The organism is Paenibacillus sp. J53TS2 (genome assembly GCF_018403305.1).
GTDB classification, from domain to species: Bacteria; Bacillota; Bacilli; order Paenibacillales; family Paenibacillaceae; genus Fontibacillus; species Fontibacillus rhizolycopersici.
In genome coordinates this window covers 57,672-173,014 of sequence record NZ_BOSK01000009.1, presented here as the reverse complement: position 1 = coordinate 173,014, position 115,343 = coordinate 57,672, and the positions used below count along the sequence as shown (strand labels likewise).

99 protein-coding genes and 1 riboswitch (2 of these 100 cut by a window edge) are annotated in these 115,343 nt (G+C 53.4%); of the genes, 20 read left to right on the top strand and 79 right to left on the bottom strand.

Annotated elements, in window-relative coordinates:
- Both KJS42_RS18720 and KJS42_RS18715 read left to right on the top strand, forming a co-directional pair.
- A protein-coding gene (locus KJS42_RS18720; protein ID WP_213623765.1) for a virulence factor crosses the window boundary here: on the top strand, positions 1–148 show its end. The gene continues 998 nt to the left of window position 1, outside the view; the window shows 148 of its 1,146 coding nt (coding positions 999–1,146); its start codon lies beyond the left edge, outside the window; it ends in the stop codon at positions 146–148.
- A gap of 120 nt (positions 149–268) precedes the next feature.
- A riboswitch (Lysine riboswitch) is annotated at positions 269–469 on the top strand.
- 138 nt (positions 470–607) lie between these two features.
- The gene (locus KJS42_RS18715) at positions 608–2,080 is read left to right on the top strand and encodes an amino acid permease (RefSeq protein ID WP_155607847.1); all 1,473 of its coding nucleotides are present in this window, start codon (positions 608–610) and stop codon (positions 2,078–2,080) included.
- A 60-nt stretch (positions 2,081–2,140) separates the two neighbouring features.
- Here KJS42_RS18715 and KJS42_RS18710 read toward each other — a convergent pair whose 3' ends face one another.
- Positions 2,141–3,274, bottom strand: a complete 1,134-nt coding sequence (locus KJS42_RS18710; protein WP_213623764.1) for a transglutaminase domain-containing protein — start codon at positions 3,272–3,274, stop codon at positions 2,141–2,143.
- A 295-nt stretch (positions 3,275–3,569) separates the two neighbouring features.
- Between KJS42_RS18710 and KJS42_RS18705 the strand changes: the two genes are divergently transcribed.
- Positions 3,570–3,767, top strand: coding sequence for a hypothetical protein (locus tag KJS42_RS18705; protein ID WP_155607845.1), 198 nt, complete (start codon positions 3,570–3,572; stop codon positions 3,765–3,767).
- A 70-nt stretch (positions 3,768–3,837) separates the two neighbouring features.
- Here the strand turns inward: KJS42_RS18705 and trxB are convergent, their stop codons facing one another.
- The 16 genes from trxB to KJS42_RS18625 all read right to left on the bottom strand — a co-directional run bounded on the left by trxB (position 3,838) and on the right by KJS42_RS18625 (position 18,662).
- A complete protein-coding gene (gene trxB / locus KJS42_RS18700; RefSeq protein ID WP_213623763.1) occupies positions 3,838–4,785 on the bottom strand; it encodes a thioredoxin-disulfide reductase in 948 nt (315 codons plus the stop codon).
- 170 nt (positions 4,786–4,955) lie between these two features.
- A complete protein-coding gene (locus tag KJS42_RS18695) occupies positions 4,956–6,902 on the bottom strand; it encodes a heavy metal translocating P-type ATPase (protein WP_213623762.1) in 1,947 nt (648 codons plus the stop codon).
- A gap of 289 nt (positions 6,903–7,191) precedes the next feature.
- A complete protein-coding gene (locus KJS42_RS18690; protein WP_213623761.1) occupies positions 7,192–8,484 on the bottom strand; it encodes a homocysteine synthase in 1,293 nt (430 codons plus the stop codon).
- A 150-nt stretch (positions 8,485–8,634) separates the two neighbouring features.
- On the bottom strand, positions 8,635–9,495 hold the full coding sequence (locus KJS42_RS18685; protein ID WP_213623760.1) for an ATP-binding cassette domain-containing protein: 861 nt from the start codon (positions 9,493–9,495) through the stop codon (positions 8,635–8,637).
- Positions 9,492–10,364 carry a hypothetical protein gene (locus KJS42_RS18680; RefSeq protein WP_213623759.1) on the bottom strand — a complete coding sequence of 291 codons (873 nt, stop codon included), beginning with the start codon at positions 10,362–10,364 and terminating at the stop codon, positions 9,492–9,494. Before KJS42_RS18680 ends, KJS42_RS18685 begins: the two co-directional genes overlap by 4 nt.
- A complete protein-coding gene (locus KJS42_RS18675; protein WP_213623758.1) occupies positions 10,348–10,968 on the bottom strand; it encodes an RNA polymerase sigma factor in 621 nt (206 codons plus the stop codon). Before KJS42_RS18675 ends, KJS42_RS18680 begins: the two co-directional genes overlap by 17 nt.
- Positions 10,969–10,995: 27 nt before the next feature.
- Positions 10,996–11,730: a hypothetical protein gene (locus KJS42_RS18670; protein WP_193417816.1), complete on the bottom strand. Its 735-nt coding sequence runs from the start codon at positions 11,728–11,730 to the stop codon at positions 10,996–10,998.
- Positions 11,711–13,885, bottom strand: coding sequence for an ABC transporter permease (locus tag KJS42_RS18665; RefSeq protein WP_213623757.1), 2,175 nt, complete (start codon positions 13,883–13,885; stop codon positions 11,711–11,713). Before KJS42_RS18665 ends, KJS42_RS18670 begins: the two co-directional genes overlap by 20 nt.
- Positions 13,885–14,772: an ABC transporter ATP-binding protein gene (locus KJS42_RS18660; RefSeq protein WP_155607836.1), complete on the bottom strand. Its 888-nt coding sequence runs from the start codon at positions 14,770–14,772 to the stop codon at positions 13,885–13,887. Before KJS42_RS18660 ends, KJS42_RS18665 begins: the two co-directional genes overlap by 1 nt.
- Before the next feature lie 189 nt (positions 14,773–14,961).
- A complete protein-coding gene (gene deoC / locus KJS42_RS18655) occupies positions 14,962–15,612 on the bottom strand; it encodes a deoxyribose-phosphate aldolase (protein ID WP_244868547.1) in 651 nt (216 codons plus the stop codon).
- An 82-nt stretch (positions 15,613–15,694) separates the two neighbouring features.
- Positions 15,695–16,276, bottom strand: a complete 582-nt coding sequence (gene def / locus KJS42_RS18650; RefSeq protein ID WP_155607834.1) for a peptide deformylase — start codon at positions 16,274–16,276, stop codon at positions 15,695–15,697.
- Positions 16,269–16,460, bottom strand: coding sequence for a helix-turn-helix transcriptional regulator (locus KJS42_RS18645; protein ID WP_155607876.1), 192 nt, complete (start codon positions 16,458–16,460; stop codon positions 16,269–16,271). Before KJS42_RS18645 ends, def begins: the two co-directional genes overlap by 8 nt.
- Positions 16,461–16,528: 68 nt before the next feature.
- The gene (locus KJS42_RS18640; protein WP_167521274.1) at positions 16,529–16,888 is read right to left on the bottom strand and encodes a hypothetical protein; all 360 of its coding nucleotides are present in this window, start codon (positions 16,886–16,888) and stop codon (positions 16,529–16,531) included.
- 109 nt (positions 16,889–16,997) lie between these two features.
- Complete coding sequence (locus KJS42_RS18635) at positions 16,998–17,264, bottom strand: YqkE family protein (RefSeq protein ID WP_193417808.1); 267 nt, start codon at positions 17,262–17,264, stop codon at positions 16,998–17,000.
- 70 nt (positions 17,265–17,334) lie between these two features.
- Positions 17,335–17,904: a TetR/AcrR family transcriptional regulator gene (locus KJS42_RS18630; protein WP_213623755.1), complete on the bottom strand. Its 570-nt coding sequence runs from the start codon at positions 17,902–17,904 to the stop codon at positions 17,335–17,337.
- 2 nt (positions 17,905–17,906) lie between these two features.
- Positions 17,907–18,662: an MBL fold metallo-hydrolase gene (locus tag KJS42_RS18625; protein ID WP_213623754.1), complete on the bottom strand. Its 756-nt coding sequence runs from the start codon at positions 18,660–18,662 to the stop codon at positions 17,907–17,909.
- Positions 18,663–18,828: 166 nt separating this feature from the next.
- Here KJS42_RS18625 and KJS42_RS18620 point away from each other — a divergent pair, with 166 nt between their 5' ends.
- Complete coding sequence (locus KJS42_RS18620; RefSeq protein ID WP_213623753.1) at positions 18,829–19,461, top strand: LysE family transporter; 633 nt, start codon at positions 18,829–18,831, stop codon at positions 19,459–19,461.
- 2 nt (positions 19,462–19,463) lie between these two features.
- Here KJS42_RS18620 and KJS42_RS18615 read toward each other — a convergent pair whose 3' ends face one another.
- Together KJS42_RS18615 and KJS42_RS18610 are read right to left on the bottom strand one after the other, a co-directional pair.
- The gene (locus KJS42_RS18615; protein ID WP_213623752.1) at positions 19,464–20,858 is read right to left on the bottom strand and encodes an amino acid permease; all 1,395 of its coding nucleotides are present in this window, start codon (positions 20,856–20,858) and stop codon (positions 19,464–19,466) included.
- 169 nt (positions 20,859–21,027) lie between these two features.
- On the bottom strand, positions 21,028–23,256 hold the full coding sequence (locus KJS42_RS18610) for an MMPL family transporter (RefSeq protein WP_213623751.1): 2,229 nt from the start codon (positions 23,254–23,256) through the stop codon (positions 21,028–21,030).
- Between the two features lie 145 nt (positions 23,257–23,401).
- Here KJS42_RS18610 and KJS42_RS18605 point away from each other — a divergent pair, with 145 nt between their 5' ends.
- Both KJS42_RS18605 and KJS42_RS18600 read left to right on the top strand, forming a co-directional pair.
- A complete protein-coding gene (locus KJS42_RS18605; protein ID WP_213623750.1) occupies positions 23,402–24,019 on the top strand; it encodes a TetR/AcrR family transcriptional regulator in 618 nt (205 codons plus the stop codon).
- Between the two features lie 24 nt (positions 24,020–24,043).
- The gene (locus KJS42_RS18600) at positions 24,044–24,343 is read left to right on the top strand and encodes a hypothetical protein (RefSeq protein ID WP_193417796.1); all 300 of its coding nucleotides are present in this window, start codon (positions 24,044–24,046) and stop codon (positions 24,341–24,343) included.
- A gap of 62 nt (positions 24,344–24,405) precedes the next feature.
- Here KJS42_RS18600 and KJS42_RS18595 read toward each other — a convergent pair whose 3' ends face one another.
- A complete protein-coding gene (locus KJS42_RS18595; protein WP_213623749.1) occupies positions 24,406–25,860 on the bottom strand; it encodes a SulP family inorganic anion transporter in 1,455 nt (484 codons plus the stop codon).
- Positions 25,861–26,092: 232 nt separating this feature from the next.
- On the bottom strand, positions 26,093–27,025 hold the full coding sequence (locus KJS42_RS18590; RefSeq protein WP_213623748.1) for a manganese-dependent inorganic pyrophosphatase: 933 nt from the start codon (positions 27,023–27,025) through the stop codon (positions 26,093–26,095).
- A 273-nt stretch (positions 27,026–27,298) separates the two neighbouring features.
- Between KJS42_RS18590 and KJS42_RS18585 the strand changes: the two genes are divergently transcribed.
- On the top strand, positions 27,299–27,985 hold the full coding sequence (locus tag KJS42_RS18585) for a response regulator transcription factor (protein WP_155607823.1): 687 nt from the start codon (positions 27,299–27,301) through the stop codon (positions 27,983–27,985).
- The gene (locus KJS42_RS18580; protein WP_213623747.1) at positions 27,982–29,580 is read left to right on the top strand and encodes a sensor histidine kinase; all 1,599 of its coding nucleotides are present in this window, start codon (positions 27,982–27,984) and stop codon (positions 29,578–29,580) included. Before KJS42_RS18585 ends, KJS42_RS18580 begins: the two co-directional genes overlap by 4 nt.
- 262 nt (positions 29,581–29,842) lie before the next feature.
- Here KJS42_RS18580 and KJS42_RS18575 read toward each other — a convergent pair whose 3' ends face one another.
- Both KJS42_RS18575 and hflX read right to left on the bottom strand, forming a co-directional pair.
- Positions 29,843–30,313, bottom strand: a complete 471-nt coding sequence (locus KJS42_RS18575) for a GNAT family N-acetyltransferase (RefSeq protein ID WP_155607821.1) — start codon at positions 30,311–30,313, stop codon at positions 29,843–29,845.
- A 129-nt stretch (positions 30,314–30,442) separates the two neighbouring features.
- Entirely contained in the window at positions 30,443–31,723 is a 1,281-nt protein-coding gene (gene hflX, locus KJS42_RS18570; RefSeq protein ID WP_213623746.1) for a GTPase HflX, read from the bottom strand.
- 420 nt (positions 31,724–32,143) lie between these two features.
- Here hflX and KJS42_RS18565 point away from each other — a divergent pair, with 420 nt between their 5' ends.
- Positions 32,144–32,584 carry a DUF2500 domain-containing protein gene (locus KJS42_RS18565; RefSeq protein ID WP_155607819.1) on the top strand — a complete coding sequence of 147 codons (441 nt, stop codon included), beginning with the start codon at positions 32,144–32,146 and terminating at the stop codon, positions 32,582–32,584.
- 248 nt (positions 32,585–32,832) lie between these two features.
- On the opposite strand, the gene KJS42_RS18560 is transcribed toward KJS42_RS18565, so the two are convergent.
- Positions 32,833–33,705, bottom strand: coding sequence for a helix-turn-helix domain-containing protein (locus KJS42_RS18560; RefSeq protein WP_213623745.1), 873 nt, complete (start codon positions 33,703–33,705; stop codon positions 32,833–32,835).
- Between the two features lie 119 nt (positions 33,706–33,824).
- Between KJS42_RS18560 and KJS42_RS18555 the strand changes: the two genes are divergently transcribed.
- Complete coding sequence (locus KJS42_RS18555) at positions 33,825–36,167, top strand: beta-galactosidase (protein ID WP_213623744.1); 2,343 nt, start codon at positions 33,825–33,827, stop codon at positions 36,165–36,167.
- 64 nt (positions 36,168–36,231) lie between these two features.
- Here KJS42_RS18555 and KJS42_RS18550 read toward each other — a convergent pair whose 3' ends face one another.
- Complete coding sequence (locus tag KJS42_RS18550) at positions 36,232–37,116, bottom strand: SDR family oxidoreductase (protein ID WP_193417781.1); 885 nt, start codon at positions 37,114–37,116, stop codon at positions 36,232–36,234.
- Between the two features lie 136 nt (positions 37,117–37,252).
- Here KJS42_RS18550 and KJS42_RS18545 point away from each other — a divergent pair, with 136 nt between their 5' ends.
- Positions 37,253–38,224, top strand: a complete 972-nt coding sequence (locus KJS42_RS18545) for a helix-turn-helix transcriptional regulator (RefSeq protein WP_213623743.1) — start codon at positions 37,253–37,255, stop codon at positions 38,222–38,224.
- A 164-nt stretch (positions 38,225–38,388) separates the two neighbouring features.
- On the opposite strand, the gene KJS42_RS18540 is transcribed toward KJS42_RS18545, so the two are convergent.
- The 23 genes from KJS42_RS18540 to KJS42_RS18430 all read right to left on the bottom strand — a co-directional run bounded on the left by KJS42_RS18540 (position 38,389) and on the right by KJS42_RS18430 (position 59,555).
- Positions 38,389–39,249, bottom strand: coding sequence for an MBL fold metallo-hydrolase (locus KJS42_RS18540; RefSeq protein WP_213623742.1), 861 nt, complete (start codon positions 39,247–39,249; stop codon positions 38,389–38,391).
- Positions 39,250–39,272: 23 nt separating this feature from the next.
- Entirely contained in the window at positions 39,273–41,024 is a 1,752-nt protein-coding gene (locus tag KJS42_RS18535) for a glycoside hydrolase family 2 protein (protein ID WP_213623741.1), read from the bottom strand.
- A 234-nt stretch (positions 41,025–41,258) separates the two neighbouring features.
- Positions 41,259–42,197 carry an ArsR/SmtB family transcription factor gene (locus KJS42_RS18530; protein ID WP_155607812.1) on the bottom strand — a complete coding sequence of 313 codons (939 nt, stop codon included), beginning with the start codon at positions 42,195–42,197 and terminating at the stop codon, positions 41,259–41,261.
- 91 nt (positions 42,198–42,288) lie between these two features.
- Positions 42,289–43,704, bottom strand: coding sequence for a family 43 glycosylhydrolase (locus KJS42_RS18525; protein WP_213623740.1), 1,416 nt, complete (start codon positions 43,702–43,704; stop codon positions 42,289–42,291).
- Between the two features lie 8 nt (positions 43,705–43,712).
- On the bottom strand, positions 43,713–44,651 hold the full coding sequence (locus KJS42_RS18520) for a carbohydrate ABC transporter permease (RefSeq protein WP_430148793.1): 939 nt from the start codon (positions 44,649–44,651) through the stop codon (positions 43,713–43,715).
- An 8-nt stretch (positions 44,652–44,659) separates the two neighbouring features.
- The gene (locus KJS42_RS18515; protein ID WP_155607810.1) at positions 44,660–45,628 is read right to left on the bottom strand and encodes an ABC transporter permease; all 969 of its coding nucleotides are present in this window, start codon (positions 45,626–45,628) and stop codon (positions 44,660–44,662) included.
- 113 nt (positions 45,629–45,741) lie between these two features.
- Positions 45,742–47,484 (bottom strand): extracellular solute-binding protein, encoded by a 1,743-nt coding sequence (locus tag KJS42_RS18510; protein WP_213623739.1) that lies wholly within the window; start codon positions 47,482–47,484, stop codon positions 45,742–45,744.
- A gap of 287 nt (positions 47,485–47,771) precedes the next feature.
- Positions 47,772–48,737 carry a glycoside hydrolase family 43 protein gene (locus KJS42_RS18505; RefSeq protein ID WP_213623738.1) on the bottom strand — a complete coding sequence of 322 codons (966 nt, stop codon included), beginning with the start codon at positions 48,735–48,737 and terminating at the stop codon, positions 47,772–47,774.
- 183 nt (positions 48,738–48,920) lie between these two features.
- Positions 48,921–49,136: a hypothetical protein gene (locus KJS42_RS18500; protein WP_155607807.1), complete on the bottom strand. Its 216-nt coding sequence runs from the start codon at positions 49,134–49,136 to the stop codon at positions 48,921–48,923.
- The gene (locus KJS42_RS18495; RefSeq protein WP_213623737.1) at positions 49,126–49,566 is read right to left on the bottom strand and encodes a hypothetical protein; all 441 of its coding nucleotides are present in this window, start codon (positions 49,564–49,566) and stop codon (positions 49,126–49,128) included. The genes KJS42_RS18500 and KJS42_RS18495 overlap by 11 nt, the downstream gene beginning before the upstream one ends.
- On the bottom strand, positions 49,559–50,605 hold the full coding sequence (locus KJS42_RS18490; protein ID WP_213623736.1) for a discoidin domain-containing protein: 1,047 nt from the start codon (positions 50,603–50,605) through the stop codon (positions 49,559–49,561). The genes KJS42_RS18495 and KJS42_RS18490 overlap by 8 nt, the downstream gene beginning before the upstream one ends.
- Positions 50,606–50,630: 25 nt before the next feature.
- Positions 50,631–51,254 (bottom strand): putative phage tail protein, encoded by a 624-nt coding sequence (locus KJS42_RS18485; protein ID WP_244868545.1) that lies wholly within the window; start codon positions 51,252–51,254, stop codon positions 50,631–50,633.
- Positions 51,244–52,305, bottom strand: coding sequence for a baseplate J/gp47 family protein (locus tag KJS42_RS18480; RefSeq protein ID WP_213623735.1), 1,062 nt, complete (start codon positions 52,303–52,305; stop codon positions 51,244–51,246). Before KJS42_RS18480 ends, KJS42_RS18485 begins: the two co-directional genes overlap by 11 nt.
- A 2-nt stretch (positions 52,306–52,307) precedes the next feature.
- Complete coding sequence (locus KJS42_RS18475) at positions 52,308–52,721, bottom strand: DUF2634 domain-containing protein (protein WP_213623734.1); 414 nt, start codon at positions 52,719–52,721, stop codon at positions 52,308–52,310.
- Positions 52,721–53,173 (bottom strand): DUF2577 family protein, encoded by a 453-nt coding sequence (locus KJS42_RS18470; RefSeq protein ID WP_213623733.1) that lies wholly within the window; start codon positions 53,171–53,173, stop codon positions 52,721–52,723. The genes KJS42_RS18475 and KJS42_RS18470 overlap by 1 nt, the downstream gene beginning before the upstream one ends.
- The gene (locus KJS42_RS18465) at positions 53,173–54,183 is read right to left on the bottom strand and encodes an XkdQ/YqbQ family protein (protein ID WP_213623732.1); all 1,011 of its coding nucleotides are present in this window, start codon (positions 54,181–54,183) and stop codon (positions 53,173–53,175) included. The genes KJS42_RS18470 and KJS42_RS18465 overlap by 1 nt, the downstream gene beginning before the upstream one ends.
- A complete protein-coding gene (locus KJS42_RS18460) occupies positions 54,180–54,839 on the bottom strand; it encodes a LysM peptidoglycan-binding domain-containing protein (protein ID WP_213623731.1) in 660 nt (219 codons plus the stop codon). The genes KJS42_RS18465 and KJS42_RS18460 overlap by 4 nt, the downstream gene beginning before the upstream one ends.
- Positions 54,839–56,833 carry a phage tail tape measure protein gene (locus KJS42_RS18455; protein WP_155607800.1) on the bottom strand — a complete coding sequence of 665 codons (1,995 nt, stop codon included), beginning with the start codon at positions 56,831–56,833 and terminating at the stop codon, positions 54,839–54,841. Before KJS42_RS18455 ends, KJS42_RS18460 begins: the two co-directional genes overlap by 1 nt.
- Positions 56,834–56,858: 25 nt before the next feature.
- Complete coding sequence (locus KJS42_RS18450; RefSeq protein ID WP_213623730.1) at positions 56,859–57,023, bottom strand: hypothetical protein; 165 nt, start codon at positions 57,021–57,023, stop codon at positions 56,859–56,861.
- Between the two features lie 23 nt (positions 57,024–57,046).
- Positions 57,047–57,445, bottom strand: a complete 399-nt coding sequence (locus KJS42_RS18445) for a phage tail assembly chaperone (RefSeq protein WP_193417745.1) — start codon at positions 57,443–57,445, stop codon at positions 57,047–57,049.
- A 107-nt stretch (positions 57,446–57,552) separates the two neighbouring features.
- Positions 57,553–57,987, bottom strand: coding sequence for a phage tail tube protein (locus KJS42_RS18440; RefSeq protein WP_059040798.1), 435 nt, complete (start codon positions 57,985–57,987; stop codon positions 57,553–57,555).
- Between the two features lie 37 nt (positions 57,988–58,024).
- Complete coding sequence (locus KJS42_RS18435; protein WP_213623729.1) at positions 58,025–59,083, bottom strand: phage tail sheath subtilisin-like domain-containing protein; 1,059 nt, start codon at positions 59,081–59,083, stop codon at positions 58,025–58,027.
- Positions 59,084–59,099: 16 nt separating this feature from the next.
- Positions 59,100–59,555, bottom strand: coding sequence for a hypothetical protein (locus KJS42_RS18430; protein ID WP_213623728.1), 456 nt, complete (start codon positions 59,553–59,555; stop codon positions 59,100–59,102).
- Positions 59,556–59,810: 255 nt separating this feature from the next.
- Here KJS42_RS18430 and KJS42_RS18425 point away from each other — a divergent pair, with 255 nt between their 5' ends.
- Complete coding sequence (locus tag KJS42_RS18425) at positions 59,811–60,398, top strand: response regulator transcription factor (RefSeq protein WP_213623727.1); 588 nt, start codon at positions 59,811–59,813, stop codon at positions 60,396–60,398.
- Here KJS42_RS18425 and KJS42_RS18420 read toward each other — a convergent pair.
- From KJS42_RS18420 to KJS42_RS18370, 11 genes are all read right to left on the bottom strand, one after another.
- Positions 60,385–61,854: a sensor histidine kinase gene (locus tag KJS42_RS18420; protein ID WP_213623726.1), complete on the bottom strand. Its 1,470-nt coding sequence runs from the start codon at positions 61,852–61,854 to the stop codon at positions 60,385–60,387. The two genes, KJS42_RS18425 and KJS42_RS18420, sit on opposite strands and share 14 nt — an antisense overlap.
- A gap of 215 nt (positions 61,855–62,069) precedes the next feature.
- Positions 62,070–63,110, bottom strand: coding sequence for a glycoside hydrolase family 53 protein (locus KJS42_RS18415; protein WP_213623725.1), 1,041 nt, complete (start codon positions 63,108–63,110; stop codon positions 62,070–62,072).
- A 4-nt stretch (positions 63,111–63,114) separates the two neighbouring features.
- Positions 63,115–65,187, bottom strand: a complete 2,073-nt coding sequence (locus KJS42_RS18410) for a beta-galactosidase (RefSeq protein ID WP_213623724.1) — start codon at positions 65,185–65,187, stop codon at positions 63,115–63,117.
- Positions 65,188–65,277: 90 nt separating this feature from the next.
- The gene (locus KJS42_RS18405; RefSeq protein WP_213623723.1) at positions 65,278–66,864 is read right to left on the bottom strand and encodes an ABC transporter substrate-binding protein; all 1,587 of its coding nucleotides are present in this window, start codon (positions 66,862–66,864) and stop codon (positions 65,278–65,280) included.
- Positions 66,865–67,157: 293 nt separating this feature from the next.
- A complete protein-coding gene (locus KJS42_RS18400) occupies positions 67,158–68,093 on the bottom strand; it encodes a carbohydrate ABC transporter permease (protein WP_483311285.1) in 936 nt (311 codons plus the stop codon).
- 59 nt (positions 68,094–68,152) lie between these two features.
- Positions 68,153–69,073 (bottom strand): ABC transporter permease, encoded by a 921-nt coding sequence (locus KJS42_RS18395; RefSeq protein WP_155607790.1) that lies wholly within the window; start codon positions 69,071–69,073, stop codon positions 68,153–68,155.
- A gap of 187 nt (positions 69,074–69,260) precedes the next feature.
- Positions 69,261–70,835: a response regulator gene (locus KJS42_RS18390; protein ID WP_213623722.1), complete on the bottom strand. Its 1,575-nt coding sequence runs from the start codon at positions 70,833–70,835 to the stop codon at positions 69,261–69,263.
- Positions 70,836–70,971: 136 nt separating this feature from the next.
- Positions 70,972–72,687, bottom strand: coding sequence for a sensor histidine kinase (locus KJS42_RS18385; protein WP_213623721.1), 1,716 nt, complete (start codon positions 72,685–72,687; stop codon positions 70,972–70,974).
- 153 nt (positions 72,688–72,840) lie between these two features.
- Positions 72,841–73,014, bottom strand: a complete 174-nt coding sequence (locus KJS42_RS18380; RefSeq protein WP_167521272.1) for a hypothetical protein — start codon at positions 73,012–73,014, stop codon at positions 72,841–72,843.
- A 107-nt stretch (positions 73,015–73,121) separates the two neighbouring features.
- Positions 73,122–73,763, bottom strand: coding sequence for a glycerol-3-phosphate acyltransferase (locus KJS42_RS18375; RefSeq protein ID WP_213623720.1), 642 nt, complete (start codon positions 73,761–73,763; stop codon positions 73,122–73,124).
- Entirely contained in the window at positions 73,760–74,854 is a 1,095-nt protein-coding gene (locus KJS42_RS18370; protein ID WP_213623719.1) for a glycosyltransferase family 2 protein, read from the bottom strand. The genes KJS42_RS18375 and KJS42_RS18370 overlap by 4 nt, the downstream gene beginning before the upstream one ends.
- 237 nt (positions 74,855–75,091) lie before the next feature.
- On the opposite strand from KJS42_RS18370, the gene KJS42_RS18365 reads away from it, so the two are divergent.
- The gene (locus tag KJS42_RS18365) at positions 75,092–75,577 is read left to right on the top strand and encodes a DUF6803 family protein (protein ID WP_213623718.1); all 486 of its coding nucleotides are present in this window, start codon (positions 75,092–75,094) and stop codon (positions 75,575–75,577) included.
- A 74-nt stretch (positions 75,578–75,651) separates the two neighbouring features.
- Here the strand turns inward: KJS42_RS18365 and KJS42_RS18360 are convergent, their stop codons facing one another.
- The 4 genes from KJS42_RS18360 to KJS42_RS18345 form a co-directional block, all read right to left on the bottom strand.
- Complete coding sequence (locus KJS42_RS18360) at positions 75,652–76,698, bottom strand: glycoside hydrolase family 130 protein (protein WP_213623717.1); 1,047 nt, start codon at positions 76,696–76,698, stop codon at positions 75,652–75,654.
- Between the two features lie 42 nt (positions 76,699–76,740).
- Complete coding sequence (locus KJS42_RS18355; RefSeq protein WP_213623716.1) at positions 76,741–78,270, bottom strand: DUF3502 domain-containing protein; 1,530 nt, start codon at positions 78,268–78,270, stop codon at positions 76,741–76,743.
- A 254-nt stretch (positions 78,271–78,524) separates the two neighbouring features.
- Positions 78,525–79,403: a carbohydrate ABC transporter permease gene (locus tag KJS42_RS18350; RefSeq protein WP_213623715.1), complete on the bottom strand. Its 879-nt coding sequence runs from the start codon at positions 79,401–79,403 to the stop codon at positions 78,525–78,527.
- Between the two features lie 36 nt (positions 79,404–79,439).
- Positions 79,440–80,378 carry an ABC transporter permease gene (locus tag KJS42_RS18345; RefSeq protein ID WP_213623714.1) on the bottom strand — a complete coding sequence of 313 codons (939 nt, stop codon included), beginning with the start codon at positions 80,376–80,378 and terminating at the stop codon, positions 79,440–79,442.
- 324 nt (positions 80,379–80,702) lie between these two features.
- Between KJS42_RS18345 and KJS42_RS18340 the strand changes: the two genes are divergently transcribed.
- Together KJS42_RS18340 and KJS42_RS18335 are read left to right on the top strand one after the other, a co-directional pair.
- Complete coding sequence (locus tag KJS42_RS18340; protein ID WP_213623713.1) at positions 80,703–82,973, top strand: helix-turn-helix transcriptional regulator; 2,271 nt, start codon at positions 80,703–80,705, stop codon at positions 82,971–82,973.
- 328 nt (positions 82,974–83,301) lie between these two features.
- A complete protein-coding gene (locus tag KJS42_RS18335; RefSeq protein WP_213623712.1) occupies positions 83,302–89,718 on the top strand; it encodes a polysaccharide lyase family 8 super-sandwich domain-containing protein in 6,417 nt (2,138 codons plus the stop codon).
- 222 nt (positions 89,719–89,940) lie between these two features.
- Here KJS42_RS18335 and KJS42_RS18330 read toward each other — a convergent pair whose 3' ends face one another.
- The 9 genes from KJS42_RS18330 to KJS42_RS18290 form a co-directional block, all read right to left on the bottom strand.
- Positions 89,941–92,037 carry an alpha-galactosidase gene (locus tag KJS42_RS18330; RefSeq protein WP_213623787.1) on the bottom strand — a complete coding sequence of 699 codons (2,097 nt, stop codon included), beginning with the start codon at positions 92,035–92,037 and terminating at the stop codon, positions 89,941–89,943.
- Between the two features lies 1 nt (position 92,038).
- On the bottom strand, positions 92,039–94,627 hold the full coding sequence (locus KJS42_RS18325; RefSeq protein WP_213623711.1) for a glycoside hydrolase family 97 N-terminal domain-containing protein: 2,589 nt from the start codon (positions 94,625–94,627) through the stop codon (positions 92,039–92,041).
- A gap of 36 nt (positions 94,628–94,663) precedes the next feature.
- Positions 94,664–95,530, bottom strand: coding sequence for a carbohydrate ABC transporter permease (locus KJS42_RS18320; RefSeq protein WP_193417701.1), 867 nt, complete (start codon positions 95,528–95,530; stop codon positions 94,664–94,666).
- A 13-nt stretch (positions 95,531–95,543) separates the two neighbouring features.
- Positions 95,544–96,446 carry an ABC transporter permease gene (locus tag KJS42_RS18315; protein WP_193417699.1) on the bottom strand — a complete coding sequence of 301 codons (903 nt, stop codon included), beginning with the start codon at positions 96,444–96,446 and terminating at the stop codon, positions 95,544–95,546.
- A 111-nt stretch (positions 96,447–96,557) separates the two neighbouring features.
- Complete coding sequence (locus tag KJS42_RS18310) at positions 96,558–98,189, bottom strand: extracellular solute-binding protein (RefSeq protein WP_213623710.1); 1,632 nt, start codon at positions 98,187–98,189, stop codon at positions 96,558–96,560.
- Positions 98,190–98,326: 137 nt separating this feature from the next.
- Positions 98,327–99,946 carry a response regulator gene (locus tag KJS42_RS18305; protein ID WP_213623709.1) on the bottom strand — a complete coding sequence of 540 codons (1,620 nt, stop codon included), beginning with the start codon at positions 99,944–99,946 and terminating at the stop codon, positions 98,327–98,329.
- Entirely contained in the window at positions 99,939–101,663 is a 1,725-nt protein-coding gene (locus tag KJS42_RS18300) for a sensor histidine kinase (protein WP_213623708.1), read from the bottom strand. Before KJS42_RS18300 ends, KJS42_RS18305 begins: the two co-directional genes overlap by 8 nt.
- 77 nt (positions 101,664–101,740) lie before the next feature.
- A complete protein-coding gene (locus KJS42_RS18295; protein WP_213623707.1) occupies positions 101,741–102,424 on the bottom strand; it encodes a DUF554 domain-containing protein in 684 nt (227 codons plus the stop codon).
- 73 nt (positions 102,425–102,497) lie between these two features.
- A complete protein-coding gene (locus tag KJS42_RS18290; protein ID WP_213623706.1) occupies positions 102,498–103,376 on the bottom strand; it encodes a putative RNA methyltransferase in 879 nt (292 codons plus the stop codon).
- A gap of 474 nt (positions 103,377–103,850) precedes the next feature.
- Between KJS42_RS18290 and KJS42_RS18285 the strand changes: the two genes are divergently transcribed.
- The 3 genes from KJS42_RS18285 (at position 103,851) to KJS42_RS18275 (ending at position 106,291) form a co-directional block, all read left to right on the top strand.
- The gene (locus tag KJS42_RS18285) at positions 103,851–104,189 is read left to right on the top strand and encodes an ArsR/SmtB family transcription factor (protein ID WP_193417693.1); all 339 of its coding nucleotides are present in this window, start codon (positions 103,851–103,853) and stop codon (positions 104,187–104,189) included.
- Between the two features lie 93 nt (positions 104,190–104,282).
- Positions 104,283–105,395, top strand: a complete 1,113-nt coding sequence (locus tag KJS42_RS18280; RefSeq protein ID WP_213623705.1) for an NADH:flavin oxidoreductase — start codon at positions 104,283–104,285, stop codon at positions 105,393–105,395.
- A 152-nt stretch (positions 105,396–105,547) separates the two neighbouring features.
- The gene (locus tag KJS42_RS18275; protein WP_155608423.1) at positions 105,548–106,291 is read left to right on the top strand and encodes an SDR family oxidoreductase; all 744 of its coding nucleotides are present in this window, start codon (positions 105,548–105,550) and stop codon (positions 106,289–106,291) included.
- Between the two features lie 81 nt (positions 106,292–106,372).
- Here KJS42_RS18275 and KJS42_RS18270 read toward each other — a convergent pair whose 3' ends face one another.
- Positions 106,373–107,359, bottom strand: a complete 987-nt coding sequence (locus tag KJS42_RS18270; RefSeq protein WP_213623704.1) for an aldo/keto reductase — start codon at positions 107,357–107,359, stop codon at positions 106,373–106,375.
- A 120-nt stretch (positions 107,360–107,479) separates the two neighbouring features.
- Between KJS42_RS18270 and pdxR the strand changes: the two genes are divergently transcribed.
- The gene (gene pdxR / locus KJS42_RS18265) at positions 107,480–108,907 is read left to right on the top strand and encodes a MocR-like pyridoxine biosynthesis transcription factor PdxR (RefSeq protein WP_213623703.1); all 1,428 of its coding nucleotides are present in this window, start codon (positions 107,480–107,482) and stop codon (positions 108,905–108,907) included.
- 73 nt (positions 108,908–108,980) lie between these two features.
- Here the strand turns inward: pdxR and KJS42_RS18260 are convergent, their stop codons facing one another.
- Positions 108,981–109,850 (bottom strand): alpha/beta fold hydrolase, encoded by an 870-nt coding sequence (locus KJS42_RS18260; protein WP_193417687.1) that lies wholly within the window; start codon positions 109,848–109,850, stop codon positions 108,981–108,983.
- A 24-nt stretch (positions 109,851–109,874) separates the two neighbouring features.
- Positions 109,875–110,366: a quercetin 2,3-dioxygenase gene (locus KJS42_RS18255; protein ID WP_213623702.1), complete on the bottom strand. Its 492-nt coding sequence runs from the start codon at positions 110,364–110,366 to the stop codon at positions 109,875–109,877.
- Positions 110,367–110,550: 184 nt separating this feature from the next.
- Here KJS42_RS18255 and KJS42_RS18250 point away from each other — a divergent pair, with 184 nt between their 5' ends.
- Positions 110,551–111,129, top strand: coding sequence for a TetR/AcrR family transcriptional regulator (locus KJS42_RS18250; protein WP_213623701.1), 579 nt, complete (start codon positions 110,551–110,553; stop codon positions 111,127–111,129).
- Positions 111,130–111,195: 66 nt separating this feature from the next.
- On the opposite strand, the gene KJS42_RS18245 is transcribed toward KJS42_RS18250, so the two are convergent.
- From KJS42_RS18245 to KJS42_RS18230, 4 genes are all read right to left on the bottom strand, one after another.
- The gene (locus KJS42_RS18245) at positions 111,196–112,278 is read right to left on the bottom strand and encodes a Gfo/Idh/MocA family protein (protein ID WP_213623700.1); all 1,083 of its coding nucleotides are present in this window, start codon (positions 112,276–112,278) and stop codon (positions 111,196–111,198) included.
- Between the two features lie 22 nt (positions 112,279–112,300).
- Positions 112,301–113,452, bottom strand: coding sequence for a Gfo/Idh/MocA family protein (locus KJS42_RS18240; protein ID WP_213623699.1), 1,152 nt, complete (start codon positions 113,450–113,452; stop codon positions 112,301–112,303).
- 93 nt (positions 113,453–113,545) lie between these two features.
- A complete protein-coding gene (locus KJS42_RS18235; protein ID WP_213623698.1) occupies positions 113,546–115,168 on the bottom strand; it encodes an extracellular solute-binding protein in 1,623 nt (540 codons plus the stop codon).
- A gap of 110 nt (positions 115,169–115,278) precedes the next feature.
- Positions 115,279–115,343 carry the end of a carbohydrate ABC transporter permease gene (locus tag KJS42_RS18230; RefSeq protein ID WP_213623697.1) on the bottom strand. It continues 808 nt past the right edge of the window, so only the last 65 of its 873 coding nucleotides appear in the window; its start codon lies off the right edge, out of view; it ends in the stop codon at positions 115,279–115,281.

Here is a 115,343-nt window from a genome sequence, read left to right as displayed (position 1 = left end):
AGAATCCCTGCGCGCAGCGGTGGATGACCCCGAGTTCGAGGTTGGTCTACAAGCGCGCATGGCCGTCGAGCGAATTGAATCCGGCGAGCAAGCCGCCGGAACCGTCTGGCAGCAAATGGCCGGCCGCGATCGAGGAGAAGGCAAATAACTCAGCTAGTCGTTTCGCTGGATTTATTTTGACCACTTGTCATTAATTTGACATTGCCTGGCCATCCCCCATGCGCTATACTTTGAAAATGTAAAATTTCATATGAACCTCATCATTTCAAGGTGAGGTAGAGGTCGCGATTGTGAAGAGTACACCGGAGGAGGCGTGAGAAGCCGCCCGCGATACCGGTCGAAAGGCACCGTCGCCGAAGCTTGGCTGCTCGCTTCTGTAAGCACTCGGGCTGGGGCTGTTTCCGAAAGGGACAGAACTGTCACGGTTATTCCCGTCACCCGAGGGATATCGTGTTGAGCTATCTTCATGGAATGGTGCGGATTTACGGTATAAATATGGCCGCGGAGTCCTTTCCGCGGCCTTTTTCTATGGAGCTCAAGCAGAACCGTCGGTGCATCGGAGACGGGTTACGGGGAAAACTATGAGCTTAGAAGGAGTGTTACACCCATGAGTAAACAACATCAAACGACGGACGAACGGCTTCAGCCGGGACTGAAGGCTCGCCATATGACGATGATCGCCTTGGGCGGCTCGATCGGAACCGGTCTGTTTCTCGCAAGCGGCGGCGCGATTGCCTCGGCTGGACCCGGCGGCGCGTTACTCGCTTATGCCGCCGTCGGCATCATGGTCTATTTCTTGATGACTAGCTTGGGCGAGTTAGCTACCTATATGCCGGATTCCGGCTCGTTCGAAACGTATGCTTCCCGCTTTGTCGATCCCTCCCTGGGCTTTGCGATGGGTTGGAACTTCTGGTACAACTGGGCGATCACCATCGCGGCTGAGCTGTCCGCCGCAACGCTGATTATAAAATACTGGTTCCCCGACAGCCCCTCGCTTCTCTGGAGCGTGTTATTCCTGGCCTTGATCTTCCTGTTGAACGTCCTTTCCGTAAAGGGCTACGGTGAATCGGAATATTGGTTTGCCATGATCAAAATCATCGTCGTCATCGTGTTCCTCATCATAGGCGTACTCATGATCTTCGGAATCATGGGCGGCGAAGCGGTTGGCTTTTCCAACTTTACGTTAGGCGATGCTCCGTTCCACGGCGGCTTCTTCACAATCCTCGGCGTATTTATGGCCGCCGGCTTCTCGTTCCAAGGAACGGAAATGGTTGGTGTTGCCGCCGGAGAAAGCCATAACCCGAGAGAGCATGTGCCTCGCGCAATTCGGCAAGTGTTCTGGCGGATCCTGGTCTTTTATATTTTGGCGATTCTCGTAATCGGCCTGCTGATTCCTTACACCAATCCGAACCTGCTGCAAGGCGGAATCGAAAACATCGGCGTCAGCCCGTTTACGTTGGTATTCGAAAAAGCGGGATTGGCCTTCGCCGCCTCCGTCATGAATGCCGTCATTCTGTCATCCGTGCTGTCGGCCGGCAACTCCGGGATGTATGCCTCCTCGCGGGTGCTGTATTCCCTGGCCCTGCGCGGGAAAGCTCCAAAGTTCCTGGCGAGACTGAACTCCCGCGGTATTCCGATGAACGCGCTCTTCATGACAACGCTCGTCGGCATGGTCGCTTTCTTCGCCTCGTTGTTCGGCGACGGCGTGGTTTATAACTGGCTGCTTAACGCTTCCGGCATGTGCGGCTTCATCACTTGGCTGGGTATCGCCATCAGCCATTACCGTTTCCGCAGAGCCTATGTGGCCCAGGGACGGAACCTGAACGACCTGCCTTACAAAGCGCGTTGGTTTCCGTTTGGCCCACTCTTTGCTTTTGCCCTTTGCTTCGTGGTTATTCTGGGGCAGAATGTAGCCGCTTTTACCGGCGAAACCATTGACTGGTATGGCGTCGCCGTATCCTACATCAGTATCCCGCTGTTCCTGTTGGTCTGGCTCGGCTATAAATGGAACAAGAAAACGAAGGTCATTCCGCTACAGGAATGCGATCTCGAGGTACACCCCGTGCATACCCGGTCATAAACACTAAAAAACGAGCACGAGTCCTGACCCATGTCATCGACTCGTGCTCGTTTTTGATGTTTACTCCCAGTGGATCTCAACTCGCAAATCCTCGGTTCCTTCTAAGGGTTGCATTAAATAACGGATATTCTGGATGCCAAGGTCGTATAACCCTGCTAAGTCCTCTAAGAGCTGCTGATCTGAGCCGGCATAACGCACGGTTATCGCGCTTTTCCCGGCTTTCAATCCATTCTTGACCCGGTCCGCCAGCCCTTTGGCATTGGATACTGCCGCGTCGGCATCATACAGGTCGTATCCAAGCGTCGTTTTCAGAGCAAGATAAGCTTCTTTCTTCACCCCGCCCGCCTCGATCAACGCTTGGAGTGTCGTTAAATAAGGCACGGACGCTAAGGGATAATCCGCTGCAACCCAGATATGATCCTTTCCCATCTGTTCATCCGTTCGCAAATAATACGTATAGTTGACCCGCTTGGGTACATCAGGGACCGGGTCGTCCCAGGTCGTGTCCAGATGGTACCAGCGGTTGTCGAGACGTACAAGATTCCACGCATGCAGCTGATCTCCAGCCGTTCCTTCAACCAAGCGGTTCTCGATACCGGCTTCTTTCAACAGCTCGTAAGTCAGCAAGGCGTAACCTTGACATACCGCTTCGCCGGTTTTGAGCCCTTCATAGGCTGTATATTTCTGCAAATCGGTGTCATATTTTAAGTTCACCACGACATAATCGTGAATGGCTTGGATTTTCTGATGCGCATTCATGCCCGGTTCGATCAGCTGCTTCAGAATCTCCTTCACCCTTTGGCGCACGTAAGCAGTCTGCTGAGCCGTTTCGCGGTAATGGACCTGCAACGTAATTTTGGCCGAACCCGTGGTGCCCCGCCAGGAGTAGACGTAACGATCCACGATATATTTTGTATAAGGATCGGCATCAAGCGCGTTGTAAACCGCCTGCTTCAGCTGCTTCTCCAGATTTTTGGTTGAACCTTTATATTTCAATGTTATGGTTGTACTCCGCGCCTCCATCCCTTCCGCTAACTTCGTTTGAAGTTGTTTGGAGGTAGTGACCGTAGCTGGCTCTGTTGCTGCATGTACCGGGACAGCAACCCATCCGATCGGTTCAGATCCCAGCAATAATCCACCGATCACCCCGGTGATGAGCCACCCCTTTGAAAGTTTCCCGATTTTCTTTCCCATCTGGCTTCCCTCACCTTCCGGTCAAGCTGCATAAAGAGTTCTTTAGCCGGCCTTTCAAGCCCATTGTAACACAGCCGATCCCGCAAAGGCTTTCTAGTTTTGTCGAACGAAAGGAGAGCTTCGGACAAATCCCAAAACGGCGATTATTCGCAAAAAAGACGTCATTCTGACGCCTAAATTTCACATTCAGCTTCTACAAATAGAAGCCCGTCTTATGTATAATAAAAAATATCGACTTGTGACTTATATCATTGCGCCATAATACAGACGTCCATAGGAATGGAGAATAGATCGGATGACTATCGTGAATATTTCGGATATATCCGTGGAATTGTTTATTGCCGTTATGTTTTTTTTGCTTATTGTTGCCCCTTTGGTCAGCCTTGGTGTGCTGAGATTGTTTCAAGGACGCAAGCGATCCGGCTTTACTTTGATCGGCAGCGGCGTGTTGGGATATTTCGTCTTTCAGCTGGTTGCCGGGCTGTTTAGTTAAGACTCCGTACGATATAAACGTAAAAAACGGCGATACAGGTCCTGACCTGTATCGCCGTTTTGCTGTGTAATTATTTGACGGCTGCGGCGGTTTCATGCTCCATGCTCTCGATAAACTTCTCACAGTCGATTGCGGCCATACAACCGCTTCCCGCAGCGGTGATCGCTTGGCGGTAGCGGGTGTCCTGCACGTCGCCGCAAGCGAAAACGCCAGGGACGTTCGTCTCGGAAGAGCCGGGCTTCACCACGATATAACCGTTCGCGTCAAGATCGATTTGCCCACCCAGAAACGAGGTGTTCGGATGATGGCCGATCGCCACGAATACGCCGCTGGCCGGAATCACTTCCTCTTTACCTGTCTCGTTGTTACGCACCTTCAGTCCGGTAACTCCGTTCTCGCCGGCGATGACTTCAAGCGGCGTACGATTCAGCGCCATCTCGATCTTCTCATTCGTGCGCACACGATCCTGCATGATTTTCGAAGCACGCAGCTCGTCGCGACGGTGCACCAGCGTGACTTTCGAAGCAAAACGGGTCAAGAAACCGGCTTCCTCCAACGCAGAGTCGCCGCCACCTACCACGATGATCTCCTTGCCGCGGAAGAAGAATCCGTCACAAGTTGCGCATGTGCTTACGCCACGCCCAACGTTCGTCTCTTCGCCCGGGATGCCCAGGTATTTGGCCGTAGCCCCCGTAGACAATACCAGCGTCTCCGCGACGAGCTCGCCTAGCCCTTCCACTTGAAGCTTGAACGGGCGCTGACTCAAGTCCACGCTGTTCACCCAACCCGTGCGAAATTCGGCGCCAAAACGTTCAGCTTGTTTACGCATATTATCCATCAATTCCGGGCCCATGATCCCTTCCGGGAACCCCGGGAAATTTTCCACTTCAGTCGTCGTCGTCAATTGACCGCCAGGCTGCGGACCCTCGATAATCAGCGGATTCATGTTGGCGCGGGCCAGATAAATTGCGGCGGTCAACCCTGCCGGGCCTGTGCCGATAATAATAGATTTGTACATATCCTCAAACCCCTTCAAATGGATTCATCTCAAAAATTAAGAATCATGATTGCTTGATTCTAATTATGTGAAGACGACGGCATCCTGTCAATCTGTGTATCCGAAGGGTTCGGTGAAGGTTAAATGAAGGAATGATGAAGGGACGCTTCACTGTCCAAGGATGAACATCATTACCTTAGCAGTCGCAACCCGTTCAGAATAACCAGCAGCGTACTGCCCTCGTGACCGACCACGCCCAGCGGCAGCGGAATGCCTGCAGCAAAGTTGCTTACGATTAGCATCAGGATGACCGCTCCGGCAAAGGTTAGGTTCTGCTTCACGATCCGCCGGGCTCGGCGAGCAAGCGAGATCGTCTCTGCGATCCGCTCAATGCTGTCGTTCATCAGCACAACATCCGCCACCTCCAGCGCTGCACCGCTGCCGCCGCCGCCCATAGCGATGCCCACGGTCGCCGCAGCCAGCGCCGGCGCGTCGTTTACTCCGTCGCCGACCATCGCGACGCTGCCGTAACGCTCCCGCAGCGCTTTCACGTGCTCAACCTTCTCCTGCGGGAGCAAGTCTCCGTACACGAGGTCGACGCCGATCTCCCCGGCCAGCGCGTTCGCGGTCACGCCGCGATCACCCGTCAACATGGCGACGGTGAGCCCCAGTTCGTGCAACTGGGCGATGGCCGCCTTGGCTTGCGAGCGAACCTCGTCGCGGAGCGCGATCAAGCTGGCGTATTCACCGTTCCGCTGAATGGCGGACACGGTATGACCTTCGGCGATCCAGGCGTGAAGCTGATCTGCCATCGGCTGAGGCAACATCGAATCACCCTCGTCTACCTTGCCTACCCGCCACGTGGCGCCGAACACCTCCGCTTCGATGCCCCAACCGGGCAGCGCTCGCAGCTCCTCCGCCCCGCGGAGCGGGACCCCTTCGGCCTCCGCCTTGCGTACGATTGCCTTGGCCAGCGGATGCTCCGACAGGCTCTCCGCCGCAGCACAGGCCGCAAGCACCTCCCGCGGGTCAAAGCCCACTGCGGTATAGAGCCCTGTCACTACCGGCGAACCCTCCGTCAACGTTCCGGTTTTGTCAAAGGCGACAACCCGGATGCTGCCGAGATGGTCCATATGAGCCCCGCCTTTAAACAACACGCCTTTGCGGGCGCTCTTCGACATCGCTGATAGCATCGCCGGCATCACCGACGAGACGATGGCGCAAGGTGATGCGACGACGAGAAACACCATCGCCTTATAGAAGGCAAAGGACCAACTCCAGCCGACCAGCAACGGCGTGAGCAAGATTAACGCCAGCGTGGCGGCCACGATCGTTTTGGCATAAATCCCTTCGAGTCGTTTGATGAATCGCTGGGTCCCCGGAACCTCCTGTTGAGCTTGCTCCACGAGGGTGATGATCTTCGAGAACAAGGTGCCTTCCGCCGGGCTGGATACCTCGACGTATATCGCGCCTTCTCCGTTTAGCGTCCCGGCATACACACCGTCACCCGGTTGTTTATCCACCGGGATCGATTCGCCGGTGATCGCCGATTGGTTCACTGCAGAGCTCCCGGTTCGGATCGTTCCGTCCGCAGGAATTACCTCACCTGGTTTGACCAGTAGCAGATCGCCAACGGCCAGCGCTTCCACCGCTACCTCCTCCACCCCATCTCCGCCGACACGTAATGCGGTTTCCGGCTTCATCGCGATTAGCGCAGAGATATCCTTGCGGCTCCGGTCGCTGGCGAACGATTCCAAAGCACCGCTCAAAGCAAAGATAAAGATCAGCATCGCGCCTTCGTTCCAGTAGCCGATTGAGGCCGCACCAAGCGCTGCAGCGATCATTAACAGATTGACGTCCAAATCCCGCTCTTTCACTAACGTGATCAAGCCTTCCCGAGCTTTTACGTATCCCCCAACCGCATACGCGGCAATATAAAGCGCCATCGACACCCATGGCATCGCCTCTTGCATCCCCCAGGCCCAGGCTGCAAGCATCAACCCGCCGCTGCCTAACGCGAGGAGCATCTCCTGATGACGTAACAGACGCAACCAATCGAACCGACGTTTCCTGCCCGGGTTGGGCTGATTCGCTGACTTTTGGATCTCGCTTAACGTTCTTCTATGCACAGCTTCCATGACGAACTCCTCCTTTTAAGTCACTTGCGTTGAGAATGAAAATTATTGTTAACCCCCTAAAAATGGCACAAGCTGCCCCGGGATCTTCCCGGAGCAGCTCACAAATGAGAACGATAATCATTTTTGTATCAGGACAATAATTTTGGCTTAGTGAAACTTTACTTTTATTTTATGCCAATTCTCCCGTCTTGTAAACACCCCACCTTGCCCCATCCAAACGCAAAAAAAGCCGCTGACCGGGACGGATATCACCGTATTCCCGATTCAGCGGCTTCAGTATAATAGCGGATTAGGCCTGGCTGGCGGCGATCGCCTGCTCCAAATCATAAAGGATGTCGTCGATCGACTCCGTCCCCACGGATAAGCGAATCAAGCCCGGTGAGACGCCGGCGGCTTGTTGCTCCGCTTCTCCCAACTGTTGGTGCGTGGTGCTGGCCGGATGGATGATCAGCGACTTGGAATCGCCGACGTTGGCCAAATGCGAGAACAACTTCACGTTTTCGATCAGCTTGCGCCCGGCATCCACGCCGCCGCGGATTTCAAACGTAAGGATGGCGCCTTGGCCTTTCGGCAAATATTTCTGCGCAAGTTCGTAAGATTCGTGACTCGGCAGCCCGGCGTAGCTGACCCACTCAACCTGTTCATGCGCTTCCAGGTACTGCGCCACTTTCAAAGCGTTTTGGCTGTGGCGTTCCACGCGCAGATGCAAAGTTTCAAGCCCTTGCAGCAGCAGCCAAGCATTAAACGGAGATAACGAAGCGCCCATATCACGCTGCAGCTGAACGCGAGCTTTAATGATGTATGCCAGCGGACCAACCGCTTGTGTGTAAACGACGCCGTGATAGCTTGGATCGGGTTCGGTCAGGCCCGGGAATTTGCCGCTGGCAGCCCAATCGAACTTACCGCTGTCCACGATGATGCCGCCGATCGAGGTGCCGTGTCCACCGATGAATTTGGTTGCCGAATGCACGACAATGTCCGCACCGAAGTCGATCGGACGCAGCAAGTATGGGCTTGGGAACGTATTGTCGACGATCAGCGGAATGCCATGCTCATGGGCAATCGCGGCTACCGCCTCGATGTCCAGCACATCGCCCTTCGGGTTGCCCAGCGTTTCGGCGTATAACGCCTTCGTCTTGTCCGTGATCGCGGCGCGGAAGTTTTCCGGATTCGAGGAATCCACGAACTTTACGTTAATGCCCAGCTTGGGCAGCGTTGTCGAAAACAGGTTAAACGTGCCTCCGTACAGCGTCGTGGAAGAAACGATTTCATCGCCCGCTCCGGCGATGTTCAAGATGGAGAAAGTGATCGCTGCCTGGCCAGAGGCCGTTGCGAGCGCCCCAACGCCGCCTTCAAGCGCAGCCACGCGTTTCTCGAACACGTCGTTGGTCGGGTTCATAATCCGGGAATAAATGTTGCCGAATTCCTTCAAACCAAACAGGTTAGCCGCATGCTCGGTGTCCCGAAAACCGTAGGACGTCGTTTGATACAGTGGAACCGCCCGGGAGTATGTAGTGGGGTCGATCTCCTGACCCGCGTGGATCGCCAGTGTTTCCGGGGCATATTGACGCTCTTCAGACATTGATAATTCCTCCTTTAAGATGTTGTTCAAAAAATCATCTATCCATGATGAAATTTTGAATTGGCACTTTATCGTGCAGAGTTTTTTCATATTCTCTCACATCTCATGGAATTTGAAAATAGGAAATCCGATAATTTTTATATGAATTACTCAGATTGAGCTATCCAGTTGATATTTGCGGATAAAATACGCATCCTCGAACGTTGGCGCGCATTCCCTTAGTCCCGGGAAAGGGGGATCCTGCCCTACCAACTTGACATAGATTCCTCCCAACGTTTCCCGAAACTCGATCAAGCCCGCCTCCGGACAACGGTCGAATTGCTCACGCGTTAGGTTCCCCTCCCAAAGTGGGTAGGGAAGATCCGCCAACCAGGACGTTCTGCCTCCGTAAAAGCGTACTTTTCCCCGATCCAGCCAAAGCACGTGATCGGCCGCCTCCTCCCATTCGCTCAGCTCGTGTACTGCCGCTATCACCGTTCGCCCTTCCGCATATCGGTTCAAGTAGGTGATCGCCAGCTTCCGCTCTCCGGTATCCATGCCGTTCAACGGCTCGTCCAAGAATAGGAATCTCGGGGCGGCCAGCAGCGACTGAGCCAAAGTCACCCGCCTCTGCACGCCTCCGGACAACCGCTTGATCTTGATGTTCCGATAAGACTCCAGTCGAAAATCACGGAGCAGCTCGCCGGTCCGCTCGGAATGGAATACCCCCTTCATCTCTGACAAGTACAGAAGCAGCTTAGTGGGAGTCATATTTTCGTACAGTTCGATTTCCGACGGCACATAACCGATCTGGCTGCGCACTAGCGGTAAATCGGACAAAGCGGACCGCTCCTGGTACAGGATTTCCCCCTTGTGAGGCAGGCTCACCGTTGCCAACAACTCCAGCAAAGTGGTTTTCCCTGCTCCGTTGACCCCAACGAGCAGGGTTAATCCCGGCTTCAATTGCAGCCGGTCAATTTGAAGAACAAACCCGCCGACAGGGCGTTCCCGCAGCCCCTCAATGCGAATCATGGCCGCGTACCGCCCTGTGCCGCGCCAGTCTGCAAGTTCCGACTGCGGATATACGAGCGGAACAGCAGAAGGGTGCCGACCAGCAGGAAAGCGATGTTCATCGCGATCCCTACTCCTGCTCCTGCTCCCGTCCCGGCATTCAAATGGATAACCGAGGTCTGGTCGATGAGGAGCAGCCAGAGAGCGTATACGCCTCCCGCGGACATAACCCCCGCCTTATGGCCGTAACGAAATAAAGCGTACATCGCTACCCCTCCGGTAAGCAGGGATATTCCTAACCATTCCAGCAAAAAGGGGATAAACGGCAACGCAGCTTCCCCCGCGGAAGCCACGCGGATGCTCACCGCCACGGAGCTTACCAATGCCCAGCCGACGACCAGCGCCATGACCATCAGCATCCGGCTGTAAATGACCAATGCCGGCGGGTAGGGCGTAACGCTCTCGATGGCGCGCATCCCCCGGTCCCAGGTGCGGTAGCTATACAGCATCGACGCGATCAGCATAAGCGGCGTGATCAGCGAGAACATGCTGGGCATACCGTCTCCCAACAGCCAATTGGACAGAGGCTGCTTCGGATCAACCAAAAATACCAGCATCAAAAACACGGCTGCCCCGGTCAGCATCAACGAAAGGCGGTTCATTTGAAATTGACTACGCAGCAATCGGCCCAGGGACGGCGGTTCGACCCGCGCGTTAAAATCAAGGGATGCGGCGGCGTTTTGCGCTTGAAGGACGGCGAATTCCGGCTGCAACGCCTCGATTAACGCCGCGGTATCCAGCGGTGTTGGACTCGGTTGTAGCGCCTGTCGCAACGGCTCGCGAAGCTCCCGCTCCAATCGCTCTAGTTCTTTATCAATGGATGGTTCCATGCGTCGGCACCTCACTTTCCTCTTCGCGTATTTTTTTGACTTCCCAGTCCGAAAAAGAAGGGTCGGCCGTGCGAGATAACGCCCGCTTCAGCTTGCGCAACCCCCCGTACAGATGCGATTTGACCGAGCTCAGCGGCAGCTCCAGTAGCTCGGCGATCTCTTGCAGCTTCAAGTCATGGAAGAAGCGCATGCGCACCACCTCTTGCTGCACCTCCGGCAGCTGAGTCATCGATTCGGCCAACTGCTGCACCGTTTCCTGCCGTTCGATCAATTCCTCCGCCCTTGGCGCCGGATCGGCATCCTCCGGCATCGTATCCGTGCCGGCGTATTCCGAACGGTAAGAGGCGCTGCGCCAATAATCCCGGCATAAATTGAGCGCTACTTTATAGAGCCAGGGGCGAAGCTGTTCCATCCCGCCATGCCGCTTGAGATGGCGGATCAACCGGATAAACGTCTCCTGGACGATGTCCTCCGCTTTGCCTCGATCTTTCAATTGGCTCGCGACATAGGACAGCAGCGGTCCATGGTACCTCGTAACCAGCAACTCGAACGCTTCCTGGTCGCCGGCGGCCATTCGCTCGGCCAGCAACGAGTCCGATATCATGATGTTTCCTCCCCCTTTGCATTTCTCTTATTCCTCTTCCACACTGATCCAACGTTCCCTCTTCCCAATCAACCAGACGGCAAAGGCAAGCAAGATCAACGATGCAATCAACAAACCGATCCGATTGTGCGGAAAGGAATAGGTTTTTTTCAAATAACTTGCGTATAACGTCCATCGCCCCAACCATTCTCCCGAGCTCATCGTATCGAGTACCCAAACGGCAAAGCCCAACACTAATCCTCCGTAGATCCGGCGAAACGCAATGATTCCGGCGGTACTTAAGGAGATCAACAGCACGTAAGCCGGGAGGTTCTGAAGAATCAAGGAACCGGCAGTCATCTCAGCTTGAGGAATCACCTCGGCGCCATTCCAAGGATACCGAAGCGTCCAAATCCCCCCGAAATGCCAAGCATAGACCGACATCAGGACCATCCCTAACCCCGCTGTTAATAGGATGGACATCAGCCATCTTCGGAACGCCAGCATCCTTAACGAAATGGGATACGTGGCGATGACCTCCATGCCGCCTCCTCCGATTTCCCGCTGAAATAGCAGCAGGGGAATGATGATCGCCAGGGAAAACAGGGCCATTTCCGAGAAATAATACACATTTCTTGGGCGACCGGGGTCACTAAGTACGATGCTGAGGATATAGACGGCGAACAGCAGCAGCGCCAGCCAAGCCATCGGTTGTTTCTGTACTTTTAGCTCCAAGGTCACTCCGCGGAACCAGCTTCGAGCGTCAGTTCGCAACTGCATCATGCATCACCCGCTTCCATTCCCGTTCCCATTCGTCATACGGAATCGGTCTAGGTCCACCCTCTGCGTCGGCTTGATTAGGGATTTCCAATCCAAGCGCGTAGAAATGGTTTAACACCTCTTTCACCTGCTTGTTCTTCCCTTCATCCAGCGCCCCGGCTACTTGTGCCGCCATCCGCAATCCCACGTGATCCGGATCGGCATCTTCCGAAGGATCAAACAAGTTGTACAACAGGCCGCCCCCAGAACCTTGCTTCAAATCATCGGCGGTATACCCTTTATACTCTCGGTAATACATATACCACATCAAGGCGCGAAGCTGCGGACGCACATCTTCGGAAGCCTTCAGAATGTCCATTTGCCCTTCGCTCGTGCCGAGCAGCATCGAGTTCATCAGTTGGTCTGCGAAGTATTCCACTTCGCTCACCAGCCAGATCAAATAATAGGTTTTATTCTCCATTTCAAGGGAGTGATTATTGTTCATCGACAGCATCAGCACTTGATCCAGTTTAGGATCCAAATGGTTGACCCATCCGGCAAAATAAACATACTCCCCGGCCCATTCTTCCAACAGCTTTTCGGCCGTCTTGACGTCGTAGGGCGTAGTCACGAGGCGAACCGGCAGCTTCGGGTTGCTCACTTCTTCAAACTCCCCACTGTAAAAGCGGACGAACGCCGTCGATTTGCCTTCGAACACTTGGCCTTCGCGAGTCTGTTCCTTTTGTTCCAGATTTCCGTACAGCTTGGATGCAAACCCGGACGTGGAGATACGGAAAATGGCGGGCGGAAGGCGCCAGCCGCCATAATCGGCCGCCACCTGCAAAGAATCCTCGTAACTGTTCTTCATATAAACCGGAAAATCCCCCGGCAGTGGATACCATGCGACATAGCCGGGAAGGAAAACGTTCTCCCCCTTAACAAAAGCCAAGTAGGATCCCTCGGTATAATTCTGCGCCACGTAATCCATAACCTTTCCGGTATATTCCATCTCGACTTGGACGGTCTCGTCTGCGGTCAAAGGAGCGGATAATTGGACCGTAAGCTTCTCTCCCTCATGCGTGAACGGAACGGGAGAACCCGACACCGCCAACCGTTCTATATGGAACGTACGATTGAGCGTGAACAGCAACTCGCCGCGCCCTGTTAACTGGCCTGCCGGAATTTGCAGCGCCGCTTTGATTTTCAACCGATCATCTGACTCCCGTTGCAAGTGGATATCGTACCGCTCGATCTGAAACGTTTCGACTTTCTGGTCTTGGATCGCTTCCACCGTCTTAACGGCAGGATCTCTGAGTTTCTCATGCAATCCGGCATAACGTTCGCCCCAAATGGAGAGGTAGGGTATAAAGGCTCCGGCCGCCAGCAGCAGGGCTAAACCTCCAGCCACCCAATTGCTTCGGCGAAAGGCAGTCGGGCGCAACCGGTTGAGCAGGAGCACGCCCGCCGTCAACAGCAGTAGCGTAAACGCCAGTACAAACCAGCGGGAGGCCGCCAGTTCGTCTGCGATCAGGCGAATGCCCCACGTTTCGGCATCGGAATCCCCGGTCACGAACAGCTGATTGAGATGGAACGTACGCAGCACGTACCATTTGTTACGGTCCAACAGGAACATATCCAGAAAGAACGTTCCAAACATCCAGGCGCAAAAAGCGATCAAATAGACGGCCCGATTGGCGATACAAATGGCGAGCAGCATCGCCAGCGCCAAGGTCACCAGATAGGAAACCTCGAAGGTTAGCAGATAATAAACCGCAAATTCCCGGGTGATTGTAAACGCTACGTCCATCCTCGCGGAGTTCCAGACGAACGCGGCGCCGGCCAGCACCGAAAATATCGTGAAATACAGTACCCCTGCCATATATTTCGCTGAAATCCTGGACATATAGGACACCGGCAGCGCCCCATTCCATTCATAGGAGGTACGGCGAATGTCTCGACGGATCGTCAGCACGCCAAGGAGCATCGTCAGCCCCAGGCTCATCGTGTGCAGCAGCGTCAGGCTGGTGTACGAACGTTGAAAAAACAAAATTTCACGTCCTGGCAGCCGTTCAAGATTCCAGAACACGAGCAGGCCGAACACGAGCGGCAAACCCAGCAGCCACCGGTTTCCGAACAGCATGCGAAGCTCGAATTGAAACAGACGTCTCCATTTGTCCATTACCGAGCCGCCCCTTCCATCAAGCCCGTTCGCAGCAGGGCCAAATACCCGTCCTCCAGGGTTGGTGGAACGAGCGCGGCCTCTTGGGCTACCTCCAGCGGCGCTTCGCCGATCATGCGGCACAACAGGCCGCCTCCCGTCGGACGCGTGGACACGACGGACATCGGATCAAGCCGGGCAAACTGGCTCTCGCTTAGGCGAACCTCCCACACCTTGCCGCGTCCGAACTCTTGCAGCTCGGATAACTCCCCGGACAGCTTGACTCTCCCTTTATCGAGGACGGCGATTTGGCGACAGTTGCTTTCGATGTCGGCAACGATATGCGTCGACAGCAGCACGATCCGTCCCAGACTGAAGCGGGTCAACAGATTGCGGAAGCGGACGCGCTCCTCGGGATCCAGTCCAGCCGTGGGCTCATCCACGATCAGGACCTGCGGCGAACCCAGCAGCGCTTGGGCAATGCCGAGTCGGCGTTTCATGCCGCCGGAATAGGTCTGCACTCTTTTTCGCGCCTTATCCTGCAAATTTACTTGCTCCAGAAGAGCCTCAATCTCCGCTTTGCGTTTCTTCTTGTCCGTCATTCCTTTCATCACCGCAACATAGTCGAGGTATTCTACCCCCGTCAGTTGCGGGTAAACCTGAAATTGCTGCGGGAGATAACCGATCATGCGGCGGATCTCCTCCGCCTGGCGCAGCGAGACGCCAAACAGCGTCGCCTCTCCCGAAGTAGGTGGCGTGAGCGTGGCCAATATGCGCATCAGCGACGATTTCCCGGCACCATTGGGGCCCAGAAGCCCCACCATACCTTCGTTTAGCGTTAAGGTGACATCATCTAGCGCTAGACCGCCGCGCGTATATTTTTTGGATAAATGATCAATTTGTATCATACTGTTCCTCTTTTCCAAGCGTTTTATCAAGTGACGCCTTCCGCGGGAGGCATCTGTAGCTGTAACGGAAAGCGTCCATAAAAAGTTTGGATCAACGAAAAAAGGGTGCTATTTCCACACCCGCTCTGGAATAGCACCCTGTTTCTCCCTCATGTAGCCTTCTTGAGCCGGCCAAGGCCGGACCTTGTCTTAATAGCTGTTTTGGCTGGTTTGCCCTTGGGCGATAGCCACACCGGCACTCGTGCCCAGGCGCGTTGCCCCCGCCTTAATCATCGCTTCGGCATCAGCCAGCGAACGCACGCCGCCAGACGCCTTCACGCCGACGTTTGGACCCACCGTTTTGCGCATGAGCTCGACCGCTTCCACCGTCGCCCCGCCGGTCGAAAATCCGGTTGATGTTTTGACGAAATCGGCTCCGGCTTCGACGGATAACTTGCTGGCCCGGACAATCTCCTCGTCGGAAAGCAGACAGGTTTCAATAATAACCTTCACCAGCGCTTTCCCGGCAGCAGCTTGGACAACCCCGGCGATATCGCGGCGGACGAATTCGTCGTCACCGTCTTTAAGCGCACCGATGTTGATGACCATATCGACCTCGCCGGCCCCCTCGGAAATGGCATGGCTGGCTTCAAACGCCTTTACTTCCGGAGCCGAAGCACCCAGGGGGAAGCCGATCACGGTGCAGACTTTCACTGGAGTGTCTTTCAAGACCTCCGCAGCGGTCTTCACCCAAGTCGGGTTAACGCAGACGGAAGCGAAGCCGTATTGCTTAGCTTCTTCAGCCAGCTTGATGATGGCGGCGCGTCCGGCGTCCGCTTTCAGAAGGGTATGATCAATCATGGCAGTAATGGATTGGGAATGAGTGGACAAGGGAATTCCTCCGTTCGTTTTTTCGAATCTATATTTCTGACTGTGCGGATCCTCAATATAAACTGGAGATCGTCACGCCGCTTGGCAGCTTAAACGGATGCTCCGTATTGATATGATCATAAAACATGATACCGTTCAAATGGTCGATTTCATGTTGCATCACGATGGCGTCAAAACCTTTGAAACGCAGCTTAACCTCGTTGCCCGCCTCATCGCAGGCTTTGATCTGAACCTTCTCATAACGCGGTACGAATCCCTGCACCGGCCGATCCACCGACAAGCAGCCTTCGCTCTCCGGTAAATACGTCATTGCCTGGGAATGGCTGATGATCTTCGGATTATACATGGCGATCGGCCGATCCTGACCGTTCTCGTCCGTCAGTAAAGCGGCAAACATCCGCTTATTCAGCCCAATCTGGTTCGCCGATAATCCCACTCCTGCGCGCAGCTTGTATTTCTTCGCCATCTCCGGATCCTGGCTGTTCTTCAGGAACTGCAACATCGCCGCCATTTCCTCGCGGTCTTCCTCGGTTGGGGGAACACTGACGGGTTCCGTCACCACTCTAAGAATAGGTTCCCCTTCTCTAACAATGTCATCCATCGTAATGATGTAATCGCGGTTGAATTTACTCATAAATAAACAGTTCATCCACCTTCGTCTGCAAAATATGCGCAAGCCTGAATGCAAGCTCAAGCGTCGGGTCGTACCGGTTATTCTCCACGCTATTGATCGTTTGGCGCGTCACGCCGCATTCTGCGGCCAGCTCGTTCTGGGTTAAACCCAGTCGCTTTCGGAGCTGCTTGATCTTATTGTTCATCGGCACCACCAGAATGTCAAAAGTTTTGGACTTCACCATGGTATCACGACCCTATTGACCTGTCAAAATCAAGATCTCATCTTGATTCCCCAGACCGAGTCCTTCTGGAATCCAGCCGCTTCACGCAACGCCGGAAGCCGCTCATCCTCCGGATAATGCTGTTCCAAATACCGGACGTAAGCCTCGCGCAGGCGGATTTCCTGATCCAACTTGTTATATTCGCTCGGATGCTTCTCCAGCCGCGCCAATGCGGCATCCCAGCGTGCCAGATCCGCCTTCGTCGTCCGGCCTTTCCGAGTCCGCTCCGAAAGCGAGGTTAACTCTTCATAAGATTCCCGAAGCTTGGCCGAATATTTGAACTTTTGGTTAAACAAACCCAATACCACGATGAATAGAAAAAAAACGATCCACGCCCCGATATGCTCCATTCGCCGTTGCTCCCTTCGCTTTTTAAGCAAAAATAAAAGCTCCCGCTGCCAGGAGCCGCCATACCTTCGTTCTTTGCTATAGCTTCATCGCCATTGTCGTATCATCGTTTTATTTATATTTGTGCCAGTCCAGTTCGCTCGTATTTAACAGGTGTTCGAAATCATTGTCGAGCCGTTTCTGCTCGGCACGACGCGCTTCCTCTTTGCGTACGCGCGCCTCCTCCTGACGTCGTTCCTCATCTTTCTTCAATTCATTAGCCTGCGCCTTCAGCTTGGCCAGCGTATCCTCGCCAAGCAGATCCTTCAGCGTAGCCGGTTTATCCGCCGCCGGATTGGCCGGCGTGCCTGGCCCGGAACGTCCCTTCTTCTTGCCCATGGATGCTTCACCTCGGTTCCGACGATCCTCTGTAGTTCAAGCCTAAAGTATCATAGTCGAAAAAACGTTGTCAATACGACGTGATTTGGTCCAAACCGCTGAGGAACAAGCTGAGATTGAACTCCAGACTCTCCCCTAACTCGAGCGGCAAGCCAAACGCGCCGCGACGTTCCAGGGAGGCGAAGCCGTGAATCAGACTTCGCAGCCCGCGCACGGTGTGCAAGGCTTGATCCTCTCTTAATGAGTAGCTGCCGAGATAACGCAGGATCAGATCTACGATGCGCCCTCCAGCTGCCTGCAACGCCGGATCCGGACCAGGTGCGGCCTGCGCCGCATCGTACAACCCGGGATAGGCATAAGCAAAATTAAGATACGTCTTGGCAAACCGGTGGATCGCCGCTCTCCCCGTTGCTTCACCGGTGGAAGTCGAAATATGCTCATAAAGCCGATTTAGAGCGTATATGGCCAATTCCGTGCGAATTTGTTCCAGGCCACTCACATGGTTATAGAGAGAAGGCGGCCGAATTCCCAATTTCTTGGCGACCGAGGTGATCGTCACGGCCTCCAACCCCTCCGCATTTGCCACATCTACGGCAGCCATCAGCACCGCCGTGCTGTCAATCCCGATTCTTGGCGACATGCTCAATCCCCCTTCCGGCCGGTCTCAGCCGGTGTAGTTGTTGGCTGCACCGTTCCTTGTGCACGTTCGGCCGCCGCGATCGCCTTGGCTATGGCGGCGGCCGGCTGCTCCAACACCGGCCCGTGTCCGACCGCCAATAGCGATGGCTTTAGGCCGGCCAGCTTGCGGGCGCTCGCTAACGCGGTTTCCTTATGCCAGGTGGCGAGCGCCGGAAACGGGAACATCGGGCGAACAGTGCCACTCACCGCGATACCCGCCCGGGTTTGGAAGGCGTCGCCCGCGACAAGCGCGCCGCTGCGCGTGTCGAGCAAGGCAAACGATCCCGGCGTATGGCCCGGAGCCGCCACGGCCAGCAACGAACCGATCCGATCCCCATCCGTAAACGTGACATCCGCTCGGGTGATCAGCTTCTTCGGTACCCCGCCGCGGATCGGGGAGGTCGGTTCGCCCGGATCTAGCGAAACGTCGCCGTCCATCAAACGCGCATCGCGAGCAGATACATGCACCGCTACCTCGGGAAGCTTCGCCTTCAAGGCATCCAGCGCCCCGACGTGATCGTCATGCACATGCGTGAGGATGATGCGTGTCAGCGGTTTGCCGATTTCTTGCACGGCCTGAAGGATCCCTTTGGAACTATACGGCAAAGCCGCGTCGATCAGCGTAACGCCATCCTCTTCCTCCACCAAATAACAATTCACCGGAAACAACCGGGGCATAAACGACAGTTGCAGAAGCTGTCCAACCTTCGTTATTTTCATAAGATAATCGCCTCTTTCCCATTAACTAATACCTTTAGTTTTAGTTTAAACTAATGCCATTAGTTTTGCAAGCAGGTTTTCACCTATTTTGAAGTCGTACAAGCGTGCCTGGCCGAATATGCTGTACAAGCAGCTTCATTTTATTTCAACAGTTGGAGGTTTCGCAATGAACAGCTTTCTTAGCTATGTACTGCTTGGTTTATCTTTATCCGCCCCCATCGGGCCGGTGAATGCAGCTCAATTGGACAAAGGCATTCGCGGCGGGTTCCTGCACGCCTGGTTCGTTGGGCTTGGCGCCCTTTCTGCCGATTTGGTGTACATGCTGCTCGTTTACTTTGGCGTGGTTCACTTCCTGAATACCCCGTTCATGAAAACTTTCCTTTGGTTGTTTGGTTTCTTCGTGCTCACCTATATTGGGATCGATAGCCTGAAGCAAGCCGGCAAAATCCCAGCGGGCGAAATGAGAGGCAGCGAGCCGCTGCGGAAATCGTTTTTATCCGGATTTCTCATGTCCGTCAGCAACCCGCTGTCCATCTTATTCTGGCTAGGGATTTACGGTTCGGTATTGGCTCAAGCGTCAGCAAATATGCAAACCCAGGATCTGATCATGAACAGCGGCGCCATTATCGTTGGACTGCTGCTCTGGGATTTTACCATGGCCGGGTTTGCTAGTGTGTTCCGCAAGTTGCTCACGAACCGGATTTTGGTCCTCGTTTCGGTAATGTCGGGCGTGTCCTTGATCGGCTTCGGACTTTATTTCGGCTATAAAGCCGCCTTGCTGCTTGCAGAGCGACTATAAGTTTACGTCGTCCGCTTGGGACGCAGGACCAGCGATTTGGCCTGTCTCCCTCTCCGCTTGGCTTGCTTCTTCGGCTTCCACACGACAAACTGCATAATTAGCGTCACGATCCCGATCACGCCGACAAACGCCAAACTCCCCCAAAAGCCCGGCCGGCTCGTATCATGAAATAACGTTCCTGTCACCGCCAATACGATCAAGATCATACCGCCCCATCGTTTGATCTGTCCAAACGCACTGAGTTTGAGGAGCTTACCTGAAGTAACCAAGATAAAAAACCAGTTATAAAGCAGCAGTAATCCGGCTGAGGTCGTAATGTACTCATAAATGCGCCCCGGCATCACGAAAGACAGCACCACGGAAGCCGCAAGTCCAACTGCGGTTAAGCCGATGGCGTAAAGCGGCCGCCCCCGCCAAGCCTTACCGGCAAATAGCGGCGGTGCATCCTTGTCTTTCGCAAGTGTGACTAGCATGGTTGTCACTGCATACAACGAGGCCACCATCGTGGAGAAACCAGCGACAATCAACACGCCGTTAAACACATGAGGGATAAAGGGCAACGGGTATTTGCCTAGGGCCGTAACGAATGGGCTGCGCTTGGGGTCGATAGCGTTCCATGCAACCATGGTGACTGCAAGCCCCACCGAGAGCAAATAGACCACCGAGAGCAACAGCAACATGATCGTTCCGGACTTCGGGGCTTCTTTCGGATCCCGTAACCGAATGGCCATCATCCCCATCACCTCGATGCCACCGAAAGCGTAAAACGCAAAGATGAAACCCGACCATAAGCCCATTCCCCCGGCTGGAAAAAAAGTCTTCGCGGTATGCGGGAATTCCGGCGCTTTGCCGCCCCCTCCGGGAATCCAGCCCATTAACGCGGCTCCCGCAACGACCAGGAACATCAGGATCGCGGCAATTTTGATGACCGACAGGATATTTTCCATCGAATCGAACACCTTGTTGCCGAGTAAAATGACACCCAGCCCCAGCACGGCATATCCGATCGCAAAGATCCACATCGGCACACCGGGGAACCAGAAACGCGAGAACAGGGATAACGCGGTGAGTTGGCTGCCCATGATGAGGAGTTCCGAGCTCCAATAGACCCAGCCGCTGCCAAAGCCCGCCCAGCGTCCAAAGGCTCGTTTCGCATAGGAACGGAAGGATCCCTGCTCCGGTCGATCCGCAGTCATGCGAGCCAACACCTCAAATACTGTGTAGGTGCCAACCGCAGCCAACAGGAACGCGATCAGGATGGATGGACCCGCCATACGGATTCCGATGCCTGACCCAAGAAAATAGCCGGTGCCTATCGTCGAAGCCACTCCCAGCAAGGAGAGTTGCCACCAGCGTAAATCTCCTTTTTTCCCCTCTGCGTTTTCCACCTTCGCCATTCTCTTTCCCCCGTTTCATCGAATTTCTTCGTTCCTGCCATCCCCCTATTGTGCGACGGGGAACAGGAAATATGTAACCCTCGTTTTAGTAAAAAAAGCACCTGAGGCCTCGCCAACAGCAGCGAAACCCCAAGTGCTATGCTCTTACTTTATCGCACGAATCGGTATGTCATTTGGCTGTGTCTTCGACCGACTCCTGCCCAAGACGCCCTTCTTTAGACGGCCAGAAGGCCGCTTTGCCGAGCAGCATCGTGATGGCAGGCACAAGGAACGGACGCACGAGGAACGTGTCGAGCAAGACCCCCACTGCCGCGATGATACCGAACTGTACCAGCACTTGAATCGGCAGCGTGGCCAATACCGCAAACGTTCCGGCCAGGATCAGACCGGCCGAGGTAATGACATTCCCAGTTTCATTGACGCCTTCACGGATCGCATCCTTCAGCGGCATCACCTTACGTTTCTTCCAAATGCTCGAGATCAAGAAGATGTTATAGTCTTCGCCAAGCGCGACCAGGAACACGAACGCATACAGCGGGATCAGCCCTTGGATCGCAGCGTTACCCATTAGGTCGTGGAGGACAACCCAACCGATGCCGAGCGCGGCGAAATAAGATAATACGACAGTTAGGATCAAGTAAACCATGGCGACGATCGAGCGGAGATAGACGAGCAGCAGCAACGCGATCAGACCGATAACGATCGGAATAATGACCTTCGTATCGCGAGCATTGGTGTTCTCAGTATCGTATTGTGTAGCGGTTTGCCCGCTGATCCATACCTTATTCTCCGGTTCGCCGATACCTTCGTCCGCCAGCAGGCTTTCCGCCGTCTGCCGAAGCTCTGGAATATGCTTCATCGCTTCGTTGGAATACGGATTGACGTTCAATTGCAGCTCAACGGCCCGGATATCGGGGTTGGTCTTGCCATCGGCCGGTGTAGATACCTGACTGACATAAGGCAAGCTGCTGAACGTGCCTTGCAGATCGATGTCCTTCCCTTCCGTTTCCACCATCAGCTTAACCGGAGCCAATTCCCCCGGCGTAAATTTATCGGCGATCACTGCAAATCCTTCCCGAGAAGGCGTATCATCCGGGAAGGAGGAGAGCAGGTCGACCGTGTATTCGATTCGGGTCGCCTGAGAAGCCAATACTCCCAGAAGCAGCGTCGTCACGATAAAAATCGTCCATGGCCGCTTCGTTACCGTTCGGCCGATCCAACCGGCCGAAGCTTTGGACTTGGGATGGCGATTGGGTTTCCCCCGGCGTTTGGCCCGTTCCGTTTGCATTTCCGGCGTGCGTGGAATAAACGGGAAGAACGAGGCGCGGCCCAAAATAGCCAATAGCGCCGGTACAAGGGTTAAGCTGGCAATCCCCATGATCAGGATTGACAAGCTAAACGGGACGCCAAAACGCTGCACCGAACCGTATTGGGCTAACAGCAGCACCAGCAGAGCAATCACGACGGTAAATCCGCTCATGGCAATCGCGCCCGAAGAGCCTTTGACCGCAGCGGCCAGTGCTTTCGACTTCTCCTTTTCTTCCGTCAACAGCTGCCGGAAATGGGAGATCAAGAACAAACAGTAGTCGGTTCCCGCCCCGAACAGCAGCACGGTCATAATTGAAATGGCCTGCGAGTCAACGGTAATCCAACCCTGCTCCGCCATTTTGCCAAGGATCGGTCCGGCTACGCCGTAAGCAAAACCAACGGCGATCAACGGAATGATGGCCAAGATCGGCGAACGGTAAATAAGCAGCAGCAAAATCAGCACGATCAAGACGGTGGCGATCATCAGCGAAACGTCGGCGCTCGAGAACAACCCCACCGCATCGATCGAAATTCCGGCCGGTCCGGACACTCGGGCAACAAGCCCCTGGTCTCCGAGCTTAGCGTCAAACGGATCTTTCTCAAAGATCGTCTCCGCTTGGCTGCGGATCTCTTCCATGCCGGTCTTCATCACATCGGTTTCCGCCCCCTTGGCGAAGAAGAACGGAAGCACCCACGTCGTGCCGTCTTCGGAAGCCTGTTGCTTGAGCGCCGGCAGCGGCATTTGTTCGAGCGGGAGCACGAGCTCCATCCCTTCCAACGGATTAGCCGTGAAATACGACGTCAGTTCCTGCAAGCGGGTGTAATCCTCATCCGTCAACCCGCCTTCCCGCGTCCAGACTGTTAAGGCTGGAATGCCGCTGTCGCTGGGGAACTCCTGCTCCGCCAGCTGTTCGGCTATCACGGAGGGCTGGTTCGCGTCCAAATTGGCCGCATTGTTCCGCTCCATCGAGTTTACGCTGGGCCATACGGCGCTTAATCCGCCGGCAAGCAAAATCCAAACGGCCAGCGTAATCCACTTGGATCTTCGGCCAGCCACAAGTTGGGACAGTCGACCAAGTATTTTATCCATTTATGATTCCATCTCCCTTTCTTTATCGTAGGCTCACGTGATTTACATCACTCTGAATATTAATTATATATACCGGAAGGTTAATTATCAAACAAAAAATATGATATAATGTTTGCTCAGTACAAGTTGCTCGAGGTGATGAAGGTTGACTCAGCCGCATAAACGTTCCTTGGGACGGCCCGTCCAGCAGCCGGACGCCTTGGCGACGTCCGAGCAGATCCTGCGTACCGCGTCCCTCTTGTTCATGGAGAAGGGGTATAAATCCGTATCCATGAACGAGGTCGCAGAGCAGTGCGGGATCACGAAAGCTAGCGTCTATTATTATTATCCGACCAAACAAGATTTGTTTGTTGCCTCCGTGGCAACGACGCTTGCGCGGGTAAACGGACGGATCCGGAAGCTGCTGATAGAGCCCGGCACGTTTCGGGAAAGACTACTTCAAATTACAATGAACTATTTAAGAATCCCTCGGGTTCACATGGACGAGATGTTCCGTAACATTCAGCATCATTTGTCCGGAGAGCAGCAGGAGACTTTAATCCGCCATGAAAACGATCTGTACGAGACGCTACGCGAAGGGTTTGCCCAAGCTGCCGAGTCAGGCGAAATCGTCTGCAGCGACCCGAACCTGGTCGCCCATCTGTATGTTTCTATGCTGCGGGTGGGAGAACGCCAATATGCCGACAAGAATAAGCTGTTTCCTTCGGCGGAACAGGCGGCTGAAGCGATCGTTGCCTTTTTGTGGAGAGGGATTCATAACTAAAACAGCAAAGGAGGAGGAAGGGCTGTGGCATTCGGCGTGTCGCGAGAGGAATTGGAGGCATGGAAACAGACGGTGGCCCGCGGAGAGATCGGATTCTTGACTCATTTTTGGCTGGATCCACGTTTTCCCGAAGCCAAGACGGTCACCAAGGTCGGCTGTTCCGATCTGGAGCGGCTCAAAGCCTGGTGTGAGGCCCACGACCTTCCCACTCGATATATTCATCACCGTTCGCCATTCCCCCATTTCGACCTGATTGGGCCGAAACAACGGGAAGTGCTGCGGGAGGAGGGGCTTTGGGATCAACTGGAGCGATTTCGCCTCTAATAGATATAGATAAAGGCTGCTCGTAGGGTTCATCCCCTGCGAACAGCCTTTTTTGTCGTTCATTAATGCCCTGAAGGAGCAGATAACCCTACCCGTTCGATCAGTCTCGTGCTCTCCTCGTTTAATCCGATGATGCGGATTTCCTTGCCCAGTTGATGATATTTGAGAATCAGTTTCGAAATCGCGTTCACGGCCGACTGATCCCATACATGCGACTTCGAAAAGTCCACCGCCACCCGCTGCGGATCGCCGGCTGCATCAAACTCCTGCAGAAAATGACTCACCGTTCCGAAGAAGAGCTGTCCGGCGACGACATAAGTTTTGGCTCCTTGCTCCTCACGGACGGAAGTCCGGATTCGGGCCATTTTCCAGGCGAAGGATAACGCGCTGAGCAAGACGCCCATCCCCACGCCGATGGACAGGTTATCCGTCGCAACCACGGCCACCACCGTCACCACCATGACAAGGGCGTCCGACACGGGAACCTTGCGAAGCGATGTCAGGGAATTCCAATCAAAGGTGCCGATCGATACCATAAACATGACGCCAACAAGCGCCGCCATCGGAATCTGTTGAACTACGTCCCCTAAGACGATGACCAAGAACAGAAGGCCCGAACCAGAGACCAACGTCGACAGCCTCGTCCGACCGCCGGATTTCATGTTGATCATCGACTGCCCGATCATAGCACAGCCCGCCATCCCCCCGAAAAATCCAGTCACGATATTCGCCAACCCTTGGCCCTTCATTTCACGGTTCTTGTCACTTGATGTATCCGTGATCTCATCGATCAGCGTTGCGGTCATGAGCGATTCTAACAGCCCTACGAATGCTAGCGACAACGACACCGGGAAGATAGTCTTCAGCATGTCCCAGGTGATTCCAACTTCGGGAAGATGGAACGCCGGCAACGCTGACGTTATTGCGCCCATGTCGCCGACCGTTCTCACATCCAGATGCAGTGAGATGGTTAATACGGAGACCGCGATGATCGCAACCAGGGCGGAAGGAACCGCTTTGGTCAATCGCGGAAATAGATAGATGATCGCGAGCGTTAACGCCACTAACCCGTACATCAGCCAACCTTGTTTCTCGAAATGGGTGAGTTGCGCCATAAAAATCAAAATAGCTAATGCATTCACAAACCCGGTCATCACCGGATGCGGCAAGAAGCTGATGAATCGGCCCAATTTCAGATAACCCATGATGATTTGCAAAACCCCAGCCAAAACCGTGGCCGCAAACAAATACTCGATTCCATGTTCGCGAACGAGTCCGCCCATCAGCAGCGCCATCGCGCCGGTAGCCGCAGAGATCATGCCCGGCCGCCCGCCGGCGAACGCAATCACGACAGCGATACTAAAGGAAGCGTACAACCCAACCATGGGGCTCACGCCGGCCAGAATCGAGAACGCAATCGCCTCAGGGATCAAGGCAAAAGCTACCGTCAGACCGGACAACACATCACTTCGGGAGTTGGAAAACCAAACCCGTTTTATATTCAAATGATGAAGCAAGTAAAAATCCCCCTCTTTCTTAAATCACAAACAGGACCGGTGCAACGCGCAACGTCCTAGATTATAGTAAAGATCGAATCGCCGCTCAAACCTCCAACCCTGCATTTAAGCGCTTAAGTGTGGGAATTGCTCGGCTTTCCTACCTGCAGCCCCGGAATACTTTAAAATTTGACTAGTTACATAACAAAAAGAACCCTGCCGTCAGGCAAGGCTCTCGGTCATTCAGAGAATATTATCGTTTATTGAAGATGTCCGTCAGCACCGGCACGATTTGCGATTTGCGGGATACGACGCCCTTCAGCACCGCTTTGTTGTCGGTAAGCTTCACATTATAAGCTTGTTCCACTGCATCGGCTGCCTTCCCCAGAGCCAAACCAACGGAATCATTGTTCAGGATGTCGGTCACGACAAACAAGAACAGATCCAGACCTTTGCTGGCGATGATGCCGTTCAGAGCCGCCTCAACTTCGCTTTGGCGGGACAAGACATCGTTCACATCCACTGCGTTCACCTGAGCGATTTCCACTTTGGCTCCGCCCATTTCGAACTCTTTGGCATCCAGAGAAATGAGCTGTTCGATCGTCTTATCACTGAGGTCTGCTCCGGCTTTCAGCATGTCCAGTCCGTACTCCTCGGCGTTGACGCCAGCGATTTCGGCCAACTCACGCGCAGCGGCGACATCCTGCTCGGTGCAGGTCGGCGATTTGAACAACAGGGAATCGGAAATGATAGCCGATAGCATAAGGCCGGCGATGTTAGCAGGCACGGCTACGCCGTTTTCTTTGTACATTTTATTCAAAATCGTTGCGGTGCAGCCCACCGGTTCAGCCCGATAGTACAGCGGACCGCTCGTTTCGAAGTTGGCAATCCGGTGATGGTCAATGACCTCGGCCACACGTACCTGATCGATATCGGAGACGCTTTGTTGACGCTCGTTATGGTCGACCAGAATCACAGCCTTGACTTCACCGGCTACCGCTTCAACCAGACGAGGTGCTTCAAAACCGAAACGTTCCAGCGCAAACGCCGTTTCCCCATTGACGTTGCCCAGTCGTACGGGCTCCACGTTCCAGTCCAGCTTGGACTTCAGATCCGCATATGCGATCGCTGAACAAATCGTATCCGTATCGGGATTTTTATGACCGAAAATCAATACTTTTTCCATCTCATTACTCCCCTTTAACATGATTTCATGTCAAAAGTATAGCTTATTAACGGAGGAGCAATCAAGAGCGCAGCCCCGCGCGACTTCTGCGATTTACATCCCCGGACAAACCGGGTACGATCAACACATGGCTCTTTTGAGAGCTGAACTTTTTCCTTTGGTGCTCAGTCGACCTTCAGTCGGCATTCAGCAAACGCTCAGCATCATCTCGCATAATGGAGACATCAGCGTTGGATTGACAACGAATGGATAGGCGCAAGGGGGATGATTTCAATGAACCAAGTCAAAGGGGCAAAAGTGCTGCTAGTTGACGATGAACCTCATATTGTACAGTTCCTCGAGTTGGGGCTGCAAAACGAAGGTTTTGAGGTGCGTACTGCCGGCGACGGCATGAACGCGGTCGCGATCGCAGCCGAGTTTCAACCGCACGTCATCGTGCTGGACGTGATGATGCCGGGGATGGACGGCTGGGAAGTTTGCCGGCTCCTGCGGAAGAACGGCGAGAACGTGGCTATCATCATGCTGACGGCGAAGGATGAGGTGGAGGATCGAGTCAAGGGGCTGACCCTTGGCGCGGACGATTACGTCGTTAAACCGTTCAGCTTCGAGGAGCTGCTGGCCCGGATCGGTGCGCGTTTGCGCAATCAGTTTCCGGCGCTGTTCGGCGAAGTGGCTATCGGCCCGTTCCGCCTGAACGATCGCCGCAAGGAAATTTCCTATTCGGAGCGAGTGCTGGAATTATCCCCTACCGAATACGAGCTGTTGAAATATTTGGTGCTTAACCATGGGATCGTCTTGAGCAAAACGACGATTTTGGATAAAGTCTGGGGTTACGACTTCGGCGGCGAGGAGAATATCGTAGAGGTATACATTCGCTCTCTCCGCGAAAAATTGAATGATCAGGAGCATCGGCTGATCCGAACGCTGCGGGGCGCGGGCTACCGCGTCGATCTGCCATGAAGCCCCTTGCCGGCGGAAGCCGGACAAAGACTGGCGGAAAGCGGTTGATCAGAGGGCTGCGAAGCCGCTTCTCCCCGAGCTCGCTTCGCTTTCAGCTGCTATCCCGATCCCTGCTGTTGCTAGCCGCGCTCCTGATCCTGATCGGTGTATTTCAATACGTGATCATGAAAGACTTCTTATATAAGAACCAAGCCGAAACGATGGTCTCGCAGATGCGCGGCCCGCTCCGGGACGTATTCACGCGGGCGGGGCAACCCGCCGAGCATTGGGGCGCGCCGAAGCCGGAGGCGGATGCCGGCGGGATCGGGACGAGTGGCGATAAACCCAGTATCGGAGAAGGAGGCGGAGAAGAAAATGACGGGCGTCCTCCGCAATTGTTTATCCCTGACACCTCGCTGGCAATCATCAACAGCGACAGCGGGTTCATCGACTTAAACGCCGAATCCGGCGTAGCTGCACCCCGTCTTACCGATGCCGAATATGCCGCCTTGTTCGAAGGAGACACGCTCGGGCGACCGGGTCCGACGGGTTACCATGTCATCGAGGATGAGGACGGAAAGGAACAGTTGGTTGTCTTTCGTTCTGTCGGTTTGCCGGGTGAACAAGGCGAGAAATCCTGGCTCGTACAAATGGGCACCTATACTGCGCCACTGCGCGAAGTCGTGATGCGCCAACTGCTGACGTTCGTAGGACTCTCTCTTCTGGCGCTAGCCGGCGGACTAGCGCTATATCTGCCGATCTTACGCCGGGCCTTAACGCCGCTGAACCAAATGGTGCACACCGTGGAAGATACGAATGCCGGCAATCTCGGCAACCGATTCACGGCCGCATCCGGCCAATCGGAAATCGATCGACTAGGCGTCTCCTTTAACGGGATGATGGAACGGCTGGAGGAATCGTTCGAAGCCGAGCGCGAAGCCAAGGAACAGATGCGCCGGTTCGTGGCCGACGCTTCCCATGAGCTGCGGACGCCGCTCACTTCCATACACGGCTTCTTGGAGGTGTTGCTGCGAGGAGCCGCAAACCGGCCGGAGCAGCTGCACACTGCGTTGAACAGCATGCTGGGCGAATCGCAGCGAATGAAGAAGCTGGTCGAGGACCTGTTGACGCTTGCCAAGCTTGACCGAACCCCGGTCGTCCAGCGGACACAAGTGCGGCTGGACGAGGTGATCGCGGAGATGGAACCGCATCTACGGATGCTGGCCGGGGAGCGCGAGGTGCAGTTCGAACTCCAGCCGGGGCTGACCGCGATGTGCGATTGCGACAAGATCAAACAGGTGGTTCTGAACCTGTTCCATAACGCGGTGCAGCACACCGACCCACGGCAAGGGACGATCACCGTACGTCTATCAGGCTTGCCGAGCTGGGCCCAGCTGGAGGTGCGGGACAACGGCCCCGGGATCGCTGCCGAGCATCTGCCGCATGTGTTCGAGCGGTTTTACCGCATCGACGCCTCCCGCACGCGCAGTCAAGGCGGGGCCGGACTTGGGCTGTCGATCTCGCAATCGATCGTCGAAGCCCACGGCGGCGCCATCGAAGTCGACAGCGCGCCGGGCCAGGGCACGGCCTTCAAGGTGACGCTGCCGGCAGTCTAGCGGGAGCGGAAGCTATGCGGAAGCTATGCGAGAGCTATGCAGGTTAACGGCTAACAGACCGTGATGACGTTATTGGCCTATTTCCCGGACATTTCCCGGTGTAACGGACCCCAATGCCGTTATTCAGCTCCAGTTAGTGGATTGGTAACCCATTGGAGCAGAATAACGTTATCTCAATCCGTTAGATTTAAGAAAACATGCCGTTGCTGCTAATAACGTCTCTGAAGTCCGTTACAATGGCTACAATAAAAAGGATGCTGCATTATCGCAGCATCCCTTTGTATATTCCGGGCTCCGAGCCCTCGATGACGACCGCGCCGGTCGCCTTGGCGTAGAAATCCTTCGGGCCCGCTCCGCCGATCGCGGCATAACCGTATCCGTCCATTCGCATCAGATAGAGCGTATAGAGCAGCAGTTGTTTGCCAATGCCCCGGCCTCGCTCTTGCTCATCGACACCGGTCGGTCCGAAGAACCCTTTCATCGTGGTATCGTAGCAGGCGAACCCAAGCAGCTTGCCGTTCTCCGTGGCGATGATGCAGGTAATCGGCGCGCGGGCGAACCCCACTTCGCATTCGCTGACCCAGCGCATATCGAAGTGCTCGCCCACCCATTTCGAGACCACGTGCTTCTCCGGGGCAAGGGCCCGGCGGATGGTGATCCCGGTACGCGCCTCGTACTGCTCCACCGATTCGAACGGGGGCAGATCGTATAACTTTACTAACATATCGGACATGTTTGTTGATCTCCTTTGTTAGAAAGACGTGTTTTGAGGGCTATTATACGTCTTCCCCACTCATCCGACAACCGTTTTCGAAACGATCGCCGCGCATCGCCCCGGACCCAGGCACCTATCTATCTCCCGTCATTCTGACGCTTCGATCACATACTCCTGGTATCTTCCGTAGTCACTTTGCCGGCACTCCAAAGCCAGCTTCGTCCCTTCGGCTTCATAACTCGTATCCAGCACATTGGCGTGCTCGTTCAGATAAGACACCAGCGATCCTTTATCGAAAGGAATCAGCATCGTACATTTGATGTAGTCTTTGAAAATCCGGCCGCGAATTTCATTCACCAGCTCGGCGATCCCGATGCGGGGTTTGGCCGCGAGATAGATGATGTCTCCCTGTACGTCAGGGATCGCCTGATCCGTCCGATCGGACTTGTTATAGGCATAGATCGCCGGGATATCGGTGATGCCGATTTCTTTTAACGTCTGATGGGTGATTTCGATCATCCTTGCAAATTCCGGGTTGGAATAATCGACGACGTGAATCAGCAGATCGGCTTCGGAGACCTCCTCCAGCGTAGATCGGAACGCCTTGACCAGATGATGCGGCAGCTTGCTCACAAATCCAACCGTATCCGTCAGGAGAAACGCCTTGTTATCCTCCAGCGGGATATTGCGGACGGACGTCTCCAGCGTGGCGAACAGCATATCCTTCTCGAGCACCTGCTTCTCCTGACCGGGACTGTACGTCTCCAGCAGCGCATTCATGATCGTCGATTTGCCGGCGTTAGTATACCCGACAAGCGATACGACGGGCACGTCGTTCTTCTTGCGTTGCTTGCGCTGCGTTTGGCGGTGGGCAACCAGCGTCTCCAGTTCGCGGCTGAGCGCGGTGATCTTCTCCTCGATTCGCCGACGGTCGAGTTCCAGCTTCGTTTCCCCCGCACCGCGGTTCTTTGTGCCGACCCCGCCGCTCTGACGTCCTAGCGATTCCCGCAGCCCGATCAGCCGCGGCAGCATGTACTTCAGCCGGGCCACCTCGACCTGAAGCTGAGCCTCGCGGGTTTTGGCCCGCTCCGCAAAAATATCCAGGATCAGCAGCGTTCGGTCAATGACCTTGCACTGCAGATCGGACTCCAGGTTGCGGAGCTGCGACGGGGACAACTCGTCGTTGAAGATGACGAGATTCCCTTCGTGCGCTTCCATGAGCGCCCGCACCTCTTCGATTTTGCCCGTCCCGATATAATGCGACGGGGTAACCTTAGGCAGATTTTGCGTAAGCACGCCAACGACTTCAATGTCGCAAGCCTCCGTCAAATTAGCCAACTCTTCCATGGAATAGTCGAAATCCGCCTGATGATTCAAATTCACGCCAACCAAAATGGCTTTTTGGTCCAATGTTTGTTGTTCCGTCATATCTGAGTTCCTCCCTTTAGGAAAAAAATAAACACAGGCACGGCACCTGTGTTTACGCAAACGGTTCCCAAAACAGCCCGAAACCCACAAACTGAGGATATCGATCCCCGTTCGCGTTCCCGGCCAAATCAGGCATATTCTATTCTAAGGTTCCATACGGTTCCCTTTATCATAGCACACCTATCCCGTTCACCCTGCACAGGTGCAGAGCCTTTGGCAGTATTCAATTAGCCGCGCAAAGTGGTAAAACGGAATTTAATGTACAACACGGGGAACCCTCCGTTCTTTTCATAGTGATTCCAGTTTATCACAATTCGTATTCGTTCACAATCCAGGAAAGTCCGTCCACCCAGGTTTTGGGGTAGCCTGAAACAATATTTCCTTTTTCGCGTATATAAGGAAGAAAAGGAGGCGGAACCTATGGGCGGATTCGATCCCTCTCCGTTTGGCGGAGGCGGTTTCGGGGGCGGGGGCGATATTATGTTTACGATCGTTCCCGTATTTATGGTCATATTCTTTGTTATCTTCATTGTGCTATTGGTTTCCAATGGGGTCCGTTACGCCAAAAACGCCCGCTCCCCGCGGGATACGAGATATGCGCGAATTGTCTCTAAACGAATGGACGTGAAGCACAGCTCCAGTCACATGAATGATAACAACGCGATGCATAGCTCCTCTTCCCGGACGTACTATTACATCACGTTGGAGTTTGATAACGGCAGCCGCCAGGAATATTTAGACGTGAAGAATTTGTACGGCCTCGTCGCCGAAGGCGATGTCGGTTATGCCGCCGTCCAGGGCGATTGGATTGTGGCGTTCGAGCGCGATACGGCGCAACGTCCAAGTAGCGGCACGTACTAATTGGAAGCAAAAAGAGGTGTCCCAAGTGTGATTTTGGGGCACCTCCTTTGCCTTCTAAGATAGCGTTATAAAATCATCTTATTTCGCAGAATTACAGCTAAAATCGAGCTATAAGAACATTTCATCACGCTATTTACTCCGAAACACCACTTCTCCGTGCTCCACCTATGAAATAAGGTGAATGATTCACTCTATTTCACGTGGTTGATGCTCAATTAGGCCCAATAAGGTAAAGGCTTAACGCTATTTCAACCTTTCCCATAAGTTTCAGTCTGAAGACCGGCCCGCTTGCGTTTGCGATATCCTGACGGGGTCTCCCCGTAAACCTGGCAGAACATTCGAGCGAAATGGTCTGGACTGTCGATGCCGACATCTCCGGCAATCTCCGCCACTTGTCGCGTGGTAAAGGCCAGCAGCTGGGATGCTTTTTCCAGGCGGATCTTGTTGACGGTGCCGATGATCGTATCCCCTACCTGCTCTTTGAACAGATGCGACAGCCGGGAAGGCGACATGCAGCTGCGCTTGGCCAGGTCCGGAATGCTTACTCGCTCGCGATAAGACTCCCGCAAATATCCGACGACATCGGCTATTCTTGGATCAATAGCGGCTTCGTTGCTGTCCTTGGCAACCTCCGCGCGGAGTAACAACAACGCTTCCTCTAACGCCAGCTCCGCCAATCGGTGATGGAGCTCGGAGTTTCCGCCCGAGCTGCTGTACCGAACCATCCGCTGAAGGGCTTCGGCGAAGCCGTTACGCCCAGGACTGCCGTCAACCTGTAAACGGACGATGCCCTCGGTTTGTTGCGGAAGGTTCAACCATGGGCGAAAGGAGGGGTCCGGGATAAAATGAACCCAAATAAACTCCCACCTCGCTCCCGCCGTGCTGTAGTGATGAGGCAAACCGGGCAGCAGGATGACCGCGTCTCCTGGACAGCATGGCGCAACTACTTCCCCGGCGACATGAACTTGACCCTCTCCGGTTAGCGTATACATCAGCAACCAACCAACAGGATCGGGTGGGCGGTGAATCGAATAATCCGCGGTTTCCGCATAATGCCCGGAAATCAGGATTCCATAGGGGCGCTCCTCGTTAATAGCATAATTCGTCGGTTTTTTAGCCATATCCTCTCTTCCTTCATCCGGCAATAAACATCTAAAATGAATATAACCGATGTGGACGCCCACTTCCAGATACAACATGATCCATCGGATCTTATATCCTTCAGGAGGCAGTTTTCCCAATGAAAAACGCAAACACGGTCTTAAAACTCGATATCGGACAAGCCAACAAAACGATCCGTCCCGGCAAGCTTGCCCTGCAGGCGGGAAGCAACCCCAAAGGAGAATCGTTTGGATTTACGAACTTCTATATGACCCGCAACGGAGAGCCTTTTATTCCCGTCGTCGGGGAGTTTCATTTTTCCCGTTTCTCTTATTTGCATTGGGAGGAAGAGTTGCTGAAAATGAAAGCCGGCGGCGTTCATCTCGTCGCAACCTACGTTTTCTGGAATTACCACGAGGAAGAAGAAGGCGTGTTCGATTGGAGCGGTAACCGCAATTTGCGGCATTTCATTGACCTCTGCGCCAAACATGAGCTGCCGCTGATTTTACGGATCGGACCGTTCTGCCACGGCGAAGTCCGTAATGGCGGCATCCCTGATTGGGTATTCCGCTATCCGTTGGAGGTTCGTTCCAATGATGAACGATATTTAACGCTTTCCAGACGTTTGTACCGCGAAATTTCACGGCAAGTTCAAGGCACCTATTATCAGGAAGGCGGCCCGGTGATCGCCGTGCAGCTGGAGAACGAGTATATGCACGCCGGCGCGCCGTTAGACGCTTGGGGATACAGCGGCGACAAATACGTCACCGCAGGAACCGGAGGCAACGAGCATTTGGCGGAATTACGCCGGATTGCGGAGGAAGTGGGAATCCGTCCGTTATTCTTCACTGCAACCGCTTGGGGCGGGGCAGCGGTCCCAGAGGAGGGCACGTTACCGATGCTCGCCGGGTACGCCTATACGCCGTGGATCCCAAACCAACCGCCGAGCCGGGAGTATCTGTTCCAGGATCTGCATGTTACACCCGCCGAGCCAGTGAATTACGACAGCATGGAGTACCCGGTGGCCTATTGCGAAATGGCAGGCGGTATGCAGGTCAGCTACAAGGCCCGGCCTTACGTGCCGGCTGACAGCGTCGAAGCGATGACACTGGTGAAGCTGGCAAGCGGCAGCAATTTGCTGGGGTATTACATGTACCATGGCGGCTCTAATCCCGTGGGTCAAAAGACGTTCCTGAACGAATCCGGTTTACCGAAAATCACCTACGATTATCAATCGCCTTTAGGCGAGTTCGGTCGGGTTGGCGAATCGTATGATCGTATCCGTGCGATCTCGCTGTTTCTGCAATCCTTCGGACGATGGTTAGCTCCGATGGGCACCCTGCTGCCCGATGGTCAAGAGCCAATCACCCCTGAGGATACCGAGCGCGTTCGTTGGTGCGTTCGGCAAAAGGACAGTTCTGGATTTGTGTTCCTGAACAATTTCCAGGATCATGTCGAGCTGCCGGATCGCCGGCTGCGAATTGAATTGGATACGCCTCAGGGGAAGGCGTTGTTCCCTCATACCGGCGAGCTCACACTTCGGAGCGGACTTGGCGTCATCCTGCCGTTCAACCTGAAGCTGGATGGATTGTTCATTGCGAGCGCAACCGCGCAGCTGCTGACCCGGCTTGAAGCAGGGAACGAAACGGTGCTGGTGTTCTATGCCCATGACGGGATGGAACCCGAGATTGTGCTTCGCAAAACCTCAGTATCTTCAGTCGAAGCCGGCAACGGCAGCGGCGTTGTAAGTGAAGATGACGCCCATTGGATGGTTCGCCCAACGCCCGGTCAACAGCACCAAATCCTCGTTAAGACGGCAGAGGGCAGAGCGGTACGACTAGTGACCTTAACCCGAGAAGAAGCATTGCAAACTTATCGGTTCGACGGGCTGTGGGGCCAAGATACGCTCGTCCTCAGCACGAGCCATCTAGCGATGAAGGATGGGCAGCTCATTTGCACCTCCCCAGGACATAACAACGTGACCTTATCCCTTTTTCCCGCTCCTGACCCATCAGCCGGATTATGGAGCAGCACGGGGGAGTTGCAGGAAATCGAGAGTGAAGTAGGGCTGTTCCGGTCGTACACCTTGAAGTTCCCGGCGTATCGGCCTGAGATGAAGCTCACCTCCCTGTCGGACCGATCAGTGCTGCTGGAGATTCCCGCCGAATGGCCGGACGACGTTGCTGACGTATGGCTGAAGGTGGATTACGACGGCGACGTGGCGGCCGCCTACCTCGGTGACCGGATGCTGACGGATCATATCCATTACGGACAACCTTGGGAGATTGGACTGAAGCAGGCCTGTCACGAGTTGGAGAACCATCCGCTGCATCTTTCGGTTACGCCGCTGCGCCAAGGCACAGTGCACAGCTTCGTGAATCAAGCCTATGTGGAACGGTTCGAAGGGATCGAAATTGCTAAAATCCACGATATCCAGATCATTCCCCATTATTCCGCACGTCTCTGGCCGCGGGTCGAGTAGTGTGAAACACAACAAGCGCGGGTGCAGGAGAAATCTCTCTTGCACCCGCGCATTTCGTGTGTCCTCAGTTCACCGGCAATCCCCGCTCGCGTGCAAAATTACCCCAATGCGGCTTCCGTCCGTCGATGTCGCTGAAACCGTATTCGTCGGACAGGTCCCAACTGGTCAGCGCTCGACCGGCTTTGTCGCGCACGTTCGGATCTCCGGCTAGAGCAGCCACCGCTTGCCCGACGAAATAAGGCGTTTCGGATTCGGCGTATAGCGGTTCTTTCTCAATGGCGTCCCGCCAGTTGGCTTCCTGGACGCCAAAGTAATCCAGCATCTGCTCTGAGCGCAGAAATCCGGGGGTCACCGCCAATGCGGTCACGTTATGCGGCTTTAATTCCTCGGCCATGGCAGCGGCTAGGTGGATGGGTGAGATTTTTGCCAAACTGTAGTACACGTTGCCACGATAATTGTAGGTTGAGCCGTCGGTGATTTCGATGACCAGCCCTTCCTTCCGCTTGATCATCATCGGCACCCCGTAGTAGCTCGTAATAAGATGGGTTCGGACGGCCCGCTCCTGCATCAACAACCCGTCGGCCAGCGGCTGCTCCCAGAACGGCGTGTTCCAATGGGTGAGGCTTTCGCCGCCCCAAATATCGTTGACCAGAAGATCTAAGCGTCCGTCCTGCTCCTTCTCCACTCGCTCGAACAAAGCCTTAACCTGCTCCGGCGACGTATGGTCCGTGCGTACGGCAATCCCGACGCCGCCACGTGCGGTCACCATATCCGCCGTTTCGTCGATGGTCTCCGTCCGACCGATGTCTGATGCCGCTCCCCGCACGCTCCGTCCAGTGCAATAAACGGTCGCTCCGGCCGCTCCCAACATAACCGCAATCCCTCGGCCTGCTCCTCGCGTTGCCCCGGCAACAACGGCCACTTTTCCTTCTAATGGTTTCTTGTCCATGGTCACATTCGCTCCCTTTCCAGCTTGAAATTCACACGTGCCTTTGTAGGATAACAAAGTATATATGACATCTATTGTCCTATATCTGTGATATAATCATTCCAAATTCCATGTTACAGCCAAAGGAGGAAGTTTCATGCGCGCGGATCGCTTGATAAATCTACTGCTGCTACTCCAGAACCGTGGAAAGATGAGCTCTCGCCAGCTAGCGGAGCGCCTGGAGGTATCGGAGCGGACAATCGCCCGGGACATCGAGGCCTTGAGCGCGGCGGGCATCCCCGTCTACGCAGAGCGTGGCTCCCGCGGCGGCTGGGTGCTAGCGGAAAGTTACCGAACGAACCTGACCGGCATGCGGCCGGAGGAAATCATCTCTCTGCTGTTGACGAACCATAACGAACTGTTGAAGGATCTCGGGATTCAGGGGGATTTTCAGGCCGCTTACCAAAAGCTGCTGGCTGCTGCCCCCGCACCGATTCGACAGGATGCCGAGCTCATCCGCGAACGCATCCATATCGATGGGGCCGGTTGGCACGCCTCGAAGGAGGCTTTCCCCTGGTTGTCCGCCGTGCAGGAGGCGGTATGGACCCAGCGGAAGCTGCAGATTCGCTACCGCAAAGAGGAGGACGTCGTCCAGCGTATCGTGCTCCCCTTGGGGCTCATCGCCAAGCGAAACGTATGGTACTTGGCAGCCGAACAGGACCCGGACGGCGAGCTTCGGACATTCCGCATCTCCCGGCTGGAGGAAGCCCGTATCCTCGAGGAAACGTTCATTCGCCCGGACGGATTTGATCTCGCAGCGTACTGGGAGCAATCGACCACTCGCTTCAAATCGGAGCTGCCCCGATATCTCGCCCGGGTACGGACGACCGAGTCCGGGCTGAACCGACTGCGCAGAGAACGATTTATCAAGGTGAACCATACAGAAGGGCCAAACGATCAAGGTTGGTTGCAGACGGAAGTCGATTTCCAGACGCTGGACTGGGCTTGCGGCGTGGTCCTGGCAGGCGGCCCGGACATCGAGGTGCTGGACCCGCCGGAACTGCGAGAGCGAGTGAGGGCCGAGGCCCAGGCGATTGTCGCCTTGTATGAAAGGTGCGCTGACGGTTGATATGAGGGGCGTTAGGTCAACGCTCGCTGTCCGGAAGCTTTACATGATTATCCGTAATGGTGTAAAGCGGCCATCCAGAGCCCCAGCATATCAACCTGCTAAAATAAAACAGCCGCCAGGATGAAAACTCTAAAACTCCTGGTCGGCTATTTCATTTCAAACGTTTACGGCTGTAGGAATGCGCGCGGCGTAACGTATACGAATCGCTCGCCCCGGGCCATGACATGACATTTCTGCTCGGGAAACTGCTCATACATATAATCTACGAAGTGCCCCGGTTTCTCCGCATTCACCGCAAACAGGTCGTAATGAAGCGGGATGACCGTGTCCGCCCCGATTTCCCGGGCGAAATGTGCCGCCTCCCGGTAATCCATATTGCCGACGATCCCGCGCTGCCGTCGGAAGTAGTCCCGCCCGTTGATCGGCAGCAGGGCGATGTCCGGCTTCAGGGCGCCGACACGCTCGATCAATTCAGGATAAACCAGCGTATCCCCCGCATGGAAGAGCGTCACGCCGTTTAACTCCAGGACGTACCCGACATACCGGGGGCCGCCGTCCGTATCCCGTTCCAATTGCTCGTGCGCCGCTGCAATCGGCGTCAATCGCAGCTTGGAAAACAGCTCCATCGGCTGTCGGTCGTCCGCGGTCAAGAGCCCGGGGGCGGAAATGCCCATCTCCAGCAATGCCGGCTTACAGCACGCCGGAGCTACAATCGGCGCTTTCGGGCTACTCCGATGCAGCCAAGGCAACGTCTTGGCATCCATATGATCATCATGTTCATGCGTAATCAAGCAAAGATCAACGCCTTGAATCTCTTCCGGCGTTATCGGTGCGGGAAATGTGCGCCGCCAATCGCCGCCATCCAGATCGCCCGAGAAATAGGGATCTACATAAATGGTGATCCCGTCCCCTTTTACGATCACGCTCTCCTGACCGAGATACCAAATGGCCAAAACTCCGTGAGGGGGTTCAGTCCGGGCAATCTCGCGGATCAATGCGGCTCCTTTTCGCTTCTGTTCCATCATTTCGTTAAGCTACTCCTTGATCTTTAGGATCCCGCTACAATCGAACGAATGGTTTCGAGCGGCAGCTTTGGCTTGCGGTCGTAGGTCAGCAGGCCGTTGATTTCCTGCTCTACGTCCGTAAACTGGGTATAGCAAAAGCCTTGAACCACCGGAGATTGCAGCATCGGTACGATAACATTCTGCAGCCGCAGCGCAAAATCCTCCTCATTTGCCGCTCCCGAGTACCCCCAACCTTCCCATTCATTTACCTTAAAGGAAATCCCGCCGAACTCCGTGACCAGAATCGGCTGCCCCTCGTAAGGAAATCCGGGGACCAGGATCATCCGGTTACCGGGCTGCGCGGCCAAAGCCGTCTCGACGTCAGCATACCGCTCGGCAAGTACCTCCTTGCGCCATTCATAATCGTGGATCGTCACGAGATCAGTGGCGACCAGTTCCCATCCGTCATTGGAAATGACCGGCCGGGTCGGATCCAGCGATTTGGTCAGGTGGTACAGCGATAATGCGTGGTTTTGCTGCTGCTTATCGATCAGGATGTTAGTCACGCCCCAGCTCTCATTAAGGGGAACCCAAGCCACGATGCAGGGATGGTTGAAATCCCGCTCGACGGCCTGCATCCACTCGCGCGTTACCCGGGCAACATAGGGTTCTGTAAATCGGTAGGCATTGGCCATCTCCCCCCATACCAGCAGCCCCAGCTTGTCGGCCCAGTATAGATAACGGGGATCTTCGATTTTTTGGTGCTTTCGGACCCCGTTGAGCCCCATTTCCTTCACCAGCTCCACATCCTTGCGTAAATCATCGTCGCTTGGCGCGGTAAGCAGGCCGTCCGGAAAATATCCTTGATCCAGCACCAGCTTCATATAATAAGAACGATTATTTAAGTGCAGTTTGCCCGCTTCCACGGAAATTTTGCGCATTCCGAAGTAACTTTGAACCGTATCCACCGCCGTTCCGTCAACCAGCAGTGTGAGTTCCAAATCGTATAAATTCGGCCGTTCCGGCGTCCACCAACGCCCGAGGCCATGGTCATTAAAATCGTCCAAGTGAATATCCCGTCGTCCCGACTCGTGACTCAAGGAGAAGCAATCCTCGGCAACGAATTCCCCGTTAAAAGTGATGACGGCTTTCATACTCAGCTTGACCAGCGCGCTGTAACCCGACAAGAATACCTCGAGACCGATGTCGTTCTTGTCGATATCGGGGATCAGCCGAATCCGCTCAATTCGCGTCTCCGGAACCGGCTCGAGCCACACGCTTTGCCAGATCCCGGTTGTCCGCGTATAGAAGATGCTCGCCGACTGGTCCTCCCAGTATTGCTTGCCTCGCGGAAGAGAAACATCGCGGCTGTAGTCCGTCGCCTTCACGACAAGGATATTCTCCCCTTCGGTGAGCACATCGGTGATGTCGGCCGTAAACGGCGTATGTCCGCCTTCATGCAGCGCTACCAACTGGCCGTTCACCCAAACTTTGGCCTCGTAATCAACGGCTCCAAAATGCAGCAACAGGCGCCCGGCCTTGTAAGCCTCCGGGACAGCAAACGTTCTCCGGTACCAAACCTGGTCATGTACGGCTGGATCGCCGATGCCGCTAAGCTTGCTCTGATAACAGAACGGAACGTTGATTTTTCGGCTATAATCATGCCCCTCGTACCAGGCTTCCCGCTCACCGATTCCTTGATCGTCAAAATCAAACTCCCATTCTCCGTTTAAGCTCATCCATGTGTCGCGGACAAACTGAGGACGGGGGTATTCATTGCGCAAATTTGGATTCATTATTTTCCCACTCCCTCTAACTATATTTATTAATTTTTGTTTTAATACATATTTCTTGTATTATTTAAGCTAAATATATCCCCGAAACTCACTCTTGTCAACGCTTACAACGCATTTTATCAGTAAAATTAGGCATTTTTATTTTACCGTATTTTTGTAACTAATCGTTTAGCAAACATAAAAAACCATCGTTCCAGAAAGAAACGATGGTTTGAATGATATCAGGAAATGGATTTACGTTTCATCATCAAGGGTGTAAGCGACCTGAAGAACTAAATCCTGATCGTAATCGCCGAACTGCTTCCCAAATAGATTAACGCCGCCTTTATGGATCGCATCTGGCTTGACGCCGATTCGCACCCGCAAACTCGGCCGTTGATTGAGCTGTAAATCATGAATAGCGACATCGGAGATCTTTTGCATGTCCAATGTCGTACGCTCGTGGTCCACTCGCCATGTTTTCAACAAGCCGTATTGGGTCGTCCAGTCTTCCCACCAAGACGGATTTAATGTGCCCCGCCGATCCCCAAAGTCGCCTGGACTCGTCCACATGCCGATCTCGACGCCATTGATCCAAACGGAGATATCCGAAGGCCAGTCATTGTCGTAGTTCGGCGCTTCCGAGCACATTTCCATCGACAGTTCCAGCGATTGTATTCGTGCATTTTGCGGAACCTCCAGCGGAAATTGGTACTCCACATACCCTTTGCGAAACCACAAAATCTGCGCCGCTACATGCTTCGGGTGGTAGAAGCTGGCCGGTTCATCTTCCCGAACCAACATCCCTTCGCTGGACGCCATGCCGCATGTTGGATGAACCTCGCAATCGCTGTAATGACCAATCGGCATTTCGACCTCATAAAACTTCATCCCGTCTTTCGACGTCCGGATGCTCGTATTCAAGGAGATGAGAATATCATCATAATTTCGGCTGCACACCTTCATCGCTCCGCGTACAGCTGGAAGCAATTCCGTATTGATCAGCTTGGCCGCTTCAAGCACCTTGACGTTATTCGCTACCGTTGACACAGGCAGCTCTAACGTCTCGGCAAGTTCAATGATATTCATGCTCCGCGTGTTGAGCAAGCGAAGAATGTCCACGCGGGAACGCGTGGAAAGAGCGTGAGCCACCTGAACCAGCTTATCCGGTTCGTGTATACCGACTTCCAGCATAGGAACCTCCGTATCCGTATTCCCAATAAATGATCTTACTTTCTTGACTTTACTACAAAAAGCTGTAATAAATCAATATTCATAAATTTTATCATTGTTTCGGAACCATCAACGGCATAATGTCGAAGGAGTCCAGCTCAAACTCCCCTCGATCCTTGATGAACCGCAGTTTGTTCACCCCGTCCTTCAGCTGAATTCTCGCGGTAGACAACCCCCAATTTTCCCAGCCTTTCGGCAGGACGGCAAGCGTGACGGGCGATTCCGAATTGACGGTTAATTCTACGTAAGATACTTCTCCGGCAGCGCTCCCGTTGGCCGTTCTTGCCAACAGGATATATTCTCCCGCCGTTGCTTGAACAGAGTACTCGGCATAGCCATCCTCCGACTCGAACCGCCCCACGGCTTTCCTGCCGGAGCTCGAAGGGCTCGTCAGCGCGGACACGCCAGCTCCAAACATCCCCGTCTCCGCTTCATAGCGAGTACGATCCACCTCGCCGGAAGGCAAGGTCAACGGAACGTTCGGATCAACGGGAACGCCGAGATCCGGCGTGTTATCCTCATTCCAGGTAAAAGACTGCGCCCGCACTTCCCGATTCCAGCCGGCATCCTTATATTTGGCTACATGATAAACGATCCAATCCTCCGTACCGTCAGGCGACGTGGTGAAGGAATGGTGACCCGGGCCGTACAGCCCATTGCCGGAGACGAAAATCGGCTCATCCCTCTTGTGCCATGAGTCTGGATTCAGCAAATCACTGCCAACCTCAGCCGTGATCAACCCTAAGCAATAATCGTTTGTCCAGCTTCCGCTCGCCGAATAGACAAGATTAAGGGTTCCGTTCCGAACCGCTACTTGCGGACCTTCATTTACCAGAGGGGAATGGTTCGTTTCCCAAGCGTAGGTCGGACGAGCGATTTCCACACGTTCGGAATCGATCGTCCAGGGGTTGCTCATATGGGCGATGTATAGATTTTGACTGACATTGACGTCCCCTTCCCAGCCGGACCAAATCAAATACAACTGTCCGTCCAACTGCAGCACCGTACCGTCGATCGCCCAACGGTTGGTCGAGTCGGTAATTTGCCCTTTTTGCTTCCACACGCCTTGGGTGGGATCGGCCGAGGTATTCTCCATCACGTACATGCGGTGGTTCACGTTGTCCCCATCATCCATCGCGTAGTAGATATACCAGGCTCCATCGATATAATGAAGCTCGGGAGCCCAGATGCCGTGGCCGCCCGTCGGGATCACCCTCCGGGGAGCTGCGTCCACGCCGGTCAAGCTGGCGCTTTTCCAAACCGTGACATCGCTGCCGGTCGTTTTCGTGAAGTAATAATAACCGTCTGAATGCTTATAAACCCATGGGTCTGCCCCGTCCTGCATCAAGACATTATAGAAATCGCCCTGTTTCGCACCACCGGTGCCGGAAACCGTACACCCTACCTGCGAAATGAGAAATAAACAAATGGCAGGCAGTAGCGCTTTTCCGAATCTTCTTTTTTCCATTCTTATGCTCATCCTTTAATCGACCCGACGTAGACGCCTTTGACAAAATATTTCTGCAAGAAGGGATACACGACTAGAATCGGCACCGTGGATACGACGATCGCACAGTATTTCACCAGTTCACGGAAAGCGGTCGAGCTTTGGGCACTGTCGATGACAACGCCGCCCGCGCTGCCGATCGTTGTTGCCGTGGAGTCGTTGGCGACTAAAATTTCCTTCATCAATAATTGCAACGGGAACAACTCCCGATCTTTAAGCAGCACCATCGCATTAAACCAGGAGTTCCAGTTCCCCACCAAATAGTACAGGAAAATAACCGCTAAAGTAGCCTTGGACAGCGGCAGAATCACGCGAATCAAAATGGCTGCCTGGCTCGCGCCGTCGATGGTTGCCGCTTCCTCCAGCTCAGCCGGCAGCGCCTGGAAGCTCGTTCTTAAAATAATGATATTCCATGTGCTTAGCGCCGTCGGTAATATCATGGCCCACAGATTGTTATACAAATGGATATCTTTCATTAATAGAAACCAAGGAATTAACCCGCCGCCAAAAAACATCGTGATCGTGATCAGAATCATGATGAAATTTTTGAAGTAGAGATCTTTTCTCGATAGGACGAAAGCGCCCATAATCGTCATGACCATGTTGACCAGCGTGCCTAGCCCTACGTAAATGATCGTATTTTTGTATCCGACCAGCAGGCTGTTATCTTTAAAAACCAGCTTATACCCGTCCAGCGTGAATCCAAGCGGCTTTAATAAGATTCCGCTATGCGCCATAAGCGCCGTTGGGTTGCTGACGGAGGCGAGCAATATATGCAGTAATGGATAGAAGCAAATCAACGTTATGGCCGTCAGTAAGGTATAGTTCATGGCGTCAAAGACGCGATCCCCGGTCGACCTCGGCTTCCAATGCCGGGACTTCAGCTTTTTGCGACCGGACAAGGCCATCCCCTTCTCTACCATAAGCTCACCTCCGAAGTGCGTCTGGCGATTCGGTTCGTCGCCCACAACAGCGCAAAGTTGATTATGGCACTAAACAAGCCGACTGCGGTTGAGAAGCTGAGACTGGCCTCTCGCAAGCCCCTGCGATAGACGTAGGAGGCAATCACGTCCGCCGTATCGTAAGTGAGAGGGTTGTAGAGCAAAATAATTTTCTCGTATCCGGAAGCCATCAGTCCGCCAATCGCAAAAATAAACAGGATGACGATAATCGGAGTGATTTGCGGCAGCGTAATGTACCACATCTTTTTGATTCTACCGATGCCGTCGATCTCCGCCGCCTCGTACAAGGCAGGATCGATCGAACTCATCGCGGCCAGATAAATGATGCTGTCCCAGCCGATGTTCTGCCAGATGCCGGAGAACGTGTAAATCGGCCTAAAGAAAGAAGAGTACCCGAGTAGCGAAGTGTAATCCTTACCCGTAATCCACTGCAGAACTTGCGTCACGACACCTTCATCTGCCGTGAAGATATGAATAATCCCGCAAACGACCACCAAGGAAATGAAGTGCGGCATATACGTGATCGTTTGTACGGATTTCTTGAATTTTCCGTCGCGGATTTCATTAAGCATCAGCGCCAAAATGATCGGGGCCGTAAAGCCAAACACGATTCCCCACACATTCAGGAGAAGCGTATTTTTGATGACCCTCCAAAAGTAAGGCCCCTGAAAGAAATCAATGAAATGCTTGAAACCGACCCAGTCGCTTTCGGCAAATCCAAGCAGCGGCTTATAATCCTTAAAGGCGATGAGAACGCCCCACATCGGACCGTAACAGAAAACAAGGAACCAAGCGACCACCGGAATGGCCAGCACGTAGACAAACCAGTTCTTCCTTAGATCCTTTTTGATCGTCTTTCTTGTGTTATTGAGCTTCGGAGCCCCTGCGGGGGCGATTTTTCTTGATTTACGGACGATCTCCATGAACGAATCACCTACTCTTCTTTCCGAATTCTCTGAAACAATAACGAGGGGCCCAAGCTCACTTACGCTCGGTCACCCTCGTTATCTTTCATGTCTTTCAGGCTGTACGGCAATTATCTGTTGTTATAACGGTCCAATGCGGCCTGATGAATGCTCAGGAATTCGTCCAGCCCCATCTTTTTGGCTTCGTCCAGGAATTTGTCGTATGCATCTACCGCAAGCTCACCTTTGATGATTTTGGCGAAATATTCTCCTCGCAGAGTGGACAATTGGTTACCCAGCTCCGCTTCCCGCGAGGCTTCTTCTTTCGTAAACGAAATCGGAGGCACGGCCGCGCTCGTATCCATCTTCTCAGTCCAATCTTTCCGGATCTCCCCGGAGTAGCTGCCTTTGGCTACGATCAGTGGGTTGGAGTTATGTTCATCGCGAATGTCCGGCCAGACATGTCTACGATATTTATCCAGTGCAACTGCGACCGGTTGGCCATCCGGGTCGTTGTACATATAGCTGTTTTCCGGGTAATATGGTTTCCCGTTCTCATCGATGAGATGAACCGTGCCGTATTCGCCGTAGTTATAGATCTCCCAGCCCTTCTTCGTATAGGCGAAATCCAGCCAGGCCATCGCCGCTTCCACGTTCTCGGCTTGGGTCGTAATCGCAGCTTCGGTCCCCGTCCGTTTGAAGTTCTTGTACGTCGTTGCGGCTTTATCCCCTTTGTTCAGTACCGGGTTCAGCGCTCCAACGAAGTCGATATTGTTCTGTTCTTTCCAATAACTCCACATCGTATCGGGCGAATCCATCATGACAGCGGTCTTGCCCGAAATGGCGCTGGACATTCTTTGGTTGAAGTCGGCCGTCGCCCAGTCTTTGTTCAGCAGCCCTTCTTTGTTCCATTGCTGCATCATCGCCAAATATTCTTTCGCTTTAGGTTGAGCGGGACCCCAGGCTACCTTGCCGTTGCTGTCCAAGAAGGTCCAATCCCACACGCCATAAGCGCCATTCAGAATCCCGGTAAAGATCTGACCGTAGTTGGATCCGTAGTTCAACGGCTCGCTGTAACCCACTTCCTTCGCTTTGGTCAGGAAGGCGTGCCATTCATCAATCGTTTCGGGTACCGGAAGACCCGTTTTATCCAACGCTTCCTGCTTGATCAGCATGCCGAACCACATCCATTCCGAATAAGGAGCAATGCCGTAGAAACCAAGCAGTTTCCCGCTATCTGTGACCGTCGTTTTTCTTCTTGTCTCGTCGGAGTTACGCCAAGCGCTATAGTTCGGCGCGTTCTTCTCCATTAAATCGGTAAGATCCAAATACGCTCCATCATTGACGCCTGCCTCGAAACCTCCCGGATACCGTCCAGGCTCGATGATGATGTCCGGCAAGTCACCGGAAGAGATCATCAAAGTAAACGCATCTGCCTCCTGTCCTACCGGCGGAGTGATGAAGTTGACTTTAATCCCCGTCAATTTCTCCACTTGCTTCTGAATGGCGTGGTTGTTCATGTCCGGGATGTTGCGGTTGGCAGGCATCCAGACATCCAGCGTGACATCCCCTTTGAAAGGATAAGCGGAGTAGTCGTTCGGAATTTTCTCATCAAAGATGTCGCCTAGATAGGTATCGTTAAGCGTCGTATTGATCTCATTGATTTGATCCTGAGTCGGCGCCGTATTGCCGCGGATGTCCTGACTAATGTCCGTAAAAGATGTTTCGTTGTTTGGTTGTTCTTCAGAGACTTTCTCGGCGTTATTGTTCTCGGAAGCTTTGTTTGAACCGCCCCCGCTGCACGCCGTAACCATAGAGATAGCTAGAATAAGAACGAAAAGAAAACCAAAGATACGTTTCGATTTGTTATTCATAGGATCCTCCCATTTATTAATCTCAAACTCAACGAACCCCTGCGACCACTGCTTCTTCTCACCGCCCCTTTCGCATGAACTCAAACCCCTCCACAAACAGATCGACCACCATGAAGTAATATTATTGTTTTATTACAATAATTTTGTATCTTTGCGTTGATTATAATCCCCGCACGATCCTATGTCAACGCTTTCATGCGGATAGTTATCGATTTATTTAAAGAAATCAACTCATATCTCAATACATAAGATTAGTTCCAAAAAAGTTGTAACGATATTCATGTGTTTCATTCGCCAGCAGGCCGGGAAATGAGGATGCCAACCCCGGTTGGTATCCCGAAATCGGGCATCCCGTTCGATTTCCAACCAAAGCTTTGAATTCTTGTACTGCGGGGAGCACCCGCCGAACGTTGTTGATTCGTCTCGGAATAATCATAAGCGTGGTAAACAATCCAATCCTCGGATCCGTCCGGGGATACGGTAAAACTGTTGTGTCCCGGCGCGTAGACTCCGGCGGATGGATGCTTAGCGAAGACGGGACCCTCCTCTTTGATCCAAGACTTTGCGTCAAGCAGGTCTGCGGATTCCGGAATCCTCGTCATCCCAAGGCAGTAATCGTCCGACCACGTCGCACTCGCCGAAAAGACGAGAAAAATCCACCCGTTGCGCCGCAAAAAGACAGGCCCTTCGTTAATCGCCATTCCGCCTTGCTTCTCCCACGACGCGGTTGGAGCCGTGATCAATACATTGGGACCGGTTAAGGTCCACGGATTGGTCATCCGGGCAGCGTAGATCGCTGAACCGTAATCAGGGAAGCGGCCGTATCCAGAATAAAAGAAATACAGTTCCCCCTGATGTTGGAGCACGGTTCCGTCGAGGCCCGGAACTTCCGTATTCACTGCGCCTTTAAAACACCACTCACCGTTTATCGGATCATCGCCCGTAAGCTCAAGCACGCAGATGCGTCTTGTGTCGTCCCCCCCGCCGTCGTTGGCTGTATAGTAGATGTACCAGCGTCCATCGATGCGGTGCAGCTCCGGCGCCCATAGGTTGCGGGAAAAAGGTCCGTTTGGCTCAGGAACCCATACCGTCTTCGCTTCAACCTGACCGAGTCCGCTCAGCGTTTGGCTGTGCCATAGGGCGATGCGGTCTCCTAAAGTGACCGACATATAGTAACTTCCATCGGGATCCCGAACGATCCAGGGGTCGGCACCGTTTGACAAAATCGGGTTTAAAAATGTTTTTTGCTCCATGTTGTCCCTCCTAAGTTCGAACTACGTCTGAAAGACTAATAAATATTTGCTTTATTACAAACATTTTATTTTGTTTTCATCACCATAATCCCATCTTAGGAGATTGTCAACGTTTTCATTTCTAGTTCATCTTGTGAATCCAGAAAAAGCCATCTGCTCCCCGCGGGGGCAGATGGCTTCATTTTACTTTTGCGACCGCTGGATTGCCGTTAGTAGCAGCGCCTGCTGTTCCAGGATATCGTTTAGCATTTCGTACAAAGAGTCCAGGGTGATCTCGGTTGATTTGAGGTTTTGTTGCTTGCGATAAGTGGATTTATGTTGGAGCTCCTCCACCTTCACGCGTAGCGGATCGGCTGGAATATGAAAATGCGCCCTGGCAGCCGGCTTCTTAGTTGCCATCTACGACCACCACCTTTATGTCACCGTTGCGGTCGAGACCCACTGTTTTTAAGGCATAAGCCCCGGGTTCATCGCTGCTGATTGTGACCTCCGCAACGCCTTTCGTCGCCTTCACGGATTGCCGTATCCCGTTTAGTTCAACGGCCACCTCCTCGTTAAACTCCTTCTGCACCTGTCCCTGCCAATCGACGACGGTGATTTTCACCGTCACCGTATCTTCGCCGTTCGCCTGAATTTGCGTCTTATCCGCCTCCATGCGGGCAAAATTCCCCGTGAAGCTGCCTTCGGCGTACCGCGTAAACAGCAGGTTTCCACTCCGGTATTGCTGCTCACTGACCGAGATCAGGTTCGGCGCTTCGACTTCCCCGGCCAATTCGCTCACCGCGTACACCCGGCCGTCTTCATCAATCTGCGCATAGTAATTAGGCAAACTCAATCACCTCCCAGGAAATCTCCGCATAGGCCTCGTAAAATCCCTCATAGAAGTTAAATCGTAATTTGTTGTTGTCGATCAACCTTGCGCAAACCGAACCGTCCATCATAGGAGAAGTTTGGAACCAATGAGACAACCCGGATGTGGTGATGTTAACGAACGTCTTCTGCGGATTTACCGCGGAGATCGTCACCTCTCTCACTGTGGATCCCGTTCCGTTCGGATAAAAATAAGCAATGCTTGCCGAACCTCGCTGAACATTTTTGATCCCCACGCCTTTCCACTCCGATCCATTATGAAATTGCAATAATCCTTGATAGATCCGGAAATCCGGACTGCTTTCCTGAGCCCCTCGGCTTAACACGCCAAATCCCGAAACAAACGAGTTCCCTGATGTTTCATCCGGTTCCGTAACCGTTAGCCGCACATACGAGCCGCCGAACAACTGATCAAATGGATGGTATCTAGGCAATGCTTCGGCAGCAGGCCGGGTATAGGCATAGGCTCTTCTCCATGTCGTTTTGTCGCTGCTGATTTCGACATAGAAGCTTTTGGGAGGAGTGCCCCAGTTATTGTCGAAACAGATTCCTTCGATTTCCGAAAATTCGGCCCCAAGCTCCACGGTCATCGATTGCGGAAAGGTTGAATAAGCCGAGAATAAAGCCCAATAATGATCTCCGTATTGATAATATGGCGTTGTCGGACTGCCGCTGACCGAACCCGCGGTCACAGTCACCTTTTTGTATTTCGCTACGTTGTCGCTGAGTCGCCCGGATTTTAGATGCCTGCGGCATAGCGTTTCCCGCGCGACCCGATCCCCGGTTACGGCGGATAAAGCGATCCGGTCCGACGTTACCGCCCCGACTGAGATCCCTTCGGTGCCGATTTGCGGCGCATCGCCGGCTTTCCCGGTATGTCGATGGCCTCCCGTCGCACGAAATAAAGCATCGATCGCTTCGATATTTTCGTTCTGAGCCGTTCTCCTGACCGTATCGGACGGCTCAAATGTAGTTAAACCGCTAGGCAGTTTTGGCATAAGTACTCTCCTTTCTTAGGTAACCTCATGATCGTTTTGCGCCCGGCTTCCATACTTCCAACTCATCCCAAGACATATCAAGCGCATCGAGCTTCTCCCAGGTTAAGTCAGCGGAATCCAGCTCCTCCCAACGCAAATAGGTAAATTGGAACACCAATTGGAGATGGGCTGGAACGATCTCACGCAACGCGTTTTGCATATCCGGCAAATTTGGCGGAACCCCGCGTTTGCCGATAAACGTGATTACCACTTCGTAATGGTTGAAATTTTCTTGTACCTGGATCTCCCCGTTCTCAAACGAATCCGCCACCTCTTTGATCACGGCCAGCGTTACAGTTCCGGCTCCCCGAATCTTCGACTTGATCACCGAGCGCCGCTGCTCCAGAGGTTTGTCTTCGTTGCTTGGAATGCCGCAAACGGCTTCCCAAGCGGATAACCCCCAAGTCGCCCGATCGATAAAAAACTGATCCAACACCTCCCGAATCTCGGCATTGAAATCAATCAACTCTCGAGCTTCGCGCGTGATCAAATTACCGACGATGCCCAACTTTCCGCCGGCTTCCTTCGGCATATAGTAATCAGGTAAATCATCCATCATCTCATTTTGGATATTTCGTGCCATGGCGGCTTTGCTTGGACTAGACAACAAAATTCACCGTCCCGGCCACGGCAACCTGCTCATCGCCGATATTCAAGTTCTGATTGGCCGCCCCGTTAATGGTTAGGTTCTTGAAGTCCGTAACAGCTTCAATATCGAGAAGCAGGCCAAATATACGGTTATAAGGGACCACTGGGCTTTGGAAGGCCAAGTCGGCCAGAAACGCTTTTAATTTCTCGCTGAACAACGCCTTGACGTTCGCCAATACCGCCCCTGAGGCCAACGTCACATTCGCCGTCACATTGATTTTCACTTCTTGGGCTGGAACTACGGTGACTGAAGCTCCTACCGGCCGCCGGGTATCCACGGCCTCCCTTACATCCTGCACGATGGTCGGATTAGGGGCGATTTTATCCTCCGACAACACGCACAACTTCACGGTTCCGCCGCCGTTCCAGACAGGGAACACCTTAACGTCGCCTACCCCGCGTACTTCCAGCGCCCATTGGCGGTAGTGCCAAGCATTGCCGCTAGTGGCAGGCCGGCGTACCCGGTCGAAATAACGAACCAGCAGCGATTCATCCGATTCCGTCTCCGCACCGTTTACGAATTCTTCCGGGTTGGTCACCGTTACGATCCCTGACAAATTTCCCAACACCAGCTTGATTCGGCCCTTATCCACGTTGCCCCGTTTCCCGCCGGCGGCAGCCACGGCCTTTACCGTCGCCTTCTTTTGCTGAATGATCCCAGGTTCGGCCGTGACAAAAACGACCGCTTCCTCTTCATCCGTCGATACGGCGGTTCCTTCCGGGATGATCGTATCATCATCACCGGTAAACACCAGCTTCCCTTCCGCCTTCACACTCGGACGCCGGGTTAATCCAAGCTCTCCGGCACGGAGATCCAAATACTCGGAAGGCTGATCCGGGCCGACAAAGCCGAATTTCAATACCTGGTCCAGCTCGATATAGGCATGCGCCAATTCAATGGCCGCAGGGGACAGCAAATCGAAGGTGATGGATCCCTGCCGGGTATCGATTTCCTTCGGCGAAGCATCCCGCATCCGATGCAAAATCGCTTCTTTCGTCTGATGTTCAAACACGTTTATATCCTCACCTCCTGCCGAACGGCCCCTTCTGTTGTATGAACCGTAAAGGTCACGAACAGCTTATCGTTCTCCCTAACGATTTGAAATTGGTCTACTGAGGCGACGCGATCATCCTCCCGCAGCGCTTCGGTGATGACCCTCGTGATTTCGCTTTTAAGCAGCTGCTGGGAAATGTCCTGGCCCAGCAGGCTTTCGATTTCGCAGCCGTACTGGCTGTTGTAGATCAAATATCGGTAACGCGCCGTTTGAATCGCCTTGCGAATAAACTGGCGAACGGCTTCCGTTCCGTCAATGATCCGTTCGATCACCTGGCCCGTTTCAAAATCGAGAGCGTAGGTCCGGGAAGGGAGCGTTGTCGGCTTAGCTTCCTCATAACGCTCCTCCCTTCTTTGCAGCGGAGACAACGCCATCAGTACATCACCGCCCGATCCAAAATAAGATAGGTTTGCCCTTGATGAATGCCGGCCACAATCACACGATCATCCTTCTTCAGTTCATCCGTGAATTCGAGTTCGGCTTCTTGTACCGTCAAATTTGCGGAGGACATGCCAAAGGAAGTGAATTTCGTGATCTCACCACTCCCGCTTGATACGACCAAAACGGATGCCTGAGTGATGGATGTCGAAGACACCTCCGTCTTTCCCTCACTCTTCACGTTCACCTTCCGCTTATAGCTCGTTAAGGATTGAGCCACGATCAGATCATCCTTCTCCAGCTCTACGTTCATATGATCCACCTTAATCTTCAGCTCAGGCGGCGGCGCCGTCACCGTCGCCAATTCCAAGGTAATGTCCGAATTGTAGCCGATGGCTCGGATTAATTGCACAAGCTGGCTCGCCCCCGAGCCTTCGATGCGTTCCATTAACCCGCCCCCTTCTCTTCCTTGTATTCTAATTTGGGAATATCATCTGTTGCCGACAAGGTTAACGACATCATGTGTTTGCCATGCTCGAAGCGATGTTCGTCGGCCGAAACGTAATAGCCCCCAAGAATGCCTGTTACAGATTCCTTAACGTACACACACGAGCCGGAAACCACGTCGGCGATTCCTAAGCAATCGATCCGTGCCTGATCCTCGATGGTCGCCAAATCCTTAAGCAGTTGTTTGGCGCGCTGCTCCATCTGCGAAGAGGTCATCGCTTGATCCGGTTTCTCCAAATGCTGCATGACGCCAAACTTCCGGATGAGTTCCGAATCCTTGGCGCTGGCAGACAGCTCCTTCTTTTTCCCGTCCTCACCGATGACCTTGATTTGGGTGCGCGTTTCTTCGATGGATTGCGAGTAACTAGCTCCCAGTAGATTAACTCCGTTTTCCAGCACCCACTTCCCCTTCTGTTCCTTGCGTGCCAATACCTGCAGCTTCCCTTCCCTCGACGTAATCCAGAATCGCTGCCCGTTTTGCTTTGCGGATTCGGTCAAGGCTGTCACCATCATTTCAAACAGCGTCTTGTCGCGTAAGACCAGCTTCGGGATGACGTAACCCGTATCCTGAACTTCCCCCATCGGAATGGAGAACTCGTTGCACAGTCGCTTCACCACCGCAGAGGCCGTTTGACCGCGAAAGATTTTCGTATCCTTGCTCTTGGTCAGGTAGATGTTTTCGTCGTAAGCCGTTAGGGACATCTGGCCTTTGGAGTCGATCTCATCGGCAAACAGGACGCCGCGAAACAGCTCTTGATCGTCCAGGAGAAAGCGCAGTTCCCCGCCTTTCTGGAGCTTCATGTACAGTTCGCGAAGATCTCCGGTATTGGACAATTCAACCACCAGCTTGCGAGCGGCCTGTTTGATGTCGCCGGACCAATTCACGGATTTGACGATGGGATCCAAAAAAACGTCTTGCTCCTCATCCTTGTAGGTCACGCTCCAGCTCATGAGGGAATCACCAGCTTCTGGCCGGGAACGATCCGGTTCGGGTCTTTACCGATCTCGGTTTTGTTTGCCGCGTAAACTTCCCTCCACCGGTCGCCGTTGCCGAGCGTACGCTGCGCGATTTTCCACAACGTATCCCCAGGGATGACGACGTAGGAGGCCGGAGGCGTCTTCGTGTCAGGGCGATATTCGCCCGTAATCACCATCGCTTTCCCTGACCCGGACGTCTCCACCTGACGGAACTGCACTTCCTTGTACTCCTTCAACTCCAGTTCAAAAAAAACGTCGCCTGGATTCCCCGCGCGTTCGCTGTACTGGAAGGAGCGGATGGTCACCAAGCCTTTGAGCTTGGTTCCCGTAATGTCGAGGCGGACCGGACGCCGGCTTCTCATCCAGGCCTCGATCTTCTCCACGGTTGCCCAGGGATCGGGCAAGGACTCATATTCGCAATATCCGGGGTGGTAGTCGCGAGGAAAAAAGGAAGCAAACGAATATTCCTTCAGGACCGCTTCCCCGATGACCGTGTATTCTCCCAGCTGTGTTACTTGGATATCCTCGTAGCCGTGAGAGCTTTTGACCGACACCTGCTCCGGATTCACCGGCAGCCAGAGCCACTCCTTCTCATCGATCGTCTTCAGCCAAAATTCCAGCGATGCCATTACGCCATCAATCCTCCCGCCGCTTTGATTTCGCGGGCCAGCGCTCTAGCGATCGCATCGATATCGGATTCCTGGCGGACATGAAACGTATTGCCCGTGATCGATATGGCAGCTCCCCCACTCGCCCCGTTTGAGAATTCCCGGTTCTCGGAGGCTGTCATAATACGTTCACCCTTGTGCAGCCGGGCCATCATTCCGTCGTAAGGCACATAGGACATGCCGTGATAACGGCTCGTCGGCGGACCGCCGTTCGATGTCGCGGTATTTCCGCCGGCTCCCCCATTCTCGTCACCGCTGAAAATATCGAACACGCTGAGGAAGGAGCTGATTTTATCCTTCACTTTGTTAACCTGCTCGACGATCCAATCCATGTGATACTTGAACGCGTACGCCAAGCCCGCCACAGCCACCCCTACCAGCAGGACCGCGGCGATAATCGGAAGAAATGGCGCAACGGCCGCCCATCCTGCCACCGCGGAAGCCCATAAGGCCGGCGCAAAAACGCCAAGCAGCAGGGCGGCTATGGAGCCGATCGTAGCCAGCACGATATCCCCGTCTCGAGTTAATACTTCTACGATGGAAGCCAAGGCTTCACCGAGGGGCAACATCGCTTCCCCTAACGGCGCCAAAGCGACCGTAATTCGGTTCTGAAGCATATCCCATTTATCGCCGAAGGTTTGGACTTCGCCAGCCTGGTTCCGAATCGCGTTGCCCGCTGTACTCATCGCCGCGACCACCCCGCCGAATTCAACCTGCCCGTTCTTCAGGGCGGCCACCAGATCGCCGCTGACGCTGTGACCAAAGTATTGGGCAGCCACAGCCGCAGCCTCCGACTCGGTTGCTGCCGCTTTGATCTTGGCGGTAATGGCGGCAAGGCCTTCGCCCTTTACATCCTTCCGGAGCGCATCCTGAATCGGGGTTAATCCGGAGGACTGCCATTTGGCCATCAAGGCCATCGACTGCTCGAAACTAAGTCCCATCTGCTGCAAAGGTAGGCCGAGCGAGCCCATATTTTTGAGCAAATCGCCCATTCCCGCACCGCTGACGCGGCTCGCAGCGAAAAACTGGTCCATCATCAAAGTCCCTTCGCCGGCTTTCTTCCCCCAAACGCTCATGACCGAAGCAGCCGCGTTGGCTGCTTCAGCGCTGTTTGCTCCGCTTAACCGTGAGGCGTCCAGCACTGTTTTGGACATTGCGGTCAACGTTGTCCCCGTAAGTTTGGCTTTGCCGCTCAGCGTTCCCATCACACTGGCGATTTCGTTCAGATTTTGCGGCACCTGCCCGCCTAGCTCTCGCAAAGACGCGACCATACCTTTCATTTGGCCAGGACCGGCCATCGATGCCGCCCGCAGCGTGCCAACCGCCGTGCTGAATTCCTTGGCTGCCGCAAGCGACCGATCCTGCAGTTGGCCAAGAAGACCTCCTGCCGTGCTGGCCGCAGACGAGAGCATTTTCTTCCGCTCTTCCGGCAGGTTCTGAATCGCGGTGTTACCTGCGATATTTTGCAGCCGCTTCATCCCTTTTAGCTTCGGTGGAGCTTTCGGCCCTACCGGGAACCCGAGCTGCGCAGCCAAAGCATCGTCCGCCTTCTTCTTGGCCGCCGCAGCCCGTTTGTCCTGAACCTTCTGCCACACCCCGGCAAACGGCTTGCCAAGCGCCTTCGCCCCCTTGGATACACTTTCCGCCTTGGCCTTGACCGCCCAAGACAAATCCAGCATAAAGTTGTCGACGGCCGGCTTCATCGCAGCCAGTTTCTTCCGCATGACCCCAGCGGTAGCGCCCGTTGCCAGCTGCAGCGAAACGAATTGTTTAGCCACCTTGGCACTGGTGCTCTGCGTCGCTTCCAACTCTTTCCCGATGCGGGCAAACCCGCTGACCTGCTCAAGCTGGGACGTCGTTCTTTGCAGCTGGCTCATCATTTTGTTGAGCTTATTCAAGTCGTTTAACGTTGCTTTCGAAAAGTCGGGAATGCTCCCGCCTGCCGATGAGCTCAACCTCCTCGCCTCCCCTGTTCAGCCTTTACGGCTTCAGCCTGCGGGCGGCTCTCTCCTGCTCCTTGCGCGCCTTCTCCTCCTCTTCCAATTGCAGCATCATCGAGGCGTACATAAACTGTTTCACGTTCTCATCCTTGTTGTACACCTCATCCGGCGGCAGGTGATGGCGTTGAAAGATCAGATGCAGCAAGAAGGCTTCTCCGCCCGCTTTGATTAGTTTTTTATTTCATCTTCATCGCTGTCGAAGCCGCTGATTTCCAAAATTTCTGCGGACAGCTTGGCGATCTCGCCGGCCAGCAGCAACCCGAGGATCGCTTCGGTTGGCGTCCCGTATTTCTCAACCAACTCCTTGGCGGACCAATCCGGGATCAGGCACGCTTTCTGGATGACTAAGGCGCCGAACTGTTCATCGTCGAGCACTTTTTCCCGCTTGGGTCCTTTTCCGGTAAAGTGGGTGCACTGCTCCTGGATTCTATGAATCGTTTTGCCGTCCAGCGCCTGAATTTGAAAATCCACGCCCAGCCGTTTCATCGGAACGTCTTTTTTCGGTTTGCTGTCCGCCCCAAGCAAAGCTTGAAGCACGTTGTTTTGTCGGTTATCCGTAATCGCCATCGATCTTCATCTCCTTAAAATGGTGTATGCCTCGCGGCGGAGTAGGAAAGCGGAGAACCCGGGGTCTGGTTCGCATTCGCCGGGTACCCGCCCACCTGCCTCGCCCATTACTCCGCGACGAGTTTATCCAACAATTCGTAGCCGGTAAAATTAAAAGGCAGCTCTTCCTCCACAATGGAGCCGACTTCGAAGTGCATCAACGGGATCTTGTCGAAGGTAACCCCTTTCAACCGGACCCGGTAAGCCCCGTAGGACTCCGGATCCTCCAGCTTCAAGATCAGTTCCGTCGTAAATGCGCCTTGTTTGTCATCGGCGATTTGTCCGATGAGCTCGACGAATTCGGAGGTTACTTTATATCCGGTAATCGTCCCGGATCCGCTGAGTCCGGTCACTTTATGCGCCGTCCAGCGCGTACCGGACCGTTTGATTTCCTCCTTGGTAATTTCCACGTTGGCTTCGGCCGATTTAACGTTGGTCAACCAGCGGCCATCGTAATACACATATCCGAAAGTTCCATTGATCACTCGGGTTGAATCCAGCACTGATACCCCTCCTCATGAGATTGAATTCCTCTTCTACCTATACCTTGATCGTCAAGAAAATCCGCTCCATGCTGTCGATCTCCGTAAAGGCGATCAGCAAATACACGGTGTCGCCTTCCGACTGCCGGTCCGGATCCAGAGTTACCGCGATATCCGTCAGCACGTTGTTTAACTCCAGCCGTTCCAAATAAGCTTTCACGGCCGAGATCAGCGCAGCTTGCCCATCGGCGTTATTATCCAGCTTGCCGATATAAGCATCGGCGGCCGCCTTCGTAATGTCGGTGGAGATCGCTTGACGCGCCCGCATGGCGCGAACCTTCTTGCGGCTCGTGACCAGGCCTTGTTCCACCTTGACCTTCTCCCCATCATGAACCAGGACAAGCGACCCTTTCTGCAAGGCGGCATGAATCTCCGTATTGCGCAGCCGTTTGGCCACGTCGCCTGCATACACCGGAGCATACGTAATCGATTTGTTGATTCCGGTCCCGGCGATTAATCCGGCGATATAAGGGGCGTAACGCGCAGAACTGTATACCGTTCCTTCGATATTGACGCCGCTGATTAAATTCACGGCATAATCGTCTGCCAGGTCCACGCTGCGTTGGTTGCCTTTCGCAGAATCCAGGTCGTCTTCGGCCTTTCCGCCGAATACCGTCAGGAAGTGTTTGCCTTCATCTTCGCGGCTGTCCGCGCACCATTTCAGCGTCGCCTTCTGCTCACTGGCAGGAACTTCACCTGGAAAAACAAATACGTTAAAATGCCGGGTACTAAATACGTCGCGAATCGCGGTGAAATCGGCAGCGGCCGGATCCCCTCCGCCGCTCGGTACAGGCACCGTATAAACGAGCACCTCTTTCGCCCCTCCCAAGAGGGCCAGGCGAATCGGTTCCACAAACGCATCGCCGAACCATTGGGCGGCTTCGGATTCTTTTTCCACTGTAAAAAATTGACCTGCGCCAGCTCCCTCATACTGGAACAACGGCAATGCCACCGTTCCCCGGGCGCCCCCTTTGATTTGCGCCGCGGCCGCCTCCACGAAATTGATGTACAAGCCAGGCCGTACCGGCAAGCTGGTTGTATCCCATGTTCCACCCATGACCTCATGCCACCTTTCAGTTGTTTGTCGTGCGAAATTCCATATGTTTGATTTTGTCTTGCGACCGGAAACGAACGGGTTCACGCGATTGAACCAGCAGCGTACCCTGGCATTTCCGCAAGCCATTCTCCAGCGGTTCGGCGGAGGTTATCGTAAATGAGTCCACCCGGATCGGTATCGTCCCGGCACTTGCTCCTTCGTCTGAATCCGTACTTTCGTTCATCACGTATCGACTGAGCGACTCCATCTCATATAACGCCGTTTCCACCGTGCTCGCATAATACCCGATCGCATATTGGCGTTCGAGCAGCGTATGGCTTCTCGAATCGCTCCTGCGGACTTCCTGCTTCAGCAATACTACAAATTCCCCGGCCACAGGTTCGGCAGGCTCTTGGAACCAATGAACCGTAGAGTCAGGGAACCTTCTCGTGATCAACTCCGTTAAACCGCCAACCTCCTCGGCCAATAGCACGTCACGATCCCTCCCTTGGGCCGAAACCCTTCTGCCGCTTCCTGAGTATTTGTATAAACTCATCCCCCGTTTCTTCACATTGTGATCACTTCAGCTGACCATTCGGCCGCATTACGGATTATAGGGGGTTCCTCGACACGCCGAATAGGATGAAATTTCTTCACCTGGGGGTGAAGATAAATCATCCTGTTGCGGGGATCCGATCGTTTGTTATACTGGACTTACTTGTAAACTTCTGTAAGAGGAGGCTGGGAAATGGAGCCGATCCGTGTCATGCTGGTGGAAGACGATCCCTTCTGGAGGGATCATATCAGTGCGGATTTAAGCGATGAGCCAGATATAGAGGTGGTTGCCGTGACGGCCACGAAGGAAGAAGCGCTTGAAGCCGCAGGTCGGCGGAAGATCGACGTCGTGCTGATGGACATCAATTTGACGGGCAATCAGCTAGACGGCCTCGAAGCGGCGGAGCGGATATTGCGGCTTCCCTTGCAGGATTCGGTAAAAATCATTATGTTGACCTCCATCACGGATGCGGAAGTCATCATGAAATCGTTTCGCCTCGGCGCCATTAATTACATCAATAAGGCAAGTTATCAAGATATCCTGCAAGCGATTCGCGAAGCCCAGATCGGACGCGCCTCCATCCATTCGGACGCCGCAGGGATTATGCGCAGCGAGATGCAGCTGATGGAGTTATCGCCAACGGAACGCGAGGTGTTCGACCTGCGCCAGAACGGCCTTAGTAAACGGGAAATTTCCGAACGATTGCATAAATCGACCAACACGATTAAGTCCCAGCTGCGCAGCATAAAGAATAAACTGACTCACTTTAAGATGGATTAGCCCGATCGGCCCAAGCCCTTAACTTGCCGGTTGCCTTCAGCCTGCGGGAAGGATGGCTCGGCCGAAAGCGAATCGCCGGAAAGTGCAGGATGAACGTCGTTCCCTTTCCAGGTTCGCTCGAGACGGTTAACTTGCCTCCATGCTTGCTGAGAACGCTTGAGCAATAGGATAAACCTAGACCGTAGTTCAAGGCGTTTTTTTTCGTCGTAAAGAAAGGTTCGAAAATCTTGGACATATACTCCTGGGGAATGCCGTTCCCCGTATCGCTGACCTCGATCCGAAAATCTCGGCGCGAAGCGGCCGAACGCAGGGTGATCGTCCCGCCGGACGGCATGGCATCCAAGGCATTGCGAATCAGGTTGGACAGCGTTTCGCTGATATGAACCGCATCGCAAACCAGCCGGCCATCGGCTCCATATTCGGCGGACAAGGATACCGGACGATTCTCCACCAGCGTTGCTGCCGACTGGATCACGGAATCCATCAACGAGCCAACTTCGTATTCGCCTTCATCAAGGACGACATCCTCGGCTTTATCTTTGATTCGATTCACCATATGTAGCAAATGACGCGTTAACCCATGAACCTGCTCGATCGTATGGACGGCTTTGCCGGTCTGTCCCGATTGGAGGAGTACACCGCATTTTTCCGCCAAATAGTCGATCTTCTGGATCTCGTTCTTAATCGTATGGTTCAGAATCGATACCCCCATCGTCAGCGTGCGAATGGAATAATCCAGACGTTCCCGTTCGATGCGCAGTTTAATGCCCAGAAATCCGTAACGCACCGTGTAGAACAGAATGAGCGATACGGCACCTAAGATGACGATCACATTGCCATGCCACATGCCGTTGCTTTCCAGCTCAAGGCTCCACCATCCCAGCTTTAATGATTCGAAGCCAAGATAATCGCTGGTATACGCCCAGATCATAATGACTGGAAACAGCAGGATTCTTCTCCGGACGCGCCGCAGTTGCACATCTTTTTCCCGGGCATAGGCGCGGTAATAGAAATAGCAGCCCAGAACCACGTAGATCCCGTCCCAATAACGAAATCGCTCGACCTCAAACGTATTCCAGGGTTCAAATCGCAAATGAGCAAGGAGTAAGGCCAGCGCCCCAACGAAGCCGATTACCGACAGCCCCTGCTTCAACCGAAGCCCCATCGACTCGTTTAACCATAAACCGCCCATGAAGAACGTAAAGGGAAGGAGATAGAAATGAATGTTCATAGCGACCACCGTGGTGAGATAGAGCCATCGACTTACCGTTTCGGGCAGCCATTCGGCTCCATGAACGACCGGCATAATGGTCAGATGCATCGCGAAGGCGTAGCTGGCGGCCCCGCCGAGCAGCAGCGTTAAAGCAATCCAAAGTTGGCTTCTTCGGCGGTGAAACAAAAAAACGAGACCTAAAGACCAAAGGGATAAAAACATCAGAATATAGAAGATTTTCATGAACCGCAAACTCCTTCGCCTTGACGTTACATATTTACTATTATTTTTATATTCTTGAATGGATTCCCTATGAAAATAAATAATTCCTGCTATCCTTTTGGCTATTTTTTAGGAGTGACTAGGCCTTTCGGCATAGCAAAAAGAGACTCATTTCTACTCATCAAGTCAAGTAGGAATGAGTCTCTCCTATAGTCCGGAATGCTTAGGACTGCAAACTAGACGGGGATTAGCGCATCCAACGCCGGCAGTTTACGCCCCTCGTAATCAAACAACGTCAGGTTGGCCCAGTTATTGTCATGTCCGACAGACCACTCCGATTTGGCTGGAATCCAGGCCGGCTCCCACCAGTAGAAACCGGCTCCCCAACCGCCAGACGTATCTCGGATAATTTGAAGAAAATCGCGTAAATATGCGGCTTGCCCCTCCGGCGTAGCCGGATAACCGGCATGGGTTTGCTCTGAACTGTGGACGATCGGTTCCGGGATCGGCCCTTTCGCTAATGTCCAGGGATACGCCGTTTCGACCACGTTGATTTCCTTGCCAAACGTGGTCGCCAGCTTCGCGAGATTGGCGCGCAAATCGTCCAGTGTCCCGTGCCACCAAGGGTAAAACGACAGTCCGATCGTATCGAACTCGACCCCGTACTCCTGGAACCGTTCATAGAAAGCCACGCTGGCGGGCAAATCCCCGCCCCGGTCGATATGGATCATGACGTTGATCGAAGAGTCGACCGCTTTGGCTGCGGCGGTGCCGGCTTTGACCAGCCGGGTGAACTTCTTCCATTGCTCCGGCGTATCGAATTCACCGTCCACCTTGCCGTCATCCCATAGCATCCCGGGGGTGATTTCATTGCCGATTTGTACCATGTCCGGCAGCGTTCCTTGCGCTTGCAGTGCAGTCAGTACCTGCGTAGTGTAATCGCCCACCGCATGAGCCAGTTCGTCAAACGAAAGCTTCTCCCACGCCTTCGGCTTGAACTGCTTGGCCGGGTCCGCCCAGCTGTCGGAATAGTGGAAATCCAGGAGAAAATGCATCCCCAACGCCTTAATTCGTTTTGCCATGAGCAGTGTCCGTTCCAGATTGCAGAACCCGCCAGGCGGCTCGTTCCAGATCCGCAGCCGGATTGAGTTGACTCCGCTGCGCCGCAGAATGACCAGCAAGTCCTCTTGGGATCCGTCCTCTGTGAACGTCCCTCCGGCTGCTTCGATTTCGTCCAGAAACGACACGTCCATCCCGTTGATAAAGGACCCCGTCATCGGCTTAAACCTCGCGCTTCAAGATCGCGATACCATTGACCGGCAGTTCGATTGCACCCTCTACCGCCCGGCCGGTTTCGGCATCGGTATAGCTTCGGCGATCGAGCTCGACGCAGGCGGCACGGCCGGAGAAGTTCTGCACGAAGACGTATTCGTGCGCCCCGTCCGTCCGCAGCGTTGCGGTAACCCCAGCCGGCAGCTCGGCATCCAGCGCCCGACGAACGCCGGCGTCCCAAACGAGCTTGCCATATAGCGCCTCGTAGAAGGCCAGGTCGCTAACACGGGCAGCCAAATAATACGCTTTGCCTTGGCCCAGCTCGTTAACCGTCAAGACCGGTTCCCCTGCGTAGAAATCGTCACGGTATACGCCGAGTACCTTGGCGCCTTCCGCGTGGATATGCTCGCAAAGCTCATGGATTTCATACGTACCGCGGAGGCCCAGCGGATTCCCGTCTCCCAGAATCATGGCGTTGCGGTCATGGTCATGCAGCCCATCGATTTCCTCTGCCCATACGCCTAATGTCTTGCGCAGCGGCCCCGGGAATCCGGTCAGATGACAGAGGTCGTTCTCGTCAACGATGCCCGACCAATACGTGACAAACAAGGTTCCGCCGTCCTTCACGAACTGCTCCATCTTGGCTCCGGTTTCTTCTCGCAGCAGATAAGCCATCGGTACGACCAACAGCTTATAGCCGCTGAAGTCGTCAAACGAACCGACGATGTCCGTCGGTACGCCTAGCTCCCACAAGGCGCGATATTGCTGCATGACGGTCTCTTCATAATGGAGGCCCTTGTTACGAGGTCCCTGCGCATCATTAATCGCCCAACGGTTATCCCAATCGAACAGGATGGCCGCTTCCGCCGGAACGGTGGTACCCAGCACCTCCGTTAAGCCAGCAAGCGTTTGGCCCAGCGATGCAACATCCTCAAATACGCGCGTATGCTCATGGCCGACATGGTCGATCACGGCGCCGTGGAATTTCTCGCTGGAACCGCGGCTTTTGCGCCATTGGAAGTATTGCACTGTATCGGAACCGTGTGCCACCGCCTGAAGGGAGGACAGCTTATGCATGCCCGGACGCTTCAGCTTACTGACCGGCTGCCAGTTCGTAAGAGACGGTGTGCTCTCCATCAGCATAAACGGCTTTTGTTTTAGCGAACGGAACAAATCATGGTTAAAAGCAAACCAGGAACCCACACCGGCGTCGGAATCAGCCTCATGCCACATCGGGTAAGCGTCCCAGGAAATGACGTCCACCACTTTCGCGAACTCGCGGTAATCCAGCCCGTAGAACAGATCCATCATATTCACCGTGCAAGGCAGGTCCGGGCTAATCCGCTTTAACGGTTCAATTTCATGCTTGTAGAAATCGATCGTCTGGTCGGATACGAACCGGCGCCAGTCGAGGTTCTGCCCATGCACCATCATTTCACCATGTGGCGCTGGGGATTCCACCTGAGACCAGGACGTATACGTGTGACTCCAAAAATTCGTCCACCAGGCACGGTTGAGCGCATCCAGCGAGCCGTACTTCCGCTTAAGCCAGTCGCGGAAGGCATCTTGGCAGAAGTCGCAGTGGCACTCCCCGCCGTATTCGTTGGACACATGCCAACCAACCACCGCCGGATGATTGGAGTAACGCTCCGCTAAGCGGATGTTCATTTGCGTGACTTTCTCCCTGTATACGGGGGACGTAAAGCAATGGTTATGACGCATGCCGTGGAGGTTGCGTACCCGATTCTTCTCGACGCGCAATACCTCCGGATACTTCTCGGACATCCAGGCTGGGCGGGCACCGCTTGGCGTCGCTAACCAAGCGTATATGCCGTTCTCGGCAAACGTGTCCAGTACGCGATCCAGCCACTCAAACTGATAGACGCCCTCTTCCGGCTCCAGCGAAGCCCAGGAGAAGATCCCGATGGCCATTACATTGCAATGGGCTAGCTTCATTAAGCGGATATCCTCCGCCAGCACCTGCGGATCGTGTTGCCATTGGTCAGGGTTGTAGTCGGCGCCGTGCATGAAGACCGGCAATTTGTCGCTAATCGGCGGAAATTTCATCGGTTTTGTGCTCATGGAATTGTCCTCTCCGTTTCGTATCTATATTCGACGTTACTATAAAAGAAAAGGAGGGGACGGGCGTCCCCTCCTTTCACCCTGGCTTGCTTATTTTTGAGCCGCAAGGAATGCGTCGATTTGGCTTTGCAGTTCTTGTTGAATTTTATCCAGACCCGCCGCTTGCAATTGTTTGTTCAGATCCGCTTGGCCCTTCTCCAGATCTTTGATCAGGCCGTATTCCAGCGGGATTGCGTAACGCAGCATGACATTCCCTACGTTGGCTACTTCGTTCTTCACTTTGGAATCGTCAAAGACGAAGGTTTCCAGCGGGAAGTGGTACACTTTGGACTGCCAGTCGGCCAACATTTGATTGCCTTCTTCCGGATAGGAAGAGTCCGTGCGGTTTAGCAGCGAGTTCCAGCCCCATACGGAGTAGCCCGACAGGTTGTAGTTGTTGAAGCTTGGTCCCGGGCTGTACTTGTCATCGCCAATCGGCTCGTAGTGCTTGCCGGCGATGCCGTACATCGTCAGATCGTGGATTTCCTTATCGTTTTGCAGCAAGTCGATGAGCATCAGCGAACGTTCTGCATTTTTGGAAGTCGCATGAATTGCCATCCCGTTTTGCGTGGAAATGGCCCCGATTTTCTTCTTGTCCGGCGTCAAGTCCGCTACGGTTACTTCCATTTCCGGCTTATCGCGACGGATTTCGCCGACGTTGCTCGAAATGGTCCCCAGGTTTTGCGCATAAGAGGAAGTTTTGCCTGCTTTGATGTCTTGGAAGACGTCGTTTTTGTTGCTCACGATGTTTTTGGACCAGCCGTTGTTATCGGCCAAATCCTTATAATACTTAATCAGTTCAGTGAATTCCGGCGTATCGTATACGTTGAAGACTTTCCCCGTTGCATCGTCCAATTTGTAAGCCAGCGGGAAGTTATAGTCTACCAGGTTCCATTCATTTTGCTGCTCCAGCAAAATTTGATCCAGCTCATGCCATTTCCATCCGTCGGCTGGCTTCGCACCAAACGGGCTGATTCCTTTCTCGCCCGCGCCAATCGCTTTCAAGTAAGCGGCGTAGGATTCCGGGCTATTGACCGGATCCAGATTGTACTTCTTGCGCAGGTCTTCGCGAACCAATACGACTTTGTCGGTCACTTCTTGGTTGTTGTTCGGCACCATATATTGCTTGCCGTTCACCTTGGATTGATCCCAAGAGGCTTGCGGCATCGCTTCCCAAGTCTTAGGAGCGTACTTCTGCAGCATCTCGTCCGTCAACTCCAGGAAACCGCCCTTTAGCACCTGGTCGTTATAGAAAGCCCAGTTCGCGGTGTAAGCGATGTCAAAATCCTCATTAGCTGCGAATTTCAACGGATATTTCTGGGTCCAGTCGGCCCAATCGAGAAACTCGGTTTCGACGGTTGCGTTGATTTTCTCTTTCAACAGCTTGTTGAGCTCGCCGTAAACTTCGTCATAATCCGCCGGCTTACTGCCTACCATCAACAGTTTCAGCGTGACTTCCTGAGACGTGTCTACCGTGCCTTCCGTTGTTGCCGTATTGGCCGCCGCGTTGTTCGGAGCCGCTGCGTCCGGGGTGTTGCCGCTACCCGCATTGTTGTTCCCGCCGCCGCAAGCGGACAGCAAGGTCGTCAACGCCAGTACCATAGCCACTAGAAACGTTGCTTTCTTTTTCAGTTTCATGACCGATGTTCCCCCTAAAATTATGATAGATGAAAGCTTTGATTTAATGAGAGTTCAAAAGGTTCAGGTTTTTAGCACCGAGAAGGTTGGATGAAGCTAGGGACTGAGCAGCGCAGCGTAGCTGGAGGCTACGTGAGCAGCTGAAATGTTTCTTCAGGAAACATGCTTCGGAAGCATCTGCTTAGGCCCGGCTGAATTCAAGATTCGATGCCGAATTCGCTTCATGACCTACTTCGTGATAAAAAGATGATGCTTTTGAGCCTCCTTTATGTGATAACCGGGTTACCCCGAGGTCATCCTTTCACAGCACCAATCGTTAAGCCTTGTACGAAGTAACGTTGGATGAACGGATACACAATCATGATCGGGCCAGTCGCCACGATCGTCATAGCCATCTTCAGGCTCTCTGTCGGGATATCCGACGAGACGACAGCTCCCGCCGCCATCATGGCCTTGCGCATTCCATCCATGTTGCCAAGCAAGCGGTACAAGTAGTACTGCAGCGGCATCAGGTCGGAGTTGGAGATAAACAAAAGCGCGTTATACCAGTCATTCCAGTAACCCAAGGCGATAAACAACCCGATGGTGGCCAGCGCCGGTTTTGACAGCGGAATCACAAATCGCAGGAAGATCTGGAAATCGCCCGCTCCGTCGATTTTGGCCGACTCGATGATCGCCTCCGGGATGCTGCTCATAAACGATTTCATCACGATAATGTAGAAAACGTTCATCAGCATCGGCAGAATCAGCACGATCAGCGTATCCTTCAGATCGAGATAATTGACAATCAGCAGGTACCACGGCACGAGCCCGCCACTGAACAGCGTGGTGAAGAAGAAGAAAAACGAGAAGTGGCTGCGCCATTTAAAATCCTTACGTGCCAGCACATAAGCTGTCATCGAGGTGAGGAACAACCCGAACAGCGTACCCAGCAGGGTGACGGAAATCGTGATGCCGTACGCCTTCAGCATTTCCTGCGGATACTTGAACAGGATGCCGTAAGCTTCCAGCGAGAACGCGGTTGGGATGAGCTGGAACCCATTCTCGATGATTTTGCTCTCCTCCGTCAGGGAAGAGGAAATGACCAAGATGAAAGGAAAGAGACAGAAAACTGCCAGCAAAGTGAGTGCAATATATCCGATAATCTGCAGCAGCAGTCGGTCCATCGATTTGCGTTTACGGGCCTCCGGCTTAGCGGCCGGTTGCAAGTTTGGTACCATCGTGCTCATAAGCGTTAACCTCCACTCGTTTCAATCGTGTTGATGACTCATCCGGTTGCTTTCCACACCTAGAACAAAGCGCGGTCCTTGTCGTATTTGCGTACGGCATAGTTCGCGAGCATAATGGTCGCGAAGCCCAGAATGGACTGGTAAAATCCCGCCGCGGCGGACATCCCGATCTCGTTCGAGGTCGTGAGCATTCGAAACACGAAGGTGTCGATGACATCGGTCGAGGAGAACAATAAGCCGTTGTTGCCAACCATGTTATAGAACATTCCGAAATCCCCGCGGAAAATATTCCCGATCGCCAGCAGCACTAAAATGATGACCGTCGGATAGAGGTTCGGAATCGTGATTTTGCGAATCCGTTGGAAGACATTGGCGCCGTCGATTTCGGCGGCTTCATACATCTCGGTATCGATGCTCGTGATGGCTGCCAGGTACATGATCGTTCCGTAGCCCAGCGTTTTCCATGCCGATACCACGACGAGAATCACCGGCCAATAAGCGGCCGTATTGTAAATGTCTATCGATTCCAGCCCGATCGCATTCAGCAGGACATTAATCGTACCGTAATCGAAGTTAAACAAGTTATAAGCGATCGCGCCAACGACAACCCAGGAGATGAAGTAAGGCAAGAACATCACCGTTTGCGTAATTTTGCGGAACCATTTGCCGGCCACCTCGAACAGCAGGATCGCCGCAAAAATTTGAACCCCATTGTTGACCACAATAAAGGCGATATTGTATAAAGCCGTGTTGCGAGTTACCCGCCAAGCATCTCCGGAATCGAAGAAAAACCGGAAGTTATCGAGCCCGTTCCACGGGCTTCCGAACACCCCGCCCGTGTAGTTGTACTGTTTGAATGCCAGGACGATCCCCGCCATCGGCACATAGGCAAATAGCAGGAAGAACAGGACGGCCGGCGTCAGCATGAGCAGCAGAACTTTATATTTCTTTACGTCGTTCCAAAATCCGCTTTGCTTCATGTTTCGAACTCCCCTCTTGGTTGTCTCTATATTCTTCAGTATAGTGGAGAGCGCTTTCGACCGGGATTCAGCGAAACAACAAAAACTAATACAAATTCCACGATGACGAAGTTTGCCGAAAATAGAAAAGACCTGCCTCCGCGAAATACCGGCGATGGCGAGGTCGGTGAAGTTTGTTGAACAACCCTTAAATTTTGTTTGATTTCCGGTACTCCCCGGGCGTCATCCCGGTCGCCTGCTTAAACTGCCGGTTAAAGTAAATGATGTTCTTGTAGCCCATCCGCTCGGCGATTTCGTAGATTTTCAGCGTCGGATCGGTCAGCAGCTCGCAAACGCGTTTCGTTTTGAGCTCGTTCAGGTAGTCGGTGAAATGACGGCCGGTTTCTTCCTTAAATAAGTATCCCAGGTAGTTCGGCGTGAAATCGAAATGGGCTGCGACGTCTTTTAACGTCATTTTTTGCTCGAGATTATTTTCGACGTGCACCATGATCTCCTGGATCAACTTGCGTTTTTGCTTCTGCTTCTTCACGTACAACAGCTCGGACAATTCGAAGAACCGCTTCCGAAGCCAAGACGTGATATCATGGATTGTCTCGAATTGGAACAGCAGCACCGGCTGGTGCGAATCCCATTTCAAGAGCTCATACAGATTCTCATTAATTTCGCGCAGATCGGCATGCAGTTGAGTCGTGATCCGGATGATCAAATCGTACACATCGTTCTTCTGGGCCAACGGGGAACCCTGGTAGAACAGCTCCAGCAAGCAGTCGTCGATCGTAACAAGGTCATATTGCAAAATCGCCTTCAGCATCCGTTCAAGGATCTCGTCCGTCCTAGCCCCGGCAAAGCGGCTTTCGCCCGGGTGCACCCGGCTTTCGCGGATCAGTCGGTCCTTGCCGACCAGCCATTTGGCGCTGAGCGCCGCCTGTGCCTGTCGATAGGAAGCCCGCAGTCCCTCTTCGTCCCATGCGAAACCTCCGACCCCAACCGTCACGGAGAACGGGGAAATTCCCCGAATCGCCCGGATCAACTCCTCCAACAGCTCCAGAAACGCCGTTTCCGGAACGGAAGCGAGCAGGACGAACCGTGTCGGTTGGCTGACGATGAACGTGCCCAGCTTAATTTCCTTGGTATAATGCTGGATGAACGCCATGACCTTCTGTATTTGCTTGCGCCGTTCCTCCTCCGGCATATCGCCGGTCTTCCACTCCAGATCGTCGATTTCCACGAGAGCCGCCGCCGTGCCGGTTTGGATAAGGGTCTGCAGAAATCCGCGAATATGGCCCTCCACCTGCTCCGGAGAAATCTCATTTAACCAGCGGAGAAGCAATTCCTCATTCACGAGTGTAAGCGCCTCCGTAAACGTTCGGTCTTGATCCCGTTCAGCTTCGATCGCGTCGCACAGCTCGCCTAGCATTTTGTAGAGTTCCTGATCTTCCACGGGTTTTAGCAAATACCCCGATGCGCTGATCTTTATCGCCTCTTTGGCATATTCAAAATCCTCGTGGCCGCTGATAAATACAATTTTGACTCCCGGGTGAATCTCCTTGGCTTTACGGGCGAACTCGATTCCCGACATGATCGGCATGCGGATATCGGACAGAATCAAATCGATCCGCTCCCGCTCCATCGCCTTGAGCGCATTAAAGCCGTTATTGGCCGTTGCGGCGACCTGCAGGTTTAATCCGCTGCTCAGTACCCTGCGGCGCAGCCACTCGAGGTCGACTGCTTCGTCGTCGACAAGTAATACGTTGATATTCATGGCCGTCATTCCTTCTGGTATTTTTGCTCCTTAACTCGAGCATACTTGTCGTTCTTTGCCCTGAACATAGCGGTTTGCAATGAAAAACGATACAAATTCACCGATTTCCTGTCTGGAATCGCTCGATTCCCCAAAGTTATTCCATGGATGGAAGTTCCTCAGGGTTCGCCGGAAGAACGATTTGAACTGTCGTCCCGCCGCCGTAGATGCTGGCGATGCGGATCCCGTACTTGTCGCCGTAGCGGAGTTTGATCCGTTCGTTGACGTTCTTCACCCCGTATCCGCCGAATTGGCTCGGACCGATAAGCAGTCGCTGCGCCGTTTCCGGTTTCATGCCGATACCATTGTCGATCACTTTCAGTTCCAAGTTATCGCCTTGCCGTTTCCCCGTAATGACGATCGCGATGGATTCGCCAAACCAGGCGTGTTTAAACGTATTTTCCACGAACGGCTGCAGGATTAGCTTCATCACCTGCACCTGGAGAACCTCCGGATCCACGTCCATGTGGACGGAAAAAGCGCCGGCGTATTTCACCCGTTGAATGTCCAGATAGGTCTCCACCTGCATCAATTCATTCTCCAGCGGCGTAAATACGTTTCCTTGATTCAAGGTCAGCCGGTAAAACCGCGATAGGCCCTGAACCATGTCCGTCACTTTAGCCGTTTCGCCCAGATTGGCTAGACTGCTGATCGTCGACAGCGTATTATACAAAAAATGCGGATTGATTTGAGCCTGAAGCGCCTCCAACTCGGCTTGTTTCTTCTGGATTCCCTGCACGTACACGCTGTTGATCAGCCCCTGGATATTGGCGGCCATGACGTTAAAAGCGTCGGCGATATGCACGAATTCGTCATTCCCCGAGAAGCGAATCCGCTTCTGAAAATTGCCTTCCTGAAACGAGCGGACGAGCCAAACAATCCGCTTCATCTTCCGGCCGGACAACCGGGCCACAATATACCCGATAAACGCCATGCCGATGAAGCTGATCCCGCATACGGTAAAAATAACGCGCTGCAGCCTGCCGGCATCTTTGGCCAGGTACGCTTTTGGAACCAGCGCTTCAATGACAAAATCTGATCCTGGAATCGGTTCGTGCAGGCTTAAATAATCATCATGCGGGGCCCCCACTTCGGCGTTGCCCCGTTGGTAGAGCAGGGCGCTGTCCGACGCAACGTCAATCAATCGCACGGTGATCCCCTGCTCGACGGGGAAGGTAGAGAAGTCGCCAAATAAGTCATCTAGGGAAGCGGTGATGCGAACGTAACCGATCACGGTCATGTTACCGCTGTACGAAACCAGCCGGCGGATGTGGGAGATATTCCCGAGCCGCTGATCGGTGTCGATCTGTAACCAAATGTTGTCTCGTTCGGAATCCTTGAACTCTTTATACCAAGCGCTGTCTTTGATATCCTCAAACGGCAAGATGTAATAATCGCTGTCCTTGATCGGCTCTTCCAAGTTATCACCCGACACAATGTTGAGCTCGCTGTTCAGCGTATAGAGCATCAGCCGGATATCGTTCCCAAACAACTTAAGTGGAGCGGTGATTTCCGGAACAATCTCGTCGAGCATCACCAGATAAATGTCATAGGGTTCGCCTTTCGCCTGCAGCGCTCGCTGAAAGGCCAAATCGCTGAATAAAGTGTCCGACATCCGCTGGATTTCGTCCATCTGGTAACGGATGTTGTTCCGAGCCTGCTCCATGCCGGTACGGATGTTCGTCTCGGCCATCTCCGTCCGGGACTGGATCAGCATCGTGTACGATACGTAGCCGATGATGGCGTCCGTCAACAGCACAAGCAGCAAGTAGGGAATCAACATTTTGTAAGTGAAGGGAATGTATTTTTTCATCGGATCGCCAGGCTTCCTCATCTATTTAATCGCTTACACTAAACCACATATCCATCATATCGGCCCTTGTCCGGAAAATAAACAGCAAAAAAATAACCAATCTGGGTCGATGGCCTTCTCTTGGCCAACCCAAATTGGTTTATAGGGTATTCCTTATAAAACTTCGGCGTTCTTTACGGCATGTTCCCAGCTGGGAAAATAAAACAAAGCGTTGCGCATTAACTCCGGATCGTTTTGCTTGACCTGCTTTTTGCTTAGCGAAACCCCATCACTCTGCAACCTTTTGATTCGGCGGACAACTTCATCCGCTCCTAGAGTAGCATCCATACAGCTTTGCTCCTTCCGTATCAAGTTGTTTATAGGGTTTCTAGTTAACACCCAATATATACCTTGTTTTCTATTTTATTTCCATAGTTGGCCGCATCCACCACCGATCACAACGTGACTCCGTTACCGGAACGGGGGAGATTTTCGCCTTTTCCGGTTAGGAAGGACCGAATCGACTGCCGATTGGCGTAAGCCATCACCAACAGGTTCACCAGCCATACGCCCCAAATGGCTAGAGAGTAGCCCGCAGCCCAGAGATAGATCGATAATAACGCCATCCCCGCCACAACCTGGAGCCCGTCGGCTTCCCGTGACGCATATTTGCCTTTTTTATAGAAGGAAAAAGCCGCGAGCAACACCGCCAAAATGACCGCGTAGACCAGCGCCGCCTCGAATCGGGTTAGCGCGCTCCAAACGCCGAAAGTCACCGCGATCGCCTTACCTCCCTTGAATTTGAGGAACGGGGAAAAGGCGTGGCCCAGAATCGGCGCGGCGGCGACGATGGTCATCCCATAATCCAGCCCCAGCATTCCCGATTCCACCAGAAACGCCAGAGGCACATACCCCTTTAAGAAATCCAGCAGAATTCCCGCCAAACCCCAGCGGTAACCGGCGGCTCGCCATAAATTAAACGCCCCTGGGTTGCCGTCCCCCACATGCTTCAAATCCTTCCGGACCAACTTGCCTAGCCAATAAGAGAACATCAACGCCCCGCACAAGAACTCGGCGACAGCCAGCCAGAGGATCATCGGTCTCCCCTGCTTCCGACCTGCACGTCCCGGCCTTTCCAGGTGACCGATCCGCGAAACGTCACCTGATAAGCTGAATAGATGAGCACCACCAGGAAGAATAACGTGGACAACACATGAATCAATGGCATGAATTTGCCGAATTTCCCGACATCACGCACCAGGAAATATAGCTGCGCCGCATACAGCAAATATCCGGTCAGCACTGGATAAAGCCATGACGTATTCCATAGGAATAACGCGCCTTCGGATGCGATCAGCCCGATCAGCCACGCGGCAACCAGCAGCGTGGTAGCGGGCCGTAGCTTGGCGGTGCTCAGCACCGCGCCTTTTCCAAACCCCTCCAACTCGCTGCGAATCCCGTTCGGGTACATGCGGAAAGAGACGAGGCCGCCGCCGAGATAATTGGACACGGGGATCCCTGCCGCCCGGAATTTGGCGCCGAGATTCAAATCGTCCAACAACTCCGAATGGATGCTGTCATGGCCCTGGATCGCCTCGTAATCGCGGCGCGTCGTTACGATACAGGAGCCATACAGACCTTTGTTCGGGCTGTTTCGTTCAAACGGCGAAGTAAATGCAAATACGCCCAGGACATTAGTAATTAACGCCAGGCGTTCGTAAAACTTCTCCGTCACATGAAAAGGCACCGCAGAAATGACACCTCCCGCCTCGGCCCGTGCTCGCAGCAATGACTCTAGCGCTCGGGGGGCCAGGCGGACATCGGCGTCCAAGAAGGCGATCACATCGCCGGTCGATTGCCGATACCCGTTCCAAACCGCCCAGGTCTTCCCCGTCCAGCCGGGAGGGAGAGCCTCGTTCCGGATCACGTGTACTCCGTAACCCTTGGCAATGTCATAGGTTTCATCCTCAGAAAAATCGTCCACCACGATAATCTCATAGGGTGGGCAGGTTTGCTGCTGTAACGAACCTAGCAACTGCGGCAAATTCCCGGCTTCGTTCCGCGCCGGGATGATGACCGACACCTTTTCACCGCCGCAATACGGCGCTTCCTGTCTGGGAAGCACGACTCTCCGAAACAGTATCCATCCCGCAATCCACCCGATTGCCAATACGATCCAAACTCCCATCGCTGCCCCACCTCTCCGTTTACCGGAAATAAAGTGAAATCACGTATATGAGTATTCTATGTCCGTAATAGCATAGATGTCCGAAAAAGTATGTGAGACTACCGCTAGTGTAGTCGACCTTCCCAAATTTTTCAACGAATCCGGGCAATAAAATCCACACAGGTTCTCCATACTTTCCACACAATTGCTCTGTAGAATGGGTCGTGAACCAAATAACCTACTTGGAGGAAACGACACATGAGCATGACGCACTACATGTCTTTGCTAGCGGATAATCAGCCTTGGAACCTGATTTTATTCATGGCCATCCCCGTCATTTTTGCAGAGACGATCACCGTCACCGAATTTATCATTTTGTTTAATCGGGGGCGGCAGGGCGGCCTCAACACCTTCAATAAAATTTGCAGCATCCTGGCGGGGCTTTATTTTACCGGCATTTTCCTCTACCTGTTCCCTACGGCGTTCATTCCTTTGACCGTTAGCGGCGAGTGGCACACCTGGGTAGACGTCGTGGCTGTCGGGTTCTACTTGAGCGGGGCGTTCTTCCTGTTGCCGTTGGCGCTGCTAGAACTTGGCGTCATTGGCCGCAAGAGATCCGAGGACGAGAAGCTAAAGTTGCACTTTATCCTCGTCAGCGGATTCCTGATCGTGGCCCATATCGCCATGATCTTCGGGATGGTCAATCCGGAAATCGTCGGCGGGATGGCCGGGATGGCCCATTAAGCGAGCGAAGCCCCTTCCGGATGGAAGGGGCTTTTTGTTGCATCTGATGCTGAATTTCTTCTAACCCTATGATTTTATGATAACGTGCTAAAGATGTCGTCCAGCGGAATATCCGCGACCGCCATCACTTCATCGGCCGCACCATAGTACATGCGGACGATATCTCCGACCAGCAACGCACCGCAGGAGAACACGACCCCGCCGAAAAATCCGTTCACCTCATAATCCGCTTCCGGCTCGATAATCGGACGAATCGATCGCCCGATGACTTTCCCCGGATCTTCCAGATCAAGCAGCACTGCCCCCATACAATAACGATGGTTGGCATCCGCCCCGTGGTACAGAGCGAGCCAGCCGCGCTCCGTACGGATCGGAACCGCGCCGCCGCCCATTCTCGCCGAATCCCAGCCCTTCTCGCTTAGGCCCATTAGAAATCGGTGGTTGCCCCAATGCAAGAGGTTCGGCGATTCGGCAATCCACATCTCGGGGGCCCCGAACGATTTCGGAACCGGACGGTGCAGCGCATAGTATTTGCCACCGATTTTTTCTGGAAACAGCATGACGTCTTTATTCTCGGGAGCCAACATCAGCCCGTGACGTTTGAACGTGCGGAAGTCTTTCGTTTCCGCCAGACCTGCGCCAACGCCGCGAACGGATGCGGAACTGTAGGTGATGTAATACGTATCCCCGATTTGGGTTACTCGAGGATCTTCAATCCCCCAAGCCTCCAAGGCATTCTCCGGGAACAGGGCAGGCTGCGGATCAATGTCGAAGTGAACGCCATCCTTGCTTCTTGCGACGCGGAGGTGGGAAAGAGACGTAAGCATGACCACTTGTCCGTCCATCGCCACAAAGCGTGAATCGGAGAAATCGTAACGCGGATCGGTATCCTCATAACGCTCCACGATCACCTCGGTACCCGCTTCGTTTAACCGCGGAACAAGCACTTCACCGACCCGGACCGAAACCGGCGCTTCCGCGACGCGAAGGAGTAGAATCGTTTCGTCTTCGTATTGGGCGACACCGGCGTTGAATGCTCCCAAGACTTTAAAATCTGGACGCGAGGGCTTGACCTCCTCCGTTCGGATCACGGGATTATGCGCGCAGCGTTTAACATTCATAGATGAAGTACCTCTTTTCATTTCATTCTGTATAATAGCGTGTTATTTGCCGGATACCACAGCATCGATTTGCGTTTGAATCTCATCGATGACTTTCTGCCCGCCTACGCCCATGATTTTCTCCTCTAACATCGCTTTGCCTTTATCCGCAGGCAATACGCCTTGGGCGAGAGGCAGGAATAAAGAGTCGTGGAACGGCGTGATTTTGGCGTATTCGGTTTTCACTTTTTCAGCATCAAAGGTGAATCCCGCCGTAGGGCTGAGGGTAAAGTTAGCCGGGTCGGCGGAGAAATCAAACCACTTCTTGTCATCCGCCATCATAGTATCCGGTGTGCGGTTGAGCGTCGGACGCCAGGTCAGCGTATAGCCTGGGAAAACATAACCCGAAAGCACCTTATAACTCGTATCTCCGACGGGTTCCCAATCCTTCCCTGGGATACCGTATTCCATTAAATCGTGGTTTTCCTTGATCGACAGCCAGTTGGCAACATCCATAGCCAGATCGGCATGCTTGGAAGATGCTGGTATGCAAAGGAAATTCCATTGTTGGAAGGCGGTATACGGTTTAGCCTTATCGCCGTTCGGCACGAAAACCTCCAGCTTATCGCTTCCGTCCTTCAGCATTTCCGCATATTTGAGCCCTTCCACACCGTCAGCCGCATAATAAGTAGCCGCGTATTTGCCTTGTTTGAACAAGGTTTCGGCATTTTGCTCCTGGGCGATGTTTTTGGACAAGATGCCGTCTTTATAGAACTTGGTAACGCGTTCAAAAGCGTCCGCGATCATCGGGCTCTCCCATTGTCCGACGACTTTCTTGTCTTTGGTGGAATAAGCGAACATGTTGACGCCGATTTCAAGCACTTCATCCTGTGCCATATTGGCGGAATCGCTTAGGATAAACGGCAATTTGTCCGCTTTAATTCCGTTGATGACAAACGGTTTGATATCCTTTTCGTTTTCCTTAACCGCATACAAAAACTTCTCCAGATCGGCGAGCGTTTTCAGCTCGGGCAACCCGTATTTTTCGCGCAAGTCCTTGCGGATCAGCAGACCGTATACCGATCCTTGTGTCGTTCCGAGCGGGATACCCATAATTTTGCCGCCGAACTTGTTGTATTCCCACATCTCGTCGGGAATGGATGCCTTCAGCTCAGGCCGTTCCTCTACCATAGCGTCCAACGTTTGGAGCGAATTGCTGGCGATCATCTGGTTCATGGACAGCCATGGCGCATCCAGGTACATGTCGAAATCCTCGCCGGCGGACATTTTGACCGCTACTGTATTGCCGTAATCCGACCACGGGAGAAAGTTGATATTCAGCGAGGCGCCGACGTTGTCCGTTTTTAATTTGTCATTGACAGCCTGCAACACCTCATCGAAACCAACCGGTTTATCCCCCGGAAGATAGGCCTTCAATTCCACGATTTCTTTCGGAGCATTGGTAGCAGCACCTGCACCCGCATTTGCATTGCCCGGCTCCGTATTCCCGCCGTTGCCTTCGCAACCGGCCAGCAGAAGCGCTGAAGCCAGTACGGTAGCCATGGCTGTGCCAAACATTTTTCTGAATTTCATTTTGTTGACCTCCTTGTTAATTGCGTGTTCAAAAGTCAGGTTTTTAGCACCGAGAAGGTTGGATAAAGCTAGGGACTGAGTAGTGGAGCGTACGTTTTGGGTACGTGAGCAACGGAGGTCCCGGCTGAATTCAAGATTCGAAGTCGACGCCACTTCCTGACCCGCTTCGTGATCAAAAGATGACTTTTGAACAACATTATTAATAGATCATCTATGCTTAACCGGAAGATTCCGGTTAATGCCGGAATCTTCGGTTACCCTTTCACAGCCCCGACAGTGAGGCCTTTCACAAAGTATTTCTGCAGCATCGGGTACAGCAGGATAATGGGGCCGATCGTCAGAACAGTCGTTGCCATGCGCACACCGTAAGTTGGAGGCGTGATCGCGATGGCTGCGCCCGAAGGAATCAGGTTTTTCGCGGCCTCCATATTGGATACCATTCGACGCAGAATTAACTGCAGCGGAAACAACTTTTCATTATCCACGAACATGAGTCCCATAAACCAGTCATTCCAATAATTCAAGGCATAGAACAGGCCGACGGAAGCCAGAATCGGCTTCGAGATCGGCAGGATGATCTGAAAGAAAATCCTCATTTCGTTGGCCCCGTCGATCCGGGCAGCTTCCTCCAGTTCCTCGGGAACGGTGCGGAAGAAGCTGACCAGCAGAAATACGAGAAAAGGCTGGCATAACAGTGTAAGAATAAGCACCCAGACGGTATTTTGCAAATGCAGCCATTGACTGACTACGATATAGAATGGAATGATGCCTCCCGAAAACAACATCGGCAGATAGCAGAAGAGCAGGAAAGGCGTCCGTAGGACATTCCGTTTATTCGCCAAAGAGTAGGCCAGCATGGCCGAAATGCAAAGCGCGCTTAGCGCCCCGACGGCGGTGACCAGAACCGTCACTTGGTAGCCGCTGAACAAGACATCTGACTGAAGCACCGCTTCGTACGCGGCCAAAGAAAACTTTTGCGGAAATAAGGTATACCCATGCGCGATCAGTTCGCCCTCATCGGTGAAAGAACCGATGACCATCAGCAGAAAGGGAAACAGACAGAATAGGGTGAACAATAGAATGATCGTATAGGCAGTCACCGAAAAAATTCGGTCCGGTACACTCTGTCTCATCATTTTGCCTCCTAAAAAGTGTGCGTTAAACAACCTCTAAAATAATGCGGATTCTTTAGATACCTTGCGAGTCACCCCGTTGGCAACGAGCACGAAAATCAGGCCCATCACCGATTGGAACAGCCCGACCGCCGAAGACATTCCGAAATCGTGCAGTTGTCTCATCGAGCGGAACACGAAGGTATCGATGACGTCGGTTGTCGGATACAACAGGGAGTTGTCCCCGATAATGGCGTAGATCATCGCAAAATCCCCATTGAAGATCTTGCCTACGGCGAGCAGCGTCATGATCATAATGGTTGGCACCAGCAACGGCAGCGTGATGCGGAGCATAATCTGCAGCTTGGAGGCTCCGTCGATGCGGGCCGCCTCATATAAATCCTCCGGAATACCGGTAATCGCCGCCAGGAAAATAATCGATAAATACCCCGCCCCTTGCCAGACCCGAATCACGGTAAGAATAGCGGGCCACAACTTCGACTCAAACATCCAGTTGACGGGTTCCATGCCGAGATTTTGCAGCCAAGTGTTAAGCATTGGCTCTTCACCGCCGAACATGGACTGGACAATCATCCCAACCACGATCCAAGACATGAAATATGGCAGGAAGATGAGAGATTGCGAGATCCTCTTAAAATACTTGTTACGAATTTCATTGAACATCAGCGCGATAAGTACGGCGGCCACTGTCGTAAAGAAGATAAACAGCGCGTTCAGCACTAAGGTGTTGCGCAGGACAGTCCAGAAATCGTCCGAGGTAAAGAAATAATCGAAATTTTTGAAGCCGACCCATTCGCTTCCCGTTATCCCTTTGGAGAAGTCATAATCCTTAAATGCAATCGTGATCCCGTAGATGGGAAGATAACTGAATACGAGGAAAAACAACAGGCCGGGCACAGCCATCACGTATAGGAAAGGATTTCGAGCGATATGTTTTAGTTTGGATCCTCTCCCTTTGTTCCGATCGTACTGCATGGTTTCAAGTCCTCCCTTGTGTGTCTAAGATCGGATACCGGCGTTTTGTTGTCTGCGGTCCGATGTCGTCACCATAACAAGTCCGCGATCGAGAAGACAATTCCGGCAAACTCGGATTCTTCCCGCAAGCGCGGATTTCGCCTTTTCCCAAAAGCATCACTTTTCCAAAAAGGAACGATTTTGCTGACCGAAAGTCGCAATATGCTACAATAAGTCTGCGCTTTAGTACTACCTTTTTAACTAAGAGAGAGATATGACGGGGGTTCCAGCATGTCGAAATTAAGTTTTCCACTCCTCGCTTCATTCAGGAAGCATCCGACCTACATGAAAATCATTTTCTATTTTGTCGGCGCAAACGTACTCGTCTTGGCCCTCTCCTTCCTGCTGCTGTACTGGCAGTCGTCAAGAACGCTGCTGAAGGAAATCGGCGATCATTCCGAATCGCTTCTGCTAAATAGCGCCCGAAGTACAGCCGGACTCATGGAATGGTCCTTGGATTACAGCTACGCCTCGAGCAATGATAGCGACTTGAAAGTGTACGCGCTCTCCGATCATTACACGGATTTTGAGACTTATAACGTATGGAGCCGGCTGGGGGAGATCAAAAACGCCAACCCCGCGATCGATTCGGTCTACTTGATCAACGACTACACTGACACGGTGGTCGATTCCCGTTTGGGTATCAATGACGCAGTCACTTTTTACGACCAGGATATTTTGCAGCGGTTACGCGATTCGAGACTGGCGGACGGGGCCGTCCCCTTACCCAGAACACTGACGCTTCCCCTTAGCGGTAAGGCCACCAAAAAGGTGATCACCATCGTCAGACTGTACGAAAAGGGCAGTTCCATTTCCGCCTTCGTCATGAACATAGATACCGATAAATTAATGAACTTGCTTCAGAACAATTCGAACTATCCCAACCGGCAAGTGACGGTGTTGAATGACCGGAATGAAGAGGTGTTCAGCACGGCCCGCCTTAGCGGCGAGCAAATTGTGGAGCTTAGCCATCAGGGGGGATTAAGAAAATCCGGCTGGGAGTTGTTTAAGCCCCATGATCAGGAAGAGCAGCTTATGGTTTACTCGACAACTTCGATTAAAGGCATTCAAGACTGGACCTTCATTGAGAGCATTCCGAAGGCGGTCATTCTGGGCCGGATTGCCGTGCTCCGCAACATCAGTCTGCTCTTGTTTCTTGGCCTGTTCGTTGCTTCGCTGACCGTCATCGTCCTGATCTCCAAGCGGGTATACTCTCCCATTCAGGAATTGGTCAGCAGTGTCATGCGCCAGTATCGGGCCGAGCGGCTAGAGGATCGTAAGTCAGGAACTGAGCTAGATTATTTATCCAGTGTCTTTACAGCCCAAAAAGAACAGATCGATGAATTGACCGAACATTGGCGACATAACAAGATTCTTGGCAAGGAGCGGTTTCTACGCGAATTTTTAGGCGACGAGGCCGGCTCCCCTGCTGAAATCCGCAGGCATTTCAAAGAGTGGGAGATTGATCTGCCAGAAACCAATTTGTCTATTGCGATTTTTCGGATAGATCGCTTTGTGGAATTTACGGGGATCTATTCGGAGAAAGACCGCCGGCTGCTCCGCTTCGCGATGGCGAATATTATCCAGGAGTCGCTGCAAGCCTCGGATCACCGGCTGCAAACGGTCGATATGGGGAACGATCATATCGCCGTCGTCCTGTCTGCAGCAGCACTGTCCCCCGACTTCGCGGACAAGCTGCGCGGATCACAGGAATTGCTGCAACAGTACTTGTCGATCGGAACGACCGTTGCCTGGGGCAGAACGCTCCATAGCCTGACCGACATGCGCGAGGTGTATTTGGAAACCTACGAATTAACGCAAGAGAGATTCCGGTTTGGCCACGGCGCGATGATTCTTATGAGCAAATTGTCCGGCGCCCCCGGCCTCCTGTTTCATCTTCCTCTGGAGAAGGAGCGTCAAATGACGCAAGCGATCCAGAAAGGAAACCGGGATACGGTACTGCAGATTGTGGCTTTTGCCGTAGAAACGCTGAGGGAGTTGCCCTATTTTGAGTGTAAAATGTCGCTGATCGCTTTGTTTAACGATATGCGCCGGTTGATGCAGGATCAGTTGCATCAGCCGTTGCCTAGCTCATGGGGATTGACCTCGCTCGAAAATCAGATCATTCGGCTAGAGACGCTTGAAAGCGTAGCCCTCTGGATAGAAAAGCTGCTGGACAAAACACTGGAGGACATCACGGCTGCTCGCAGCCTGTCCAGGAACGCGGTGCTGATCGAGCAGGTGGAGCGTCTGATCGGAGAACGGCTTAACGATCCTAACCTCTCCTCTAAAATGCTGGCCGATGAGTTGGGGTTGTCCGTGAACTATCTGCGCAGCTTATACAAAGCCGAAACGAACCGATCGATCACGGACACGATTTCGGAAAGACGGCTGGATTTGATTTGCCGCGAGTTACTGGCTTCCGATTCGCCGATCGAACCGATCATCCAAAACTATGGGTTTTCCTCCTTGAATACCTTCTACTCCGTCTTTAAAAAGGTGTACGGAATGACTCCGGCTCAGTATCGGAGATCGCATAAGAAGGACATGAAATAAACGTGAAATACAGGTTGTCCATCCACATTAATCGTTCGTTTTTGAAATCGTGTTGTTTTCGGGAAGTTCGTAAATCTGCGCTTGCAGGAAAAATTGGAGCTTACTGGAATTGTCGTTGCCGCAGGGGCTTGGTAAGGTTACGACACAAATAACGAGACACCGCCGCTGACGATGGCGGTCTCGAAGAAAGGAGAATAAAACAATTCGGAAAGCGCTGTCATCAACTTTGGATGATTAGTTAAACCAAGGAGGTCATGTGGATGGCTAACCAAATGCAAAGATGCTTAAAGGGATTAATCTGTCTTGCTACTCAAGGGGGTAGCGGCTCATGAGTAAACTGTTGAAATCGTTGATGGCATTCATCCTCTTGGTAGGAACATGGGGCAGTATGTCTACGGATGTTGTGCGTGCTTCGGAACGCAGCACGCTGAGTATGGATCAAACGGTAGTGGAACTCGGACAGCCATTAACTATCCATTACACAGGGGCGCAAAGCAATAAAGATTGGATCGGGATTTACCTCAAAAACGAAACGCCCGAACAAGGAACTAACGCTTGGAGATGGGATTATGTGAATGACCTACCTGACGGTACGATAACACTTACAGACAACAGTGAGGGTCGAAAAGAATATCCAAGCTTAAAGGATTTGGCACCCGGCGAATATTATCTCGCGTATTTACTTAATGACGGTTATACAGAGAACGCTGACCGCTTTTACTTCCAGATTGTTAGCAAGGAAATCACACAATTGAAGGCGACTCCCGAATCCTTGGGGCTAAAGTTGAATCAACAAGAGGACAATGTGCAACTGCAGGTTGAAGCCACGTATAGTACGAATGAAACCCAAGATGTAACAACGGCCAATGGCATCCAGTATGTCAGCAGCATGCCACAAGTGGCAACGGTGACCTCAACCGGACTGGTCAAGGCCGTATCAGAGGGGACCGCTGAGATAAACATTACGTTAGAAGGGAAATCGACAACGGTTGAAGTCACGATAACTTCGACAACGCCGGGCCCCGACCCGAAACCGGAAATCGTGCTCACAGTGATGAGCTTGAACCTTTGGTCGGGGGATGCAATCAAAAAGAACGGCATCGATAGTGTCATCAATTTCCTCGAGAACCTGATCCGGACGGCAGACGCAGATGTGATAGGCATCCAAGAATCCAATAATACCATCGTAACTCAGGTGGCTGCATCGTTAGGATACTATGTCAGCATGAAGGCAAGCCCAAATGTTAGTCTCCTGAGCAAATATCCGATACTCGATGTCGATAAGGAAAAAGATTACTACCTGATTGAAGTAGACTCTGGCAGAGCTGTGGCGATCAGCAATGTGCATTTGTCATCCACCCCTTACGGTCCTTACAGCATAGCAGATGGCAAGACAGTAGAGAGTGTCCTTGCCGATGAAAGCCTCAAGCATATGGCCGAGATGCGCAACCCGTTCAGCAAGCTTCCTGCGCTCGCCGGGCAAGGAATGCCCGTCTTTCTGACCGGAGATTTCAATGTGCCCTCGCACCTGGATTGGACGGAGGCGACAAAAGACCGCTATTTCGGTAAAGCGGTAGAATGGCCGGTATCGAAGAAGCTGGACCAATTGGGTATGGTCGATTCCTATCGGGCCATGCATCCGGACCCGGCCGCAGCGCCAGGGATCACTTGGGCGGTCGAGGGCACCGAGTGGAGAAATCCGGAAGTATATGATCGACTTGACTATGTCTATGTCGGGGGTCCTGCGACAACGCTAGAAAGCAAACTAATCGGCGAGAAGGAGGTCAAAGGCGGACCGACATCTTATGCGGACATCCAGTTGGATACTTATTTGTCCGACCACCGCGCTGTCGTATCCAAGTTCAATGTGGAGCCGCGTAGTTACGCGGACTTGAGCCTGCCGTCGGCCCCCGAGCCCGAATTCAGCAGCACGTTGAGTATGGATCAAACGGTTGTAGAGCGCGGGCAGCCGTTAACCATCCATTACACAGGGGCTCAAGGCAATAAAGATTGGATCGGTATTTACCTCAAAAGCGAAACGCCCCAAAAAGGGACGAATGCCTGGAAATGGGGTTATGTGAACGGCCTTCCCGATGGCACGATCACACTTACAGACAAAAGTGAGGGCCGAAAGGAGTATCCAAGTCTCAAAGACTTGGCGCCAGGCGAGTATTACATCGCATATTTGCTAAATGACGGCTACACGGAAAATGCTAACCGCTTCTATTTCCAAATTGTTGACAAAGCCAGTACTCCTCAAGAGATCGCGGATATGAAATTGATGAAAAAGCGTATGGTTGATTATTACATCTCTAGAGACATCATAAACGACGGAACGAACGGTCGGGTCGAATGGACCTTCAAATCAAAGGCTAGCACTTACTTATCCAGTCAAAATCCGAATGGAAGCTGGGGGGATGTCGATTACGCAAGTACAACTTCCGCCGCCAACGGGAGAGGTTGGTCGCCCTACCTTGCCTTAGATCGGATGCAATCGATGGCTCAGGCGTTCGCTGACCCGAATGATCCAAACTATCATAGTGCAGCGCTGCTAGACGGTATCCAAAAGGCGCTAGACTATTGGTTCACGGTAAAGCCGACTTCAACCAACTGGTGGGAGACGGGAATCGGCAAACAATTAAGGCTGGAAAAAATTGCGCTTCTATGTGAAGGCTATTTAACGGCAACGCAAGTCTCCAATATTATCGGCACGTTAGACAGCAGCCCTCACACGGTCGATGGAGCCAATTCCTCCTGGTACAATCAAAATTATATGTACCGTGGCTTATTGCTGGAGGATGCCCAAATCGTTCGGAACGCCGTGAATGCGTTTAACGTACTGTCGAACGTGACGACGACGGTGACGGGAATCCAGTCGGACATGTCTTTTTTCATGCATGGCAAAACGAATTATACGACAGGCTACGGAAGAAGCTTTGCCAGAGACATGTCATTCTGGGCGTACATCACCTCCGGTACCGTATTCCCGTACAGCAAAGCGGCGATTGATTCGTTATCGTCCTATTTGTTGGACGGCACAAGGTATCTCGTGAGAGGCGATGTTGCGGATTTGGGCATGGGGATGAATGGACCCGATTGGCCGGATTATTCGAGCGCGGCTTTGACCTTCTATGAAGATCCGTTACAGTGGATGCAACCGGCCAATCCGGAGAGGGCTGCGGAGTTTGCGAGTTTCCTTGATAATATTCGCAAGGTCGGTACGAGCACGAGCAATGGACTGAACGCCAACAATATGACACAATGGCAGACTCTTGTCTCCTCTCATATGCGATCAGACTACGGGATTACGGTCAAAATGTCTTCAAGCACGGTCAAGGGCGGTGAATGGAGAACGATTAATCCCAGCGGATATAACCTGTTGTACTGGACGCCGCAAGGAGCCACAGCCATTCAAAGAACCGGCGACGAATACAGACCCGTTTACCCGTTGATGGATTGGGCCCACGTTCCCGGCACGACGGCTCCGTACGCACTCACGAAAGACGGCAATTTCAACAATCCGAAAACCTTTGTAGGCGGCGTAACAAATGAGCGTTATGGAGCCACCGCGTTTGATTTCAACAAGTTGAGTACAAGCGGAAAGAAAGGTTACTTTTTCTTCGATGATGAAATGGTTGCACTTGGTGCAGGAATCGCCTCGACGAATGCCGCGCCGATCCACACGACGTTGAACCAAAGCCAAACGATCGGCGAAGTTCTCGTAGATGGCAATCCGATAGCCGACGGAACGATGCAAACTACCGGACGCTGGGCCTATAACGATAACATGGGCTATGTATTCCCGAATCCGACGGATTTTCAAATAAAACGGGAAACGAAAACCGGCAGCTGGAGTGACGTGGTTACGGGAAGTTCGACGGATCAGATCACTAAATCGATTTATTCGATTTGGCTAGATCATGGCGTAAAACCCACAAACGCCTCCTACCAGTATATTGTATTGCCAAACAAAAATTCGGACGAGGTCAGCAACTACGCGAGCAACATCCCGGTAACGATTCTCTCGAATACATCTTCTATTCAGGCTGTCCGGCATAACACTCTGCAAATTGCGGAATTGCTGTTTTATAAACCCGGAACGGTGAATTTGAGAGACGGCTTGACCGTCACCGTAGATCAACCCGCATTGGTTATCGTTGACGAATCCGCAGCTCCTGTCCGTATTTCCGTCTCCAATCCCGAAACACCAGGAATTACTGTGAACGTGACGCTGGATCGAAACGGAGAAAAAACCACGACAAGCTACAAGCTCGGCAAGGATACGTTCACAGGCCGAAGCATAACTTTGGATGAGAAAGCCTCCATTGACGACAGAGGATTCGATCTCGCTTACGATAAAGGCGCATTTGCTTCATCCAGTAAAAATAATCGAGCTGCCTCAAATGCTACGGACATATACAGAACATCGTATTGGAACTCAGACAATTCGGATAATGAATGGATTTATGTAGATTTGCAAAATCAATATTTGATCAGCAAAGTTAGGCTAAATTGGGAAGAAGCGTACGGAAAAAGCTATAAAATTCAAGTATCGAACGATGCCCAAACCTGGATGGATATTTACTCAACAACCATGGGTAACGGAGGAATCGAAGAAATTTCTTTCAATCCGGTCAGTGCCAGGTACGTTCGGTTGCAGGGCGTTCAACAGGGTACCGGAAACGGCTACTCGCTTTATGAATTTAAAGTATACGAAGATTTGCCCCTCAATCTTGCAGAAGGCAAATCGGTAGTGGCAAGTTCTTACAGAGCCGCTGACGTGGCACCTGGCAAGGCAGTCGATGGCGTATTGAATACCCGTTGGGGATCTAACTATTCCGACTCGGAATGGATCTACGTCGATCTTGGCTCTAGCCAAACCATCGAGAAGGTCAATCTGCATTGGGAAAGCGCGTACGGCAAGGAGTACCAAATTCGGGTTTCCGACGACACAACGAATTGGACTCCCGTTTACAGCACCACAACCGGCACCGGCGGAATCGATAAAATTGCTTTTGATCCGGTGAATGCACGATACGTTCAGATGTATGGCACGAAAAGAGGGAGCACATACGGCTACTCACTCTGGGAATTCAAGGTGTATCCTTCCCTTGTCACCGCTCCGGACGCCCCAGCGGATGTGCATGCCGTTGGCCATAACGGGTCCGCCGAGGTGAGCTTTACCGAGCCGATCCGTAACGGCGGAAGCGATATTACAGGCTTTCAGGTCACCGCGTGGGCAAACGGAGAAGCTGTTGCGACGGCAGAAGGTTCGGATAGCCCCATCACCGTCACCGGTTTGACGAACGGTACGGCGTATACCTTTACGGTGATAGCAAGGAACGCCAAATTGGAATCGGCCTCGTCTGCGCCGTCGAATGAGGTGATCCCGTCGCCGGATGAAGTATCTGTCCCAGCTTCGCCTAGGAATTTGACGGCAGCGCCCGGCGATCGATCCGCGACCTTGAGATGGGATGCTTCAGCGGAAAGCGTTACTTATTCCGTGTACCAATATGAAGGCACGGCGGCGCCGGCCGATCCGGGCAACTGGCAGTTAGTTCAAGCCAGCGTAACGGCAGCCACGTATGGGGTAACTGGATTGACGAACGGAAAGAGCTATGCGTTCGCGGTGAAAGCAGTAGATGCGCGAGGCGAGAGTGACTTCTCCAATGTCGTGACGGCGACACCGAAGGTTCCGGGTCCGGAGACGCCGAGGGATCCCCAACCGGAAACGCCAGTCAGCGGCACAGGTAATGGAAGCCATACTACCTCCGTCATCGAATCGACGAACGGCATCATTCTTATTCCGAGCGGTCGGGCCGGAGAGGTCAGCCTCGATAAAGAAGTGATCCTTACGGTAGGCGTAGGCGCGGCAGAGCAAGAAATCCGCATCAAGATCGAGAAGCTGATCAGTACGGCAAATCTCGTTTTTGATAAGGAGACACTTGTCAGCAACATCTTTGAATTGACCAAAAATACAACCGGCAACTTCAAGAAGCCGATCACTATCTCGATGAAGTTCGATCCGTCTCTCGTAGGAGACAATCAGAGGGTCGCTGTCTTCTACTATGACGAAGCAAAGAAAGCATGGAATGAAATAGGCGGCATCGTGAACGGCGATCGAATTACGGCCGAGGTGGATCACTTCACCAAGTTTGCGGTCATGGCTGTAGATGAGAAGAAGGATGAAAACGGCGAAACGAACGCGCCGGTACCATCATTCACAGACATCGTGGGACATTGGGCACAGAACGCCATCCTGAGCGCGGCGGGGATGAAGCTTGTCAGCGGCTATCCGGACGGAACGTTCAAGCCGAATGCCGCTATTACACGCGCCGAGTTTACGGTTATGCTGGCCAAGGCACTTAAGCTGGAAGGAGCAGGTTCAGCGACTGCGTTTACGGACGAGGCCAAAATCGGTGGATGGGCGAAGCAAGAGATCGCGAATGCTGTTGAAGCAGGCATTGTGAGCGGGTACGCGGACGGTAGCTTCCGACCGAATGGGCGGATTACCCGGGCGGAAATGGCAGCAATGATCGCTAGGGCGCTTCAATTGTCTGCTGAAGCAGGCGCAACGACCGGCTTCGCGGACGATAAGGACATCCCGAATTGGGCGAAAGGCGCAATTGAGGCGGTTCGCAAACTGGACATCGTGAGCGGCCGCGGCGATAATGAGTTCGTTCCGAACGGTACTGCGACCCGGGCGGAAGCGGTAAGCCTATTGGTTCGGATTTTGGAACAATAATAAACATAAATAACAGCAGGCACAGCACAGGAACAGATCTGTTCCTCATGCTGTGCCTGCGCTTTTTGTAGCCATCTCCAACCCGTTATCCCCTGCCGCTGAACTCCAATTCGGGCGATATGCCTTCCCGATCGGAGCTAAAAAAGCGCCAGGCATTAACAGCTGCGACGTACGGCTCCCTTCCCTGACGGAAAGGGGGCCTTCCGCTTTTACGCGGGTAAGCTATCGTTCAGTACGCCGCAATACAAACAAGGCGCTGTCGAAATCGCCCTTCAATTCGATCGGCAATCCGTAATGCATCAGCGTACTGCCGTGATACCGCTTGCCGTCCCCCGCCAGTTCATACCGGGCGTTCTCCGATAGGCCTTGCAGCTTGAGCCTTGGACAGGAATCCCCGTACTGCTGCGCGTGCAAAAAGGCCAACACGACGATCTCGTCCCCGGACGGGCCGACGTACTCTACCGCCGTCAAACCGGACTCGCCCGGTGGCCGAAGGCGGAAGAGATCCCCGCCTAAAATCGTTTCGCGGATTTCCTTGTACTGAAGGATATGCCGCTTATATTCTGCCGCTTCCTCCGGAGATAGGCGGTTGATGTCGGCGCCGATGCCGAGTCCTCCGCACATGGCGCTGTGAAACTTGTAGGCGATGCTTCGATTCGCCTTGCCCGCGCCGGACGGCGTGTCCGTTACCCAGCACATCATGATCTGAGGAGCGTAAAACTGCGTGAAACCGTGCTGGATGAACAAACGGTCAAACGGGTCCGTATTATCGCTGGGCCAGCATTGCGCCGCATAGCGGAGAATGCCCAAATCGATGCGCCCGCCTCCTCCGGCGCACGTTTCCAGCTCGACGTCCGGGTGATCCCGCCGCAGTTCGCTCCAAATTTCGTACAAGGCATGGACGTGCTCTACCCACAGCCGGCGGTCCTTCGTACCGCCGCCTTCTCCCAAATCGCTGATCGAGCGGTTCATGTCCCACTTCAGGAAGCGGATGTTGCCGGAGCGAAGCAGGCTGTGCAGCATCTCAAGGATGTAGCGGCGCACGGGCGGTTTCGTGATATTCAGCACATACTGGTTCCTCAATTGCAGCGGTTCGCTGCCGTCGAAACGGTATATCCAATCCGGGTGCTTGCGGTACAGCTCGCTATCCGGGTTCACCGCTTCGGGCTCGACCCAGATGCCGAAGTCCATCCCCAGCCCGTTGACGTGTGCGATGAGCTCCCCGAGCCCGTTCGGAAACTTCTCCCGGTTCGCATGCCAATCGCCAAGCCCCGCCTTGTCGCTATGCCGTTCGCCAAACCAGCCGTCATCGACCACGAACAGCTCGACGCCCATTTGCGCCGCCTTGTCGGCCAGCTTCTTTTGCTCCCGTACGTCCACGGAAAAAGCGGTCGCTTCCCATGAATTGTACAGTATCCGCCGCGGCTTCGCGGAGGCGGCCAAGACGCGATCGCGTTCAAAGCGATGAAGCTTGCGACTCATGCCGCCGAATCCCGCTTCCGCATACCCGAACAGGAAGGCGGGCGTCGTAAAGCTCTCGCCTTTCCCCAGCGGGTAAGCAAAGTCGAAGTCGTTCACGCCGCCGACGACTTTCACGTTGTTGAAAATCGTCTTCTCCACGGTGATTTTCCAATTGCCGCTGTACGCGAGCAGGCCGAACCAAACTTCGCCTTCCCGCTCGTTCGCCCCTTCCGACAGCGCAAAGCAGGGATTGAAATGCGGCCCCGTAATCCCTCGCTTGGATTGCATCGTGAACGCGCCGGTTTCGACGGGCATATCCGTCATCTGAAACTCTCCCGCCCATTTGCCGGTAAGATAGCGCAGCGTGCAACGCGGCAGTTCGGGCAGATGGAGCGCCGCGGACTTCGCGTTTTCCAGCGTCACCGGCTCGCCGTGATTCGTGACGGTCGCCGAGCGCGACACCATGTCATATGACGCATGAACCTCATAATCCAATGCGACCGACATTGCTCCGTCATTTCCGGACAGAAAGACGCGGAGCGTCTGAACGCCCTCCCGTTCCGGGGATAGGTCGTGACCGACGAATCTCATCGCCAGATGGCGGCCGCGCTCCGAGGCGATGGCCAGACAAGGCTCGCTGTAGCTTCGACCGGTCCAACAGCCGTACTCTTCGCGTTCCAGCAGCGTATCGTAATCGAAGGAGCTGTGGAACGAAGCCGCCGGAAGGTCGGCCAAATCCTCGGCGGCGAGGGCTTTGCCCCAATACAGGTTTTGCAGGTAATCCCCTGCACGGAAGACGTAAGACATGCTTGCGGTACGGATGTGAAACAGCCGTGCCGCCGGATCGTAGGAGATCATGTTACGCACCGGCCTTTTCCAGACGGATGCCGATTCGGCCGATCTCGGGAGCCGCCTCTTCGTCATGATACAGCTTGATCGTATTTTCTCCTTGGCGGAGCCGGATCTTCACTTCTTTGGTGCCGACGATGTCCCAACGGGAAGGCCCCCAGCCGCCGCTGTTGAACAACACCGACCGCAGCGGTGCCGCTCCGTTCACCGCAATGAGCAGGGCGCGGTTCTCGCCCGAATAGTAATCGATACTCAACATATAATCGCCGTCCTTCTCTGCCAGCACGCGCTCGAATGCGATCGCACCGCCATGGCCGATGCCTACCGCTTTCATAGGGCCGTCCGGCAAATCCGCGCGGCACAATACCGCCCCGCCGGACAATACGCCCGTCTCGGCCGGATAGTATACATCTTCATTGGGCGCGTAATCGATCACCTTCATACCATCGATCGCAGGCGCAACCTCTTGCGAGCCGGCTTTGCGCAATACGATCGTGTTTTCGCCCTGCTTCAGCGTTATCGCGAGATCCGCCGTCCGCACCACTCGATGGCCACCGGAAGATTCGAGCGCAAGGTGCTTCGGCTCTTCCCCGTTAACGGCAACTTGCAATCGGCTCGGCAGCTCCGACAAGTAGAATAAGCGCAACGTGTGCCGCCCATCCCGTTCGGCGGTGACACGCTCAAAGCTCAGTTCCCCCGAACCGCCCAGGCTTACAACGCTGCCGTCCGCTGCATTCTCGCAGGCGATCCGGTCCGCGCTGCCGCGCAGCGTTCCCTCGCGGGAGGAGTAGACCCGGCATCGGTCGTCCATATAGCTGCCGCATACGCCCGTTTTAAGCGGGGCTTTGCCGTCGCTGATGTACATCGCGAAACCGCCGTTTTCAAGCAGGTGGACAAGCACGTTGTCCTTGTTGGTCAAGATCCGCGTTTCTTTATGCACGATATCGCCGTTGGCGCCGTCCTTGTAAAGATCTACGACATAGCGCCCTTCCGGAAGGAAGTCGAGCGGTATCGTCATTGCCCGGGACGACGTCGCGATCCCGCCGACGAACCATTGCCCTTCCGCATGGCGCATCATCACCGCGTGGTCGCCAGGAAATCCGGAGAGCAGCTTCAGTCCGTCGAATCGGGCCGGCAGCCTCCGCAGAAACTCCAGGCCGATCCACGGCTCCAGGTTGTAAATCGACTCGGCGATATGCTGGACGCCGGATTCGAACACCACCGCTAGCGCCAGTTGGTGGGCTTGCGTCGTGTTCCGGTTCGGGTTGGAGAAGCCGGTGACGGTATAATCCATCGGCCCGACCACGTTGCGGGTAAACGGAACGGTGCAATTATGGACGGCATGCGGCAGGCCGCTCCATTTGTAATGCTCCAGGCCCATGATGCCCTCCGCCGTCATAAGGTTCGGATACGTCCGGGCTTCGCCGGCCGGCTTGGTGCTGCCGTGGAAATTGATCATCAGCTTGTGTTCGGTCATGATGTCGGCGATCATTTGGTATTGCCACATCGTGTGCTGGGAATCGTTCATGAAGAAATCGACCTTGAGGCCCACGACGCCCCACTCGGCCCAACGGGGGATTTTCTCCATCGCTTTCTCGAGCGTATCCACGGCCTGCATGTCCGACCACAGCCAGACGTCCACGCCTCTTTCGCGGGCATAGTCGCATAAGTCCTTCACCCAGCTGTCATCCCAGCCGGCATCCACCGTAACGGCTTCGAACCCCATCGCTGCGGCAAAATCCACGTACTTTTTCTGCTCGCTGTACAATTGGGCGCCGTTTTCGAACGACCACCACGACCAGACGCTGCGGCCTGGCTTGATCCAGGAAAGATCCTCCCAATCGCAGGCGGGGTTGAGATTATAATTCAGGTTGCTGCGCACCAAAGCGTCCAGCGTATCGCAAACCATGACGACCCGCCACGGGGTAGCGGCGGGAAGCTCAAGCTCCAGCGGCCCCATTTGCTCGGGAGCAAACGCCAGCTTCATCCGCCGGCCGGCGGCGCTTTGCAAGTGGCTTGAGCAATAGGCGCCGCCCGTGTTCAAAATGCCCGCTTCGGTCAGCATGACCCAATGCCCGCTTGCGCCGCGAAGCAGCGCGGGCATGCCGTAATCCCGCTCCCCGGCCGCCTGCCAATCGCAGCGGTTATAGGGGCCTTCATACGTATTCACCCAATCCTGCAGCCACAGATCGTCAAAGCCTTCGGCCATCACAAAATCGGTATATTCCCGATAAACGCGAAGCGGCTGCTCCCGTTCAAAATCAAGCCCGTACCGGAATGCCAGTCCATCGTCAAACAGACGGAAATTGACGGACAAAGCCAAGTCGTCAATGCTAAAATGCAGCGTGAGCTCGTGGGCCCGGTTATCATAAACGGCCTTTTTGCCGACGGGTAAGGAGTAGCTCTCGGAAATCGCGTTTTCTTCCGCTTTTACGAATTGAAAACCCTCGAGCCAATCCCCCAAACCGGTGGCGATCCCTAACCTGGATTCGGCAACAATCGGCTGCTCGCCCGCCGCCAAAGCATAAAAAAGGCCTCGCTTATTATCCTGGTAAACAGATAGTTTAAGTGCGTTATTAGGTGAGGCAAGTTTCCACATATGGCATGCTCCATTCCAATTGAGATGATAGTCTGTCTACTCTTTGACTCCGCCAAGCACGATGCCGGACGTAAAATACTTCTGCAAAAACGGATAGACGCACAACACCGGCAGCGTGGCCACGAACACCTGGGCGGCGCGCGAGGTCCGCTCGGACACCATGCTCAGCAGGCGCACGTCCTGCATCGTCATCAGCTTCACGTCGCGGTTGACGATAACCGTCTGCAAATAGCTTTGCAGCGGATATTTATTAGGGGTATTCATCAGAATCAACCCCTCGAACCAGGAATTCCAGTGCGTCACCACGCAAAACAAGATGAGCGTAGCCATCGCCGGCAGCGAGAGCGGGACGAACACCTTCCACAGGATTTTCCAGTGGGACGCTCCGTCGATATAGGCCGCCTCTTCGATCCCTTTGGGCAGCGCCTGAAAAAAGTTGGTCAAAATAACCAGGTTGAACACCTGCACCGCGGAAGGAATGATCAGCGCCCAGAAACTGTTGATCAAACCGGTGGCGTTGATGATCATGTACCAAGGGACGAGCCCGCCGCTGAACACCATCGTTACCACGAAGAACCACATATACAGGTTGCGGGACTTGAATTCGTTTTTCGTCTTGGAAAGCGGGTAAGCCAGCATGATCGTCAGAATCATGTTGACCGGTACCCCGATGAGAACTTTAAGGACCGAGATCGTAAACGCCCGGAAAAACTCCGGCTTCTCGATCACGAATTTGTAGGATTCGAGCGTAAAGTCGACCGGCAGCAGAAACACCTTGCCCGTGGACACCGCCGCGCTGGAGCTGAGCGACACGGCCAGCACGTTGATGAACGGAAACAGGCAGGACAACGCCAACAGGGCCAAGATCAGCACGTTGACGGCATTGAAAATTTTTCTCCCCACATTATCCCTTCTTCTACAGTATTTTATAGCCCAGCGCCTTGTTCGCGACAAAGTATCCCGTGGTAATAAAGATAAAGGAAATTACCGCCTTAAAGAGGCCAATTGCGGTCGCCACGCTGAACTGGGCGTTTTGCATGCCGACCCGGAACACCAGCGTATCGAGGATATCGCCCGTCTTGTATACCTGGGAGCTGTACAGGTTGAAAATTTGTTCAAATCCGTTCGTGCCGGCATTGAGGATGTTTCCGAGAGCGAGCACGGACATCAACATGATCATCGGCATCAGTCCGGGAAGGGTAATGTTCCACATTTGCTTCCAGCGTCCCGCGCCGTCCATTTGGGCAGCCTCGTAAAGCGTCGGATTGATGCCTGACAAAGCGGCCAGATAAACGATGGTGCCGTAGCCGAATTCCTTCCACGTATCGGTCAGGATCATGCTGACCGGAAACCAGGTTTGGTCCCCGAGGAAATACACGGGTTTAAATCCGAAAGCCGCAATGAGTTTGTTGACGACTCCTTCCGAAGGGGAAAGGATGTCGATGAAGATGCCCGCGAGAATGATCCACGAAAGAAAATGGGGGAAGTAAATGATCGTTTGAATCCCCCTTTTCAGCCGGCGCAACCGCAGTTCGTTCAACATCAGCGTGACGACGACCGGCATCACGATCCCGAGCACGATTTTCAGAATCGAGATCACCAGCGTATTGCGGATGACTTCGGAAATGGTCGGGATGCTCAAGATGTAACGGAAATTGTCGAGCCCTACCCAATCGGAATGGAGAAAACCTTTGCTCGGAGAAAAATTTTGAAACGCCATCACAAGCCCGAACATGGGACCGTAAGCATACACCAGCACGAGAATGACGCCCGGCAGCATCATGAGATGCAGGGGGATGTTCCTTTTGAAACGCGCCATGATGAATCCTCCTCTCCTCAGGCGATCCGGGAAGGGCTCTTACCGGATACGGCACTTTCGAGCCGCATCCGGCGAAGCCCCTTCGTTCGAATGCCTGGACCGTTAGCGTGCCTATTGGCGATCGACGTACCAGGCGTTAACCTCTTGCGTAATCTGGTCGCCGCCCAGCGTCTTCCAATCGTCAACGTATTTGTCGAATTTGCCGATGTCCCCGCCCATGATGATTTCGGTGAACGTCTGCAATTGGGTTTGGGACAAGATGGCTCCCTTCTGCGTCATCGCCTCCGTCGGCGGCCCGAAGTAAGCGTCATCAAGCACCCTGCCGTTTTCGGCATATTGGTTAATCACGGCCAGAGATCCCTCGGGACCGTACATCATCTCCGTTCCCCAACCGGCCAGGTCGCCTCCGCGGAACGCCTTGATGCTGTTGTAATAACTGAGTTCTTCCGCGTTCAATGCGCTCGTGTCGTCCTGTTCCAGCGCGGCGGTCACCTTCACTTGGGCGTCCGGATTTTTCATCGGCGGCTCGGAATAAACCAACGGGTATTCAAAAATCGGATTTCCGGCGGCGTCCACGTTGTAAACCTCCGGTTCTGCCGTCGCGCCGAAGCATTTTTCCAATTGCAGGTTAAGCATTTGAATGATCGCTTCGGGGTTTTTGGCGTTTTTGCTTACCACGTAATACGTGTTAATCGGGAACGGTACCTGAACCAAGGTGCCGCCGTCCTCTTTGCCGACCAAAGCGTACGGCGTCCATTCCATCTCCGGATGTGCCGTTTTAGCTTCGGACAACCAGCCCATGTTCCAGAACAGGCCATAAAACATGCCGATTTTATTGGCGCTGGCATCCGCGCTCACCTTGAAGGAATCCTTCACGCCGAATTCAGGATCGATGTAGCCGCTGGCAAACAATTTCTGTAAATTTAACAGCCCCTCTTTGACTTCGGGTTGAATATTGCCCGATTCCAACTGGCCGGCTTCATTTTTGACCCAAATGTTCGGGTATGCGCCATATCCGTTGAAATACCCCTCCAGGGAAGCGAACATCCCCCATAAATCCTTGTTCAGGCCAAGCCCGAACGTATCGTTGGCTTGGTTGCCGTCAGGATCGTTCTTGGTAAATGCTTCGGCGATTTTATTGACGTCCTCGATCGTTTTGGGCGCCTCCAGGTTCAGCTTCTTAAGCCAATCGGTGCGGATCCACAGCACGTTGGCCTGCCCAAGTCCGGAAGCCATCTTCGGAATCGCCAGCAGCTTTCCGTCAAACTTCGCCGACGCCAGCGCGTTCCCGCCATCCTGGCTCAGGACGTCTTTCGTGTAGTCGCTCGCCTGCTCGTCGAAAATGGCCGTGAGATCGGCCAATTGGCCGTCGGTCGCAAGCTGCTTAAGCTGCGAGGCGTTCACCTGGAAAATGTCCGGCAAATCGTTGGAGGCGATCGAAATGTTCAGCTTTTGCTCGTATTGGGCGATCGGAACCATCCACTCGTAATTCAGCTTGATGCCGAGATCCGACTCGTACAACCGGGTCCACACGTTATTGTCCAGAGTATCGGAGCCCTCGAACTTCAAATCATCCGGGACCGGCCTCACCGCTGTAACCGTAATCATTTCATCGGAATTTTGTCCCGCTCCTTCCGTCGCTTGCGGCGAGTTATTCGTCTCGCTTTTTGCGCAACCGGCAAGCAAAGAGAGAAGCACCGCCGCCGCCGCGAACAGCGAAAGAAGAGATTTCATCTTATTCATTGCCCTACACCACCCTTTTTTTGTTATGCCTATCCTTCGCTTTAAGTGTAGTTCAGCCTGCGGCACGCTGAATATAATAAGATCTCTACCTTTCTTGTCTTCTCTCAACCAAAATGAATCCGCTTGCATCTTTGGGTTTAATCCGGAAGGTTCGGAGCAAATCGAGCGCGATATTCATTCGGCGTTACCCCTTTTTGCTTTTTGAACACCCGGGTAAAATATGCCGCCGAATCGTATCCTGATTCTTTGGCGATCTGATGGATCTTGATTTCGGTATCCCGTAGCAGGCGTTCGGCATATTCGATCCTTTGGCGGGTGATATCGTCGGCCAAATTGCTGCCGGTCGTCTGTTTGTATAACCGCGACATGTATACGGGGTTGATGTAAAACCGTTCGGCGAGCGCTGCCAACGAAAGGTCCTCGGACAAATGCCCTGCGATATAATGCTTGACCTTGGCGACGAAGTTTTTGCTGTGCGTCGCCTGCTTTTTTTGGCGGAGTTCGAAGATCCGCCCCGCCAGTATGACGATGCTGTTCTCCATGGAGCTTTTGTCACGGAACCGAGTAAACAGCTCGAACAGGTCCTGGTCGGCCAGCAGCTCTTTCGACAGCTTGCGGGCGTTGATATAAGACATCAGCATGTCGGTGAGGGCGTGATACAGTTCCAGGTTGTTCAGCAGCGCATCCCTCGGGCCTTCGTCCTCGCTCAGCAGCTCTCTCAAGGTTCGGTAAAACAATTCGTCCTCCTCTTCTTCAAGACAGCTACGCAGCAGGGACAACCGTTTCTTCCGCCCCGCCTCCCGCTCCGGCCGCTCGGGTTCCTCGCCTTTGCGTTCCAGATAGAAGCGGGAATTCGCCAAAACCAGCTCGTCTTCGTTGACCGTAATTTGGTTCAGGATCAGTTTGACGGCGCCGAAACGCCCGGGGAGGTCTCGCCATTCGACATAATCGTCGTAGATGACGGAGACGGAAGCGCCCAATGCCTCCAGGCAATGCGCCTGCACGATTTCCAAGGTTTCTTTCAGATACAGCAGGTTTTGCCCCTCCCCGTTCGGTTGGAGCACCCAGATCATGTGCTTGCCTTCGAAGGTCGCCTCGTAGCCGGTAAATACGTCCGCAAGATACTTTTGAAACACTGCCTTGATCTGCAAAAAAAGATGAAGCTGGCCGTGCGACGTGCCGCGCAACGATATTCTATCGAGGCGCAGCGCGACTAGTATGGCCTGTTCGTCCGGGTTCAGGTGGATCCGGTATTTGCCGAAGTCGCGCAGATACTCTTCCGCCGGCTCGCCCTCCAGCAGCTTCAGCAGGCATGCGCTCTGCAGCATGGGAAGCGCCGAAGCGATGTAATCCTCGTTCTCCTTGATAAATTCCTGGGCCTGCCGCTCCCGTCGGATCTCCCGAAGGCAGCGGTTTACGGCTTCGACGATTGCCTCCTCGCCTTCGCTTTTGAGTACGTACCCTACCGCATGGTTTTGAATCGCCTGGTAAGCATACGTAAATTCGCTGTGCGCTGTAAGAAAAACCAGCTTGCAATAAGGCCATTGCCGCTGGATTTCCTTCTGCAGTTCCAGGCCGCTTGTGCCCGGCATGCGTATATCGCTCAACACAATGTCCATGCGGGTCCGGCTTAGCAGATCCAGGGCCTTGTCTCCCGAAGCAGCGCTGTAGACATCAAGCTCTTCATCTTCCTGAAAAAGATCAACTAAGCCGTCCAGAATAAACGGTTCGTCGTCGACGACCAGCAATTTATACATGTTCGGTCCCACCTATCGTTAACGTGATTTTCAAACCGCCTAACCCACTCCGCTCCACGCTTATACCGCTGGTTTCGCCGAAGAGAAGCCGCAGCCGTTTGTGGATGTTGACGATGCCGCTCACCTCGCCGAAAGGCTGCTTCAAGCTGTGCCGGATCGCTTCGATCTCCGCTTCGGAAATATCCCCGTTGTCCTCTACGGATACGGTCAACTTTCCGTTCTCGTCGGCAAAGTCCACCTGGATAATCCCTTCCTCCGCCAGACTGCTGATTCCGTGCTCAAACACGTTCTCGACCAGCGGCTGTAGAATCAGGCGTGGTACAAGCTTATTCGCGGCGGAAGGCGGAACTTCGCCAAAACGGATCCGGATTCTCTCGCCGAACCGCATTTTTTGGATGTCGGCATACACGCGGGAATGCCCTACCTCTTCGGCCAAGCGGACATCGTCGGACTCCCGCTGGGTCATGAATTGATAATATTTGGCCAAATACTCCGTAAAGCGTTTAACGCTTTCGGTATCGTTTAATCTCGCCATATTGCGGATCACGAAAAAGCTGTTGTATAGGAAATGCGGATTGATCTGCGACTGCAGCTGCTTCAGTTCCGCGCTTTGCGCCAGTATCTTCTGCTCGTAAACCTGCTCCAGAAGCCCCTTGATTTTAGCGACCATCGCGTTAAAGGAACGGTAGATATAGCGGAACTCATCGTTTTTCCGATGCTCTAACCGCAAGCTCAAATTGCCCCGCTCCACCTCATTGAAGGCCGACACCAGCTTGCCCAGCGGCCCCTTGATCAGATTGGCGGTCAGGTAGGTCAGAATAAACACGGTCAAAATCACCGCCAAGCTGAAAAAAATAAAATAACGACGCAGTTCCCTCAGTTGAGGGTTAATTTCTCCCTCGGGCAGATAGGCCGCTAGGCTTAACCCCTGGTATTCCGAATCCTGGTTCACGATCCAGGCCGTCCGCCCGCCGGCGTTTACTTTGAGCGGATCGGCGTTCGCCTTTTGCCGCACCAGGCTTTTCAAATCGATGTGATGGTCTGGATCGGACTCCCTTGCGTAAGTCGCATAAGTATGATAGGCGTCGTATACAATCGCCTGCTCGGCACCCGCAATCCCGGCCAGTTCGTTCCGGATCCGGCTTGAGGACAGCTCAACGATCAACAGATAGGTGAAATTGGGTTTTCCCGCCGCGGCGCCGGGATTCGGCAGAACATAAAACAAGCGGTCCTCCCATACGGTAAAGTGCCATCCGTTTTGCCTCTGCGACGCCGCGTAAATTTGCAACGGAATCCCCGCATCCGAGGACAGATCGCCGGACGAATCTAAAACGCGATTCAGGCCCGGAATATAAGTAACGATCCTTAGGATATAACCGCTGCTATCCTGCAAATTTTCCATTCGGCGGATATAACGGTTCATCGATACAGTCTTCTGATAGTTGTCCATAATCATCCCGGAATTCGCCAGTGCCAGCAAATCCTCGTCCGCTAAGACTGCATATGAAAGCGTCTTCACTTTATCCAATTCGTTTTCCACTTTGTTGAAGCCGTGTTTGGCAGCCGTTCCAAAAGCCTCTACCGTCGTATTGTCCAGCAAACGGATTTGCCAATTGTAGAGCGTCACCCCGATCGCGCAAATCGGCATGATCGCTAGCAAAAAAGCAGCCACGAACCGCGTAAACACCGAGCCTTGAAGTCTTATTAAGCGTCTCATAACCCATCCCTTTCCCGGTTTGCTATTCAATATGAAAACGCTCCATCCAGGCGGATGTACCCGAAAGGAGCGCTATTTCAATAACCGAATAACCCCTTCAGCAAAAACCACACCACCGGCACCAATAACGCCGGCAGCATGTTTAAGGTCTTCGCTTCGATGATCTTCAAAATCGATAATCCCGAGTTCGCAATCAATACGCCGCCGACAATCGAAATTTCGGTTAGCAGAGGGGCTGTCAGGAAAGGTGCCAGGTAATCCGCACTCAGGTAAATCGCTCCCTGCCAAACGAACAGGACCACGGCGGTCAGCGCGATCCCGATGCCGTAAGTGGAGGCCAACACCATAGAGGTCACAAGATCCAAGGTAGCGTTCATGTACAGGTAGGTGTGATTCCCGTGAATCGCACTTTCGATCGGACCTAAGATCGACAAGGTGCCGATGCAGAATAGTAGAATGCCCGTGGACAACCCTTGTCCGAGATTTGACGTAGAGAAGCGCCCGACCAACCTTTGGAAACGGCCGTCGATATCCAGCGCCGTTCCGATCAAGCTCCCCACCGCCAGGCTGATAATAAACAGCACGGGAAATGAGCTGTCCTTCATATGGGTTACCGCGGCGTTAATCCCCAGCAATGTTGCGGCCAAGCCGATCGCAGTAAATAGCACGGTCTGGTACTTTTCCTTCAGGCCTTTCTTAAAAATGCTTCCTAGCACGCTGCCCGCCAAAATCGCCGCGGTGTTCACCAATGTCCCGATCATTTTTCTGCTCCCATCCGTACATGTTCTTAGTCAAGGTAATGATAGCGCAATGCTGATTACCCGTCTAGCAAAGTCAGTGGTTCACGCCCAGCAGCAGATCCACGTCCACGGTGATTTCCAGTGCGTCCCGGTTCGTGAACGCCGCGATATGCGCTTGCTCCGCGGACCAGGCCAGTGGACTCATGCGCACCAAGTCGCGGAGTTGCTCGGTCTCAAGCCGCTGCCGATACTGCAGATGCACCACCTCCATCTCAGGGAAATGCCGGCGGAACAACGTCACGATTTTGGCGTTGGAATAGTTCGTTATTTTGCTGCCGCTGTACAATGCCTCCCGCAGTTCACGCAAGTATCCGGTGCCCGGAACGACTTTCATGACAACGCCTTCGGGTACAAGAATTCGTCTGAATTCCTGATAATTGGCTGGAGATAGCAGGTTTAATACCACTTGGGCCGATTGATCCCGCAGAGGCGCTTGGGCCAAATCCGAGACAAGCCAGAGTCCATCCGCATAATGCCGGGCAGCCATCCGGATACCTTCTTTGGACAAATCGATCCCGACTCCAACCCAATCCGATGGTTCGAACCGACGTAAAATTTCCTGTAAATGCGAGCCTTCTCCACACCCCATGTCGACCATCAGGTCGGCAGATGCATGGTCACCCACGCGGCCAGCCAAGATTCGAACGATCGCCTCATGCAAAGGCGCGTATAAGCGGCTCCCCGTAATGATGCTCCGCCTAGCGGCGAAGAGCTCCTTGTCGTAATGGCCTGGGGTTGGACGCGTCGTCCGATTCAAATTCATATAGCCTTGTTTCGCCATATCAAAGGTGTGTCCTAGAGAACAGGCCAGACTTTGCGGGTCAACCGCATCCATTAGCCCCCCGCATACCGGGCATTTTAAGATGGAGATATATTTTCGCACGGAACTCGCGCTGTTAAATGGTTGATTCATCTCATCGCTTCCTTTCCTCTACCAAAACCGAAACAGCCAGACAGCTGCCTCGCGGATCAGAGTAAAAGGGAAGGTTGCACCAGACATAACCATGGAGAGTCTGATGAGCATGCCTAAATAAGCCCAAATGAGCGTAAAAAAAGAAAGGCGGCAGGGCCACCTTCCTTCATGCAACTTTTCGCGATATATCCCATGAAGAGTCATGAAAAATGGGCAGACTGATCCCGTTTACCCTGTTCCGGCGAACAGAGTCTTTGAACATATGAAGTTACTTGTTCAAAGCGGAATAACGCAGTCTGATATAATGCACCATTTTTACCTAACCCTCCCAAAGCTTGTCCGTGAATGCACTCTAATTATAATCGAACTCCCGTTCAAATAAAAGATCAAGCATTTTTGGCAGATCCTCTCTTTATCGATCGGCGATTGTTTTGTTATACTGATAACAAATCAACGATGAACGGGGGTCTAGCCATGAACGATCAAGATCAAGATATGCTGGCCGTGCTGAAGGCCCTCTCGAACGAGACTAGGCTCAACATCCTATGCTGGCTTCGAGAGTCGGAGAAATGGGAATACGAACTGCCGGATGTCCTCAAAGAGGAGTTTCCGGGCAGCGCATGCGTAGGCTCCATTCAGGCAAAGTCCGGATTAGCGCAATCCGTAATTTCTTCGTACCTAGCCAGCATGCAAAAAAGCGGGTTGTTAGAATCCCGCCGATATGGGCAATATACGTATTATCGTCTTAATGATGCGAGAATAGACGCCTTTTTGGAGCAGTTCGCCGGCAAGCTGAAATCAAAAAGGAATTAGGAAAATTTTTCAATCTCTCTTGCTTATTTATAAGTTAATCTATATATTTAGATATATGTATAAAATAAATAATCGTGAAGAGGAGAGAATACCATGTCCATTTCCAAAACGGCTGCTTCCCTATTTAAACCCTTTGAAGGCGGCGGACTAAAGCTTGCCAATCGGGTTGTCATGGCTCCCATGACCCGAACCTTCTCGCCTGACGGTGTACCCGGACCCGACGTGGCCGGCTATTACCGCCGCAGAGCGGAGAACGGCGTCGGACTGATCATTACAGAAGGCACAGTGATTAACCACCCGGCGGCTCCTGCCGATCGGAACGTGCCGCACTTCTATGGAGAAGAAGCGTTAGCCGGATGGGAACGAGTTGTCCGCGAAGTGCATGAAGCTGGTGGCAAAATCGCTCCGCAAATCTGGCATACCGGTACGGCTCGCCAACGGGAGACGTTCCCTGAATCGAATGTCGATCCCATCGGCCCATCCGGTCTAAGCTTGACTGGCGAGCCGGTCTCCGAACCGTTGACGAAGCAGGAGATCCGCGAGCTGGTTCAGGCCTATGCTCAATCCGCTGCAGACGCGAAACGCCTCGGATTTGATGCTGTCGAAATCCATGGTGCGCATGGCTATTTGATTGACCAATTCTTCTGGGAGGTCACCAATAAACGGACCGATGAGTACGGCGGCGACCTTGTAGGACGCACCCGCTTTGGTGTTGAGGTTATCGAAGCGGTCCGGGCTGCAGTTGGGCCGGAATTCCCTATTATTTTCCGTTTCTCGCAATGGAAGCCTGCTGACTACAACGCCAAGCTGGCCGCTAGCTCCGAGGAGCTGGAGCGCTTCTTGGCTCCACTTAGCGCCGCTGGCGTCGATATTTTCCACGCCTCCACACGTCGTTTCTGGGAACCGGAGTTCTCGGGTTCGGAGCTGAACTTGGCCGGCTGGACGCGCAAACTAACTGGTAAACCTACCATCACCGTCGGTTCCGTCGGCTTGAACTCCGAATTCACCAGCTTGTTCGAGTCAGGCAAAGGCGGAGAAACAACCGGGATTGAGCAGCTGATCGAACGCCTTGAACGCGGCGAGTTCGACCTCGTTGCCGTCGGTCGTGCGCTGTTAACCGACCCGGCTTGGGCAGCTAAGATCCGCGACGGTCGTATGGAAGAACTGCAGCCGTTCACGAAGGAATCCCTCGCCACATTGAGCTGAGGGACTGATAATATCTTCTTAACAATAGGAAGCCCTCTTCGAAACGTTCGAAGAGGGCTTAATTATTAAATATGACACTTAGTTGTCATATTCACTCCCGTATAGTTGATCCTGCAAACCCAATCAAGATCAACTATGGAGGAGAGATACTCATGCAAAGTTTGAATTCAAAAGTCGTCATCATAACCGGAGCTTCCAGCGGCATCGGCAAAGCCACCGCTCGATTACTGGCTGATCAAGGAAACAAGATCGTGCTAGCCGCCCGTCGGGAGGAGCGTCTGCAGGCTTTGGCGGCCGAAATTGCCGAAACCGGAGGAGAAGTCGTTTTTTTGAAAACCGATGTCGCCTCTTATGCCTCGATGCAGGAGCTGGCTCGATTCACGATGAATCGATACGGACGAATTGACGTGCTGGTCAATAACGCCGGGATCATGCCACTCTCGATGTTGAATGAGCTGAAGGTCGACGAATGGGACCAAATGATCGATGTCAACATCAAAGGGGGACTATATGGCATCGCCGCGGTGCTTCCCGTGATGCGGCAGCAGCAGTCCGGCCATATCGTACATGTGTCTTCCGTCGCTGGATATCAGGTTTCGCCGACTTCTTCCGTTTACAGCGCGACGAAAATGGCGGTAAGGGCCATCGCCGAAGGTCTACGCCAGGAAGAATCTCCGGCTTCCCGTATCCGTTCGACCCTCATTTCTCCGGGCCTTACGGATACGGAGCTGACGGAAGGCATCACGACCCCCGAAATCAAAGCGATGGTCGGACAGATGAACCAGGTAGCCATCTCGCCGGATAGCATCGCACGAGCAATCGCTTATGCGGTCAACGAGCCCGAGGACACGGGCGTCAACGAGATCCTTATCCGCCCGACCGTGCAACCGTCATAATCGAAATTGTCCATTCCGGGTTCCGCATCAAGGCCTTTTCGGTTTTCTCCGAAAAGGCCTTTTGGCTTGCGCGGCTTATTCTCATTTCGATCCCCGCAAAATCCCCTCGATCTCGTTCATTTGCGCCGAGGTCAGCGGACCAAATGAGATTGCCTTCGCCGCTTCCTCCACCTGTTTGACGTTCTTCAGCCCCGGGATCGGGAGCGTGCGCGCACTTTTTCCCCAAATCCAGGCCAGTGCCCCCTGCACAAGACTTCGGCCGCCGGACGTTAGGATCTCGCGAACCGCGTCCAGCTTCGCCAAGTATTCGGCTCTGGGTTTGCCGTCCTTAAAGTACAGGACCCACTCATGGCTGCTGCCGCGCACATCCTCGGCCGGCAAGCTTGACGAAGCCGTAAACTTGCCGCTTAGCAGCCCCATCGCCAGCGGAGAATTATTGATGCTGCTCAGACCATGCCGCTCGCACAAATCTACCATGGCACTGTCATCGGATAGCACATTGAAAGGGTGCTGAATGGCGGCGCCGGAGGATCGCAAGGCAAACTGCTCCGCGCATGCCGTGTTTCCGGTACTCCATCCGTATTCGCGAATAAGACCCTCCTGCTTTAACCGCTCCAGTGCATCGATAGCCGAATCAAGCTGCTCGGTGGAGAACTCGCCGGGGTGAATCTGGTACAGATCGATATAGTCGGTGGCAAGGCGCTGTAAGGAGGCTTGGCAAGCAGTACGGATATACTCCGGGGATACGTCGATTTTCGTATACACATCGCGGCTTGCAGAATCATACGTAAAGCCGAATTTCGTGGCGATCACCGCATCCTGGCGCCGTCCGCGCAGCACTTGTCCGATGATCTCCTCGCTATGGCCGGTTCCGTATACATCTGCCGTATCGAGGAAATTAATCCCTAGTTCTAATGCCGTTTCAATTGCCCGGATCGACTCCGTATCATCAACCTCACCCCAACCATCCGGCAAGCCGTCCAGCCAAAACGGCCCCCCGATCGCCCAACCCCCAAAACCTAGCGGACTGACTTGAAGTGGCGTGGAACCTAAAGTTTTCTTCTCCATATTCCATTCCTCCATATTCCTTGTTATTTACATTCTCAGTATAATGAAGGAAATCGGTTCTTTTTAGAGCCATTTCTTGTCTAATTTGAGGAACCAATTCAGAAAAGGGAGAATACCGTCATGTTTGGAATTCGGTTAGACCCCGCCTCGTACCTGTCGATTACGGCTCAACTCTGCCAGCAGGTCCGGCAAAACATCGAAAATGGCGAATTCGGCGAAGGGCTGCGGCTTCCGCCCACCCGAAAGCTGGCCGCGGAATTCGGTATTGCCAGGAACGTGGTCATTGACGCTTATGAACAATTAATCGCAGAGGGATACCTTATCGGCCAAGCGGGCTCCGGAACCTATGTGGCCGGGGGAATTCAGCAAAGCCCTGCTGGCGCTGCCGATGAAAAACAGTTGGATGTGGAAGGGCTGACGGAGGATTCCACTCCCCCGCTTCCTGAAGGTCTCATCGATTTCGAGATCGGAACGCCGGATTTACGCCAGTTTCCCCGGCAGCTTTGGGCGAAATATCTGAAGGAAGCGGCGGAAATAATGCCGTCCGCTTCTTTCGATTACGGTGATATCCGCGGAGAGAAAACCCTACGCCTAGAGATTTCCGCGTACCTTCACCGAACGAGAGGCATGCGCTGCCATCCGGCCCGAATCATGATCGTATCGGGCTCCTCCGAAGGATTTACCCTAATCGCCCAAGCGCTGCGGGATTCATTTGACGGCGTGTATCTGGAAGATCCGACAATTGAGTTCACACAGCATATTTTTCGGAGGGCCGGCTATCGGATCTCGCCGGTCGCCGTTGACGGCACCGGGATGAAGCTGCCCGAACTTCCCGCATGGGAACCGGGACATCTCATGCTGCTGACGCCCTCCCACCAGTTCCCGGGCGGCGGCATCTTGTCGATTCAACGACGACAGCAAGCGATCCGGCTCGCAGAGGAAGCCGGAGCTTATCTCATCGAGGATGACTATGACGGGGATTTCCGTCTGAAAGGTGTCCCCATCCCGCCGCTGCAAGCCTTAAGCCCAGATCGCGTGATCTACGTGGGAACATTCAGCAAAACGCTGGCTCCAGGGTTGCGTCTTGGCTTTCTGGTCCTCCCACGTCATCTCGTGAATCCTGTGGCCGATTTGCGGGAAAGCCTGAATCTTCGCACTCCCTCGATTCCCCAAGTTGCCTTGGCGAGGTTCATGCAGGATGGCCGGTTGGACCGACATATCCACAAAATGAAGAAACTCTACCGCCAGCGGCGGCAACTGTTGATCGAGACCTTGAAACAACATTTCGGCGATCATGTGCTTGTCCAAGGTGACGAAGCCGGAATGCATCTGCAAGTCCAGATCGCCGGGCTTCCCGCCGGAATCGATTGGTCCAAAGCCCAAGCTCACGGCATAGCCGTTTACTGTGTCGAGGACTACTGCCTGGTCAAAGGAAATTACACGCGGCATATCCTGCTCGGCTATGGCAACCTCCCCGAAGAGAATATCGAACCGGGGATCGAGCGTTTAAGAAGGTTTATAGAAGAAACGGCAGCCGGAGCGCCCTGATCATACGGGATAATCATGCAAAGAGGCCGGACAGCAGGTTTTAATCCGCCGCCCGACCCATCCTGTTTATTGTTTAGTCGCATGGATGTAGCTGTACAAAATCGCTCACTACCTGGCTAAACTCCCGTGGCGTCTCCACATGGTTCATATGCCCACCCTGCTTAAACGTATAGAGCTGTGACCCAGGAATCTTCTCCGCCAGTTCCGCTGCCCAGCGTGGGCCGCAGTTAAAGTCGTATTCGCCAACCAGGATCAGCGTTGGGATACGCACCGTATCTAGAAGGTTCCTAACGTCCCACGTATACGGCTTCCGATTTGGATCAACGCTAAAATCAATAGCCGCCTTCCACTCCTCTGCTTCTTGCGGAAGGTTCCAGTAATCGCCGAAGAATGCCGGTAACAACCGTTGCAGCACGGTCAGCGTCGATTCTCTGTCTTGGGCAGCTCCAGTGATCAGGTCCATCCAAGCTCGCTTTGCTTCCTGCGCTTCGGATCGATCCGTCCAGCGCTCGGCATAAAGCTCGATTTGCCGAACCTGCTCCATCCCGAGCTCGGGTCCCATACACGGAGCACTGCTATAAAGGATTAACCCTCCCAGCTCCTTCGGATAATCGAGCGCATATTGAAGTCCCACAAACCCTCCATGCGAATGTCCCAAGAAATAAGGGTTCTGAGCTCCAAGGTGCTGCGCCACTTGATGAGCATAATAAGCATACCTCGGCATGCTGTAATCACCGTCCGGCAATGCGCCGGAATTCCCCGTGCCTACCGGCTCGATATAAACCATGGTCATCATTTGTTCAAGCTGCGGCATGCGCATATAACTCCAATGAAAACCCGGTCCTCCGGAATGAACCAAACAGAACGGCCCACGGCCGGCAACGTGGAAGCTTTGCTCCACCCCGTTGATCAAGATTCTATGCTTGCTTAAAGGTATTGTCATCGCGAGAATCCCTCTTTTCTGGGTTTATCCTAAACCAGGAAAGGATATATTGTATTTCTTCGAAACCTGGATCAGCTGTTGAATACTCTCGGGAGTAGGCGGTTCTATGCGAACCTCCATTCCCTCCTCGTAAGGAACGCCCAATTCCTTCACAAAGGAATCAAATCCCGCAGGATAAGCGGTGACTAGAAAACGAGTTTGGGGAGACTTCGCCTTAAAAGTATGAGGAACCCCGCGAGGAGCAAAAACATAATCCCCGCTTTGAACCCGAAGCGTTTGATCGCCAAGGATCATCTCCAGCTCTCCCTCCAACACGTAGAAAGATTCATCCTCATCCCCATGGATATGAAGGGGCGGACCCTCATTTTCCTTCGCTGCACAATGCACCACGCAAAATTCTCCGTTGGTGTCTTCCCCGCTAACCAATATGGAATTGATGTCGGTAAAGAACAAGAACGTATTCTCCTTGTTGATATTCCGCTGCATCATACCTGCCTTGCTACGGTTACTCCTCATGTGCTAGTCACCTCTTAGTTGGATTGAATGCTAAGTACCTGCGCAGGTATTTTAGATCGTTCGTTCTCATATTAAAAACCAATCTCCCATTTGTCAACACTTTTAACGTAAAATTTACAATTCCGAAAGATTCTTTTACCGTTCGTTCTCATATGATAAAATGAGTTTGAAAGGGTGACATGTTATGGCGCGTAGCAAGGAATTTGAGGAAAGTGAAGTCCTCCTGAAGGCTATGTATCTATTCTGGGAACAGGGATATGAGAAGACTTCGCTTCAGGATCTGGTTGAGCATATGGGGATACATCGCAGAAGCTTGTACGACACCTTCGGCGACAAACACACGCTCTTTATCAAAACGATGGAACAATATGCAAAGTTTGCGAACGCTACGATAAAGGCCGAAGCCCAACGCGGTCGCACGGCGAAAGAATCCATCCGTCTCATCTTTGACTATCTAATTGAAACCAACGGTGAGCAGCCTCTTGGTTGTTTCTTCGTGAACTCTGCGACCGAGCTGGCTTACAGAGATCCGGCTGTAAACGAATTGACGAGCGAGGGATTTAACAAGGGAGAGCAATTGCTCGTAGAGCTTCTTCAACAGGGGCGGCAAAAAGGGGAAATTTCGGCTGATCTGGATCCGTACCAGCTTGCATCAAGCTTGTATACGACAATGATTGGTCTCCGAGTCCTAAAACGTACATCCGCCGATAAAAAGAAACTGCATCAAATCGCAGAAGTCTCGATGGCCATGCTCGATAAGTAAGTCGCATAAGCAAAGTGTTAAGCCCGCAAACGAATCGCTTGCGGGCTTGGCTATTAGCAGGCCGAATCAGGCCGTTTCGATTCGAATCGCTTGCATCTGGGCTTCGATACACAAAGCCGCCGCTTTAAAAGCATGCTCCTGCGTCATCGCAGTTTCCGTACCGTTTAAGATATCCAATATCAATGCACCGAAATAGGGGTACCCCACTTTCCCGGAGCAGTCATCATGGAATTCGCCATCCTGATTGACCAAATAGAGATGATTGCCGGATGGCTCCCGGGCGATGTCGATATATTTACGAATTTCGATATAACCTTCCGTCCCCAGGATAAGGGTTCGGCCGTCGCCCCACGTGCCCAAGCCGTCTGGAGTCAGCCAATCCACCCGGAAGTAGAAGGTTGACCCATTGTCCGCTACCAAGGTCGCGTCGCCGAAATCCTCAAATCGAGGGTAGTCTTTGAACTTGTAATTAGCCACCTTGCTATGCAGCACCTTCGCGTCTTTAGCGCCTGCGTAATGCAGGAATTGCTCGATCTGGTGAGACCCGATATCGCATAAGATCCCGCCGTAACAGTCGGGGTTGAAGAACCAATCCGGCCGAGACTTGGGATTGGCGCGATGGGGTCCCGTACCGATTACCTGTACAACGCGGCCGATGGCCCCCTCCTCGATCAATTGGCCGGCAAACACGGCGCTCTCCACGTGCAGGCGTTCGCCGTAGTAAATTCCCCATTTCAACCCGGTCTCTTCCGTTTTCTGGCGCGCCCGATCGACCTGTTCCAACGTGGTAAATGCCGGTTTATCCGCAAAATAATGCTTGCCGTGTTCCATCGTCCGAAGCCCCAGCTCGCAGCGCTCGGAAGGAATGCAGGCCGCGGCGATCAGCTTAATCTGCGGATCCCCCAGAATCTCCTCCTCGGACGTTGCCACTTTCGCTTGCGGAAAGGTTTCGACGAATCGCTTCACCTTCTCCGGATCCGGATCATACACCGCCTTCAGCTCGGCTCCGGCCTCGATTAACCCGTTACACATCCCGTAGATATGCCCATGGTCCAATCCGATAGCTGCGAAGTGAAATTCGCCTTCGCCAACCACCGGGTGGGGTTTCCCTTTTGGCGCGTAATTCATGCCGTCCTGTTTCTTCGTCATAATGTCAGCTCCTTTCCCATTCTCAGTTGTTGCCTCCCGAGGTAATCGCGGTGTCACTGAAGTTCTCCACGCTGGTCTTCTTCTCGTAAAAAGAAGTCGCGTTCTGCAAAATCCCCTGCCGCGTATAGAACGGACTCTCCGGACCCAGAGGCAGCTTCACCGATTGCCCGGTGCTGGCGGATTGATATATCGCCGTAATGAGTTCCAGCGTTCTTCGTCCTTGAATGCCGTCTACCAGTACGGACGAGCCTTGTTCGATCGCGTTCAGGACGTCCTGAATTTGACCGCGATGGCCTTCATAGGAAAGCTCAGGCTGCTCGTCGTAGACCTTCTGGATCTTGGCTTCCAGCTCCTCGTCCTGCTCCGGGAATCCGTTAGCTTTCGACGTAGAGGCCGCCACTTTCCATGGCGCGGACACGCGCGCGTGCTTCCCCTGGAAGATTAACTGCTGCTCCTGACCGTGATGCACGACGGAGCTGGTGAGTTGGGCTAGCGCCCCGTTCTCGTAGCGGGCGATGGCTATAGAGATATCCTCCACCTCGGCATTGTCATGGGAAGTGTTGCTCATCACCGCGGTGATTTCGACGGGCATGCCGTTCATCCACTGAAAGAGATCGATATGGTGCACCGCATGGTTAAGTGTACAGCCGCCGCCTTCCTTCTCCCAGGTTCCTCTCCACCATAAATCATAGTAGCTATGGCCCCTCCACCAGTAAGAGTCAATTTGTGCGTGCACGATTGGCCCCATCAGCTTCGTGTCCAAGACATGCTTCAGTTTCATCATGGGGGTTGTAAACCGGTTTTGGGCTACGACGGACAATATTTTGCCGTTACGTTCCGCCGCTTCGTTCATCCGGTCGCACTCCTCCAGCGAGGAAGCCATCGGCTTCTCGACAATCACGTGTTTGCCCGCATCCAAAAAGGCGATCGCCGTGTCTGCGTGGGTATACGGAGGTGTACACACGGATACCAGGTCGATGTCGCTCCGTTGGAGCAGTTCCGTGTAGTCGGCGAATACCTCCGCATCCAACTGAAATTGGTCCGCTTTTTGCCGCGCCTTCTCCGGGTAAATATCACAGAGCGCTACGATACGGCACTGCTCGGGAAACTGCAGATACGCTTGAATATGGGCCGGGGATATAGCTCCGGCGCCAATGATCGCTACATGAATCATTCGGGTTCCCTCCTTGGCTCGTTGGGCTTGGATGTGAATCGGGCCTCCCCGGCGATACTTCCCCGAAAGGCCCGATCTCCTATCCGCTACCCGTTACTTCTTGTAGAACTCGTCGTAGGCCGCCTGCTTTCCTTCCATGACCGCGGTGCCGCCCATGGCCATATATTCCTCGACCTTCTGATCATAGACCTTATCGAACTGATCCGCTTTGGCCGTCACGATCTTGGCCAGCATTTCTTTCTCGAAATCCTCCAGGATCTTCGCGTATTTGATCTCGGCGTCCACCGCAATATCCACCCGTGGCAAGGTATACCCATCGTTGGTCCCCACCTGAATGCTCTTGACGGTGAAATCCTTAAAGTCAGGGTCAAAGGCGTTGGCCGCAATGTTCTTGTTCGGATCCTCCGTAGAAATGTATTTGCCGTTCAGAATAATGCAGTAATCGTAGTAGTTGTAGAGCAAATTCTGGGCTTCCGGTGTATTCAGCAGCAATGGCAGGCCGTCTTCGCTCATCTCGTACGATACGCCTTCCTCGCCATTTTGTAGCACCAGAATGTTGTTCGGATCGGCCATCCAGTTCAAATATTTCACCGCGGCCTCCGCGTTCTTGCTCGTGGCCGGGATCATGATGTACGCACCGGTCGGATCATAGACCGGCTTCGGATGTTTCCCGTCCGGAGTGGAGAACGGATCAATGGCCTCCAGCACCGCGTCCGGATTGTTCGTCTTCAGATTGCCATAGTAACCGTTATATACCGGTTCATTCGTGTTCGGCGTGCCTGCCCCAGCAACACTGTTCACGACCTGCTGGGCGAACGCTTGGCTAAAGTCATCGCTCAGCGCAAAATCCGGGTCGATCAGTCCTTCGTTGTACATCTGATTCAGCAATCGGTAGCCTTCTTTGCTTCCCGGCTGCAACCAGCGGGGAACCGAATACAGATCCTTATCCGTAATTTCGTCCCATTTCCAGAAGGAGTTGACCAAAGGCATCATATGAAACACGTCGATGTAGCTGTAAGGGATAACCTTGCCTCCTGTCTTGCCGGGATCCTTCTCTTTAAAGGCGCGCATGGCATCCACGAATTGCTCCGTCGTCTCAGGAAGCGGAAGATTTAATTGATCCAGCCAGTCCTTTCGGATAAAGGTAGTGGTTTGAGCTTGAATCACGCGGAGCGCTGGAAGGGTGTATTGTTTCCCATCAAACTTGCCGTAAGGCAGGGAAGGCTCCAGCACCTTCTTCAAGTTCGGCCCATGCTGGTCAATGAGCGGTCCGAGGTCGGTCAAACCTCCGCTTTTTACGTAGTTTTGTACGGTCGGCTTGTTGTACGTAAAGACAATGTCCGGAGCGGAGCCGGAGGCCATCAGAACATTCAGCTTATCCACCTCTTCGGCGCGCGGCACCGTGACGAATTCGACGTCGATATTGTTCGGGTCGCCGAAATTTTTCTGAATATACTGGGTCATGAAATTGTCCGTAATTGGCGGTTCCCCCGCCGGCGTATTGTTTCGGTCGAACAGCTCCACTTTTAACGTAATCCGTTCCCCCTTTGGTTCGGATTCCTTGGCATCGTTCGTAGCCGCGGTATTCCCGCCGCTGTTCCCCTCTCCGCTGGATTTGCCGTTGTTCCCTCCGCCGCCGCAGCCCGCCAAGGTCAAGCTGGCAGCCAGGATCAAAGCTACTAGAGCGAACATCGAGGAACGAATGGGTTTGCGCATGGTGTTGCCTCCCTTTTCAATTTGTTTGTATATAGTGACCTTCGGCGTTGCCGTCGATATGGAAGGTTGCGCCCCGCCGAAAGACAGCTATCGAAGTGATACCCGCCGTCCTACCCTTTGACGGCTCCCTGCAGCATGCCGGAAATGAAATATTTCTGCAGCCAAGGATAAACCA

Bases quoted from the DNA above. Each gene is read 5' to 3' on its own strand.
- KJS42_RS18715 (WP_155607847.1), top strand. From the start codon at position 608: ATGAGTAAACAACATCAAACGACGGACGAACGGCTTCAGCCGGGACTG.
- KJS42_RS18710 (WP_213623764.1), bottom strand. From the start codon at position 3,274: ATGGGAAAGAAAATCGGGAAACTTTCAAAGGGGTGGCTCATCACCGGG.
- KJS42_RS18705 (WP_155607845.1), top strand. From the start codon at position 3,570: ATGACTATCGTGAATATTTCGGATATATCCGTGGAATTGTTTATTGCC.
- trxB (WP_213623763.1), bottom strand. From the start codon at position 4,785: ATGTACAAATCTATTATTATCGGCACAGGCCCGGCAGGGTTGACCGCC.
- KJS42_RS18695 (WP_213623762.1), bottom strand. From the start codon at position 6,902: ATGGAAGCTGTGCATAGAAGAACGTTAAGCGAGATCCAAAAGTCAGCG.
- KJS42_RS18690 (WP_213623761.1), bottom strand. From the start codon at position 8,484: ATGTCTGAAGAGCGTCAATATGCCCCGGAAACACTGGCGATCCACGCG.
- KJS42_RS18685 (WP_213623760.1), bottom strand. From the start codon at position 9,495: ATGATTCGCATTGAGGGGCTGCGGGAACGCCCTGTCGGCGGGTTTGTT.
- KJS42_RS18680 (WP_213623759.1), bottom strand. From the start codon at position 10,364: ATGGAACCATCCATTGATAAAGAACTAGAGCGATTGGAGCGGGAGCTT.
- KJS42_RS18675 (WP_213623758.1), bottom strand. From the start codon at position 10,968: ATGATATCGGACTCGTTGCTGGCCGAGCGAATGGCCGCCGGCGACCAG.
- KJS42_RS18670 (WP_193417816.1), bottom strand. From the start codon at position 11,730: ATGATGCAGTTGCGAACTGACGCTCGAAGCTGGTTCCGCGGAGTGACC.
- KJS42_RS18665 (WP_213623757.1), bottom strand. From the start codon at position 13,885: ATGGACAAATGGAGACGTCTGTTTCAATTCGAGCTTCGCATGCTGTTC.
- KJS42_RS18660 (WP_155607836.1), bottom strand. From the start codon at position 14,772: ATGATACAAATTGATCATTTATCCAAAAAATATACGCGCGGCGGTCTA.
- deoC (WP_244868547.1), bottom strand. From the start codon at position 15,612: ATGATTGATCATACCCTTCTGAAAGCGGACGCCGGACGCGCCGCCATC.
- def (WP_155607834.1), bottom strand. From the start codon at position 16,276: ATGAGTAAATTCAACCGCGATTACATCATTACGATGGATGACATTGTT.
- KJS42_RS18645 (WP_155607876.1), bottom strand. From the start codon at position 16,460: ATGAACAATAAGATCAAGCAGCTCCGAAAGCGACTGGGTTTAACCCAG.
- KJS42_RS18640 (WP_167521274.1), bottom strand. From the start codon at position 16,888: ATGGAGCATATCGGGGCGTGGATCGTTTTTTTTCTATTCATCGTGGTA.
- KJS42_RS18635 (WP_193417808.1), bottom strand. From the start codon at position 17,264: ATGGGCAAGAAGAAGGGACGTTCCGGGCCAGGCACGCCGGCCAATCCG.
- KJS42_RS18630 (WP_213623755.1), bottom strand. From the start codon at position 17,904: ATGTCGCCAAGAATCGGGATTGACAGCACGGCGGTGCTGATGGCTGCC.
- KJS42_RS18625 (WP_213623754.1), bottom strand. From the start codon at position 18,662: ATGAAAATAACGAAGGTTGGACAGCTTCTGCAACTGTCGTTTATGCCC.
- KJS42_RS18620 (WP_213623753.1), top strand. From the start codon at position 18,829: ATGAACAGCTTTCTTAGCTATGTACTGCTTGGTTTATCTTTATCCGCC.
- KJS42_RS18615 (WP_213623752.1), bottom strand. From the start codon at position 20,858: ATGGCGAAGGTGGAAAACGCAGAGGGGAAAAAAGGAGATTTACGCTGG.
- KJS42_RS18610 (WP_213623751.1), bottom strand. From the start codon at position 23,256: ATGGATAAAATACTTGGTCGACTGTCCCAACTTGTGGCTGGCCGAAGA.
- KJS42_RS18590 (WP_213623748.1), bottom strand. From the start codon at position 27,025: ATGGAAAAAGTATTGATTTTCGGTCATAAAAATCCCGATACGGATACG.
- KJS42_RS18585 (WP_155607823.1), top strand. From the start codon at position 27,299: ATGAACCAAGTCAAAGGGGCAAAAGTGCTGCTAGTTGACGATGAACCT.
- KJS42_RS18580 (WP_213623747.1), top strand. From the start codon at position 27,982: ATGAAGCCCCTTGCCGGCGGAAGCCGGACAAAGACTGGCGGAAAGCGG.
- KJS42_RS18575 (WP_155607821.1), bottom strand. From the start codon at position 30,313: ATGTCCGATATGTTAGTAAAGTTATACGATCTGCCCCCGTTCGAATCG.
- hflX (WP_213623746.1), bottom strand. From the start codon at position 31,723: ATGACGGAACAACAAACATTGGACCAAAAAGCCATTTTGGTTGGCGTG.
- KJS42_RS18565 (WP_155607819.1), top strand. From the start codon at position 32,144: ATGGGCGGATTCGATCCCTCTCCGTTTGGCGGAGGCGGTTTCGGGGGC.
- KJS42_RS18560 (WP_213623745.1), bottom strand. From the start codon at position 33,705: ATGGCTAAAAAACCGACGAATTATGCTATTAACGAGGAGCGCCCCTAT.
- KJS42_RS18555 (WP_213623744.1), top strand. From the start codon at position 33,825: ATGAAAAACGCAAACACGGTCTTAAAACTCGATATCGGACAAGCCAAC.
- KJS42_RS18550 (WP_193417781.1), bottom strand. From the start codon at position 37,116: ATGGACAAGAAACCATTAGAAGGAAAAGTGGCCGTTGTTGCCGGGGCA.
- KJS42_RS18545 (WP_213623743.1), top strand. From the start codon at position 37,253: ATGCGCGCGGATCGCTTGATAAATCTACTGCTGCTACTCCAGAACCGT.
- KJS42_RS18540 (WP_213623742.1), bottom strand. From the start codon at position 39,249: ATGATGGAACAGAAGCGAAAAGGAGCCGCATTGATCCGCGAGATTGCC.
- KJS42_RS18535 (WP_213623741.1), bottom strand. From the start codon at position 41,024: ATGAATCCAAATTTGCGCAATGAATACCCCCGTCCTCAGTTTGTCCGC.
- KJS42_RS18530 (WP_155607812.1), bottom strand. From the start codon at position 42,197: ATGCTGGAAGTCGGTATACACGAACCGGATAAGCTGGTTCAGGTGGCT.
- KJS42_RS18525 (WP_213623740.1), bottom strand. From the start codon at position 43,704: ATGGAAAAAAGAAGATTCGGAAAAGCGCTACTGCCTGCCATTTGTTTA.
- KJS42_RS18520 (WP_430148793.1), bottom strand. From the start codon at position 44,651: ATGGCCTTGTCCGGTCGCAAAAAGCTGAAGTCCCGGCATTGGAAGCCG.
- KJS42_RS18515 (WP_155607810.1), bottom strand. From the start codon at position 45,628: ATGGAGATCGTCCGTAAATCAAGAAAAATCGCCCCCGCAGGGGCTCCG.
- KJS42_RS18510 (WP_213623739.1), bottom strand. From the start codon at position 47,484: ATGAATAACAAATCGAAACGTATCTTTGGTTTTCTTTTCGTTCTTATT.
- KJS42_RS18505 (WP_213623738.1), bottom strand. From the start codon at position 48,737: ATGGAGCAAAAAACATTTTTAAACCCGATTTTGTCAAACGGTGCCGAC.
- KJS42_RS18500 (WP_155607807.1), bottom strand. From the start codon at position 49,136: ATGGCAACTAAGAAGCCGGCTGCCAGGGCGCATTTTCATATTCCAGCC.
- KJS42_RS18490 (WP_213623736.1), bottom strand. From the start codon at position 50,605: ATGCCAAAACTGCCTAGCGGTTTAACTACATTTGAGCCGTCCGATACG.
- KJS42_RS18475 (WP_213623734.1), bottom strand. From the start codon at position 52,721: ATGGCGTTGTCTCCGCTGCAAAGAAGGGAGGAGCGTTATGAGGAAGCT.
- KJS42_RS18470 (WP_213623733.1), bottom strand. From the start codon at position 53,173: ATGGAACGCATCGAAGGCTCGGGGGCGAGCCAGCTTGTGCAATTAATC.
- KJS42_RS18465 (WP_213623732.1), bottom strand. From the start codon at position 54,183: ATGAGCTGGAGCGTGACCTACAAGGATGAGGAGCAAGACGTTTTTTTG.
- KJS42_RS18460 (WP_213623731.1), bottom strand. From the start codon at position 54,839: ATGGCATCGCTGGAATTTTGGCTGAAGACGATCGATGAGAAGGAGTGG.
- KJS42_RS18445 (WP_193417745.1), bottom strand. From the start codon at position 57,445: ATGGCGATTACGGATAACCGACAAAACAACGTGCTTCAAGCTTTGCTT.
- KJS42_RS18435 (WP_213623729.1), bottom strand. From the start codon at position 59,083: ATGGGTGGAACATGGGATACAACCAGCTTGCCGGTACGGCCTGGCTTG.
- KJS42_RS18425 (WP_213623727.1), top strand. From the start codon at position 59,811: ATGGAGCCGATCCGTGTCATGCTGGTGGAAGACGATCCCTTCTGGAGG.
- KJS42_RS18420 (WP_213623726.1), bottom strand. From the start codon at position 61,854: ATGAAAATCTTCTATATTCTGATGTTTTTATCCCTTTGGTCTTTAGGT.
- KJS42_RS18415 (WP_213623725.1), bottom strand. From the start codon at position 63,110: ATGACGGGGTCCTTTATCAACGGGATGGACGTGTCGTTTCTGGACGAA.
- KJS42_RS18410 (WP_213623724.1), bottom strand. From the start codon at position 65,187: ATGAGCACAAAACCGATGAAATTTCCGCCGATTAGCGACAAATTGCCG.
- KJS42_RS18405 (WP_213623723.1), bottom strand. From the start codon at position 66,864: ATGAAACTGAAAAAGAAAGCAACGTTTCTAGTGGCTATGGTACTGGCG.
- KJS42_RS18400 (WP_483311285.1), bottom strand. From the start codon at position 68,093: ATGAGCACGATGGTACCAAACTTGCAACCGGCCGCTAAGCCGGAGGCC.
- KJS42_RS18395 (WP_155607790.1), bottom strand. From the start codon at position 69,073: ATGAAGCAAAGCGGATTTTGGAACGACGTAAAGAAATATAAAGTTCTG.
- KJS42_RS18390 (WP_213623722.1), bottom strand. From the start codon at position 70,835: ATGAATATCAACGTATTACTTGTCGACGACGAAGCAGTCGACCTCGAG.
- KJS42_RS18385 (WP_213623721.1), bottom strand. From the start codon at position 72,687: ATGAAAAAATACATTCCCTTCACTTACAAAATGTTGATTCCCTACTTG.
- KJS42_RS18380 (WP_167521272.1), bottom strand. From the start codon at position 73,014: ATGGATGCTACTCTAGGAGCGGATGAAGTTGTCCGCCGAATCAAAAGG.
- KJS42_RS18375 (WP_213623720.1), bottom strand. From the start codon at position 73,763: ATGATCCTCTGGCTGGCTGTCGCCGAGTTCTTGTGCGGGGCGTTGATG.
- KJS42_RS18370 (WP_213623719.1), bottom strand. From the start codon at position 74,854: ATGGGAGTTTGGATCGTATTGGCAATCGGGTGGATTGCGGGATGGATA.
- KJS42_RS18365 (WP_213623718.1), top strand. From the start codon at position 75,092: ATGAGCATGACGCACTACATGTCTTTGCTAGCGGATAATCAGCCTTGG.
- KJS42_RS18360 (WP_213623717.1), bottom strand. From the start codon at position 76,698: ATGAATGTTAAACGCTGCGCGCATAATCCCGTGATCCGAACGGAGGAG.
- KJS42_RS18355 (WP_213623716.1), bottom strand. From the start codon at position 78,270: ATGAAATTCAGAAAAATGTTTGGCACAGCCATGGCTACCGTACTGGCT.
- KJS42_RS18350 (WP_213623715.1), bottom strand. From the start codon at position 79,403: ATGAGACAGAGTGTACCGGACCGAATTTTTTCGGTGACTGCCTATACG.
- KJS42_RS18345 (WP_213623714.1), bottom strand. From the start codon at position 80,378: ATGCAGTACGATCGGAACAAAGGGAGAGGATCCAAACTAAAACATATC.
- KJS42_RS18340 (WP_213623713.1), top strand. From the start codon at position 80,703: ATGAAAATCATTTTCTATTTTGTCGGCGCAAACGTACTCGTCTTGGCC.
- KJS42_RS18335 (WP_213623712.1), top strand. From the start codon at position 83,302: ATGAGTAAACTGTTGAAATCGTTGATGGCATTCATCCTCTTGGTAGGA.
- KJS42_RS18330 (WP_213623787.1), bottom strand. From the start codon at position 92,037: ATGATCTCCTACGATCCGGCGGCACGGCTGTTTCACATCCGTACCGCA.
- KJS42_RS18325 (WP_213623711.1), bottom strand. From the start codon at position 94,627: ATGTGGAAACTTGCCTCACCTAATAACGCACTTAAACTATCTGTTTAC.
- KJS42_RS18315 (WP_193417699.1), bottom strand. From the start codon at position 96,446: ATGGCGCGTTTCAAAAGGAACATCCCCCTGCATCTCATGATGCTGCCG.
- KJS42_RS18310 (WP_213623710.1), bottom strand. From the start codon at position 98,189: ATGAATAAGATGAAATCTCTTCTTTCGCTGTTCGCGGCGGCGGCGGTG.
- KJS42_RS18305 (WP_213623709.1), bottom strand. From the start codon at position 99,946: ATGTATAAATTGCTGGTCGTCGACGACGAACCGTTTATTCTGGACGGC.
- KJS42_RS18300 (WP_213623708.1), bottom strand. From the start codon at position 101,663: ATGAGACGCTTAATAAGACTTCAAGGCTCGGTGTTTACGCGGTTCGTG.
- KJS42_RS18295 (WP_213623707.1), bottom strand. From the start codon at position 102,424: ATGATCGGGACATTGGTGAACACCGCGGCGATTTTGGCGGGCAGCGTG.
- KJS42_RS18290 (WP_213623706.1), bottom strand. From the start codon at position 103,376: ATGAATCAACCATTTAACAGCGCGAGTTCCGTGCGAAAATATATCTCC.
- KJS42_RS18285 (WP_193417693.1), top strand. From the start codon at position 103,851: ATGAACGATCAAGATCAAGATATGCTGGCCGTGCTGAAGGCCCTCTCG.
- KJS42_RS18280 (WP_213623705.1), top strand. From the start codon at position 104,283: ATGTCCATTTCCAAAACGGCTGCTTCCCTATTTAAACCCTTTGAAGGC.
- KJS42_RS18275 (WP_155608423.1), top strand. From the start codon at position 105,548: ATGCAAAGTTTGAATTCAAAAGTCGTCATCATAACCGGAGCTTCCAGC.
- KJS42_RS18270 (WP_213623704.1), bottom strand. From the start codon at position 107,359: ATGGAGAAGAAAACTTTAGGTTCCACGCCACTTCAAGTCAGTCCGCTA.
- pdxR (WP_213623703.1), top strand. From the start codon at position 107,480: ATGTTTGGAATTCGGTTAGACCCCGCCTCGTACCTGTCGATTACGGCT.
- KJS42_RS18260 (WP_193417687.1), bottom strand. From the start codon at position 109,850: ATGACAATACCTTTAAGCAAGCATAGAATCTTGATCAACGGGGTGGAG.
- KJS42_RS18255 (WP_213623702.1), bottom strand. From the start codon at position 110,366: ATGAGGAGTAACCGTAGCAAGGCAGGTATGATGCAGCGGAATATCAAC.
- KJS42_RS18250 (WP_213623701.1), top strand. From the start codon at position 110,551: ATGGCGCGTAGCAAGGAATTTGAGGAAAGTGAAGTCCTCCTGAAGGCT.
- KJS42_RS18245 (WP_213623700.1), bottom strand. From the start codon at position 112,278: ATGACGAAGAAACAGGACGGCATGAATTACGCGCCAAAAGGGAAACCC.
- KJS42_RS18240 (WP_213623699.1), bottom strand. From the start codon at position 113,452: ATGATTCATGTAGCGATCATTGGCGCCGGAGCTATATCCCCGGCCCAT.
- KJS42_RS18235 (WP_213623698.1), bottom strand. From the start codon at position 115,168: ATGCGCAAACCCATTCGTTCCTCGATGTTCGCTCTAGTAGCTTTGATC.